Source organism: Leclercia sp. LSNIH8 (assembly GCF_002920195.1).
Classification (GTDB): Bacteria; Pseudomonadota; Gammaproteobacteria; order Enterobacterales; family Enterobacteriaceae; genus Enterobacter.
Genome location: NZ_PQJY01000002.1, coordinates 287027 through 402369, shown reverse-complemented (window position 1 = coordinate 402369; position 115343 = coordinate 287027). Strand labels below are relative to the sequence as shown.

The 115343-nt window shown below is 54.7% G+C and carries 109 protein-coding genes, 2 tRNA genes, 1 other RNA gene and 2 pseudogenes (1 of these 114 cut by a window edge); 77 read left to right on the top strand and 37 right to left on the bottom strand.

Going from position 1 to position 115343, the window contains the following annotated elements; all coding sequences use genetic code 11:
* Positions 1-50: 50 nt before the first annotated feature.
* Positions 51-3038: an autotransporter family protein gene (locus C3406_RS06775; protein ID WP_103822847.1), complete on the bottom strand. Its 2988-nt coding sequence runs from the start codon at positions 3036-3038 to the stop codon at positions 51-53.
* Positions 3039-3224: 186 nt separating this feature from the next.
* Between C3406_RS06775 and C3406_RS06770 the strand changes: the two genes are divergently transcribed.
* From C3406_RS06770 to C3406_RS06685, 18 genes and pseudogenes are all read left to right on the top strand, one after another.
* Entirely contained in the window at positions 3225-4064 is an 840-nt protein-coding gene (locus tag C3406_RS06770) for an alpha/beta hydrolase (protein WP_103822846.1), read from the top strand.
* A 515-nt stretch (positions 4065-4579) separates the two neighbouring features.
* The gene (locus C3406_RS06765; RefSeq protein ID WP_103822845.1) at positions 4580-8458 is read left to right on the top strand and encodes a two-partner secretion domain-containing protein; all 3879 of its coding nucleotides are present in this window, start codon (positions 4580-4582) and stop codon (positions 8456-8458) included.
* Between the two features lie 63 nt (positions 8459-8521).
* Positions 8522-10141: a ShlB/FhaC/HecB family hemolysin secretion/activation protein gene (locus C3406_RS06760; protein WP_103822961.1), complete on the top strand. Its 1620-nt coding sequence runs from the start codon at positions 8522-8524 to the stop codon at positions 10139-10141.
* An 18-nt stretch (positions 10142-10159) separates the two neighbouring features.
* Positions 10160-10528 carry a holo-ACP synthase gene (gene acpS, locus C3406_RS06755; RefSeq protein ID WP_103822844.1) on the top strand — a complete coding sequence of 123 codons (369 nt, stop codon included), beginning with the start codon at positions 10160-10162 and terminating at the stop codon, positions 10526-10528.
* A 14-nt stretch (positions 10529-10542) separates the two neighbouring features.
* Positions 10543-11304 (top strand): SDR family oxidoreductase, encoded by a 762-nt coding sequence (locus C3406_RS06750; RefSeq protein WP_146052345.1) that lies wholly within the window; start codon positions 10543-10545, stop codon positions 11302-11304.
* A gap of 3 nt (positions 11305-11307) precedes the next feature.
* Positions 11308-11856, top strand: a complete 549-nt coding sequence (locus C3406_RS06745) for a hotdog family protein (RefSeq protein ID WP_103822842.1) — start codon at positions 11308-11310, stop codon at positions 11854-11856.
* Positions 11857-11876: 20 nt separating this feature from the next.
* Positions 11877-12158 (top strand): phosphopantetheine-binding protein, encoded by a 282-nt coding sequence (locus C3406_RS06740; protein ID WP_146052344.1) that lies wholly within the window; start codon positions 11877-11879, stop codon positions 12156-12158.
* Between the two features lie 28 nt (positions 12159-12186).
* Entirely contained in the window at positions 12187-13350 is a 1164-nt protein-coding gene (locus C3406_RS06735) for an aminomethyl transferase family protein (RefSeq protein WP_103822841.1), read from the top strand.
* Positions 13351-13445: 95 nt separating this feature from the next.
* Positions 13446-16004, top strand: coding sequence for a beta-ketoacyl-[acyl-carrier-protein] synthase family protein (locus C3406_RS06730; RefSeq protein ID WP_103822840.1), 2559 nt, complete (start codon positions 13446-13448; stop codon positions 16002-16004).
* Positions 16005-16008: 4 nt separating this feature from the next.
* Positions 16009-17219 (top strand): annotated as a pseudogene (locus tag C3406_RS06725) (beta-ketoacyl synthase N-terminal-like domain-containing protein).
* A gap of 14 nt (positions 17220-17233) precedes the next feature.
* Positions 17234-18184: an ATP-binding protein gene (locus C3406_RS06720; RefSeq protein WP_103822839.1), complete on the top strand. Its 951-nt coding sequence runs from the start codon at positions 17234-17236 to the stop codon at positions 18182-18184.
* Positions 18185-18194: 10 nt separating this feature from the next.
* Positions 18195-18902: an ABC transporter ATP-binding protein gene (locus C3406_RS06715; protein WP_103822838.1), complete on the top strand. Its 708-nt coding sequence runs from the start codon at positions 18195-18197 to the stop codon at positions 18900-18902.
* Positions 18886-19530, top strand: a complete 645-nt coding sequence (locus C3406_RS06710; protein WP_103822837.1) for a hypothetical protein — start codon at positions 18886-18888, stop codon at positions 19528-19530. The genes C3406_RS06715 and C3406_RS06710 overlap by 17 nt, the downstream gene beginning before the upstream one ends.
* A complete protein-coding gene (locus tag C3406_RS06705; protein ID WP_103822836.1) occupies positions 19531-20841 on the top strand; it encodes an ABC transporter permease in 1311 nt (436 codons plus the stop codon).
* A 9-nt stretch (positions 20842-20850) separates the two neighbouring features.
* Complete coding sequence (locus C3406_RS06700; protein WP_103822835.1) at positions 20851-21639, top strand: outer membrane lipoprotein-sorting protein; 789 nt, start codon at positions 20851-20853, stop codon at positions 21637-21639.
* The gene (locus C3406_RS06695; RefSeq protein ID WP_103822834.1) at positions 21636-23024 is read left to right on the top strand and encodes a hypothetical protein; all 1389 of its coding nucleotides are present in this window, start codon (positions 21636-21638) and stop codon (positions 23022-23024) included. The genes C3406_RS06700 and C3406_RS06695 overlap by 4 nt, the downstream gene beginning before the upstream one ends.
* Positions 23025-23040: 16 nt before the next feature.
* Complete coding sequence (locus tag C3406_RS06690) at positions 23041-23967, top strand: ACP S-malonyltransferase (RefSeq protein WP_476629929.1); 927 nt, start codon at positions 23041-23043, stop codon at positions 23965-23967.
* A 10-nt stretch (positions 23968-23977) separates the two neighbouring features.
* A complete protein-coding gene (locus tag C3406_RS06685) occupies positions 23978-24979 on the top strand; it encodes a hypothetical protein (protein ID WP_103822832.1) in 1002 nt (333 codons plus the stop codon).
* A 465-nt stretch (positions 24980-25444) separates the two neighbouring features.
* Here the strand turns inward: C3406_RS06685 and C3406_RS06675 are convergent.
* Both C3406_RS06675 and C3406_RS06670 read right to left on the bottom strand, forming a co-directional pair.
* Positions 25445-25520 (bottom strand) — tRNA-Phe (locus C3406_RS06675).
* Between the two features lie 95 nt (positions 25521-25615).
* A complete protein-coding gene (locus tag C3406_RS06670) occupies positions 25616-26326 on the bottom strand; it encodes a DUF554 domain-containing protein (protein WP_103822831.1) in 711 nt (236 codons plus the stop codon).
* A gap of 398 nt (positions 26327-26724) precedes the next feature.
* Between C3406_RS06670 and C3406_RS06665 the strand changes: the two genes are divergently transcribed.
* Complete coding sequence (locus tag C3406_RS06665; RefSeq protein WP_103826477.1) at positions 26725-28860, top strand: ornithine decarboxylase; 2136 nt, start codon at positions 26725-26727, stop codon at positions 28858-28860.
* Between the two features lie 36 nt (positions 28861-28896).
* Here the strand turns inward: C3406_RS06665 and C3406_RS06660 are convergent, their stop codons facing one another.
* The 4 genes from C3406_RS06660 to mutY all read right to left on the bottom strand — a co-directional run bounded on the left by C3406_RS06660 (position 28897) and on the right by mutY (position 32922).
* Positions 28897-30153 carry a nucleoside permease gene (locus C3406_RS06660; protein ID WP_103822829.1) on the bottom strand — a complete coding sequence of 419 codons (1257 nt, stop codon included), beginning with the start codon at positions 30151-30153 and terminating at the stop codon, positions 28897-28899.
* Between the two features lie 236 nt (positions 30154-30389).
* Complete coding sequence (mltC, locus tag C3406_RS06655; protein ID WP_103822828.1) at positions 30390-31469, bottom strand: membrane-bound lytic murein transglycosylase MltC; 1080 nt, start codon at positions 31467-31469, stop codon at positions 30390-30392.
* Between the two features lie 102 nt (positions 31470-31571).
* Positions 31572-31844, bottom strand: coding sequence for an oxidative damage protection protein (locus C3406_RS06650; protein ID WP_103176936.1), 273 nt, complete (start codon positions 31842-31844; stop codon positions 31572-31574).
* Positions 31845-31869: 25 nt separating this feature from the next.
* The gene (mutY, locus tag C3406_RS06645) at positions 31870-32922 is read right to left on the bottom strand and encodes an A/G-specific adenine glycosylase (protein WP_103822827.1); all 1053 of its coding nucleotides are present in this window, start codon (positions 32920-32922) and stop codon (positions 31870-31872) included.
* A 144-nt stretch (positions 32923-33066) separates the two neighbouring features.
* On the opposite strand from mutY, the gene trmB reads away from it, so the two are divergent.
* The 3 genes from trmB to C3406_RS06630 are packed head-to-tail and all read left to right on the top strand — an operon-like array spanning position 33067 to position 34884.
* Positions 33067-33786 (top strand): tRNA (guanosine(46)-N7)-methyltransferase TrmB, encoded by a 720-nt coding sequence (gene trmB, locus C3406_RS06640; protein WP_103822826.1) that lies wholly within the window; start codon positions 33067-33069, stop codon positions 33784-33786.
* Entirely contained in the window at positions 33786-34112 is a 327-nt protein-coding gene (locus C3406_RS06635) for a YggL family protein (protein ID WP_103822825.1), read from the top strand. Before trmB ends, C3406_RS06635 begins: the two co-directional genes overlap by 1 nt.
* A gap of 52 nt (positions 34113-34164) precedes the next feature.
* A complete protein-coding gene (locus tag C3406_RS06630; protein WP_103822824.1) occupies positions 34165-34884 on the top strand; it encodes a YggN family protein in 720 nt (239 codons plus the stop codon).
* A gap of 43 nt (positions 34885-34927) precedes the next feature.
* Here the strand turns inward: C3406_RS06630 and C3406_RS06625 are convergent.
* From C3406_RS06625 to C3406_RS06590, 8 genes and pseudogenes are all read right to left on the bottom strand, one after another.
* A pseudogene (locus C3406_RS06625) lies at positions 34928-36229 on the bottom strand (TRAP transporter large permease).
* Positions 36229-36732: a TRAP transporter small permease gene (locus C3406_RS06620; RefSeq protein WP_146052343.1), complete on the bottom strand. Its 504-nt coding sequence runs from the start codon at positions 36730-36732 to the stop codon at positions 36229-36231. Before C3406_RS06620 ends, C3406_RS06625 begins: the two are co-directional and overlap by 1 nt.
* 46 nt (positions 36733-36778) lie before the next feature.
* Positions 36779-37768, bottom strand: coding sequence for a TRAP transporter substrate-binding protein (locus tag C3406_RS06615; RefSeq protein WP_103822823.1), 990 nt, complete (start codon positions 37766-37768; stop codon positions 36779-36781).
* Positions 37769-38051: 283 nt separating this feature from the next.
* Positions 38052-39188 carry a radical SAM family heme chaperone HemW gene (gene hemW, locus C3406_RS06610; RefSeq protein WP_103822822.1) on the bottom strand — a complete coding sequence of 379 codons (1137 nt, stop codon included), beginning with the start codon at positions 39186-39188 and terminating at the stop codon, positions 38052-38054.
* Positions 39181-39774 carry an XTP/dITP diphosphatase gene (locus C3406_RS06605; protein WP_103176930.1) on the bottom strand — a complete coding sequence of 198 codons (594 nt, stop codon included), beginning with the start codon at positions 39772-39774 and terminating at the stop codon, positions 39181-39183. Before C3406_RS06605 ends, hemW begins: the two co-directional genes overlap by 8 nt.
* Positions 39775-39777: 3 nt before the next feature.
* Complete coding sequence (gene yggU, locus C3406_RS06600; RefSeq protein WP_103822821.1) at positions 39778-40074, bottom strand: DUF167 family protein YggU; 297 nt, start codon at positions 40072-40074, stop codon at positions 39778-39780.
* On the bottom strand, positions 40071-40637 hold the full coding sequence (locus C3406_RS06595) for a YggT family protein (RefSeq protein ID WP_103822820.1): 567 nt from the start codon (positions 40635-40637) through the stop codon (positions 40071-40073). The genes yggU and C3406_RS06595 overlap by 4 nt, the downstream gene beginning before the upstream one ends.
* A 21-nt stretch (positions 40638-40658) precedes the next feature.
* The gene (locus C3406_RS06590) at positions 40659-41360 is read right to left on the bottom strand and encodes a YggS family pyridoxal phosphate-dependent enzyme (RefSeq protein WP_103822819.1); all 702 of its coding nucleotides are present in this window, start codon (positions 41358-41360) and stop codon (positions 40659-40661) included.
* Between the two features lie 17 nt (positions 41361-41377).
* On the opposite strand from C3406_RS06590, the gene C3406_RS06585 reads away from it, so the two are divergent.
* Positions 41378-42361, top strand: a complete 984-nt coding sequence (locus tag C3406_RS06585) for a type IV pilus twitching motility protein PilT (RefSeq protein WP_103822818.1) — start codon at positions 41378-41380, stop codon at positions 42359-42361.
* Positions 42362-42453: 92 nt separating this feature from the next.
* Positions 42454-43149, top strand: coding sequence for an IclR family transcriptional regulator (locus tag C3406_RS06580; RefSeq protein WP_103822817.1), 696 nt, complete (start codon positions 42454-42456; stop codon positions 43147-43149).
* 32 nt (positions 43150-43181) lie between these two features.
* Here the strand turns inward: C3406_RS06580 and ruvX are convergent, their stop codons facing one another.
* The 8 genes from ruvX to metK all read right to left on the bottom strand — a co-directional run bounded on the left by ruvX (position 43182) and on the right by metK (position 50228).
* Complete coding sequence (gene ruvX / locus C3406_RS06575; protein WP_103822816.1) at positions 43182-43598, bottom strand: Holliday junction resolvase RuvX; 417 nt, start codon at positions 43596-43598, stop codon at positions 43182-43184.
* The gene (locus tag C3406_RS06570; RefSeq protein WP_103176923.1) at positions 43598-44158 is read right to left on the bottom strand and encodes a YqgE/AlgH family protein; all 561 of its coding nucleotides are present in this window, start codon (positions 44156-44158) and stop codon (positions 43598-43600) included. The genes ruvX and C3406_RS06570 overlap by 1 nt, the downstream gene beginning before the upstream one ends.
* A gap of 155 nt (positions 44159-44313) precedes the next feature.
* Positions 44314-45261, bottom strand: a complete 948-nt coding sequence (gene gshB / locus C3406_RS06565; protein WP_103822815.1) for a glutathione synthase — start codon at positions 45259-45261, stop codon at positions 44314-44316.
* A gap of 19 nt (positions 45262-45280) precedes the next feature.
* Positions 45281-46012 (bottom strand): 16S rRNA (uracil(1498)-N(3))-methyltransferase, encoded by a 732-nt coding sequence (rsmE, locus tag C3406_RS06560; RefSeq protein WP_103822814.1) that lies wholly within the window; start codon positions 46010-46012, stop codon positions 45281-45283.
* A gap of 84 nt (positions 46013-46096) precedes the next feature.
* Entirely contained in the window at positions 46097-46804 is a 708-nt protein-coding gene (gene endA, locus C3406_RS06555) for a deoxyribonuclease I (RefSeq protein WP_103822813.1), read from the bottom strand.
* 94 nt (positions 46805-46898) lie between these two features.
* Positions 46899-47396 carry a SprT family zinc-dependent metalloprotease gene (locus C3406_RS06550; protein ID WP_103822812.1) on the bottom strand — a complete coding sequence of 166 codons (498 nt, stop codon included), beginning with the start codon at positions 47394-47396 and terminating at the stop codon, positions 46899-46901.
* 71 nt (positions 47397-47467) lie between these two features.
* Positions 47468-48865, bottom strand: a complete 1398-nt coding sequence (locus C3406_RS06545; RefSeq protein WP_103822811.1) for a sugar porter family MFS transporter — start codon at positions 48863-48865, stop codon at positions 47468-47470.
* Between the two features lie 208 nt (positions 48866-49073).
* On the bottom strand, positions 49074-50228 hold the full coding sequence (gene metK, locus C3406_RS06540; RefSeq protein ID WP_103822810.1) for a methionine adenosyltransferase: 1155 nt from the start codon (positions 50226-50228) through the stop codon (positions 49074-49076).
* 419 nt (positions 50229-50647) lie between these two features.
* Between metK and C3406_RS26770 the strand changes: the two genes are divergently transcribed.
* The 4 genes from C3406_RS26770 (at position 50648) to C3406_RS26140 (ending at position 53180) form a co-directional block, all read left to right on the top strand.
* Complete coding sequence (locus C3406_RS26770; protein ID WP_419146408.1) at positions 50648-50800, top strand: hypothetical protein; 153 nt, start codon at positions 50648-50650, stop codon at positions 50798-50800.
* Between the two features lie 87 nt (positions 50801-50887).
* Complete coding sequence (yqgB, locus tag C3406_RS06530; protein ID WP_139156299.1) at positions 50888-51019, top strand: acid stress response protein YqgB; 132 nt, start codon at positions 50888-50890, stop codon at positions 51017-51019.
* A gap of 8 nt (positions 51020-51027) precedes the next feature.
* Entirely contained in the window at positions 51028-53004 is a 1977-nt protein-coding gene (gene speA, locus C3406_RS06525; RefSeq protein ID WP_103822809.1) for a biosynthetic arginine decarboxylase, read from the top strand.
* A complete protein-coding gene (locus C3406_RS26140) occupies positions 53004-53180 on the top strand; it encodes a hypothetical protein (RefSeq protein ID WP_158250562.1) in 177 nt (58 codons plus the stop codon). The genes speA and C3406_RS26140 overlap by 1 nt, the downstream gene beginning before the upstream one ends.
* Positions 53181-53224: 44 nt before the next feature.
* Here the strand turns inward: C3406_RS26140 and C3406_RS06520 are convergent, their stop codons facing one another.
* Positions 53225-54799 carry a hypothetical protein gene (locus C3406_RS06520; RefSeq protein WP_103822808.1) on the bottom strand — a complete coding sequence of 525 codons (1575 nt, stop codon included), beginning with the start codon at positions 54797-54799 and terminating at the stop codon, positions 53225-53227.
* Positions 54800-54961: 162 nt separating this feature from the next.
* Between C3406_RS06520 and C3406_RS06515 the strand changes: the two genes are divergently transcribed.
* The 4 genes from C3406_RS06515 (at position 54962) to speB (ending at position 59360) form a co-directional block, all read left to right on the top strand.
* Positions 54962-56140, top strand: a complete 1179-nt coding sequence (locus C3406_RS06515; protein ID WP_103822807.1) for an oligogalacturonate lyase family protein — start codon at positions 54962-54964, stop codon at positions 56138-56140.
* Between the two features lie 13 nt (positions 56141-56153).
* Positions 56154-57437 (top strand): ABC transporter substrate-binding protein, encoded by a 1284-nt coding sequence (locus C3406_RS06510; RefSeq protein ID WP_103176912.1) that lies wholly within the window; start codon positions 56154-56156, stop codon positions 57435-57437.
* A 36-nt stretch (positions 57438-57473) separates the two neighbouring features.
* Positions 57474-58289 (top strand): sugar phosphate isomerase/epimerase family protein, encoded by an 816-nt coding sequence (locus C3406_RS06505; protein WP_158250561.1) that lies wholly within the window; start codon positions 57474-57476, stop codon positions 58287-58289.
* Between the two features lie 150 nt (positions 58290-58439).
* A complete protein-coding gene (gene speB, locus C3406_RS06500) occupies positions 58440-59360 on the top strand; it encodes an agmatinase (protein WP_058608614.1) in 921 nt (306 codons plus the stop codon).
* 3 nt (positions 59361-59363) lie between these two features.
* On the opposite strand, the gene C3406_RS06495 is transcribed toward speB, so the two are convergent.
* On the bottom strand, positions 59364-60575 hold the full coding sequence (locus C3406_RS06495; protein ID WP_103822805.1) for an MFS transporter: 1212 nt from the start codon (positions 60573-60575) through the stop codon (positions 59364-59366).
* 414 nt (positions 60576-60989) lie between these two features.
* Between C3406_RS06495 and C3406_RS06490 the strand changes: the two genes are divergently transcribed.
* The 14 genes from C3406_RS06490 to C3406_RS06425 all read left to right on the top strand — a co-directional run bounded on the left by C3406_RS06490 (position 60990) and on the right by C3406_RS06425 (position 73685).
* Positions 60990-61313 carry a Rieske (2Fe-2S) protein gene (locus C3406_RS06490; protein WP_013098654.1) on the top strand — a complete coding sequence of 108 codons (324 nt, stop codon included), beginning with the start codon at positions 60990-60992 and terminating at the stop codon, positions 61311-61313.
* Positions 61310-61618, top strand: coding sequence for a recombinase-like helix-turn-helix domain-containing protein (locus tag C3406_RS06485; protein WP_103822804.1), 309 nt, complete (start codon positions 61310-61312; stop codon positions 61616-61618). Before C3406_RS06490 ends, C3406_RS06485 begins: the two co-directional genes overlap by 4 nt.
* A 10-nt stretch (positions 61619-61628) precedes the next feature.
* Positions 61629-62651, top strand: a complete 1023-nt coding sequence (locus C3406_RS06480; RefSeq protein WP_103822803.1) for an aromatic ring-hydroxylating oxygenase subunit alpha — start codon at positions 61629-61631, stop codon at positions 62649-62651.
* Positions 62651-63400 carry an SDR family oxidoreductase gene (locus C3406_RS06475; RefSeq protein ID WP_103822802.1) on the top strand — a complete coding sequence of 250 codons (750 nt, stop codon included), beginning with the start codon at positions 62651-62653 and terminating at the stop codon, positions 63398-63400. Before C3406_RS06480 ends, C3406_RS06475 begins: the two co-directional genes overlap by 1 nt.
* A gap of 12 nt (positions 63401-63412) precedes the next feature.
* On the top strand, positions 63413-64201 hold the full coding sequence (locus tag C3406_RS06470) for an IclR family transcriptional regulator (protein WP_103822801.1): 789 nt from the start codon (positions 63413-63415) through the stop codon (positions 64199-64201).
* A gap of 78 nt (positions 64202-64279) precedes the next feature.
* Entirely contained in the window at positions 64280-65206 is a 927-nt protein-coding gene (locus C3406_RS06465; RefSeq protein ID WP_103822800.1) for a VOC family protein, read from the top strand.
* Complete coding sequence (locus C3406_RS06460; protein WP_103822799.1) at positions 65203-66390, top strand: NAD(P)/FAD-dependent oxidoreductase; 1188 nt, start codon at positions 65203-65205, stop codon at positions 66388-66390. Before C3406_RS06465 ends, C3406_RS06460 begins: the two co-directional genes overlap by 4 nt.
* 25 nt (positions 66391-66415) lie before the next feature.
* On the top strand, positions 66416-67672 hold the full coding sequence (locus C3406_RS06455) for an MFS transporter (RefSeq protein WP_103822798.1): 1257 nt from the start codon (positions 66416-66418) through the stop codon (positions 67670-67672).
* A gap of 10 nt (positions 67673-67682) precedes the next feature.
* Positions 67683-68213, top strand: a complete 531-nt coding sequence (locus tag C3406_RS06450) for a cupin domain-containing protein (RefSeq protein ID WP_103822797.1) — start codon at positions 67683-67685, stop codon at positions 68211-68213.
* Between the two features lie 10 nt (positions 68214-68223).
* Entirely contained in the window at positions 68224-68994 is a 771-nt protein-coding gene (locus tag C3406_RS06445) for an alpha/beta fold hydrolase (RefSeq protein WP_103822796.1), read from the top strand.
* The gene (locus tag C3406_RS06440) at positions 68978-69772 is read left to right on the top strand and encodes an SDR family oxidoreductase (protein WP_103822795.1); all 795 of its coding nucleotides are present in this window, start codon (positions 68978-68980) and stop codon (positions 69770-69772) included. The genes C3406_RS06445 and C3406_RS06440 overlap by 17 nt, the downstream gene beginning before the upstream one ends.
* 9 nt (positions 69773-69781) lie before the next feature.
* Complete coding sequence (locus C3406_RS06435; RefSeq protein WP_103822794.1) at positions 69782-70552, top strand: aspartate dehydrogenase; 771 nt, start codon at positions 69782-69784, stop codon at positions 70550-70552.
* 9 nt (positions 70553-70561) lie between these two features.
* A complete protein-coding gene (locus C3406_RS06430) occupies positions 70562-72031 on the top strand; it encodes an aldehyde dehydrogenase (protein ID WP_103822793.1) in 1470 nt (489 codons plus the stop codon).
* Positions 72032-72044: 13 nt separating this feature from the next.
* Complete coding sequence (locus C3406_RS06425; protein WP_103822792.1) at positions 72045-73685, top strand: thiamine pyrophosphate-binding protein; 1641 nt, start codon at positions 72045-72047, stop codon at positions 73683-73685.
* 115 nt (positions 73686-73800) lie between these two features.
* Here the strand turns inward: C3406_RS06425 and loiP are convergent, their stop codons facing one another.
* The gene (loiP, locus tag C3406_RS06415; protein WP_103176898.1) at positions 73801-74559 is read right to left on the bottom strand and encodes a metalloprotease LoiP; all 759 of its coding nucleotides are present in this window, start codon (positions 74557-74559) and stop codon (positions 73801-73803) included.
* Between the two features lie 279 nt (positions 74560-74838).
* On the opposite strand from loiP, the gene tkt reads away from it, so the two are divergent.
* The 7 genes from tkt to C3406_RS06375 all read left to right on the top strand — a co-directional run bounded on the left by tkt (position 74839) and on the right by C3406_RS06375 (position 83278).
* The gene (tkt, locus tag C3406_RS06410; protein ID WP_103822791.1) at positions 74839-76830 is read left to right on the top strand and encodes a transketolase; all 1992 of its coding nucleotides are present in this window, start codon (positions 74839-74841) and stop codon (positions 76828-76830) included.
* 348 nt (positions 76831-77178) lie between these two features.
* The gene (gene epd / locus C3406_RS06400) at positions 77179-78198 is read left to right on the top strand and encodes an erythrose-4-phosphate dehydrogenase (protein ID WP_103822790.1); all 1020 of its coding nucleotides are present in this window, start codon (positions 77179-77181) and stop codon (positions 78196-78198) included.
* A 49-nt stretch (positions 78199-78247) separates the two neighbouring features.
* Positions 78248-79411 carry a phosphoglycerate kinase gene (gene pgk, locus C3406_RS06395; RefSeq protein ID WP_103822789.1) on the top strand — a complete coding sequence of 388 codons (1164 nt, stop codon included), beginning with the start codon at positions 78248-78250 and terminating at the stop codon, positions 79409-79411.
* Positions 79412-79500: 89 nt separating this feature from the next.
* Positions 79501-80580 carry a class II fructose-bisphosphate aldolase gene (gene fbaA / locus C3406_RS06390; RefSeq protein ID WP_039029814.1) on the top strand — a complete coding sequence of 360 codons (1080 nt, stop codon included), beginning with the start codon at positions 79501-79503 and terminating at the stop codon, positions 80578-80580.
* Between the two features lie 185 nt (positions 80581-80765).
* The gene (mscS, locus tag C3406_RS06385; protein ID WP_103822788.1) at positions 80766-81623 is read left to right on the top strand and encodes a small-conductance mechanosensitive channel MscS; all 858 of its coding nucleotides are present in this window, start codon (positions 80766-80768) and stop codon (positions 81621-81623) included.
* Between the two features lie 141 nt (positions 81624-81764).
* Complete coding sequence (gene argO / locus C3406_RS06380; RefSeq protein ID WP_103822787.1) at positions 81765-82400, top strand: arginine exporter ArgO; 636 nt, start codon at positions 81765-81767, stop codon at positions 82398-82400.
* A gap of 92 nt (positions 82401-82492) precedes the next feature.
* The gene (locus tag C3406_RS06375) at positions 82493-83278 is read left to right on the top strand and encodes an oxidative stress defense protein (RefSeq protein ID WP_103822786.1); all 786 of its coding nucleotides are present in this window, start codon (positions 82493-82495) and stop codon (positions 83276-83278) included.
* A 57-nt stretch (positions 83279-83335) separates the two neighbouring features.
* Here C3406_RS06375 and argP read toward each other — a convergent pair whose 3' ends face one another.
* On the bottom strand, positions 83336-84229 hold the full coding sequence (argP, locus tag C3406_RS06370) for a DNA-binding transcriptional regulator ArgP (RefSeq protein ID WP_103822785.1): 894 nt from the start codon (positions 84227-84229) through the stop codon (positions 83336-83338).
* A 150-nt stretch (positions 84230-84379) separates the two neighbouring features.
* Between argP and rpiA the strand changes: the two genes are divergently transcribed.
* Entirely contained in the window at positions 84380-85039 is a 660-nt protein-coding gene (gene rpiA, locus C3406_RS06365) for a ribose-5-phosphate isomerase RpiA (protein ID WP_103180978.1), read from the top strand.
* A 267-nt stretch (positions 85040-85306) separates the two neighbouring features.
* The gene (gene serA, locus C3406_RS06355) at positions 85307-86539 is read left to right on the top strand and encodes a phosphoglycerate dehydrogenase (protein WP_103822783.1); all 1233 of its coding nucleotides are present in this window, start codon (positions 85307-85309) and stop codon (positions 86537-86539) included.
* Between the two features lie 90 nt (positions 86540-86629).
* Here the strand turns inward: serA and C3406_RS06345 are convergent, their stop codons facing one another.
* The 3 genes from C3406_RS06345 to zapA all read right to left on the bottom strand — a co-directional run bounded on the left by C3406_RS06345 (position 86630) and on the right by zapA (position 87806).
* Complete coding sequence (locus tag C3406_RS06345) at positions 86630-87226, bottom strand: 5-formyltetrahydrofolate cyclo-ligase (protein ID WP_103822782.1); 597 nt, start codon at positions 87224-87226, stop codon at positions 86630-86632.
* Positions 87227-87251: 25 nt separating this feature from the next.
* Positions 87252-87435, bottom strand: a non-coding RNA gene (gene ssrS / locus C3406_RS06340) — 6S RNA.
* A gap of 41 nt (positions 87436-87476) precedes the next feature.
* A complete protein-coding gene (gene zapA, locus C3406_RS06335) occupies positions 87477-87806 on the bottom strand; it encodes a cell division protein ZapA (protein ID WP_039029820.1) in 330 nt (109 codons plus the stop codon).
* 167 nt (positions 87807-87973) lie between these two features.
* On the opposite strand from zapA, the gene C3406_RS06325 reads away from it, so the two are divergent.
* From C3406_RS06325 to C3406_RS06285, 8 genes are all read left to right on the top strand, one after another.
* Positions 87974-88552, top strand: a complete 579-nt coding sequence (locus C3406_RS06325; protein ID WP_146052341.1) for a YecA/YgfB family protein — start codon at positions 87974-87976, stop codon at positions 88550-88552.
* Positions 88553-88573: 21 nt separating this feature from the next.
* Positions 88574-89887 carry a Xaa-Pro aminopeptidase gene (pepP, locus tag C3406_RS06320; protein WP_103822780.1) on the top strand — a complete coding sequence of 438 codons (1314 nt, stop codon included), beginning with the start codon at positions 88574-88576 and terminating at the stop codon, positions 89885-89887.
* Entirely contained in the window at positions 89884-91062 is a 1179-nt protein-coding gene (gene ubiH / locus C3406_RS06315) for a 2-octaprenyl-6-methoxyphenyl hydroxylase (protein ID WP_103822779.1), read from the top strand. Before pepP ends, ubiH begins: the two co-directional genes overlap by 4 nt.
* Positions 91063-91074: 12 nt before the next feature.
* Positions 91075-92277, top strand: a complete 1203-nt coding sequence (ubiI, locus tag C3406_RS06310; protein WP_103822778.1) for an FAD-dependent 2-octaprenylphenol hydroxylase — start codon at positions 91075-91077, stop codon at positions 92275-92277.
* 428 nt (positions 92278-92705) lie between these two features.
* Positions 92706-93800, top strand: coding sequence for a glycine cleavage system aminomethyltransferase GcvT (gcvT, locus tag C3406_RS06300; protein WP_103822776.1), 1095 nt, complete (start codon positions 92706-92708; stop codon positions 93798-93800).
* 23 nt (positions 93801-93823) lie between these two features.
* On the top strand, positions 93824-94213 hold the full coding sequence (gcvH, locus tag C3406_RS06295) for a glycine cleavage system protein GcvH (RefSeq protein WP_039029826.1): 390 nt from the start codon (positions 93824-93826) through the stop codon (positions 94211-94213).
* A gap of 127 nt (positions 94214-94340) precedes the next feature.
* On the top strand, positions 94341-97214 hold the full coding sequence (gcvP, locus tag C3406_RS06290) for an aminomethyl-transferring glycine dehydrogenase (protein WP_103822775.1): 2874 nt from the start codon (positions 94341-94343) through the stop codon (positions 97212-97214).
* Between the two features lie 69 nt (positions 97215-97283).
* Positions 97284-98027: an SDR family oxidoreductase gene (locus tag C3406_RS06285; protein ID WP_103822774.1), complete on the top strand. Its 744-nt coding sequence runs from the start codon at positions 97284-97286 to the stop codon at positions 98025-98027.
* 78 nt (positions 98028-98105) lie between these two features.
* Here C3406_RS06285 and bglA read toward each other — a convergent pair whose 3' ends face one another.
* Together bglA and C3406_RS06275 are read right to left on the bottom strand one after the other, a co-directional pair.
* Positions 98106-99539: a 6-phospho-beta-glucosidase BglA gene (gene bglA, locus C3406_RS06280; protein ID WP_103822773.1), complete on the bottom strand. Its 1434-nt coding sequence runs from the start codon at positions 99537-99539 to the stop codon at positions 98106-98108.
* 114 nt (positions 99540-99653) lie between these two features.
* Positions 99654-100385, bottom strand: a complete 732-nt coding sequence (locus C3406_RS06275) for a MurR/RpiR family transcriptional regulator (protein ID WP_103822772.1) — start codon at positions 100383-100385, stop codon at positions 99654-99656.
* 52 nt (positions 100386-100437) lie between these two features.
* Here C3406_RS06275 and yqfB point away from each other — a divergent pair, with 52 nt between their 5' ends.
* Together yqfB and trhA are read left to right on the top strand one after the other, a co-directional pair.
* The gene (gene yqfB / locus C3406_RS06270; RefSeq protein WP_103822771.1) at positions 100438-100749 is read left to right on the top strand and encodes a N(4)-acetylcytidine aminohydrolase; all 312 of its coding nucleotides are present in this window, start codon (positions 100438-100440) and stop codon (positions 100747-100749) included.
* Between the two features lie 165 nt (positions 100750-100914).
* A complete protein-coding gene (trhA, locus tag C3406_RS06265) occupies positions 100915-101574 on the top strand; it encodes a PAQR family membrane homeostasis protein TrhA (protein ID WP_103176877.1) in 660 nt (219 codons plus the stop codon).
* Between the two features lie 90 nt (positions 101575-101664).
* On the opposite strand, the gene ygfZ is transcribed toward trhA, so the two are convergent.
* Positions 101665-102645: a tRNA-modifying protein YgfZ gene (ygfZ, locus tag C3406_RS06260; protein WP_103822770.1), complete on the bottom strand. Its 981-nt coding sequence runs from the start codon at positions 102643-102645 to the stop codon at positions 101665-101667.
* Positions 102646-102947: 302 nt separating this feature from the next.
* On the opposite strand from ygfZ, the gene sdhE reads away from it, so the two are divergent.
* Together sdhE and C3406_RS06250 are read left to right on the top strand one after the other, a co-directional pair.
* On the top strand, positions 102948-103214 hold the full coding sequence (sdhE, locus tag C3406_RS06255; RefSeq protein WP_103176875.1) for an FAD assembly factor SdhE: 267 nt from the start codon (positions 102948-102950) through the stop codon (positions 103212-103214).
* Positions 103195-103608, top strand: a complete 414-nt coding sequence (locus C3406_RS06250; protein ID WP_103822769.1) for a protein YgfX — start codon at positions 103195-103197, stop codon at positions 103606-103608. The genes sdhE and C3406_RS06250 overlap by 20 nt, the downstream gene beginning before the upstream one ends.
* Positions 103609-103612: 4 nt before the next feature.
* Here C3406_RS06250 and fldB read toward each other — a convergent pair whose 3' ends face one another.
* Positions 103613-104134, bottom strand: coding sequence for a flavodoxin FldB (gene fldB, locus C3406_RS06245; RefSeq protein ID WP_103176873.1), 522 nt, complete (start codon positions 104132-104134; stop codon positions 103613-103615).
* Between the two features lie 70 nt (positions 104135-104204).
* On the opposite strand from fldB, the gene xerD reads away from it, so the two are divergent.
* The 5 genes from xerD (at position 104205) to lysS (ending at position 110321) form a co-directional block, all read left to right on the top strand.
* Positions 104205-105131: a site-specific tyrosine recombinase XerD gene (gene xerD, locus C3406_RS06240; RefSeq protein ID WP_255584722.1), complete on the top strand. Its 927-nt coding sequence runs from the start codon at positions 104205-104207 to the stop codon at positions 105129-105131.
* Between the two features lie 21 nt (positions 105132-105152).
* A complete protein-coding gene (gene dsbC, locus C3406_RS06235; protein WP_103822767.1) occupies positions 105153-105866 on the top strand; it encodes a bifunctional protein-disulfide isomerase/oxidoreductase DsbC in 714 nt (237 codons plus the stop codon).
* Between the two features lie 5 nt (positions 105867-105871).
* Positions 105872-107605 carry a single-stranded-DNA-specific exonuclease RecJ gene (recJ, locus tag C3406_RS06230; protein WP_103822766.1) on the top strand — a complete coding sequence of 578 codons (1734 nt, stop codon included), beginning with the start codon at positions 105872-105874 and terminating at the stop codon, positions 107603-107605.
* A 90-nt stretch (positions 107606-107695) separates the two neighbouring features.
* Positions 107696-108794 (top strand): peptide chain release factor 2 gene (prfB, locus tag C3406_RS06225; protein WP_103822765.1). Its coding sequence is split into 2 segments (ribosomal slippage): positions 107696-107770 and positions 107772-108794, totalling 1098 coding nucleotides; the frame shifts between segments, so codons are not numbered across the junction.
* 9 nt (positions 108795-108803) lie between these two features.
* Positions 108804-110321, top strand: coding sequence for a lysine--tRNA ligase (gene lysS, locus C3406_RS06220; protein ID WP_103822764.1), 1518 nt, complete (start codon positions 108804-108806; stop codon positions 110319-110321).
* A 46-nt stretch (positions 110322-110367) separates the two neighbouring features.
* Here the strand turns inward: lysS and idi are convergent, their stop codons facing one another.
* A complete protein-coding gene (gene idi, locus C3406_RS06215; RefSeq protein ID WP_103822763.1) occupies positions 110368-110919 on the bottom strand; it encodes an isopentenyl-diphosphate Delta-isomerase in 552 nt (183 codons plus the stop codon).
* 184 nt (positions 110920-111103) lie between these two features.
* Between idi and actS the strand changes: the two genes are divergently transcribed.
* The 4 genes from actS to C3406_RS06195 all read left to right on the top strand — a co-directional run bounded on the left by actS (position 111104) and on the right by C3406_RS06195 (position 112660).
* Complete coding sequence (actS, locus tag C3406_RS06210) at positions 111104-111838, top strand: amidase activator ActS (protein WP_103822762.1); 735 nt, start codon at positions 111104-111106, stop codon at positions 111836-111838.
* Between the two features lie 80 nt (positions 111839-111918).
* A tRNA-Gly gene (locus C3406_RS06205) sits at positions 111919-111992 on the top strand.
* Positions 111993-112146: 154 nt separating this feature from the next.
* Entirely contained in the window at positions 112147-112377 is a 231-nt protein-coding gene (yjdI, locus tag C3406_RS06200) for a 4Fe-4S mono-cluster protein YjdI (protein ID WP_032613838.1), read from the top strand.
* Between the two features lie 10 nt (positions 112378-112387).
* Positions 112388-112660, top strand: a complete 273-nt coding sequence (locus tag C3406_RS06195) for a GNAT family N-acetyltransferase (protein WP_103176863.1) — start codon at positions 112388-112390, stop codon at positions 112658-112660.
* A gap of 43 nt (positions 112661-112703) precedes the next feature.
* On the opposite strand, the gene C3406_RS06190 is transcribed toward C3406_RS06195, so the two are convergent.
* Positions 112704-113933, bottom strand: a complete 1230-nt coding sequence (locus C3406_RS06190; RefSeq protein ID WP_103822761.1) for an amino acid permease — start codon at positions 113931-113933, stop codon at positions 112704-112706.
* A 117-nt stretch (positions 113934-114050) separates the two neighbouring features.
* Positions 114051-114512, bottom strand: coding sequence for a multidrug/biocide efflux PACE transporter (locus C3406_RS06185; RefSeq protein ID WP_103176861.1), 462 nt, complete (start codon positions 114510-114512; stop codon positions 114051-114053).
* 104 nt (positions 114513-114616) lie between these two features.
* On the opposite strand from C3406_RS06185, the gene C3406_RS06180 reads away from it, so the two are divergent.
* On the top strand, positions 114617-115343 hold the 5' portion of the coding sequence (locus C3406_RS06180; protein ID WP_103822760.1) for a LysR family transcriptional regulator. 149 nt of this gene lie beyond the right edge of the window; the window shows 727 of its 876 coding nt (coding positions 1-727); the start codon lies at positions 114617-114619; its stop codon lies beyond the right edge, outside the window.

Sequence of the window (115343 nt, the reverse complement as noted above, 5' to 3'; positions counted from 1 at the left end):
CGCGCATAGAAAACGGGGCCCCTGAGGGCCCCGTTGAAGGTACATATCAATCAGAACGACTTGCGTAAACGCAGGCTGAAAGTGTGGGCCTGGTAACGCTCGCCGGCCTGCAGGTCGTAACGCGCGTCGAAGCTCAGATCGTTGGCCTCGTACAGCGTGGTGCCGATGGCTACGCCGGCCATATCTTTCACCGGAGAAGCACCTTTGGTGATAAAGCTGGTTTCACCGATGGCGTCTGCGGCGTAAGTCGCATGGCTGCTGACCTGGCGGTTATCGTACTGGTGGATCCAGGAGACCTGGGCAAACGGCGTCAGATTACCCAGACCGGTGGAGAAGGTCTTCTCCAGGCGGGCGCCGATATCGCTGACTACCGACTGCGTATGGGTGCTGCTGACATCCAGCGCCATCCCGTTGCCGCCGGTTTCGCTGTAGCCATCTACATGCTGATAACCGTAAGTCAGGCCCGCGAGCGGGGTCAGTACTACGTCGGCTGGCAGCGTGATCGGGTAACCCAGCTCGCTTTGCAGAGTGACCGACTGGCCGTTGAACTTGCCGTGAGCTGCGCCAGAGAAGCCGGTGAAATCGGCGCGGCGGACGGAGCTGTAGTTCTGACGGTTCAGGCCCGCGGAGAGGTTCAGGTACCACGGATTACCCGTGTAGGCTGCGTAACCAATCACCCCGTAGTTATCGGCGGTAGAGTTGTTGCCGCTCAGGTTGTCTTTACCGTGTACGGAGGTATTGCTGTAGTTAAGCGCCGCGCCCAGACGCCAGGCGTCGCCCAGCGCGCGGTCGGCACCGATGATCAGGCCGCCAAATTTCGCTGAGTAACCGCTTACTTCGTCACGGCTGTCCTGACGGGCATAACCGCCGAACGGCTGACCCCAGACAATCCAGTTTTCTGCGTAGTCATCGCCAGTTGCCACTCCGCTCACGCCGGAGGCCTGTGGATTACGCACGGCATCGATGTGAGCGCCCACTACGGCCTGAGCAGTAGAGATGGCAACGGATGTCGCTGAACTGGTGTTGAGGTTCTGGCTGGTAGAGAGACGCTCGCCAACGCGGTTCGCCTCCTGTTCACCTTCAATGGCCAGCGAGGCGTTGTACAGATTCAGCAGCTGCGGAGAAGCGATACCGGAATAGTTCGCCAGCCCGCCAAGTGATGCGGTAGCGCTTGGGATAGTGGCATAACCCTGTTTGCCCGGCTGGACAGGCGCTGGCTCTGCTGGCGCAGGCTGCGTTGGCTGTACAGGCGGTGTGACGACCGGCGGAACAATCTCAGGTTCGGTTACCACTGGCGGCGTCACTTCTGGCGTCGGCTCCGGCTGGGGTTGCGGCTCTACCGGCGCGGGAGCGATCGGCTCTGCACCCAGGGTTAAGACCAGCGCCTTGCTCGTCGCATCTTCATAAACGGTGCCGTTGACCGCACCACGGTAGCCGAGCGCTTTGTAGTTCAGCTGATCGGCATGGTAGTCGGTCTGGGCCCCATTTGCGTTGATCACCACATAGCGCTGTCCTTCGGCGAACTTATAGGTGTTGCCGGTGCGCAGCAGGTTGATACTCGATCCCGCGTCGATAGTGGCGTTGCCGCTAACGTTCAGACGACCATACCCGGCATCGGCAAGCAAATCACCGCTAGCTACGGCTAAATCAGAGACGCCGGAGATGAGCGTTGCGGCCGCTTTCTGATGATAATCACCCAGAATGTTGATGCTGTTATTCACCTGCAGGGATGCAGCTTCGTTCAGCACGGTGCCGGCCGTCACCTCGATGTCGTCGCTCATCTGCATTGCCATCAGGCCATACTCAGGGATAACGCTAAACGTACTGACATTATCGTTGAGCAGCAGCGAGCCGCTGCCGAATGTGACATTCGAGCCAGTAATAGTGCCCGTCGCGCCATCGATGCCGGTCAGCGTACCCAGGGTGGTGCCACCGTTAATGGTTAATGGCGTCGTGCTGGTGGAATAAATATCACCGATAATGGTGCCGGTATTGGTGAGGGTTACCGTGTCGCTGTTATTACCGTTAACAAAAAGGGCATAGCCTCCACCGCTTAACTGACCGTTATTGACGATCTCGGTATTGCCCTGATTGTTGTCGTTCCAGATGTAAATCCCGCTCCAGTTACCCGCGATTTCACCGTTGTTCACAATGGAGCCAATAACGCTGTTACTGTTGCTATTGTTATAGACTGCCGTGTCATTAGCGCTGATTTTACCGTTATTAACAAGGGCGTTAAGGGTGCCGGAGTTAATAATGCCGAAGGAGCTGCCGTTAATCTTCTCATCATTAACGATAGTATTAATAACGCCCTGGTTGATGATCCCGGAGCTACCGTAATAATCGGTCGTGCCGCCTTCAATTGTTCCGGTGTTATGCAGTGAGCCAATCGTACCGCTGTTAAAAATGGCCCCTTTTTGCCCCATGAATATGCCGTTCTCGTTATTCACAGAAGAGATAAGGCCAGCATTATTCAGGTTATCGATGGTGCCCTGATTGTTGATGCCGCGATAGCCCACAATCTTGCCATCTTCGGTATTAGCCAGGGTGCCGATCGTCCCGGCATTGCTCAACGTACCGGTGTTGTTATACCCGAAAAGGTTGTAAGAGCCCGGAACCCTCTCGAGCGTGCCGCTGTTAGTGAAGGTGTTAATCACACCCGTTGCACCTACCGACACGACGCTGCCGTTTTGATACTGGCTCAGGCTGGAGATGGTGCCGTTATTGTTAAGTGTATCTACTGTTCCATCAATCTGAACAATATTGTTGTTTAACAATAATGGGTTATCAGCGGTGTCGCTAATCACGCCATCATTAATAAGCGTCGTTACAGTACCGCCCGCGTTAACGGTTAAGGCGTTGGTGGGGTTGCCGGTGATATTTCCCTCATGCGTAATATGCACCAGCTCTTTTGCATCAGCGATCTGAATATTGCTTATGGGTGTGTCGATAATTAACTCGGGAGACGTTGCGAAGGCTTGCGCAGCCGTCGAGGCAACCAGCAGGGAAATCAGCTGGCTAAGGCGTTTCTTTTCCATGGTATTCCGTCATAAGTAGCGATGATTGTGCAAATGCTGTTGCGATTTCTTCGGATTAATCCGATATCTTCGGGCGCAGAATATACAATTCGTTGCCGAAAACAATAAGCTCTGCTTAATTATTCAGGCTGAATCTATTCCACATTTTTTGTAATGTTTATAATTTGACTTAAGGCTGGTGGCGGAATGAGGATATATCCTCACCTTTTGCAGGGAACATTATTGATTAATTTGTCTTTATTGTTGTGCGGGTGTATTTCTGGCGATCCCAACACCGCCGCGCAACGTATTGCCGGGCAAAGTGGTCTGATCAGTGAAAAATTTGACGCAGATCCCTTCCCGATTGTCGGCTGGTATCGGATCACGCCACCGGTGAACACCTTGCATCTCTATATCGAAGGAGATGGTTTTGCCTGGAAAAACCGCACCACTCCCTCAAATAACCCGACGCCACGTAATCCAGTTGGTCTGAAGCTGGCGGCGGCAGATAATCATGCCAGTGTGCTTTACCTGGCCCGGCCCTGTCAGTTTATCGGGCCCCCTTTGCCGGCCAGCTGCCGTGCCAATATCTGGACTCAGGATCGCTTCTCGCCTGCGGTAATTGATGCGATGAACGCGGCGGTTAACCGGGCCGTGGCGCGCTATCCGGGAGTGCAAATCGATCTGATCGGCTACTCCGGGGGCGGTAATATTGCCGCGCTGCTGGCGGCACGTCGACACGACGTGCGCTCCTTGCGAACGGTGGCGGGTAATCTTGATGTGGCGTATGTAAATGCCCTGCATCATGTCACCCCGATGCCCGAAGCGGCGAGTGCCATCGAAAGCGTTCCCGCGCTTCGCACACTGCCGCAAATTCATTTCAGCGGGGCAGAAGACACCACCGTGCCGCCCGCCGTTGCCCGGCGCTTTCAGCAGGCGGTGGGGGAGGAATGTACGCGGGCAGAGGTGATCAATGGGATGGCACATGGCTCAGACTGGGCGGCAATCTGGCCGCAGTTACTGACGCATCAGCTCCCTGACTGTTGAATGAAGGAACTCACATGTTGGTTTGGCCTGTTAGCGGGAAATAAAGAGAAAATTTGAATAAATAATATTATTGCATTAATAATTTATTACCACCGTTTTAATTTCAGAATGTAATTGTTTTCCAACTAATCGATTTTTAATAAATATAAATATCTTGAAATGCATTTCGTGAATGATATTTGTAATGGTTATTTTTTCAGGCGTTAAGAGAAATCAAAAATATTGGTGGATTCCTATTTAAACATCAGTAGGTTGTGACTGGGGTCTGCTCCTGTTAATTTTAGCGGTGGTCTTACTTGATCCCATATCTGAAAGACCACAACAGTATTCAATAACGCGTAATGTCACCTTAATCGGGATCTGCCACTGAGCAGGCTCGCCGGGTGGCTCTGGTTTAATTGTTGATTCTGATGCGGTGTACCTTTTAGGGTTCTTGGTCAGGTTAATTCAGATTAGGAAAAAGAGGCTCAATTCAGATATCAAGACCAGAAAGTTTTTAAAAAGGGAACAAAAGTATGATTTCTTCGGATGAGAAAGTTCAACAGCGAGCCAGTATTAAGCTGGCTCCGTTAACGATTGCAATGATTTTAGCCTTACCTGCAGTCGCACATTCAGCAGATTTATCTATGAAAAATGGAAAAATCTACAACGCCAACGGCGTTCCGGTTGTTGACATTAATAAGGCAAACAGCAGCGGTTTATCACATAACGTTTGGGACAATCTGAACGTTGATAAAAAAGGCCTCATTTTCAACAACAGCGCTTCAGCCACCAGTACGCTATTAGGCGGTGATATCCAGGGAAATAGCAATCTGAGTGGTGGTACCGCTAAAGTCATTCTCAACGAAGTTACCTCCAAAAACATGACGACCATCAATGGCATGATGGAAGTTGCTGGCGACAAAGCGGGTTTAATCATTGCTAACCCTAATGGCATCACCGTGAGCGGTGGTGGCAGCATCAACGCCAGCAAATTGACCCTGACTACCGGTAAGCCAGATATTAAGGACGATGAACTGAATGGCTTTAGCGTCAACGGTGGCACCATTACTTTGGGCAAGCTGGATAGTGCAAGCCCGACAGAAATTCTTTCACGCAACGTTGTTATCAATGGCAAAGTTTCTGCCGATGAACTTAACGTGGTGGCAGGGAATAACTATGTAAACACGGCTGGTGAGGTCACTGGGAAAGTAACCGCAACGGGCAAGCGTAACGGCTATAGTGTTGATGTCGCTAAATTAGGCGGGATGTATGCCAATAAAATTAATCTGGTCAGCACGGAAAGCGGGGTAGGTGTCCGTAACCTCGGCGTCATTGTCGGCGGCGAGAAAGGGATCAGTATCGATGCTAATGGCCAGTTGCTGAACAGTAACGCCCAGATTAAGTCTGAAGGCATCATTAATTTAAAAACAAAGGGCTCGCTGGAGAACACGACAGGCACAATCGCGTCTAACAAAACGATCTCGATCGATACCAATAAGAACAAAATCACCAATACTCGCGCGGGAAAAATCACAACTTTCGCTGATATTTATGTGAACAGTGGTGCCATCGATAACACGAACGGCAAGATTGCCGCCGGCGGAGTGTTAGCCGTTAATACGAATAAAAATACCCTGATTAACTCCGGTAAAGGAAATAATGTGGGTATTGAGGCAGGTATTGTCGCGTTAGAGACCGGTACGCTGAATAACAGCAATGGTCAAATTCGTGGTGAATACATGGAGCTGAATTCTGCGTATCTCAATAATAATAATGGGATATTAGAAACTAACGGCGACATTATCATTAACAGCAGTGATAATATTGATAACAACAAAGGATTGATCCGCTCTGCAAGTGGCCGGATTAATATGACTGCTGCTAAGTCAATCAATAATAAAACCACCAAAACCGCGGATACAAACAGTGCCGATACATTAGGTATTGCGTCTGAAACTGGGGTTAAGATTGTCGCTAATGCGATCTATAACAATGGCGGACAGATCGCATCTAATGGCGATGTCTCGTTGGAAAGCCGCGGCATCATTGACAACGATTCGGGCAAGGTGATGTCCAACGCCAAAGCGATAGTGAAAGGCAGCTCCGTTCGCAATGACAACGGTGGTATCAGCGGCAAGCAGGGCACAAATGTTACTGTTGATGGTAATCTGACAAACTACATTGGCGTCGTAAGTTCTGAAGAGGGCGATGTCGCGCTGAAGGCCAATACCATCAATAACCACGGTGGTTTTATTACTGGGCAAAATATCTCTATCGATACCAAGGGAGAGTTAAACAACAGTACTGCACTTATTGTTGCCAATAAAAAGCTGACGGTGAATGCGGGTACAAATATTGAGAACCGTAATAGTAACAATTTTGGTAATAATTTCGGTCTCTATTTTGGCATGCCACAGCAGAACGGTGGTATGATTGGAAAGGAAGGCGTCAACCTTACCGCAAACAATATTTATAACAACTATAGTCGAATTATTTCTGAAAAAGGTTCGATTGATCTGAATTCAAGAAATAATTTTGAAAATAACAACGCCCAACTTGTCAGTGGTGGCGACGCAGTTATAAAAGTGGGTAATACGTTTAACAACAATTATGCGACGACCTACAGTGCTGGCAACCTTAGCATCAACACCACAAATTTAAGCATTAATAGTAACGGCAATTTCCTTGATAACAATGCAACCGGGATTATTGCTTCAGATAAGGATCTCATCCTGAACGTTACTAATAATCTTAATAACACAGGCTGGATCAGCGGTAAGGGCAATGTCACTCTTAACGTTCTGAAAGGTCAATTAAATAACCGTAATACGATCGCTGCCGATAAGTCTCTGACCATAACGGCCTCTAATGGTATTGAGAACTCAAAAGATATCTCCTCTGGCGGTACATTAACTCTCGATTCTAAACGTTCTATTGTGAACAACAATAACAGTAATATTGTTGGTTATAATATCGTTATGAATGCGAACAATGATATCACTAACCGTAGCAATATTGTCAGCGATGCTGACATGAACATAACCGCTAAAGGTAATTTAAATAATTATCTCAATCTGGTTAGCTACGGTGACGTGGCGATTACTGCTAATAGTGTTAATAACAATAACTCGGTGATCGATGCTAAGGGTGCCTTGAGTATTAACTCAACAGGCAAGATTGGCAACTCCAGAGGGACGTTACGTTCTCAGACTGGAGATATGTCTCTTGTTTCTACTAATAATAACATTGATAACTATTATGGCTATCTTATCTCTGGTGGTAAGATTGCGATCAAAGGGAACAATCTGAACAATGATAACGGCCTGATTGGAAGCAACGGGGATATCAACATTTCCCTTAAAGGATCCTTTGACAATGGTAAGGGATCTGTCAGCAGTAATTGGGGTGATGTCGTTCTGAATGCGAACAGCGTTGATAATAACAACGGTTTCATCTCAGGTAAGAATGTTTCCGTCGATTCTAAATCAGCGATTTATAACAATGATGCATTAATTTCTGCTTATAAAGTTCTTACTGTTAATGCCAACGGTAACGTTGAAAACAAAAATGGCAACAACTTTAATCGCGATCATGGTGCATATTTTGAGCTGGTTGATAGCATTGGCGGTATGAGCGGTAAAGAAGGACTTAATATTACTGCTCAGAACATTTACAACAACAATAGTAACTTGATCGCTGAGAAAGGTGCTCTGACGTTAAACTCCAGAGGTGTCTTCGATAATACGTCTGCGAAAGTAATTAGCGGGGCTGACAACAGCATCAATGTCGCTGGTGTTTTCTACAATAATTATGCAACCGTATACAGCGAGGGGAATCTTGATATTAAGGCTTCCAAGCTGGAAAATTTAAGTAATGGAAGCATGGAGAAGAATAACGCAACAGGTGTTATTGCTTCAGATAAAAATTTGAACCTTACTATTGATAACAGCTTTACCAACTACGGCTGGATTAGCGGTAAAGGTGATGTCAATCTTAACGTTCTGAAAGGAGCATTTTATAACCGCAATACGCTTTCTGCTGACAAAGCTATGACAATCAATACCCTGAGTGGTGTTGAGAACTATAAGGACATTGTTGCAGGAACGACGCTGACCGTGAAAACCGAGAAGCATATTACAAATAGTAATAATAGTAATATGCTCGGTAAAGATATCGTGATGAATGCAGTGAATAATATCGTTAACCACGGGAACATCGTAAGCGATTATTCTTTAATCGCAAAAACAGCAGGGGATATCTATAACTATCTCAATATGCTGAGCTACGGTGTCGCTAAAGTCACTGCGAAAAATGTCGTTAACAGCGATAAAGATGCGGTTTTAGGCGGTTTTTATGGTTTAGAACTGGAGTCAGAAAAGACAACTAACACTGGTACCCTTGTAGGGATGTAAACCATAAACAAGGCAGCAGCATTGTTTGATGCTGCTGCCTTCTATTTTTTACCGAGTGAGTCAATGGAATTGAGATTTAAAATCTTTTGTGCAATCGCCTTGCTGTTCTTTCAAGTGCCAGTAAAGGCTAGTGTTGATGCATTGATAATCCAACAAAAAAATGCAGACAACAATACCTATCATGAGCAAAAGATCGATAAGAAGGATGTTTACTCTAACGCGAAACTAAAAGCATTTGAGCTGGATGATCTTCCAGCCGAAAAGAACTGTTTTGTTATAAAAGAACTGATTCTGGATAACAATTTTCTGAGAAAAAAATTAGAAAACAATATCAAGAAGAGTGTTGTCGGGCGTTGTGTGGGCCCAACTGGAATTAATAAAATAGCCACGGCTTTGCAGGATTATTATATTGATGCGGGTTATATTACTACCCGTGTAGATATTCCATCGCAAAATATTTCTTCTGGTGAGCTAAAACTGACTGTCGATGCAGGCCGGATCGACAAAATTATTATTGAGGGGAATGATATTTTACCCTGGATACTGCCTTTTAAGAAAGGCGATATCCTGAATATTCGCAATATAGAGCAGGGGCTGGAAAATCTTCAGCAGGTTCCTGGCGTTAACGTTAAAATCGATATCGAACCGGGGTCGAGGAATGGTTATAGTAATGTATTGATTAACACTCATCGCTTTAAAAAATGGAGCGTAAAAGCAATTTACGATAACTGGGGTGATGAAGCAACAGGGCGCTATCGTGCCTCGGTTATTGGTTATCTTTTCAATACATTGAAATCCAGCGATCTTTTTTATCTGGCGGGTACCAAAAGCACCACCGGCCAGTATGAAAACATAAGCACGTACTATTCATTACCAGTAAATTACTGGAATTATTATTTTTACTACAGCAAGAGTAAATCTAAACAAAATATCCCGCTCGCATGGACAGCGATGGACTATGTGGGCGACAGCGAGTACTGGAGTGCAAAAGCAGCACGAACACTTTATCGCGACAGTAGTCGAAAGCTGACGGGCAGCGCAGAATTTATACGCAGAAACTATAATTACACGATTGCGGGAGAAGAGCTGGCGTTACAAAAACGTAATATGGGTAACGCGAAGTTCGGCATCAACTATAAACAGCAGCTTGTAGATGGGAATTTGAGCGCAACGCTGTCATGGCAGCGTTTTCTGACATGGTTCGGCGGTGAAAAAACACCCGATATGGTTTATGGCAACGTGAGTTCAGCTAGCCAGCTGTTTAACCTTGAAGGGAACTACACGAAGCAATTTAGCAATAGTATTTATAGCATGAATTTTTTCTCTCAGTATACGCCGGATGAGCTGACGTTGCAGGATCAGCTAACGATTGGCGATCGCTGGAGCGTGCGTGGTTTTGAAAATAGTGTGGGGCTAACCGGAAACAACGGTTTCTTCGTACAAAATACGCTGTATCGCCCCTTAGGGTTTCTGCCTGCGAACTATTACATTGGCGTGGATTTGGGACAAATTAAAGAGGATATCTATTACGGTGATGAATTCATCGTCGGTGGTGCGATAGGTCTTCAGGGGAACTTTAAAAGCCTTGAGTATGACGTTTCCGTTTCGGCACCCTTCAAATACCCTGGCGATCTGAATGTCGATAAAGCAAATATTAATTTCAATTTTTCTTACCAGATATAGTTAAGGATTAGCGGTATCATGCGTATCGGTACGGATATAGTAGAAGTTACGCGTATTAGCCGGGCGATTGGTCACGGTGACAGTGGCTTTCTTGCGCGCGTTTATACGGAACAAGAAATAATTAAAATTAATATGGCTGACCCCGATTATGAGCGGGCTTCTGGATTTTGGGCGGCGAAAGAGGCTGCAGTAAAGGCGCTCGGATATGGTTTTCGCGATGGCATTAAATTTCATGATATTGAAATTATTCATGATGAATATGGCTGTCCGCATTTTAATTTTACGGGAAGAATGAAAGAGATGCTCGATGAGAAAGGTCTCACTCAATCGTCCCTCAGCATCTCACATTGTCGGACCCATGCCATAGCGGCAGTGGTTCTTTATTAACTTAATGGTTCTCCCTGACTATGTACAAGTTTAATGATCTTAATGAAAAAGCGGTTCTTGTAACTGGAGCCAGTGGCGATATCGGTCTTGCGATCTGTGCCAAGTTCCTTGACCAGAACTGCTGTGTCTATGCGTTATATAATTCAAACCCGGTACAGTTGATGGAGTTGAAAGAGACGCATCCGGCAGGACATAACATGCATGTTTTACAATGCGATTTGGCCGACCCGCAAAGCGTTACTGCGTTATGCCTTCACCTCTCTGAAGTTGCCGGTAAGATCGATGTACTGGTCAATAACGCCGGTATTGTCAAAGATGCCCTCTTTGCTTCGATGAGTTTTGAAGACTTTAGCCAGGTTGTGGAAACGAATCTGTTCAGTATTTTCCGCCTGACCAAAGAAGCGATGAGTCTGCTCCGCTCCTCTGAAAGCCCGGCGATTGTAAATGTGTCGTCGATTGCGGCCATTGTCCCAAGTGTCGGCCAGATTAATTACAGCGCCTCAAAAGCGGCCATCCTTGGTTTCACCCGAACGCTGGCTGCGGAAGTGGCTCATTTCGGTGTGCGCGTAAATGCTGTAGCTCCAGGGATGATTGAATCCAAAATGGTTAAAAAAGTTTCGCGCACCGTGGTGCGTGGCGTCACCCAATCCATTCCATTACGCCGTCTGGGCAAATGCGAAGAGGTTGCCAATACCATTGTCTGGTTAAGCTCATCTGCTTCAAGTTATATCGTTGGCCAGACCATCGTCATCGATGGCGGCCTGGTTATGCGGTGATTTATGTCTAAATACAGTATTCCTTCGAAGATATTTCTTGAAATGGGGGGCTGGCGCCAGCCCCTGATGATGGTCGACAGAATTGATGACTTCAAATATGGCGAAAACGGTTATGTAAAGGTAGTTAAACACGTAACGTATAACGACCCATATTTGTTGGGGCATTTTCCGGACGATCCGATTATGCCCGGTGTGATTATTTCTGAGATTTTTGGGCAGGCTAGTGAGTATCTCTCGTTCTTTACGGATATCTGCGATATCTACGCCGAGCGTTATAACGAAGAGCTGAGATCGCTGCGGGATATCCATGCGCGTATTACCAGTAATGAAATGCTGGAAATTATCCGCACCCGCCGTGCTCAGGTTCGGGGTGTTCTCGCAGCACAAAATCTGAAGTTTAAAGAGATCGCTTATCCTGGCGACTCGATTGAAGTTACCAGTAAATTGGCTTTTTCTGACAGTAACGGCTTTAAGCACTACGCCGTTACGGCCAACGTCGGCAAAAAGCTGATAAGCCACGGAACCATTATTAACTTCCGTGAAATATATTAATCCTATAAGGGGCTTGAATCATGTCTACTATGAATGACGATATTGAACTGCGCAAAAAGGTTTTGCTGACGATTAAAACCGAAATCATTCAGCGACTGAATATCCAACGCGATGTATCACAGATTGATGATGACACTGCGCTGTTTGGCAATGGCCTGAAACTGGACTCCGTGGATGCGACAGAGATTGTTGTGTTGTTGGATAAAGTTTTCGATATTAAGGTGAGCGAAAGCGATGACCCATCTTATATGCGAAGCATTAATAGCCTGGCAACATTTGTCATCCAGAAGCAAAACGCTTAACAGGATTAGCGCTTAAAAGGAATTTTGCATGAAATCTCTTTCTGATATTCACTCAAAAAACAACGCCATCCTGGGCGTTTACAATAATCAATCCGTTCCGTCTGCATATCATGATCCGCTTGTTGAATATAAAGCCGTACGTGAAAATGCACTGCTGGTAGATTATTCACATATGTCGATTGTCAGCGTGATGGGTGAAGATGCCTGGATGCTGGTTAACAATCTGGTTTCTGCGGACATTTCTATCATTCGTGATGAGCAGGGAATTTACTCTCTTGTGCTTAATGAAGATGGCACAGTGCGCGGCGACGTCTATGTGCTTTGCACCTCTGACGGCTATTACATCATGTCGGAAGAACTCCCGGCAGCGGAGATTATCGCGAGCCTGAATAAACTCCTTGAAAAAGCGGATGAACTGGATATCCAGGAAACGCCAGAGATCCAGGATATGCGTGAGGAGAACTGGGGCGCAATTATGCTCGAGGGACCATATTCATGGGAGATGATGTCAGAAATTCACGGTTTCGATATTATCGGTCTGCCTTATTATGAGTACATGAATACTGATGAGGGATTGATCATCTTCCGCTGTGGGAAACATGGCGAATTTGCTTACACCCTTATTGGTCAACAAGAACAGCTGGTTGAGCAGTGGTTGAAGCTGCTTGAAATCGGCGAGAAGTATCTGATGCAAACCGGTGGTCTGGATTATCAGAAACTGGTGCGAGTGGAAAACCCAGGCTGGAATGCGGCGTTTTACGCTGAATATGGCCTGAATCCTGTCGAATTGCAGATGCAGTGGGCCGTCCAGTACGACAAAGAGAGTTTTGTCGGTAAAGAAGCGGCAGAAGCGTTATCCCACAGCTGCGTTAAGCACAAGATCATTGCCATGATCGTTGAAGGTGAATGTGCTGGCGTTGAGGCTGGCGACACCGTCTTAGCCGAGGGGCAGGCTGTAGGTAAAGTCATTAAAGCCATCTTCTCTCCTGCCCTGCAATGCTTCATTGCTCTGACGCTTTTGGATTACGACTACGCCTGGTCAGATATTAGCGGTTACGCCATTCAAACTAATACAGAAGTCGTCGAGGCAAAAACCAAAAGCATGCCATTTATTTATAACCTGAGCATGCTGGTGAACCCGACCGAGCACAGCTTTGTTGATGCCTCAAAAAACAAAAGTGCTTTGAATTAAATAACAGACCAGCGTACAGAAAAATAAGCGGATGCCATCATCCGGTTAGTTATCTGTGCGCTGTCAATTCTCTGTAAATATTGGTAGTAACACTTATGAAAATAAGCAGAAAAAGAGTTGTCATTACCGGGATGGGAATCCTGTCATCTCTGGCTGAAAATATGCAGGACTTCAGAGAGGCTCTTCTGAATAAACGCAATGGCGTCGCGGATAGTGAGCGCTTTGCAAAATGGTTTGAAGGGGCAAGAGCTGCTGAAGTTTTGCATGATATCGATTATTCGGAACTCCCGGAAGGCATTGTTGAATCACTCGATAACGCTGCGCTTTGGGCATACAAAGTGGGCAAAGATGCGTTAAACCAGGCTGGCCTGCTAGGAAAGAAAGCCGATCTCAAAGAGACCGGGATGATCGTGGGTGTCTCTTCAGCAGGAACGGAAGCCTTTTTGCCGCTCTTTGAGCAGCGAATTGCTGATTTCTCTTTACGAAAAGCGCTTTTTTCGGGGGGCTTCTCTTCCTGCTGTTCCAGCGTATCCACGCTGCTCGGCCTGAAAGGCGGCGTAGAGCTGGTTGCTACCGCCTGTACCGCCAGCCCTAACGCAATCGGCATGGCGTTTGACTATATCCAGAACGGCAAGAGTAAAACGATGCTGGCCGTCGGCACGGAGCCTATCTACCTGCCGACCTTTGCGGGCTTCTATGCGCTGAACGTGATGCATCCGGAAACCTGTACGCCATTCTCTGGGCAGTCTGGGATGTCTATCGGCGAAGGTGCAGGGGCCGTTGTACTGGAAGAGTACGAACATGCCGTTGCCCGCGGCGCCACCATTTATGGTGAAATTCTCTCTTACGCTACCTCCTGCGACGCATTCCACGAAACCGGGCCCGATCCTCGTGCCAGCGGTGCCGTGCAGGTGATGTATAAAGCGATGGAGAATGCTGGCGTCACGCCGGACCAGATTGAGTACGTTAACGCGCATGGCACCGGTACTGAAGCGAACGATCGCATCGAAACGATGGCGATGAAAAAGGTCTTCGCTAACAACGAGAAGCTATTAGTCAGTTCTACAAAATCCTACTTTGGCCACAACATTGGTGCGGCAGGGATTGTTGAACTGATTGCTTGCCTGGCTACGCTGCCAGATAAACGCGTTCTGCCAACGTTGAATTTCTCCAAAGCACGCCCTAACTGCGATCTTGATTACGTACCGAATGAGTTCCGTGATCAAAAAATCAACGTGTTCATGAAGAACAACTATGCCTTCGGCGGCAATAACTGCTGCATGATCCTGAGCATGGAGCCTTGTACTGTTCCGGTCACATCCTACGACAGCAAGCGAGTAGCAATTTCAGGCGTAGGGGTTATTTCGGCGATTGGTCATTCGCTCAACGAAATCCTTGAAGGCGTCTGGCAGCGCAATAACAAGGTCGAGCTGAGCGGCGTTACGTTCCCTGAAGATACGCTGGAAGAAGCCAAAGAGTTGCTCAGTGTTCTGGATAACTCCAGTCAGTTTGCCGAACTGTTTGGTGAGGAATATAGCTTCAGCAGTGCAAAACTGCCGGAAGAGGAAGAGAACTTTAAAACCTTCCAGGTGACCGGTCTGGAGCCGCGCAAACATCTCCGTCGTTTCGATCCGCGTAAAGCCACGCGTGGCGGCACCTTTGCCCTTATCGCGTTGAACGAAGCGCTGGAACAGGCGAAGCGGAAAATCAAACGCGATGGCGATCAGCTTGGGATGATCATGGGGATGTCCCGTGGTCCGCAGGAAACGACGTATAAATACCTGCAAAGCCTGAAACCCGATCCACGTAAGGTGCGGACTTCAGAGTTCCCGGGCTCGCTGATGAACTCGATCCCAACCTTCTGCGGCATTTCCGAAGGGATTAAGGGCTACACGACCACGCTGGCGACCGGCGAGAATGCGGCATTAGGTGCCCTGACCTACGGTTATGAAATTGTGCGTCAGAATTTGCAACCACAGGTTATTGTCGGTGGGGCAGATGAGTATTTCCCGTCGATGTCGCTCTATATGGACGCGGTAACGCAAAAAATCCATATGACCTCTAATGCCAGCGACTATCAAATCTATGGCAAAGAGCCAAAAGGTTATGTACCTGGCGAAGGGGCGTGCATGCTGGTGCTGGAAGATCCGCAAACGGCGGCAGCGCGCGGCGCTGACGTCCTGGCGGAAGTGGTGGGGTACGGTAAATCCTGCAGCAACAGCTTCTTTGATGCCTCAATGATTGATGAAAAATCAGATGCCATGGCGCTGGCTATTGAGCGCGCGTTGGCTGATGCAGGCATCACGGCACAAGAGATCGATCTGGTCTGCGGCACCAGCAATGGCAATGTCGACAGCGCCCAGGTTGAAATCTCTGCTATTTGCAAAACACTTATCGACGCCAATCCGAACGTGCCGGTCGTTAACTACAATGCCTGCTTCGGTTTTGTTCCTTCTGCTGCCGGTTTACTCAATCTCGCCGTCATTATTGACTGCTTTAAGAAACAGTCTGTTCCCGCCATTCCTTATACCGAGGAGTTTTTCGATCAGCGAATTAACTTTGTTCGCGAACCGTTACGTCTTGCGCTTAAGCACGTCTTACTTGTTGGCGCAACGGAAGGCGGGAACTACTACGCGTTTGTGATTAAAGGATAATATTGTGAATAATGCCGCTATCATTTCAGGTTTCAGTTGTTGTTTGTCATTTGCTGAATACAGTACTCAGTTAATTGAACGTCTAAAGCAAGGGGCACGTGTTGACAGAAAACCCTGGTTTGCATCTGATGAAGAAGCAATTAAATGTGGTTTTGACAGTAATAAATATGTCGGCAGACTGAAGCACTTAGAAGATCGCGCATTAGAACAGGTTTATGACCTGATAGAAAAAACGCTCGACCAGGCAATGCTGAGTACGCAATGCCTGGCGGGCGATAACGTCCGGGTCTACCTTACCGGTATTGGTCCGCGCGTGGACGCTATTCATTATAATTCTCTTTATAATAAGAGTGACGTCGAAGATATTGTTTTCGTTAAATCGCTGGCGAAGTTGAATGCAGCGAATATGTCGCAGGATATGTTCTCCGGTAATGTTGCACGTAAATATCACCTACGATATTTACCGCCCAATATGAACTGCACCAGTAATTCATCGTTAACGGCGATTCATCTTGGTTGCCAGGCTATTGAGCATGGCGGGGTTGATTTAGTTCTGGTTGTAAATTGCTCCCAGATTACCACGCAGGATATCTGGTTTCTTGAAACCCAGTCTATGCTGGACAGCCATCTGGTTCAGCCGTTTGGTGAAAACAGCAAAGGCGTACTCTTTTCTGAAGGGTTTAGCGCTCTGCTGCTGGAAAGCGCCAGTCATCGCCAGGCCAGGGGCGTAAAGGGAGGCATAAGTCTGCAAACGGCCTACACACAGATCAGCGCGCGCAGAAGTAATGACATTACCTGGCTTAGTAGCAGTATGTTTAAAGTTATGCAGAAAGCCGTTAAAATGCTGATGTTAATCCGGAAGACCTGTGCGCTATTATTCCTCACGCTAACGGCTCTTCATTAAGCGATAAAGCGGAAGCAAATGCGATAGGCATGTTCACCGATGGCCATGTCATCCCCGTTCTTGCCTGGAAAGGACAGGTGGGATATACCCCTACGGGTTCAGGTATTGTTGATTTAATTATTGGTCATCATTCACTGACCCATAATGAGCTCATTTCTGCGGTAAGCAACGACACGATTATCGATGCCATGGCGCCGTATCTCCTGGTCGATTGCGGTGTCATTAAACATGATAAAAAACATCTGCTGAAAACAGGTGTGGGCGTTGATGGTTCTATTATTAGCGCGGTATTAACGCAGCTCGATAAATAAAAAGGAAGAGTTGAATGTATTTATCCTCATTTGCGCTTATCGAGCCAGAAGACAAGTTTTATTTCTACCAGCCCAGCTGGTTAAATGCCCGGGAAGCCAATCTGTATCATCAGGGATTGCAAAACACCCATGCTGCAGGCTGGGGTTTTAAACGTTTCGGAACCGATCCGGAGATCTATCCCGGAGAGATGATCCGTAATCCGAAATACAGCGATTACATCGAAGCGATTGAGCAGGTCGGCGACAATGCTCTGCAATCCCTCTCGCCTAAAGAACGTGTGAAGCTGCTGAAGTCCCGGACGGCATTTATCTACGCGGATTCCTGGGGCGAGTCTGGCCTGTTTGAGAATACCGACAGCGCCTTGCACATCTCAATGATCGATACGCTGCCAAAGAATCTGGTGAAAAAATTTGCGATCAGCGAGCCGACTTGCAAAATTCGCGGCGAGAAACAGGCATTTACCCAGGCAATGCGTGTAGCGCAGGATTATTTGCGCTGGGACGTGTTTGATTACGTGGTGATATGTGCCGCATACCGCGCGGTGTTATCGCTCGTTTTTTCTGACGAAGGTAGCGAACATACGCGCCTGCCAGCCCGCGCGAAGAGTACAGATAACCTCAACTTAACGGTGGAACGTACCGGTTGCTTTATTTTCAGTCAGCATAAAAGCGACATCCGCGTGAGTGGAAATAAATATGTTATGGCCGACAAAATTGAACACACAGGCGAAATTGACCAGTTCGCTTTCGCCGGCCTGCGTAAAGATCTGCTGATCCGTTCAGACTTATCACAAACTGACACGCTCGATCTCGTTGATATCTACGGCAACAGCGGTTGTTTGACCCCTGCACTGAGTTTTGAATATCTGAACCGGCATCCTATTGAAACGGGAAAATTACGAACCATCATTCCCGATCGCCTTACTGGTTACAGCTATTTCGATATTGAATTTTGTAAGGAGTAACACCAGCGCGATGAGTGGAATAATTAAAGAACTCCCGGTAATTGCTTTAAATAACATCTACAAAAGCTACGGCACCGGTGAGGGGAAAGTTGAAGCGCTGAAAGATATTAATCTTGAGATAGCGAAAGGGGAGTTCCTGGCGCTGTGTGGCCCTTCCGGCAGCGGTAAGAGTACGTTATTAAACGTTCTTTCCGGCATTGATAAACCGACTGCCGGAACCGTGATGTTTTTGAAAAAATTGCTGAATACAATGCCAGAAGAGCAACTGTCGGTCATCCGCGGCAAGCATCTGGGCTTTATTTTTCAGTTTTTTAATCTGATGCCGGTATTAAACGCGTTCGATAACGTGTTTTTCCCTCTTGCGTTGAATGGCCACTTTACTAAAAAAGAGGCGAAAGAGAGGGCGCTGCATTTTCTTGATAGCGTGGGGCTGGCCGGCTTTATCGATCGCAAACCGGGGCAACTGTCGGGCGGGCAGCAACAGCGCGTGGCGATTGCAAGGGCGTTGGCCCATGAGCCACAGGTTGTTATTGCCGATGAGCCCACCGGGAATCTCGATCTGGCAACGGGCGAGGCGATTCTGGATTTAATGCTGAAAATTAATCAGGAAACCCGTACTACGTTCATTATTTCAACGCACTCAAGCCAGTTAAAAGAGCGCGCAAACAGGGTGGTTGAAATCAAAGATGGAGAACTGGTTGATGCAACTGAAGCGTAATTATTTGACTCTGTGCTGGTGCCTGCTCTGTGCAATATTCAGCGGTTCGACGCTGGCTTCAACCGTTCCGACAGTAGAGAAAATCATGCAGAGCGGTTTTCCGGCACATCCTGAGGCGCTGGCAAAGGTAAATGATGAATTATTCGCAGAGTATGTCGCGAATAAAAACGTCACATCGCTGATTTTTTACGCCTACGGCATCCTGCGTCTGGCGGAACATTACTCTACCGCCAATGACTTTATCCATGCTTACGAATATGCCAGGACCGGCTTTTTCTATCTCGACGAAGCGGTTGATAGTCATGAGGATAACCTGCTTGTGCGTTACTTACGCGCGCGGGTAGATGCCTATACGGCAGGGAGTGGCCGCTGCGTGGTGACGCTTAAGGATACGGCGATCATGCTGGAACAGCGCCCGGCACTCAACGCAGGACTGATCGAGCATATAAACGCAATGCGCTATCGCGCGCTGCTGAACTGTCAGGAGCCGCAAAAGGCCAACGAGGTTCTGGCGCAGCTCAGGCAGCAAAACCCCGGCGCAGCAGATTCGCTGATTTCTGATACTGCACCGCTTTGGGATATGAATGAAGTCACGCAGGTATTAATACCGATGGTAAAAGGGAACTAAATGTCCAGGGAAGTTTTATTCATCAACATCATCGTTGCGCTGATTCTGCTCTTCGTCCTCGGGTGCGTGCTGTTTCGCTTCCGGGATGTGAAGTTTGCATTTTTAAACCTTTTTCGCCACAAGCGTCGCTCTTTTTCAACGATTGCCGCGATTGTGCTGGGCGGCGTGTCGATATTTCTCTATGGCGGATTCATCGACTATTCATTCTGGATCCTGAAAGAGCAGACGATCCGCACCAACATTGGCCATGTGCAGATCTACAACCAAAATTACTTTGAGACATCGAATAAAAATAAAAGCCTGATTGAAAATTATACTCAGCTGAAACAGGCCATTCTGGAGACGCCCGAACTGGCCGAAAATATTTCGACCCTCTCCGGGCAGCTGGAGTTTACCGGTGTGATCTCGCAGTACGAGAATGAAACCTCCAGCTATTTTTCCGGGCTGGGTATTGAAGCGTTACCGGCATTAAAGTTGGGGTCTTTTGACAAAATTATCTCCGGCAGCGATCTATCGCGTATCCGGGCCGACGAAATTACGCTGGGTAGCGGGTTGGCGAAAACGCTTAATACGAAGTATGACGACTGGCTGGATGCCATGGTGGTTAACACCAGAGGGGGGCAGGGTGCCTTGTCACTCAAGGTGAGAGGCATTTTTGCGTCAGGTATTAAAGACTATGATGATGTGGCTATGAAGCTGCCGTTGGCTACCGCCCAGCGTATTATGGGCACAGATGGCGTAAGTAAGGTGTTGATCCTGCTAAAGGATGACGATAGCGCCGCCTTCGCTGCGAAATTGCGCCAGTTTATTGCCCGTCACCAACTTCCCCTGATTGTAAAAGAGTGGAAAGAGGTCTCTCTCTTTTATCAACAGGTAGAGGGGCTGCTGTCCGGTATCTACTTCTTTATTAAGCTCATTGTCGCCCTGATCGTAATTTTTATGATTAGCAACGCGATGACCATGAATATCATTGAGCGTACACGCGAAATTACAACGCTCAGGGCTATCGGTTTAAAACCGCTCCGCGTCACGCGTCTCTTCTTCCTGGAGGGGATCTTCGTGGGTATCACCGGTGCGATTGGGAGTCTGACGCTGGGGCTTATTATTGCCTCGGTTATCAATTTGTATGGTATTGAAATGCCGCCTTCACCGGGCCAGACGACGGGATATACCGCATTTATCAAAACCAACAGCCCTTCGCTTATCTGGATCACCCTGGTTTTGCCAATATTAACCGCCACGGGAGCGTCAATCCTTCCGGCTTTGCGCGCATCAAGACTCAATATTTCGGATGCTTTTAAATTTTCGTAAGGATACGAAATGAACACAGTACTTATCAGGCGAGCACTTTCCGGCTTGTGGCTCTTTTCAGCATGCGTGTTGGCAACATCTGTTGATAACAATGCGCTGGAAATCATTCGTCGGGCTGATGAAGTGCGCTCGCCGAACAAACCTTTTCGCTATACCACCACCATAACGGAATACAAGGATGGCGTAGCAAAGCCGGACGCTAAGCAGGTTCTGGATATTTCTATGCGATTTATGAAGCCTGAAGGTGAAACCAGGGCTGATGCCCGTTCACTGGCGCGCTTCATCTATCCCCCGCGCGATAAAGGAAAGGTACTGCTCTCAGACTGGTATGACTTATGGTTCTATACGCCTGAACTGCGTCGTCCTATCTCCGTTTCGCGCCAGCAAAGGCTGATTGGGCAAATCTCCAATGGCGATGTGATTGTCACCAACTTCGAATATGCCTACGACGCCACGCTGTTAGGGCAAGAGCCCTGCGGAGATAAACGCTGTTATAAGCTCTCTCTGACGCGTAAATCCCCGGAAGTGACCTGGCCAAAGGTGATGTACTACGTCGAGACGGACGGCGACAATCGTCCTTATAAAGCGGCGTATTATTCACTGGATGACAAATTACTGAAGGAAGTGCTTTACCAGGATTTCCGGATGGTGCTGGGCAAAATGCGGCCGACAAAAATCGTGGTGCAGGAGGCCCGCCATGATAAAAGCTACTCCGTGATGGAGTACAGCGACGTGCGTCTGGAGTCCTTGCCGGAATACCACTTTACCCGGGAATATATTCAGCGAGGGGCAAAATGAGAACCTCTCTGAACACGATACCGCTGCTACTGCTCATGCTCTCATTCGATCTGTGGGCAGACTGTTTGACCGGCGCCGATGTGGCAAAAAGCACGGATGTAACCCTATTCGAACAGGTTTCCCACGTTAACAGGCAGGCTTTAGTCTGGCGGATTAACGGCAAAAACCCCTATACCCAAAACAATACGTTTAACAATCTCGGCCTCAAGCTCAGCGGCGGATGCTCGGTGATTGATAACAAGCTGGCCCTTGATTACACGCTGTACGGGTTGACTTACTACTCTGTGCATACTCCCGGCAAATTTGAGGAGGATGATCATCGTTCGCGTGCGCTGATCGATCGGCTCAGTCTCGTTTACACGATCTCCGAAAGCATCCTGTTGGAGGCGGGTAAGCTCATAGCTAAACCGGGGCTGTTTTTATTACGTTCACCCTCCGCGTTGCATCGCGCCTATTCGGCAAGTTTTAAGTCCACACGACTCTACGATCCATCAATGGCTGCGGGATATGAGGAGTCGCCATGGGCGGCCAAACTCTCAGCAGATACCCGCGACTGGTCGCTGTCGCTGACCGTGGTACCAAAGCTGGCGGATATTGACAGACGTTATGAGTCCGCGGGCAACTGGTCTGCGGATCAGCGCAGCAACAGCAGTGAAGAGTACCTGTTGAGCTATACCGACAATCGCTTCGGTGACTACACGCCTACGTTCAACCTGAAGCTGGGAGACAGTCACTCGCTGGCGATGGCGAACAGCTATAGCTACAGCCCACAACTGGTACTTAATGCCGAAGTGGCTTACCACGCCGAACAGCAATGGCGACATCTGTCGGAGCAGAACGCTGCGAAAGTAGAGAATTACCAGTTTCCTTCCTCGCTCTATAGCACCAGACAGAAAGAGGGCGTCGAACTGGCCGTGGGGGGGCAATATACGTCAGACAACTTCAGCGTGTACGGCCTGGAATATTATTTTCAGAGCGAGGGATATTCCCGCGCGCAGTGGCGTAAACAGACCGATCTCATTTCGTTCCTTAATACGCGCACCGGATATAGCGTTGTGGATCGGGCGTTTGACTCATACAAATACCTGATGGCATCGGAGATCAGTAACACCGGCAGCAAAGGAATGTTGCAAGGCAAGCACTACCTCAACGCCTGGGCCAGCCTGCTGTCAGACGATCAATCCAGATTGCAGCCTTATCTGACAGTCAATCTGATGGATAGCAGCGCTATGTTCGGTGTGCATTACAGCACGCCGTTAAACAGCATTGATGAAAGGCTTGAAGCCTATACCGGGGTATTTACCTCACAAGGAAGCTCAGACTCTGAATTTGCGCTCTTCGGTGACACGCTGGGCGTTTATTTAGGTTTTAAATATTATTTATAAGGGAGTGGTTATGGCGATGAATACTCTTTCACAACCTGTGGTGGCCCTTTTTTCAGGGCAGGGTAATCCGGTAATTGGTATGGGGAGTGACGTGTGGGACAAGAGTGTCGCCACGAAGAATATCTGGGATTGTGCCAGCGATATTTCCGGCATGGATTTGCGGCGCCTCTGCCAGAAAGGCCCGATGAATCGACTGGTGCAAACGACAGTGCAACAGTTGGCCGTGACAGCCATCAATGTGACGCTCTATACCCTGTGCCGTGAGCGATATGAAAATATGCACATTGTCGGCTCCTGCGGCCATAGCGTGGGTGAATACAGCGCCCTGTATGCTGCTGGGGCGATCTCGCTGGAAACGCTGTTTCGCACCATTCACTTCCGCGCCAGCACCATGCATGAGGTGAGCACGAAGCACAAAGGCTCCATGCTGGCGCTGAAAGGGGTGAACTATGCAACCCTGAGCGAGATGATTGCCTCCTCAGGTATCGAACTGGATATCAGCTGTGATAACACGCCTAATCAACAGGTGATCGGCGGAGCGCCTTCTGCGTTAAGCGAATTTGCCAGAGTATTGGCGGACAACGGTCTCGACCCGGTGAAGCTCGGCGTCAGCGGTGCCTGGCACACCCGGTTGATGGCCGATGGCGTGCAGTTAATGCGCGACTTTTTAGCGGCTCAGGAATTCCATCCTGCGCAGCATGACGTGCTGATGAACGTAACGGCGCAGGCGACCTCCGATCCGGCGCAGATGAAAGAGAACCTCTCCCTGCATTTAACCCATAGCGTCAAGTGGACCGACAGCATGAAGCATTTTTTAAGCGGCCCGGTTGAAACCGTTTTTCTTGAGATCAGCAACAAAGCCTATCTTGGACAAATGCTTAATGATTTTGCCGGGTTTGATCCTGAGCGCGTTTTGCATTGTAGAAAAGTTCTGGCAATTTAAGAGTATTGATATGATTCCCGATTATTTACGGTTTATTCGTTTTCAGGATAGAATGATTCTGCTATTTATCTATCTGATTACGTTGATACTGCTGGGTTTTTACTGGAAAAACACGGACTTTACATTTACCCGCGATGATGCATGGGTGGTCAGTGCTATCTTTGCGCTGGTACTCCATAACTTTATTTTCGATCTTAAGGCTTACTGGGCATATAAATGCGTCGTCAAAAACATTGATTTGTCGTTCTTTAAAGATAAGACTAATAAGAAAATTGAGATAGTTATGTTTAAGCCTTTGGTGGCTGTAACGATCTCATTATTCATCTTTGGTGCATTATCCAGCACGCTTTTTTTGTTAACTACTCCGGGCATCGTGTTAATTCTTCTTGCCATGTTTGTCCCGCTGATAATCTGGGGAATGTTTGCCATCATTCGAAATGGCTATGTCAAACAGGTCGCGATTTCTTTTGTGGATAAAGTGAGGTGGAAGAGTCTCACCCGCTATATGCTACCGACCATGTTTATCGGCATTATCATGAACCTGCTGGTAATTGGTCCGCTGCGGCATAGTGAACAATTTGATTTCAACGGCGCTTATTTTACTCTTAAAGCCATTATTACAATGTGCGTTTTGTGTACCATCGTATTTGCGCTCAGTCTATTGTCACTGCTCATTTCAAAAAGATATGTATTTCTGGGTCATCTTTTTTTGAATGAAATTGATTTTACCTTCTCAAAGACGCTCCCCTGGCGTTCGCTTTATGACAAACCACACTGGCTACAGTTGGTGATACTACTGATTGTTGAAGCTATTTGGGTGACGGTGGTTGCGCTTCTGTTCGCCTTTGCAGAGTGGCAGGTTTGGTTTGAGATTTATTACCTGCTCTGTTATTTGCCGTTTTTCAGCTATTACATAATGCGTTGTTACTGGAAATGGCATAATGACTTTATTATGTCCTGCGATATGTATATCCGTTGGGGCGAGATCAGTAAACAAACCCGGCTGTGGTGATCAACATTATGCCGTCAGCTTCATGCTGGCGGCATAATAGCAACGCCTGTATAAGGCTAAAGATATTTTAGAAGGGAAGGGGTGTAACGCTCCAGAAGCCCAAAAGCAAAAACCCGCCTTTTGGGCGGGTTCTTTAAATAGTGGTGCCCGGACCCGGACTAACGCCGAAGGCGTTGAACAGCGCGCTTGCCGCGCTGGCCCCGAAGGGGTGAGCCGCTTGCGGCGAATAATCGAACGTAGTTCGATGAAGAGTCCGGCTCTCAGAAAGCAAAAACCCGCCTTTTGGGCGGGTTCTTTAAATAGTGGTGCCCGGACTCGGACTAACGCCGCAGGCGTTGAACAGCGCGCTTGCCGCGCTGGCCCCGAAGGGGTGAGCCGCTTGCGGCGAATAATCGAACATCGTTCGATGAAGAGTCCGGCTCTCCAAAAGCAAAAACCCGCCTTTTGGGCGGGTTCTTTAAATAGTGGTGCCCGGACTCGGAATCGAACCAAGGACACGGGGATTTTCAATCCCCTGCTCTACCGACTGAGCTATCCGGGCAACGGGGCGCATTAAACCCGATCTGCCTTCTGCCGTCAACGAAATTTGTTGATTTCGCTACTGACCGCACACTCTGTCACCACTTTGCTGCAATATCAGGCAAAAAACGCTGTCCACAGGGCAGAGAGCGGCATAGCGAGCACCAGCGCAGGCAGCATATTCACCACTGCAAACATCTTGATACCGCAGATCCGCAGCCCTGTCGCCAGCAGCAGCAGGCCGCCGACGGCGGTAAAGTCAGCCATCATCGCCGGGGTGGTCAGCGGGAGTATCAGCGTGGCGCAGGTTGCAAGTGCAAGCTGGATAAGCAGCATTGGCACGCAAATCGCGGAAACCGCGATACCCAGGGTGGTTGCAAAAATCGTTGCAGTAAAGAAATCCAGGAAGGATTTAGCGATAAGAATGCTGGGGTCGCCGGTCATCCCTTCGTGCATTGCGCCAAAAATCCCCGTGCCGCTGGCGCAAAACAGAATAATGATGGCGACATAGTTCTGGATATAGGCATCGTGACCACCGCCTTTCTGTTTACCCCGGGCGAGCAGATTTTTCGCTTTGCCAACGGCGTCGTTAATTCCTTTTTCCAGATAACAAAACTCGCCGATCAGCGCCCCAAGCAGTGTTGCCAGCACCATTACCGGCAGGTTGGCGCACTTGATGACCAGAAGAATGCCAATCCCCATAGAGGCAAGGCCGAAGATTGAGGGCATGGAGGAGCGAATACGCTCCGGTAATCGCTGGCTAAGCACGGCGCCAAGTACGCCGCCCAGCAGCACGGCTCCGGCATTAATGAACGGTCCTGTAACCACTATGAACTCCTGTTATTTAATCATTGATATTGCATTATTATTACTCTTTTCAGTGAGTAATCGCCAAGTTTAATCCCGTTTTCTGCATAATGATTCCTCCTTGCGCCCCCTGGCGAAAGGTGACATTATTGCGCGAATTTTCTCCTCTCAGATACAGGGCCGCCCATGAACAGACTCTCTCTCGCTGCGCGAATGGCTGGCCGTATCGACACATTCTATTCTACGCTCACCATGCGGTGAGGGTAACGCAGGCTCACTGCAGGACAACAGTAAAACCAGACGCGTTCTGTTTTTACTGATGTCTGGCGGTCGGAGCTGAACTCCGGTCAGACACATTCGTTGGGCAGGGGGACTCCCTGTCCGGGGCTTTTTCTCGCCTTGCACGGGTATTTGCGCTTATGAAATCAATGAAAATTGCCGTCAGCCGTGAGCTGGCCTCCGCCTTATCCACGCACCGGGAAGTGGTGACGCTGGATAACACCGATTTTACGGATGTGGCGGCAGTCGTCATTACCGTCGCTGAAAGCCGCAGCGGCATTCTCGCATTGCTGAAACGCACCGGTTTTCATTTGCCTGTTTATCTCTTCTCACCAGAGCCGGTAGAAGCGCCTGCGGGTGTCGATGCGGTAATCGACGGCAAGGCACAGGAGTGGCTAGAGCTGGAAGCGGCGGCCTGTCGTTACGAAGAGAACCTGCTGCCGCCGTTTTTCGACACCCTCAGACAGTATGTGGCGATGGACAACAGCACCTTTGCCTGTCCTGGGCACCAGCACGGCGCATTCTTTAAGAAGCATCCCGCTGGCCGTCAGTTTTTTGATTTCTTTGGCGAGAACGTCTTTCGTGCCGATATGTGCAACGCCGACGTCAAGCTCGGCGATCTGCTGATCCACGAAGGGTCTGCCAAACATGCGCAAAAGTTCGCGGCGAAAGTCTTCAACGCTGACAAGACCTATTTCGTGCTTAATGGTACTTCTGCCGCCAACAAGGTCGTGACCAACGCGCTGCTGACCCGTGGCGATCTGGTGCTGTTTGACCGCAACAACCATAAGTCCAACCATCATGGGGCGCTGATCCAGGCGGGTGCCACGCCGGTTTACCTCGAGGCGGCGCGTAACCCGTTTGGTTTTATTGGCGGCATTGATGACCGTTGTTTTGACGAGACGTACCTGCGGGAGCTGATCCGCGAAGTGGCGCCGGAAAAAGCCCATGAAGCGCGCCCGTTCCGCCTGGCGGTGATCCAGCTCGGCACCTATGACGGCACTATCTATAATGCCCGTCAGGTGATCGACAAGATTGGCCAACTGTGCGACTACATCCTCTTCGACTCGGCGTGGGTAGGCTACGAACAGTTTATCCCGATGATGGCCGACAGCTCCCCGCTGCTGCTGGACCTCAACGAGAACGATCCGGGGATCTTTGTCACCCAGTCGGTACATAAACAGCAGGCCGGATTCTCCCAGACCTCGCAGATCCACAAAAAGGACAACCATATCCGCGGCCAGGCGCGTTTCTGCCCGCATAAGCGCCTGAATAACGCCTTTATGCTGCATGCGTCGACCAGCCCGTTCTATCCGCTGTTTGCGGCCCTTGACGTGAACGCCAAAATCCACGAAGGGGAGAGCGGACGGCGGCTGTGGGCCGAATGCGTTGAGATGGGCATCGAGGCGCGCAAGGCGATTATCGCCAACTGCAAGATGATTAAGCCGTTTATCCCGCCGGTGGAGGCCGGGCGTCCGTGGCAGGATCATCCTACCCATGCGATTGCCAGCGAGCTGCGTTTCTTCAGCTTTGAACCGGGGGCGAAATGGCACGGCTTTGAGGGGTATGCCGAAGAGCAGTACTTTGTCGACCCGTGCAAGCTGCTGCTGACCACGCCGGGCATCGATGCGGAAAGTGGGGAGTACACTGACTTTGGCATTCCGGCGACCATTCTGGCGCACTACCTGCGCGAGAAAGGCATTGTTCCGGAGAAGTGCGATCTCAACTCCATTCTCTTCCTGCTCACCCCGGCGGAGAGCGCCGAGAAGATGGCGCAACTGGTGGCGATGTTGGGCCAGTTTGAACAGCACATTGAAGATGACACCCCGCTGGCAGATGTCCTGCCAACCATCTGGAACAAATATCCGGTGCGCTACCGCGACTACACGCTGCGTCAGCTTTGCCAGGAGATGCACGATCTGTATGTCAGCTTTGACGTGAAGGATCTGCAAAAGGCGATGTTCCGCAAAGAGAGCCTGCCTACCGTGGCGATGAACCCGCAGGATGCTAACCAGGCCTTTATTCGCGGTGACGTCGAGCTGGTGCGCATCAGCGAAGCCGAAGGGCGTATCGCGGCTGAAGGGGCATTGCCATACCCGCCAGGGGTGCTGTGCGTGGTGCCGGGCGAACTGTGGGGCGGGGCGGTGCAGCGTTACTTCCTGGCGCTGGAAGAGGGCGTCAATCTGTTACCCGGTTTTTCTCCGGAACTGCAGGGCGTTTACAGCGAAAAGGATGCGGACGGGATTAAGCGTTTGTACGGATATGTTCTGAAGTAAAAAAATCCCCCTCCGCAGGGAGGGGGAGTTCACAGATTAATGTGCGACGGTCTGTACGCCTGTTGGGGTACGAACATGTTTGTACTTGAACAGCACCATGAACGCGAAGGCCAGTACCAGCGAGTAGCCTGCAAAGATCAGCCACACCGGCTGCCAGTCGGTAATACCGTTGGTGGTATACATCTCCACAACCTTACCGCTCACCACGCCGCCGAGAATACAGCCGAAACCGTTGGTCATCATCAGGAACATACCCTGGGCGCTGGCGCGGATTTCCGGACGTACCTCTTTCTCGACAAACACGGAACCGGAGATGTTGAAGAAGTCGAACGCGCAGCCGTAGACAATCATCGACAGCACCAGCAGCACGGTACCAAAGGCTGACGGGTCGCCGTAGGCGAACAGGCCGAAGCGCAGCATCCACGCGAAAATACTGATCATCATGACGTTCTTGATACCGTAGCGGCTCAGGAAGAACGGAATGGTCAGAATGAACAGCGTTTCGGAGATCTGCGAAATGGACATCATCACCGACGCGTGTTCAACGATAAAGCTCCCGGAGAACATTGGGTCGTTATCGAAGCTGTGCAGGAAGGTGTTGCCGAACATGTTGGTGACCTGCAGCTCCGCACCCAGCAGCATGGAGAAGATGAAGAAGATCGCCATGCGTTTGTTTTTAAACAGCGCGAACGCGTCCAGGCCAAGCATGGAGCTCCAGCTCTGGTTTTTCTGCTGGTTAGAGACCGGAATGTGCGGCAGGGTCAGGGTGAACAGCACCAGCACGATGGAGAGCGCCGCGCCGATATAGAGCTGCATATGGCTCAGCTCAAAGCCGGAGAAGCTCACCGCCCACATCGCCATAATAAAGCCGATGGTGCCCCAGATACGGATCGGCGGGAAGTCGGTCACGATGTCCAGACCCGCCGTTTTCAGGCGATAGTAGGAGATGGTGTTCACAAGCCCAAGCGTTGGCATATAGGCCAGCGAGTTAAGCAGGATCACCACAAACATCGCCCCCGGCGTGGTTACGCCCGCGGCCATAAACAGCGTGGCCGCGCCCACCAGGTGGCAGAGGGCGTAAAGCCATTTCGCGCTGATCCATTTGTCCGCCACAATCCCGAGCAGGGTCGGCATAAATACCGCGGCAATGCCCAGCGAGCTATAGACCGCGCCGATGGAAGCACCATCGAATTTCAGGGTGACAAACATGTAGGAGCCGAGCGTGGTTAGCCAGCTCCCCCACAGACAGAACTGCAGAAACGACAAGATTTTAAGCTGCAGCTTAAGGTTCATGTTACTTTCCTCACAAGAGAGCGGGCTGTATGTTGGTGTAGAAACATTTGGGTTTTGGATTTGATGCAATTCTATCAGCGAGTGGCGTGATGTTTTGTTACCTCCCGCAAAAAAATGCAATCAACATTAATTTGCAGTTTGGATTGTGATGCAAATAACAATTTCTTATGGGGAAGGCGGGCGGGGAGCGACGGAATCTTTACCCTCCCCACGAAGGAGAGGGTAAAAAAGTCACACTACTTTCTACGATAGCTCTTCTGAGCCGTATTGACCTTGTAGAGGTAGCGGCGGGACTCTGCGGAAGGGTGACGGCTGGTGAGGGTCTGGTAAACATCCCCCGGTGACATACTGTTGATAATGTTTGCCGCCTGGATTTTATCGTTGGAGAAGACCCGCAGCACGCTGCCTGCGCCGCCGTTGTAGGCGGTGATCACCGCATAGCGACGTGAGGTCGGGTTATCAATGCCGCTCAGGTAGACGTTATTCAGCATCGCCAGATAGGCGGTACCGGTGTCGATATTGCTGGCAGGATCAAACAGGTAACTGCGGCTTGGCATACCCGATCTTCCCTGCGAGCGGAACACATCCTTCCCGGCGCTGTGCTGCACAACCTGCATCAGGCCCAGGGCGTCGGAACGGCTCACCGCGTACGGGTTAAACGACGATTCAGTCTGCATAATCGCCAGGATCAGCGACTCATCGACACCATATTTACGCGATGCCTGACGGACCATCCCGACATATTTGTGCGCACGTTTATCGAGGTGGTTTGGCACCAGGTTAATGGTCACGCTGTAGATAACGCGCAGGCCGTTGCTGCGGCTTTTCAGGCGCGTCTGCAACAGGTAGTTAGCAAAATTATTAGCACGGCCTTCCCAGCGAATGGACTGGCCGGTTTGATCCACCACCTGGCCATAGAGGAACGGCTCTTTGGAGATGGTGATGTCGTCGGCATCGGAGTAGAGGTCGATAGAGCCCGGATCGTCACCCATCAGCAGGGTTTTCACGATCGCCTCGCGCAAACGCGCCGCAGGATCGGTTCCGGCAATGGTCTCGACGGTAATGGTACCTTCGTCAAAGTTGATGTGGCTGCGGGTCTGGTAAGCGTCGGTGTACTTAACGTAGTCCTTTGGCCCTGCGATCAGAACCTCGTTAAATCCCCAGATATTTTCGATGTTATGGGCGAATTGCCCCATCAGAATGTCAAAACCGTTGGTGTCCTTTACCCAGGCTTCGTTATAGCTATCGCCTTTCTTACTGGAGGAACACGAAACAAGTAACGGTGCAACAAGAGCAAGCGCTAAAAATTTTTTCATCATTCCAGGAGTGCGTGTTGTGTTTGTTCTGGGGCTGTTTTCGCCGGGTGGCGCTACGCTTACCCGGCCTACAAACCGTAGACCAGGCAAGGCGGCACGATATTATTTTTCTGGTGGCGTATAGCCTTCGATGTGAACGTCTTTGCCTTCAAACAGGAAATTGACCATCTCCTCTTCAAGCTGCTTGCGGTGTTCAACGTTCATCATGTTGAGCTTGCGCTCGTTAATCAGCATGGTTTGCTTGTGTTGCCACTGCGCCCACGCCTCTTTTGAAATTTCGTTATAGATGCGCTTACCCAGATCGCCCGGATAGAGCTGGAAGTCCTGGCCTTCTGCTTCACGCTGCAGGAAGGTGCAAAAAATTGTTCTGGCCATACTGATTCCTCTTTGTCGCCCGGAGCTAAACCGTTGCTCCGACACGTAATTGCTGTAACAGGCGCTCTACGGGAGCCGCGAGCCCCACTGACGGCGGTTGCGCTAAGTTATACCAGAGAGCGGTGCCTTCATCCATGCACGCCGTGAATGAGGACACGGGAAGCCACATTGGAACAATATCCAGATGGAAATGGCTGAAGGTATGGCGAAACGCGTTGAGCTGCATAAGAGTATCGGCAGGGATACCGCGTTGCGCCAGCCAGTCGCGAAGACGCTCTTCATCCTCAAACTGCGGGAAGCAGAAGAGACCGCCCCATAAACCGCTTGGCGGACGCTGGGCGAGCCAGACGGTCTCCTCGTGCTGCATCAGCAGGAAATAGCCGGTACGCTCTGGTAAGGTCTGCTTCGGCTTTTTACCGGGATAGTGTGCCCACGACTGGTTAGCATAGGCGACGCACAGATTATTCAGCGGGCAAAGTTCGCATTTCGGTTTCGAGCGGGTGCAGACCATTGCCCCTAAATCCATCATCGCCTGGTTAAAGCGTTCAACGCCGTGAGCGGGAGTGACCGCTTCACTGATCTCCCACAGGCGCTTCTCCACCTCTTTCTTGCCCGGCCAGCCGCTGACGGCGTAGCAGCGCGCCAGCACGCGTTTAACGTTGCCGTCGAGAATCGGGAAGTGTTTACCCAGCGAGAGAGAAAGGATAGCCCCGGCGGTAGAGCGCCCCACGCCCGGCAGGGCGGCCACTTCATCGAAGGTTTCCGGGAAGGTGCCACCGTGCAGCGACACCACCTGCTGGGCGGCTTTATGCAGATTGCGGGCGCGGGCGTAATAGCCGAGCCCGGTCCACAGGTGCAGCACCTCATCCAGCGGGGCGTTAGCCAGATCGGTCACCGTCCGAAAACGCGCCATAAAGCGCTCAAAGTAAGGGATAACCGTTGCGACCTGCGTTTGTTGCAACATCACCTCTGAGAGCCATACTTTGTACGGTGTTTTTTCAATTTGCCAGGGGAGGGTTTTACGCCCGTATTTGTCGTACCAGTCCAGCACCTGGGCTGAAAATTGAGAGGCTTGCATGGTCTTCGCTTTGCGGTATCAGGGAGGCAGATTGCAGCACAGAGGCATGCGGCTGTAAACCGGATCTTTCCCATGCTTGCATCCGGTCATTAACTTTGGATAATGCCCGTTTCCCGAACATTCTCACAAGCAGACTACTCTTTTATGAAAAACGACGTCATATCACCGGAATTTGATGAAAACGGCCGCCCGCTGCGCCGTATTCGCAGCTTTGTCCGCCGTCAGGGGCGCCTGACCAAAGGGCAGCAGCACGCGCTGGATAACTACTGGCCGGTGATGGGCGTTGAGTTCACCGAACAGCCGCTCGACTTTGTGGCGCTGTTTGGCCGCGACGCACCGGTCACACTGGAGATTGGTTTCGGCATGGGCGCTTCGCTGGTGACCATGGCAAAAGCGCGCCCGGAGCAGAACTTCCTCGGCATTGAAGTCCACTCCCCGGGTGTCGGTGCGTGTCTGGCGACCGCCCACGAAGAGGGCGTCGAGAACCTGCGCGTGATGTGTCACGACGCGGTAGAAGTGCTGCACAAGATGATTCCTGACAATTCTCTGAGCATGGTTCAGCTCTTTTTCCCTGACCCGTGGCACAAAGCACGTCATAATAAACGCCGTATCGTTCAGGAGCCGTTTGCTGAACTTCTCAGAAGCAAACTGAAGCTGGGTGGTGTTTTCCATATGGCAACCGACTGGGAACAGTATGCGGAACATATGCTGGAAGTGATGTCGGCGCTGGACGGGTATAAAAACCAGTCTGCGAGCAATGACTATGTACCGCGTCCTGAATCGCGTCCGGTAACCAAATTTGAACAGCGTGGCCATCGTCTTGGTCACGGCGTATGGGACTTAATGTTCGAGAGGGTGAAATAATGGCAAAGAACCGTAGCCGTCGTCTGCGTAAGAAAATGCACATCGAAGAGTTCCAGGAGGTGGGTTTTTCGGTTGCATGGCGTTTCCCGGAAGGCACCAGCGTAGAAAAAATTGATGAAGATGTCGATGCTTTCATCAATGAAGTCATCGAGCCGAACAAGCTGGCGTTTGACGGCAGCGGCTACCTGGCGTGGGAAGGTTTGATCTGCAAACAAGAGATCGGCAAGTGTACCGAAGAAGATCAGGCCATTGTGCGTAAGTGGCTGGAAGACCACAAATTCGAAGAGGTGCGCATCAGCGAACTTTTCGACATTTGGTGGGACTAATAGAGCATCAGGGGCCAGCAATTGCTGGCCCATTTTGTATGAGGGAGAATATATGATGCGCAAAACGCTGCTCGCCGCGGCCTTAATGACCACGGCACTCACCGCTCACGCAGAGTACAAATGTGAAGTCACGCCGCGTGATGACGTGATCCTGAGCCCGCAAACCGTGCAGGTAAAAGGTGAGAACGGCAATCTGGTGATCACCCCGGATGGCAACGTCATGTTCAACGGCAAGCAGTACACGCTGAGCGCAGCCCAACGTGAACAGGCAAAAGACTATCAGGCCGATCTGCGCAGCGCGCTGCCGTGGATTGATGAAGGCGCTCTGACCCGCGTGGAAAAAGGCCGTGTCGCCCTGGATAGGATCATCGCTAAAGAGGCAGGGGAGAGCAGCAATATGCGCTCGCGCCTCACCAAACTGGATGCGCAGTTAAAAGAGCAGATGAACCGCATTATTGAGCATCGCACCGATGGCCTGACGTTCCACTATAAAGCGATCGATCAGGTGCGCGCCGACGGCCAGCAGCTGGTGAACCAGGCGATGGGCGGCATTCTGCAGGACAGCATTAACGAGATGGGCGCCAAAGCGGTACTGAAAGGCGGCGGCAACCCGCTGCAGGGTGTGCTGGGTAGCCTGGGCGGCCTGCAAACCGCCATCCAGAACGAGTGGAAAAACCAGGAAGCGGATTTCAAGGCATTCGGCAAAGACGTGTGTCAGCGCGTTGTCTCGCTGGAAGAGAGCCGCAAGGCGCTGGTGGGCGGGCTGAAGTAACGCTATTGAACCAGCAAAGGGGGGCGCCCTTTGCTGGTCTGCATCACATTAAGCCCAGCAGTTCAGGAAGAAACAACGAAATTGCAGGGATGTAGGTAATCAGTATTAGCGCGGTTATCAGGGCTAAGTAGAACGGCAGTAGAGGTTTAATCAACTGCTGGATCTTAACCCCGGAAATAGAACAGCCGACAAATAATGCGCTGCCCACCGGCGGCGTCAGCAGGCCGATACAGAGATTGGCCACCATCATAATGCCGAAATGCACCGGATCCATCCCCAGCTCCTGAGCAATAGGCAGGAAAATAGGGGTAAAGATCAACACCGCGGGGGTCATATCCATAAAGATGCCGACGATCAGCAGCACGATATTAATCAGCAGCAGAATAATCAACGGATTATCAGAGATCCCCATCAGCGTATCGCTGATCAAATACGGAATGTCTGCGTTGGTCATCGCCCAGGACATCCCAACGGAAAAGCCGATCAGCAGCAAGACGATGGAGGTCATGACCACCGACTCCAGAATCAGCCTGGGTAACTCCCGCTACTTCACCTCCCGGTAAATCAGCACTGACAGAATAAAGGTGTAAACCACGGCGATGGCCGATGCCTCGGTGGCAGTAAAGATACCGCCCAGAATGCCGCCCATAACGATGATGACCAGCAGCAGGCTTGGCATCGCGTCAAAAAAGGCCTTTATCGCCTGAGCGCGGGTGGGGCGCTCAGCGAGTGGATAAGCGCGGCGTTTAGCAATGACGGCACAGACGATCATAACCGCCAGCCCCATCAGAAGACCCGGCAGGTAGCCCGCCATAAACAGTGAGGCTATCGAGACGCCGCCCGCGGTAAGGGAGAAGACGATCAGCACGTTGGAAGGGGGAATGAGCAGGCCCGTGATGCAGGATGTGACGTTTACCGCCGTGGTGAAGGTGGAGTCGTAACCCTGCTTTGTCTGGATGGGGTGAAGCGTTCCGCCAACGGCGGCCGCGGCGGCTACCGCGGAACCAGAGATGGAGCCAAACATCATATTCGCCATCACGTTCACGTGACCTAGCGAGCCGGGAACCCGGCCAACCATCACCTGGGCCAGATTAATCAACCGTATGGCGATCCCGCCGCTGTTCATTAGCGTGCCCGCAAAGATAAAAAACGGGATCGCCAGCAGCGAAAAATTATCCAGGCCGTTCGCCAGACGTTGGGACACCGTGACGACGGCGATCTCCCACGGGAACATCAGCAGCATGGAGGCCACCGTAGCGATACCAATCGAAAAAGAGATCGGGACGCCAATGAAAACCAACACAAAAAAGCTGCCAAACAGCGTGAGCGCTACTGCGTTTTCCATTATAACGCCTCCACGTTTGCGGTTTTCAGAGCCAGCAGGCTCTGGCACATAAAATTCAGGGCATAAAACATGATCACCAGGCCGCTCAGCGGAAGGATAAGGTAGACGTAACCCATGGGGATCTGCATGACCGCAGAGACCTGGGCCGTCTCAAGGGTTTTACCGATAAGCCGGATGCCTCCCGTTACGATGACCAGCCCGGCAAAAACAAAGATCATCAGGTTGACCAGCAGGCTCAACAGCGCCTGCTTAGGCCGACTCAGGGAGAGGGCGAGAAGGTCAATAGAGAGGTGTCGCTGGGCGCCCACGCTGTAAGCCGCACCGAGCAACCCCACCCAGATCATTAAGAAGCGTGCCAGCTCATCGGTCAGGGTGCTGGGTTGGTTAAGGACGTAGCGACTCACAACCTGCCACACCACACAGATAACCAGCGCGATCATCACCAGCACGCAAAAAGCGGCAATGACGCGGTCTACCGCAGCCTTAAGGCGGTTAAATATCATGGTGAATATCCCGTTGAAAAAGGGCCTGATGCGGCCCTTAGAAAAATTATTGCGGTACCGCGTTTTCAAACTTCGCTAACAGGGCTGCTTGTTTAGGATCTTTTTTGAAATCATCAAACAGCGGCTGCACCGCGGCGCGGAAGGGGACTTTATCAACTTTGATAATCTCACCACCCATCGCTTTTGCCTGGGCACGGGTTTGCGCATCAATCTCATCCCACAGTTTTTGCTGGTAAACCTGTGAGTTGCTGGCGGCGGTTGCCAGGATCTGCTGCTGCGCCGGGGTCAGAGCGTCCCAGGTTTTGGTGGCGATAACCAGAAAGTCCGGTATTGAGGCGTGTTCATCCTCAGAAAAGACCTTCGCGATTTCAATATGGCGAGTTTGCACCCATGACGGCACATTATTTTCCGCCCCATCAACCACCCCTTGCTGCATGGCGGTATAGACTTCGCCGAAGGAGACCGGCGTTGGCGAGCCACCCATAAGTTCAATCATTTTTATCGTGGTGGGGCTTGGCTGAACGCGAATTTTAAGCCCTTTCAAATCGTCTGGTTTGGTAATGGGCTTTTTAGCATAAAAGCTACGGGTGCCAGCAACGTAAGCGGATAACGCAAAAAAGCCTCTCTCTTTGGTCGACGCCATAATTTCTTTGCCGATGTCGCCAAATACGACGGTATTAAAGTGGGCCTGATCGCGAAATAAAAAAGGTAAATTATAGATGGCGTAAATATTATCAAAGGATTCTAAATCACTGGCTGAGCCTTTTGTCATATCCAGCGCGCCATTTTGTAAAAGCTCCATGGTTTCGCGGGCATTGCCCATTTGGCTGCTGGGATAGATCCGTATGGTCATGGTGCCATCAGAGAGCGTTTTAACATCTTTCGCCATGGCTTCGAACGCCCGGTGGACAACGTGGCTACGTTCGAGATTATGCGCCAGTTTCAGGGTGACTTTATCCGCTGCGCTGGCAGCAGTAGCGAATAACGTAATTGAAAGTGCCGATAATAATAAACGTAAATACGAACGAGTTTTCATTATTAAGCTCCATGCTAAAAGGTTGTTATCACTAATTCCATTACGCGTTACTTTTATTTGTATGACAGATTAACAAAGTTGTCGTACATGTGTCGCAATAGTAATCGTAATTTCCGCATGGAGTAGGGGTTTATTATTAAAATGTGCGCTGGATTAGATAAATAGACGGAGGGGGATTAATGATTCAGCCAAAAATATATGGTCTACTTTATTTGTGATTAAAAAGCCGTAATGTTTATTCGGTTTTAACGATATAAAAATGCGCCCGGAGGCGCATCAGGCATTATTCTGCGAGGAACAGCTCAAGAAGGGAGTTCAGGAACAATTTCCCCTGCTGGGTGATTTGCCAGTACTGGTCGCATTCGGTCAGATAACCTTTGGCGATGGCTTCATTCAGTTGAGGGCGAATTACCGCTTCAGGCAAGCCGGTATACAACGTAAACTCCGCGCGCGGTGCGGCTTCCAGCAGGCGGAAGCGGTTCATAAAGAACTCGAACGGCTTATCTTCGGCTTCAACATCATGGCTGCGCTCAAGATAGCGTCCTTCCATATAGCCACGCGGATGGCGCGTTTTAGCCGTGCGCAGAATCCGTCCGTCCGGGAAGGTCACTTTGCCGTGGGCGCCACAGCCAATGCCCAGGTAGTCGCCAAAACGCCAGTAGTTCAGGTTGTGCTGACACTGGTAGCCAGGCTTCGCGTAGGCCGAGGTTTCGTACTGCTGATACCCGGCAGCGGTCAAAAGCCTGTGGCCTTGCTCGAAAATATCCCACAGCGCGTCATCATCAGGCAGCACCGGCGGGCGTGAACCAAACAGCGTGTTCGGCTCAATGGTCAGCTGATACCAGGAGAGGTGTGGCGGGTTCAGCTCAATGGCCTGGCGCAGATCGTCCAGCGCTTCCTCCAGGGACTGATCCGGCAGGCCGTGCATCAGGTCGAGGTTAAAGCTGCGCAATCCCAGCCCGGTCGCAAGATGAGCGGCGCGCTTTGCTTCATCCGGGCCATGAATACGTCCCAGACGCGTTAACTTTGACGCGCTAAAGCTCTGCACGCCAATGGAGATACGGTTCACCCCGGCGCGCTGATACTCCACAAAACGGTCGGCCTCAACGGTCCCCGGGTTGGCCTCCATGGTAATCTCTGCATCCGCTGCCAGATTAAGACGCGCACGCACGCCATCCAGCAGCGTCTGCATCGCCGGGCCTGAGAGCAGGCTCGGCGTACCGCCACCGATAAAAATGGTCTTTACTTCACGTCCCTGCGCGTAAGGTACGTCGGCGTCCAGATCGGCAAGCAGATGCTGAACGTAATCGTCATGGGGTACTTCGCCTTTTAGCGCATGCGAGTTGAAATCGCAGTACGGGCATTTCTGCACGCACCACGGGATGTGAATATAAAGACTCAATGGTGGCAAATTAGCCATTACGTAATGCTTCCAGTAACAGTTTCAGGGCGCGTCCACGATGGGAAATCGCGCTTTTTTCTTCGCGGGTCAGTTCCGCAGCGGTTTTGCCCTCGCTCGGGACAAAGAAGATCGGATCGTAGCCAAAGCCGCCATTGCCTGCCGCCTCGCGGGCGATCACGCCCGGCCAGCTGCCGTGGCAGACCAGTGGCGTTGGGTCTTCAGCGTGACGCATATAGACCAGCACGCAGTGGAACTGCGCTTTGCGCTGCTCATCCGGTACATCCTTGAGCGTTTCCAGCAGCTTTTCGAGGTTCTGCTGGTCGCTGGCATCGACGCCGGAATAGCGGGCGGAGTAAATTCCTGGCGCGCCGCCAAGGGCATCTACCGCCAGGCCTGAGTCATCGGCAATGGCCGGTAAGCCGGTGACCTGTGCAGCATGGCGCGCCTTCAGAATGGCGTTTTCAATAAAGGTCAGGCCGGTCTCTTCCGCAGAGTCCACGCCCAGTTCGGTCTGGGCAACCACATCCAGACCAAAATCATTTAACAGCGAGGCCAGCTCGCGCACTTTACCGGCGTTACCGGTAGCGAGAACAACTTTTTGCATCTGTTAATCCTGTTGTATCAGTGCCGCGACTTCCGTCGGGATTTGTTGCGGATTTAGAATTTTGACCTGCTTGTGACGGCCCAGTTCACCTTTCTCGATCAACACCTGACTTTTCGCAACGCGAAACTGCTTCGCCAGATACTTCACCAGATGGGCGTTGGCCTGGCCATCCACAGGAGGGGCGGTGATGGCGACTTTTACTTCGTCGCCATGCAGCCCGATAATCGTGTCGCGGCTGGCTTTCGGCTGAATATACAGCCGTAAAACCAGCCCATCGGCGCAGGTGCTGACAGCACTCATAACGCCATCCACAGCCCCGGCAGCAACATATTGCCTGTGGACTGCAGCAGTTCAGCGATACCCATGTTGATCACGTACAGCAGCAGTACGAGGATCATCGGGGAGAAGTCAATTCCGCCCATGGCTGGCAGCAGATTACGAATCGGGCGCAGCAGCGGGTCGGCAAGCTGAATCAGGGCATACTCCACCGGGCTACGGCCCTGGCTTACCCAGCTCATGATCGCCATCAGCAGCAGAACCCAGAAAATCAACAGGCCGATCGTTTTTATCAGGATCAACACCGCCGCGATCCAGATGATCGGCTGGAAGGTGATGACCATAAACAGCACGATCGCTTTCACCACGCACAGGATCAGCGCAACCAGCAGGGAGGCGCTGTCAATCGGGCCCATCGGCGGGATGACCCGGCGCAGCGGCCCGACAATCGGTTGGGTCACTTTCACGACAAACTGTGAGAAGGGGTTGTAAAAATCACAACGGGCCCACTGCATCCAGACGCGTAACAAAAGCACCATCGTATACAGTTCAATGACCGTTGAGAGCAGGAAGGTCAACGTCTTCATGGCGTTCCTCAGGTTTCCTTATTATTGGGTGTAATCGCGCGCGCCGAAAATAGCTGTCCCGATGCGCACCATGGTGCTGCCAGCCGCAATCGCGGCGGCCATATCGTCCGTCATGCCCAGTGAAAGCGTGTCGACCGTTGGGTAGCGCGTTTTAAGCGCCTCAAATGCTACAGCCATTTGCCGGGCTACGGCAAACTGCCTGTCGTAATCTGTTTCAGGGGCCGGGATCGCCATTAACCCGCGCAGGCGAAGGCCGGGCAGGACGGCAACCTGTTCCGCCAGATGCTCCAGTTCCTCAAGAGCAATACCTGACTTACTGTTTTCGTCGCTAATATTGATTTGAATCAGCACGTTAAGCGGCGGCATCTCGGCCGGGCGCTGCTCGCTCAGACGGGTGGCGATGCGCAGACGATCGACGGTATGACACCAGTCGAAATGCTCCGCCACCAGCCGGCTTTTGTTTGACTGTAGTGGCCCGATAAAATGCCACTGCAGATCCGCGGTGCCCTTTTCCCGGAAATGGCGGATTTTTTCCACCCCTTCCTGCACGTAGTTTTCACCGAACATGCGCTGGCCTGCATCAATCGCTTCTGCGATGGCGCTCGCAGGCTTGGTTTTACTGACTGCAAGCAACGTAACTTCTTCTGAAGCACGGCCGCAACCTGTTGCCGCGGCTGAGATTTTGTCCCTGACCTGTGCCAGGTTATGCGCAATGTCGTTCATTTTCCGGGGATCATTAAATGGATATGGAAGAAATTGTGGCCCTTAGTGTAAAGCATAACGTGTCGGATCTACACCTGTGCAGTAACGCGCCACCTCGCTGGCGGCGGCGAGGGAAAATGGAATTTGCCCCCTTTCCGGGGCCGGAGGTCGCGATGCTGCTGAAAAGCTGGCTTAGCGACGAGCAGCAGGGGGCATGGTGCGCCCAGGGTCAGGTGGATTTTGCCGTTACGCTTGCGAGCAAGCAGCGACTGCGGGCCAGCGCCTTTGCACATATGCAGGGGTGTTCCCTGGCGCTCCGCCTGCTTCCAGACGAGTGCCCGCAGTTGCATACACTGGGAGCGCCGCGGGCGATACCTGAACTGCTGGCAAATGATAACGGCCTGATACTGGTGACCGGGGCGACAGGCAGCGGTAAATCCACCACGCTTGCGGCGATGGTCGATTTTCTCAATCACCATAGCGACGGACATATCCTGACGCTTGAAGATCCGGTGGAATTTATCCATCAGAGCAAGCGTTGCCTGATTCAGCAGCGGGAGATTGGCCTGCATTGCCTCTCCTTTTCCGACGCGCTGCGGGCAGCATTACGTGAAGATCCCGATGTGATCCTGCTGGGCGAACTGCGTGACAGCGAGACAATCCGCCTTGCGCTTACCGCCGCCGAGACCGGGCATCTGGTGCTGGCGACGCTTCACACCCGGGGCGCCGCCCAGGCGGTGGAGAGGCTGGTGGATGCCTTTCCCGCGCAGGAAAAAGAGCCGGTACGTAAACAGCTGGCAGGCAGCCTGCGGGCCGTGCTGGCGCAAAAACTCGAAAGGGATAACCAGCAGGGATGCGTCGCGCTGTTCGAGCTGCTGGTTAATACCCCAGCGGCGGCCAATTTGATCCGTGAAGGCAAAACCTATCAACTGCCCGGCGTGATCCAGACCGGGCAGCAGGCTGGCATGCAAAACTTCGAGCAGAGCCTGGCTGAGCGCAGGGCGCAGGGGCGATTGTCATAAGCTTGCGCCAGCAGAGAATGCCTCTCATGGCCTTGTTTCCTGCGGTATGAGCGCTAAAATCGAGTTTCTGATTGCACTGATTGAAAGCGGCTATGTCATCACAACCGAACCAAAGTCTTATCGACGGCATTCGCTGTCTGCAATATCTGGTTTCCAGCGGCCGTGCTATCGGTTGCCGTGAACTCGCACGACTGATGGGGATCAACACCACCCGGGTGAACCGTTTGCTGATGACCATGGCCTCTATTGGCCTGACCATGCAGGACGAGCACCGCCGCTACCTGCCAGGCCCCGGTATTCATGCCCTGGCGGCGCAGTCCATCCGTGGCTCGGAGCTGTTCTCCCGCGCCTTGCCCCGGCTGGAGCGCCATGCGCCACGCGATATCGTGGTGGCGTTGGGGGTGCTGTGGGAGGATCAGGTCATTTATATCTGGCACGCCGTTCCCGGCAGCCAGGCCAGCCAGGCGCTGGCTGGATTCCATATGCTCCCCGCCTGGCAATCGGTGATTGGCATGTCGCTGCTGGCGAGCGAACCGGATGACGCGCTGATCCCCCGCTTTACGCCCGAGCAGTGGCAAAACCTCGCCCCGCATGTGGCCCAGCAGCGTGAGCAGGGACGTGTGATCTGGCATCACGACGACGGTGAAGTGTCGATGGCGGTACCCGTAGGAGCGCATCATGCCGCGCTGGCGTTTGCCGGTATGTGGAATATTGACGATGAGAGCGTCCGCTCACGTCTTGATGAGCTGACCGCGCTCAACGCCACGCTGCTGGCGGACCAGGAGTGAATTGCCCGGATTGCCGGGCAAAGGGAAGGGGATCAGTAACCCTGCTCGAAGTAACTTTCGAGAATAATCACCGCAGAAGCGGAATCGACGCTGCCTTTGTTTAGCGCGCGAAAACCGCCATGCTCGAACAGACCGGCGCGGGCTTCAACCGTGCTTAACCGCTCGTCATGCAGCTTAATCGCCACGCCAAAACGGCCATGAATTTTATTGGCAAAATTGCGCGCCCGGGCAGTTAGTGGCTGTTCTGTGCCATCCATATTCAGCGGTAAACCGACGATGACCTCGTCCGGCTGCCACTCTTTCAGCAGTCGTTCGATCAGGTTCCAGTCCGGGGTGCCGTTTTGCGCTTTCAGCGCCGTCAGCGGGCGGGCGGTGCCGGTGATGCGCTGGCCGATCGCCACGCCGATACTTTTGGTGCCGAAATCAAAGGCGAGAAGCGTGCCGCTCATCAGGCATGCCCCGCGACACCAGGCATGGTCTGGATATCAATGCCAATCAGTTTTGCCGCATCCCGCCAGCGATCGGCGATGGGGGTTTTAAACAGAATGTTCAGATCTGCCGGGGCCGTGAGCCAGGCATTATCCAGGATCTCCTGCTCAAGCTGGCCTTTTTCCCATGAGGCGTAACCGAGCGCCACAAGCACATCCGCCGGCTGGCTGGTGGTGCCCAGCGTCTCCAGCACGTCACGGGAGGTGGTCACAACGGTATTGTCAGAGATGCGGATGCTGGAGGAGAAACCGGGCGGCGTATGCAAAATAAAGCCGCGATCTTCTGCCAGCGGGCCACCCAGCATCACCGGTTTGTCGAGACGAATTTCAGGAACACGTTCGTCCTGGGAAATTTTCAGTTTTTCCAGAATGCCTTCAACAGTCAGATTTTCCAGCGGTTTATTGATGATAATCCCCATCGCACCCTCTTCGCTGTACTCGCAGATATACACGACGGAACGGCGGAAAATCGGATCCTGGAGAGCAGGCATGGCAATCAGAAAGTGATGCTGTAAATTCATTGTCAGAGGTTCAGTTTCCTGGTTTAAAAAGCGACAGCACCCAGTATGCGGACAAAACCCGACACTGTCACTATACACTTCACCCTTCACGCTGCCGAAGCAACGGCTGCGCCTTGATGCAGCATGAAGGGTTGTGTGTATAAATATTGGGACTGTTACTGCTTCAGCCGTTTTTCGATCGCATCCATCAGCATGCCGGTAATAGACACCGGGAACTCAGCTTCGATTTCACGAATACAGGTCGGGCTGGTCACGTTCACTTCTGTCAGGCGATCGCCAATGATGTCCAGACCCACGAAGATCAGCCCTTTGGCTTTTAACAGCGGACCCACGCGGCGGGCTATTTCCCAGTCGCTTTCGGTCAGCGGACGCGGCTCGCCACGGCCACCGGCCGCCAGGTTACCACGGGTTTCGCCACCCTGCGGAATACGCGCCAGGCAGTAAGGCACCGGTTCGCCGTCCACCACCAGCACGCGCTTGTCGCCTTCGACAATCGCCGGAATATAGTTCTGCGCCATGCAGTAGCGGGTGCCGTGCTCGGTCAGCGTTTCGGCGATCACCCCCAGGTTTGGGTCACCCTCTTTAACGCGGAAGATTGAGGCGCCGCCCATGCCGTCCAGCGGTTTCAGGATGATATCGCCATGTTTCTGCCAGAAGGCTTTCAGCTGCGCTTTGTTGCGCGTCACCAGCGTCTCTGGCGTCAGGTCGGAGAACCAGGCGGTGTAGAGCTTCTCGTTACAGTCGCGAAGGCTCTGCGGCTTGTTGACGATCAGGGTGCCTTTCTCTTCTGCGCGCTCCAGAATATAGGTGCAGTAGATGTACTCCGTGTCGAACGGCGGGTCTTTACGCATCAGGATCACGTCGAGTTCGGCAAGCGGCAGATCCTGCTCGGAACCAAACTCGTACCATTTATCGTAATTCTGCTCGACGTTGACGATGCGGGTGCGCGCACGCGCTTCGCCGTTAATCAGGTAGAGGTCGCTCATCTCCATATAGTGGAGCTGATAGCCGCGACGTTGCGCTTCCAGCAGCATAGCGAAGCTGGAATCTTTCTTGATATTGATGCTTGCGATGGGGTCCATCACGATGCCGAGCTTGATCATTGTCTTCTCCGTTAATGCTTCAACCTAAATCGCCAAAACGCACCTGCAGGGCAGTGATGGCGGTTAGCGCGGTGGTCTCAGTACGCAGAACGCGGGGTCCCAACAGAATATCAGTAAACTGGTAGCGTGCGGTCATGGCGATCTCATCCGCCGACAGGCCGCCTTCCGGACCGATCAACAAACGCACGCGCTCAACCGGCAGCGGCAGGGTGTTGATGCTGGCGCTGGCGCGGGGATGAAGGTTGAGCTTCAGACCCTGCTCCTCTTCCGCGCACCAGGCTTCAAGATCCATGGCCGGACGGATCTCCGGGACGCGGTTGCGGCCACACTGCTCACAGGCGGCAATGGCGATTTTTTGCCACTGCTGGAGCTTCTTATTCAGACGTTCAGCATCCAGTTTAACCCCGCAGCGCTCAGAAAAAAGTGGCGTAATGAGGCTTACACCCAGTTCGATCGATTTCTGGATGGTGAATTCCATTTTTTCGCCGCGCGACATCACCTGGCCTAAATGGATATGCAGCGGTGATTCACGATCGTCAATGTCGCCACGCAGGACGCTGACCTGCACGCTTTTTTTATCGGCGCGGATAATTTCGGCGTCAAAAACCTGGTTTGAACCATCAAACAGTTGAATCGCCTGGCCTGCACCCATGCGCAGCACGCGGCCAACGTGGTTGGCGGCCTCTTCAGAGAGGGCGATTTCGCTGCCAGCGGCAATCGGTTCTGGGTGATAAATACGAGGAACACGCATAGTTAAGAAATCCATCAAGAGCTGAGTCCCCCTCATCCCACAGGGGAGAGGGGAACGCTAAGAAACAGTTGCCGCTAGTGTAGGTTAGCTCTTTTGCGCCTGGCAAGCGCGCTGGACGTAAGGGTTGTGATTCCCCTGTACTTTGGCGATGCGCTCGTCTCGTATGCACTCCCAGGCCGTGACCGGATAGAGTTTATCCCAGGCGTTGAAGAGCTGGGTCTGCTGGCGGGAGAGGTTGAGGTGATACCTGTCGCGCATATAGAAGTAGATGCGGGCGATGCTGCCGCGGGCGCGGGCAGGCGGCTCGGAAAGTTTCTCCTTGAAATCGACCTTCATGGCGCACTGGCCATACTGGCCTTCGCCGCCGTTCCACTGGCTGTACATAAAGTTGCCGCGATCGCCATTTACCTCGCCCACGGCGGGTTGCAGGTTATGCATGTCGCTCTCTATCTGGCGATAGATTGGGTCTTTGGCGCAGTTTTTACGCCCGCCATCCTGCCAGCACTGACGCTGGTGGCCGAACTGCCAGGCCGGGACCACATGTTCCCATTCGATACGGCTGGCGCGGTTCTCATTTTTACGCACTTTATAGCCGCAGGAGGCCAGATCCACGACCCCTTTTTTGCCCTGCCAGTTAATTTTGCAGCCACAGTAAAAATCGCCCGGTACGTCAGCATTGACCTTTACGCCTGCGGCTTTTGCCTGAGAGAAACTGTGGATACCTTCGGCCAGCGCATGGCCTGAGAACGCCGTCGTCAGAAATGCGACCGCGAGAGAGAAATTACGGGACATCGTGAACTCCGTGTCAAAACGAGCCCGCAACGTAACGAAAGTTGTTCCTGTATGCAATCAGGTAGATCAGGAATGTTCCTGATTGTTCTGCCGCTTACTCAGCGATAAGGGGTTCACCGCACTTGACGCAGCGGTAAGTGGCTTCACCGCGCACCACCCGGTTATGGCGACGCACCGTAAGCTGGTGCTGCTGACAGGGGCAGCGATAGGGGAACGTATTGCGGCGAACGGAATCAAGCTCGAACTGGTGGGTTCGGCGAGCCGGTACGCCCAGCACGGCTTCCATCATCCATTTCCACTCTTTGCCGTGGGGCGCCACGCGGCCAAAGTGCTTCCATACCAGCAGATGCGCCAGTTCATGCGGCACCACTTCGTCAATAAACGCCTGCTGGTTTTCCAGCATTAACACGGGGTTAAGGCGGATCTCGTAGGCATCCAGCCAGGCGGTGCCTGCTGCGGTGCCGCGTTGCTGCCACACCAGCTTAGGTTCAGGGTAGTTCCGGTCGAGTTTCAGGTTGGCCTGGGCCAGTTTATCGCGCAGGCTGCGCATAGCGGCTTGCTGAAGCGCAATGGGGAGACGGGGTGTTTTCATAGGAGCAGAGCATAGAGCCTGCGGCGAGGCGGTGCAAGCGGCTTCCTCCGCAGGGGAGGAAGCCGGACGGATCAGTCGTGGGAGCCAATTTCGCGCAGTGGACGACCTTTCATCAGGTTGCGTTCGATATGTTCCAGCGAAACATGTTTCGTTTCAGGAACCAGCCACAGCGTCAGCACGATAAACAGCAGGTTCAGACCGCCGTACACCCAGAAGGTGTTGGCATTCCCCAGCGTATCGAGCATGGTCAGGAAGGTTGCGCCGACAATCATGTTGGCGATCCAGTTGGTGGCGGTGGAGCAGGTAATACCGAAGTCGCGGCCTTTCAGGGGCTGGATCTCAGAACAGAGTACCCAGATCAGCGGGCCAGCGCTCATCGCAAAACCGACGATAAACATCAGCAGCATCCCGACGGCTACGTACTGCATCGCGGTGGAGTCAATACCCACATGCAGCATCGTACCCAGCACGCCCATACCGGCGGCCATCACCAGGAAGCCCAGCGTCAGCGTCGGTTTACGACCCCAGCGATCCACCAGACCGATGGCGATAAAGGTCGCCAGCACGTTGGTCAGGCCGACAATAACGGTGCCCCACATCTGCTGAGTGGTGTTGCTGTAACCTGCCAGCTCAAAGATTTTCGGTGCGTAATACATAATGACGTTCATCCCGGTGAACTGCTGCATGATCTGCAGCAGCACGCCAAGGAACACCGCCCGACGGAAGTTGCTGTTCTCTTTAAACAAAGCCCAGCCGCTCTGTTTTACCTGCAGGCTTTCGCGGATCTCTTCCAGCTCACGCTTCGCTTCCGCGCTGGTATCGCGCAGGCGCAGCAGGACGCGCTCCGCATCGTTAAAGCGCCGTTTGGCCGCAAACCAGCGTGGGCTGTCAGGCAGGAAGAAGACACCAATCAGCAGCAGCACCGCCGGGATAATGATCACGCCCAGCATCCAGCGCCATGCGCCGCTGTAGCTGAAAGCGGTATCAGAAAGATAGGCGCCAAGAATACCGATAGTGATCATCAGCTGATACATAGAGATCATGCTGCCGCGGATTTTCTCCGGTGCAATCTCAGACAGGTACAGCGGCGCGGTATAAGAGGCCACACCCACCGCCAGACCCAGCAGCACACGCGAAGCAATCAGCATTTCCACGTTAGGCGCCGCGGCAGAGAAGAGCGAACCGGCGACAAACAGAATCGCGCCAATCATCAGGCTCTTTTTACGCCCGAGTTTGAAGGAGAGCCAGCCGCTGCCGACTGCACCAACCGCAGCCCCGAACATCATCGAGCTGACCACCCACTCCTGGGTGTGGGAATCGATCTGGAATTCGTCAGTAATGAACGGCAGGGCGCCGGCAATCACGCCGATATCGAGGCCGAAAAGTAAACCTGCCAGTGCTGCGAGGAAGCAGACGAAGAATGTCATCGTCTTGTTGGACGTCCGTCCCTGTTTTTTATTATCAGGCATGAAGCCTCCAGTTGGTTTTTTGTTTTATGAATGTAAAGTTTTGAATGGGATGCTGTAAAAGTATGTGAGAGGGGCGGGACAGACAAAGAGAGTATTCCGAAAGGGCTGCGTTTTTATCGCGATGTAAGCGATTTCAGGCGGGGCATTCAGGGGCATAAAAAACAAAAAGCCAGCACGAGGCTGGCTTTTTCAGTAAGCGGTCAGTCGATTATTTCAGACCGGCAGCTTCACGCAGCAGAGCGGCTTTGTCGGTTTTTTCCCATGGGAAATGTTCGCGACCAAAGTGACCGTAAGCAGCGGTTTCTTTGTAGATTGGGTGCAGCAGATCCAGCATCTGAATCAGACCATATGGACGCAGGTCGAAGAACTCGCGTACCAGCAGGGTCAGCTGTTCTGAAGGCACTTTTTCAGTACCGAAGGTTTCAACCATGATGGAGGTCGGTTCCGCCACGCCGATGGCGTAGGAGACCTGGATCTCACAGCGGTCTGCCAGACCTGCGGCAACGATGTTTTTGGCAACATAACGTGCTGCGTAGGCTGCGGAACGGTCAACCTTAGACGGATCCTTACCGGAGAAGGCGCCGCCACCGTGACGCGCCATGCCGCCGTAGGTATCAACGATGATCTTACGACCGGTCAGACCGCAGTCGCCCATTGGTCCACCGATAACAAAACGGCCCGTTGGGTTGATGAAGTATTTTGTAGAGGCATTCAGCCACTCGGTCGGCAGAACCGGCTTGATGATCTCTTCCATCACCGCTTCCTGCAGGGATTTCTGCTCGATATCTTCAGCGTGCTGAGTAGAGAGAACCACCGCGTCGATACCGACAATTTTGCCGTCGTCGTACTGGAAGGTGACCTGGCTTTTCGCATCCGGACGCAGCCACGGCAGGGTACCGTTTTTACGCACTTCAGCCTGACGCTGCACCAGACGGTGCGCATAGGTGATTGGCGCTGGCATCAGCACGTCGGTTTCGTTGGTCGCGTAGCCAAACATCAGGCCCTGGTCGCCCGCACCCTGTTCCAGCGGATCGGCACGGTCAACGCCCTGGTTAATGTCAGGGGACTGTTTGCCAATGGCGCTCAGGACGGCGCAAGAGTTGGCATCAAAGCCCATATCAGAATGTACATAGCCGATTTCACGTACGGTGTTACGGGTGATCTCTTCGATATCAACCCATGCACTGGTCGTGATTTCACCGCCTACCATCACCATGCCGGTTTTGACATAAGTTTCACACGCTACGCGCGCCTTTGGATCTTGCTCGAGGATCGCATCCAGCACGGCATCGGAGATTTGGTCAGCAATTTTATCAGGATGTCCTTCTGATACAGACTCGGACGTAAACAGGTGTTTTGCCATGTTTTATTTTACCTAAGGAGAATTTGTTTAGCTCAAACTGTCGTGTGGGATAGCCGTGGCAGGTTTTTCCACCAGGACTTGCAGATGGTGACACTGGCAGTCTGAGTGTTAATCGGTATGGATGGATTAACATCTGGACGGCTATTTTAGGTCACTTCTTCGCCCGATTTCCAGCTTTTTTTGAAGGTATCCACACGCCCCTGAAAACCCTGCTGGAAATTTTTGCTGACGGTGCGTCAATGCCCGCATTTATATTTTGCATTTTCCGCGTCTTGTCGGTATAAAACGCGGCGCGCGGCTCATACAAAAAAGCACACGACGTTTCTTCGTGTCGCCACTTCCAGCCGGGTAAAGCAGTGAACTTTTAGCTTTAACTTGTCGCGAGTTTTATCAGGCTTGCGTGGAGGTGATACGAGATAATGAACCGTCGTTTTCCGCTAATTCAGTTCTGCCTTTCAGGCCGGAACATGTTCCCCGCCATTCGCATTTCTAATCTGCAAACCTGCCGATGTTATACCCATCTCGGCGCTTCTCAGGATTCCCGGGCAGGCACTACGCTTTGTGAAGACTGAACAAGGGCGCTCTTGTTAATACAAGAGTTTTCTCGTGGTTTCGCCGGACCTTGTCATACAGAGTTCGGATACGTGTTTTACAATGATATGAATAAGAAACCGGTCGCACGGCCCGGCTTTCAGCATTCTGTGCTGGAAAACCGGTCGGATAATGGGTTGTTATCGCAGATTGACGCTGCGATAGTAGTCAACTGTTTTACACTTAATAGTAAGAGTTGAGGTTCGCTATGTCTGACGACATGTCTTCGTTTTCGCCTTCGTCAGCGGGCGAACAGGGTGTACTACGTTCTATGCAGGAGGTTGCGATGAGCTCCCAGGAAGCCAGCAAGATGCTGCGCACATACAATATTGCGTGGTGGGGTAACAACTACTACGACGTCAACGAGCTGGGCCACATCAGCGTTTGCCCGGATCCTGACGTACCGGAAGCGCGCGTCGATCTCGCCAAACTGGTAAAAGCACGCGAAGCGCAGGGCCAGCGTCTGCCCGCTCTGTTCTGCTTCCCGCAGATCCTGCAACACCGTCTGCGCTCCATTAACGCCGCCTTTAAGCGCGCGCGTGAATCCTACGGCTATAACGGCGACTACTTCCTGGTCTATCCGATCAAGGTTAACCAGCATCGTCGCGTTATTGAATCCCTGATCCACTCCGGCGAACCGCTTGGTCTGGAAGCCGGTTCCAAAGCGGAACTGATGGCGGTGCTGGCCCATGCTGGCATGACCCGTTCGGTGATCGTCTGTAACGGTTATAAAGACCGTGAATACATTCGTCTGGCGCTGATCGGTGAGAAGATGGGCCACAAGGTCTATCTGGTCATCGAGAAGATGTCTGAGATTAACATTGTGCTGGAAGAGGCCGAGCGTCTGAACGTGGTGCCGCGCCTGGGTGTGCGTGCGCGTCTGGCCTCTCAGGGCTCCGGCAAGTGGCAGTCCTCCGGCGGTGAGAAATCCAAATTCGGCCTCGCGGCGAACCAGGTTCTGCAGCTGGTGGAGATCATGCGCGAGCGTGGTCGTCTGGACAGCATCCAACTGCTGCACTTCCACCTCGGTTCCCAGATGGCCAACATCCGCGATATCGCCACCGGCGTACGCGAGTCGGCCCGTTTCTACGTCGAGCTGCATAAGCTGGGCGTAAATATCCAGTGCTTCGACGTGGGCGGCGGTCTGGGCGTGGACTACGAGGGTACTCGCTCCAAGTCTGACTGCTCCGTGAACTACGGTCTGAACGAATACGCGAACAACATCATCTGGGCAATCGGCGATGCCTGTGAAGAGCACGGTCTGCCGCACCCGACGGTGATCACCGAGTCCGGGCGTGCGGTGACCGCGCACCATACGGTGCTGGTCTCCAATATTATCGGCGTTGAGCGCAACGAATACACCGAAGCCACACCGCCTGCTGACGACGCGCCACGCGCCCTGCAGAGCATGTGGGAAACCTGGCAGGAGATGCACGAGCCGGGCACCCGCCGTTCCCTGCGCGAGTGGCTGCACGACAGCCAGATGGACCTGCACGATATTCATATCGGCTATTCATCCGGTACATACAGCCTGCAGGAGCGCGCCTGGGCAGAGCAGCTCTATCTGAACATGTGCCATGAAGTGCAGAAGCAGCTCGATCCAAGCAACCGTGCGCACCGTCCGATTATCGACGAGCTGCAGGAGCGTATGGCGGACAAAATGTACGTCAACTTCTCGCTGTTCCAGTCGATGCCGGATGCGTGGGGTATCGATCAGCTGTTCCCGGTCCTGCCGCTGGAAGGGCTGAACCAGGTGCCTGAGCGCCGCGCGGTGCTGCTGGATATCACCTGTGACTCCGACGGCGCGATCGATCACTACATTGACGGTGACGGTATCGCCACCACCATGCCAATGCCGGAGTACGATCCGGAGAACCCACCTATGCTGGGCTTCTTTATGGTCGGGGCCTATCAGGAGATCCTGGGCAACATGCACAACCTGTTCGGGGACACCGAAGCGGTTGACGTGTTTGTCTTCCCTGATGGCAATGTGGAAGTGGAGCTCTCTGACGAGGGCGACACCGTGGCGGACATGCTGCAGTACGTGCAGCTCGATCCGAACAAACTGCTAACTCAGTTCCGCGATCAGGTGAAAAAGACCGATCTGGACGATACGCTGCAGAAACAGTTCCTGGAAGAGTTTGAAGCCGGTCTGTACGGTTACACCTATCTGGAAGACGAGTAATGACAGTGCCCGGCGACGTTTGCATCGCCGGGCTTTTCCTGCCCCAGCCAGTCGATGGCGATCACAAAATCCTGCCGCTCAAATGTGAGTTAGATCACCTGAAATTTCCCCTGGTCGTGATCGGTCTCACTTTTTCTACCGCTGATTGCGCTAACCGCTCTTTTCCTTTTGCCTGACGGATTTACTTCCCGCCCCTGTGCCACCATGCTTTCACTATCGCTTAGTCGTGAGCCAGGCTTGCTATCAACGCCGCGATGCGTGGCGGATTGAGCAGTGTGGCAAAGGAGGAGGGATGTTGTGAGCCGTGCTGAAGCAGCCACGTTTCAAGCTCGCGATTCTGATGCGTAAAGTGCGCCAGCGCCGCGGTGAATTCCGCCCTGACATCCGCTTGCTCGCCATATTTGCGCAGCCACAGTTTCAGCGTCAGCGCCCGGGTGAACGCGCTGTAGATATGGCTATATTTCACCGCCCGGGTTACCCCGGAAAGGAGGATATGCCGGGCGTCGTCGGTGAGCATGCTATCAGGCAGGAGATTAGATGCCCGGCTGTACATATAGTCGGCCAGGAAGCGGCTACGCTGGTCCTCAAGCTCGATAAGCTGACGCTGCTGGTGGCCCAGCTCCGGATCGTCGCTCGGCATCAGCGGTTGAAAAGACTGGGTCCAGCTGGCGCCGCGGGTATCAAGATGAAGCAGATGCAGAGTCTGGTCTAAATCTTCCGGGGGGCGGCTGTGGGATTGCAGCACCCGCCCCAGTAGGGTAGGCGTTTTACAGCTCCATTCGTGACTGGCGACGAGAATATCGCTGATGGCGTTAAGGGTTGGCAAGGTGAGAGGGGCGCGGGCGCGTTGCTGTAGCCAGGGAGCGATCAGTTGACGGGGGGCAACCTCTGGCTCGTGGATCAGCCGGGAGAGGCCGGACAAATTAAGCTCGTTAACGGAATCTTCCAGCGTCAGGTCTGGCAGCCACTCCCAGTCGACGCGGACGGTGATAGCCTCTGGCGTACTGTCGAGTTGATTAAGCCAGCTAAGGCGCTGCTGGATCTCGTCAAGCAGATAACAGGGCAGCAGCGTCCAGCCATATTCCAGCCCCCAGAGATCCAGCTCCAGCCATTTCTGGTTATGGCGAATGTTAAGCAGATTGGGATTACCGGCAAAGCCGGGACGGTAATCGAGTTCGGTTGCTTTAACCGAGGCGCGAACGTCGCCGGGCAGAGCCTCCAGCGCTTCCCGCAGCATATGCCGGGGCCAGGTTTTGTCCTGGTAATCGCGTAAAATAAGCTGGCGTCCCAGTTGCCGGATGCCCTTATATAACGCCTTTAATGCGCTAATCCAGTTTTCGGTGCTGACGTCAGGCGTGGATAACGACAGGCGCAGACCGCGAACGGTGGGCAACGCAGCGAGAATGTGCGGAATGACGTTCTGAAAAAAAGCGTGAATAAAATGGGATTCGTTATTTTCAGAAAGAAAAAACTCCGGGAATTTCGCTTTTAATTCCTGGCTATTAGGGGTGGCTTCTCCCTGTAACCAAAGCTGCAAATTATGACGTTGAACATAGTCGCCCACTTTGCGTAAATAAATAATGGCATTTTCCTGGGCGATAGTGAGATTAATTAAATCGGCGCCTTTACAATGTGGTGAAGGCGGAGCCAGACGCGCTAATAATGACTGCTGGTGAATAATAATGCCCTGAAAACCATAGCCTGTGGCCAGTCGTACCGCTTTTTCAATAAAAGCCCAGCGCCATATTTCAGGTGAATTAAATTCCATTAACAGGTAAGGCGTCGTTGTATTCATTAAACGCATTCCGCAGCGATAAAAAACGCATGCTAGATGCGATCCCCGCAAAGATCAAACGCCGCTGCTGGCGTAAGAAAAAAAGTGTGAGCCTGCTCGAATGCGCTAAAAACGTGTGTCATCTGCAGGCCAGATTGTTATGCCCTGACAGGAGGAGTTCCCATGGCGAAAGGTATGAAGGTACAATTACATTTTGAACATTATATCGATGAGGATACCGGCGCTAAAGTTACCCGCTTCACGCCTGTTGATGTTATTTGTCATCGTAATTACTTTTACCAGAAATGTTTTATTGATGGTGGCAGCAAATTAATTTTTGCCGGTGAGTTCGATGTTAACCGCAACTATTATTTGCTGGATCTGGCGACGGGTATAGCAACGCAATTAACGGAAGGCGCGGGCGATAATACCTTTGGCGGCTTTTTATCACCGGATGAAACCTCGCTCTATTATGTCAAAAGCGAACGCAATTTAATGCGGGTAAATCTGTCGACGCTGCAGGAAGAGATCGTTTATCAAGTGCCGGAAGAGTGGGTGGGATATGGCACCTGGGTGGCGAACAGCGCCTGCAATAAGCTTGTCGGCGTGGAGATCCATCGCGACAGCTGGCGGCCAATTAGCGACTGGACCGTCTTCCAGACCTTCTGGGCCGAGCAGCCGCGCTGTCGGGTTATCCGCATCGATCTGCATACAGGGGAGAGAACCACGCTGCTGGAGGAGAATCAGTGGCTGGGACATCCGATTTATCGACCCTTTGATGACAACACCGTGGCCTTCTGCCACGAGGGGCCTTTGGACCGGGTTGATGCCCGTATGTGGTTGATGGACGAAGATGGCAGCAATATTCGTAAAGCCAGACAGCCCGCCCCCGGGGAGAGCTATACCCATGAATTCTGGGTGCCGGATGGCTCGGCGCTGATGTACGTCACCTATGTGAAAAACAGCCCTGTGCGCTATTTATGCCGTATTGATGGCCAGAGCGGCCAGGATGAACGCCTGATGGCGATGCCCCCCTGTTCCCACGTCATGAGTAACGAAGATGGCTCCCTCGCCGTAGGCGACGGTTCCGGCGTGCCCATTGATATCGCCGATAACTCCGGCTATGGCGATACCAGCGATCCCTACCTGTGGTTATTTGATTTGCGGAAAAAGCAAGCCTACAAAATCGCCCGTCACAGCTCCTCCTGGCAGGTGCTGGACGGCGATCGCCAGGTGACGCATCCGCACCCCTCGTTTACGCCCGACGAAAAAGCGGTGCTGTTCAGCACGGATAAAGACGGTAAACCGGCGCTCTATCTGGCCGAGATCCCGCCTGAGGTTTTGCAAAACATTAAGGCTTAATAAGGAGCAAACGATGAAGAAACGTAACGCTTGCCTGAGCGCCTCATTATTGCTTGCCTGCTCCTGCCTTGCGGCGGCGCAGGCGGCGGAAATCCGTATCTCCTGGTGGGGAGGAAACAGCCGCCACCAGGCGACCTTGAACGCCATTAAGCTGTTTGAGCAAAAATATCCTGATATCAAGGTGAAGGCCGAATACGCCGGGTGGGAAGGATACCTCTCGCGCCTGACCGTACAGATTGCGGGCGGCAACGAGCCGGATGTCATTCAGACCAACTGGAACTGGCTGCCTATTTTTTCCCGGGACGGCAACGGCTTTTATGATCTCTACAGCCAGAAAGCGGTGCTCGACCTCGGGCAATATGATCCGCAGTCCCTGAGTACCACCACGGTCAATGGCAAGCTGAACGGCATTCCGGTGGCGGTGACGGCACGCAGCTTCTACTACAACAAGAAATTATGGCAGGAGATGGGCGTCAGCTATCCGCAGAGCTGGCCGGAGCTGATGGCGGCCGGGAAAGCATTTCAGGCAAAAGACAAAGAGAAATATCCGCTGGTACTCGACTATATGGAGTCGTTGACGCTGGTACAGTCCTGGATGGTGCAGAAATACGCGATTCCGGCGATTAATGAGAAAACGGGCAAGTTCAACTATACCCCGCAGCAGTGGGTGGAGTTCTTCCAGCTGTATAAAGATCTTGTCGACAGCCACGTCTTCCCTTCCATGCGGGTACTCTCCTCTTACGGCAAAAGTAATACCTGGGAGATGAAGCCCTGGATCCAGGGGAAATGGGGTGGCATCTATATGTGGAATACGAATGCCGTGATGTATGAAAACAACCTGACCGCGCCCTATAACAAGCTGGAGCTGGGGCCATTCTTTATGCTGCCGGGGGCGAAAGATGCCGGATTATTCTTCAAGCCGACAATGATGTTCAGCGTGGGGAAATCGACGAAGCACCCACAGGAGGCGGCGAAGCTGATCGATTTTTTAATGAACGATCCGCAGGGCGTCAAAGCGATGGGGCTGGAGCGCGGCACGCCGCTGAGTAAAAAGGCCGCGCAGCAGCTGGAGGCAGAGGGAGTGATCCAAAAGGACAACATTACCGTGGCCGGGATCAACGCCTCTCTGGCACTGCCCCATAACATCCCCACCTCGCCCTATTTCGATAACCCGCAGTTTGTCGAGCTTTGGCACAACACCATTGAAAATATCGACCAGGGCACCCTTACGGTAGAGCAGGCGGCGAAGAGCTTCTCCCGTAATGCCGAACGCATCCTGGGCAGAGCAATGCGCTAACCCGACGATACCGGTTCACAGATGATGGGGAAGGATATGATTACCTTTAGCGCAACGCTAACCTGCCGTTATGAAACGCTTTTTTCGCCTTTTACCCCGCAGGACTTTGAACAGGGACTGGCGTGGCTGGCGCAAAGCGGCTTCGACGCCGCCGAACTGTGCATCAATGATTATGAAGGCATGGAGGTCTCATGGCTGAAAAAGCGGCTGGATGACTACCGGCTGGGGTGTACCACTATTGCCACGGGCCAGGCCCGCAAGCGCGATGGCCTCTCTTTACTTTCCAGCGACAGGGCGGTGGTTTTGCATACTCAACGGCGCCTGGCGGAGCATATTGACGTCGCCGCGCAGCTGTCGAGCCATGTCACCATAGGCTCATTGCGCGCAACGGACAGGATGCTGAGTAAAACCGAGTATATGCATGCGCTGGCGGAGGCGATGGCGCCTTGCGTGGAGCAGGCGAAGCGGTGCGGCGTGACGCTGGTCCTTGAAGCCCTTAATCGCTATGAAATCGCGCATCTGCACAGCGCGGCGGATATGATGGCGTTTATGAACTTCTGCGATGCACCGGAAAACGTCGGCGTGTTATGGGATATTTTCCATGCCAATATTGAGGATCGCGATTTCACCGACGCGATAGCCTTGCTGGGCTCCCGGCTGCGGCATGTGCATTTTGCCGACTCTAACCGGGCTTTTCCGGGGTATGGCCATTTGCCGATTGACGACATCTATCTGGCGCTAAAAGCGGCCAACTATCAGGGTGCGGTTTCGCTGGAGTGTCTGTGCCAGCCGTCAACGGCCACGCTGATTAAAGAGGCCGGTCCGCTGATCGATCGGTTGCGTCGCTTATAAGGGTGAAGTGGGGGATCATTTTTCCTGACTTGAACCTGCGCAGATTAACGGCGATAATTCTTTTTATTGCCTTTTTCCAATCTAACCCTTCCTCGTCGGGCTAACGACGCGGGAGGGTTTTTTTATAGCGACGAATATGAGGTTTTTGCCATGAGCACCTTAGGTCACCAGTACGACAACTCGTTAGTTTCCAATGCCTTTGGTTTTCTACGCCTTCCGATGAACTTCCAGCCTTACGACAGCGATGCGGACTGGGTGATCACCGGCGTACCATTTGATATGGCGACATCCGGTCGTGCCGGTGGCCGTCATGGCCCGGCGGCCATTCGTCAGGTTTCCACCAACCTCGCATGGGAGCATAACCGCTTCCCGTGGAACTTCGACATGCGCGAGCGCCTGAACGTCGTGGACTGCGGTGACCTGGTGTATGCCTTCGGCGACGCGCGTGAAATGAGTGAAAAACTGCAGGCGCACGCAGAAAAACTGCTGGCTGCCGGCAAGCGCATGCTCTCCTTCGGTGGTGACCACTTCGTGACGCTGCCACTGCTGCGCGCCCACGCGAAGCACTTCGGTAAGATGGCGCTGGTGCATTTCGATGCGCATACCGACACCTACGCGAACGGCTGTGAATTTGACCACGGCACCATGTTCTTCACCGCGCCGAAGGAAGGTCTGATCGATCCGAACCACTCCGTGCAGATCGGCATCCGTACCGAATTCGACAAAGACAACGGCTTCACCGTGCTGGATGCCTGCCAGGTGAACGATCGCGGCGTGGATGACATCATCGCCCAGGTTAAGCAGATCGTCGGTGATATGCCGGTCTACCTGACCTTCGACATCGACTGCCTGGATCCCGCCTTTGCCCCAGGTACCGGTACCCCGGTGATCGGCGGCCTGACCTCAGACCGCGCCATCAAACTGGTGCGCGGCCTCAAGGATCTGAACATCGTCGGTATGGACGTCGTTGAAGTGGCCCCTGCCTATGACCAGTCCGAGATCACTGCGCTGGCCGCAGCGACCCTGGCGCTGGAGATGCTCTACATCCAGGCGGCGAAAAAAGGCGAGTAAGCCTTAGGCGCTGATTGCTGCTGCGCGACGCATGCGCAGCAGCAACATTCCCCCGGCCAGCAGGGTGATAACCTGCGACACCACCAGCACCGAAAAACCGGAGCTGACCGACCCGGCCGATTTCATCACCATCCCCATCAGCAGCGGAATAAACGCCGCGCAGATATTGCCAATCCCATTAATGATCCCGTAGGCGCTGCCCACCGCTTCCCGCGCGGCATGGTGCTGGATCACGGCAGGAATGGCGGCCCCCTGAAGCCCCCAGAAGATATTGGCGGAAAGCATAAACAGCGCCAGCCATACCGGCTGATGGCTGAGCATCAGGGCGACCACTGACAACGCGGTCAACGCGCCGCCCACAACAAAGAGTACCGGAGCCTGGTCCGGGCGCATTTTATCGAGCAGCACACCACCCAGGAACTTTGAACCCAGGCTCAGCAGGAAGGGGATCGCCGCAAGCCAGCCCGTCGCGTGAAGGGAGAAATGGTGTTCATCCCGCAGCCACGCGGGCAGCCAGGCACTGCTTCCCCAGAGATAGCTCAGGGTGGCGATTTCAACCAGTAAAATCCAGCCCAGCAGCGGCGTTTGCCAGGCGAGGGTAAAGGTTTCGACAAATCCCGGTTTTTTCATCTTCACCGCACCGCGCGGTGCGGGCAGGAAGCGCCAGATTAACCCGCCACCCAGCAGCAGATTGATTGCCGCCAGCGCATAGAACGAACCCGCCCAGCCCAGATGTGCCATCAGCCAGGTGACGAGCGGAAAGCCCACCGCCAGCCCGAGCGAGACGCCCAGCGCAGTGACGGCGTTGGGTTTGCCGATCTCTTCCGCGCTGAAATTATCGCTGATAAAGCGCGTTTTCAGGGAAAAGAGCGGACCTTCGGCAATGCCCAGCACCAGGCGGGCGATAAGCATCCCCATTAGCGAGCCCAGCAATGGCGAAACAGCGCAGACCAGGGCCCAAATCGCAATGTTGCTTAACAACCCCTGCCGATAATGAAGTTTGCTTTCAATAACAGGAGTTAATAATAAAGCGGAAAATCCATAACCCAGCAGAAAGCAGGTCATTAACATTCCCTGTAACATTCTGTTTTCATTTAACCGAAAATGCTCGGCAAATTCTGGGTTTAAAATCATCACCGAGATATTCACCCGGTCGACGTAGGAAATAATAATGAGTAATAACAATGCAATTGTGCCTTGCCATCTTGCCGTCATAATGCCTGCCTTATACATGCGTGTAATTTTATTTTTATTTGCGTGATTGTCACGGAGCTAAAATGGTTCACCTGTGAAACTCATTGTTTATAAACGATAAAATTTAAAGCTGTTTTACAGGTGAAACACTGAGCTTTTTAGTTGTTTTATTTTTAGGTAACAAAAGTAAAAGAAGTCAATATTTCTTTATTTAAATTTAACCTCATCGGTAAATCGTATTCATTCACGCCGTAATAATGAAAATTTCATATCGCTGCATTTTTTCGTGATCCTTTGCACACTTAGTTAATTAATTACCTGTTGGTTAACAAATTCGTCACATTAGCGCTTGACGAAACATTCATCGCTTTTATATTGACCGTATTAAATAAGAAACAGAGTTTCATATATGAAACAAAAGCCTGGAGGATCGCGATGAGCTGGATAGGCGTATGTGACGCAGAACAAGTACAGGAAGATTTCCCTTTTAGCGGCAACGTCGAAGGCAAAGAGATCGGCGTTTATTTGATTGACGGCGAATATTACGCGCTGGAAGACGTATGCCCGCACGCGTATGCCTTGCTGAGCCAGGGCTTCGTGGAAGATGGCAAAGTGGAGTGCCCGCTGCATGAGGCGGTGTTTGACGTCAAAACCGGCCAGTGTCTGCATGGCCCCGGTGGTCGCAACCTCAACCGCTACCCGGTTCGGGTCTTTGAAAACCAAATCCAGATTACCTTCGTCGAGGAGACCGTGGCATGAGCGACACCCTGAATTTCAACCCGGCACTGCCCGAAAGCCGCCAGTTTACCCCGCCAGCCGAGGGCGGTAACGGCGCCATTCATAAGCCGGGCGAATATCAGAATCTGATCTGGCAGACCCGCAGCCGCGAGCCGGAAAGCTGGGAAGTGAAGCTGATTGCGACGCTGGAAGATCTCTTCGAACAGGGCATTGAAACCTTACCGGAGCTGGTGAAGGGGCTGAACGCGGTGCGGATGCACGATCAGCAGGGCGAGCCGTGGAGCGACGCCAGCTTCCAGGCATTCTTACAGGTTAACGGCTACTGAGGACAACGCGATGACGACTACCGTACAAAACTATCTCGATAAGGGTCTGCGCGGCCTCTGGTATCCGGTCCTGGCGAGCTGGGAAGTGCAGTCTGCGCCGGTGGGCATTACCCGCCTGGGGGAGCAGATTGTGGTCTGGCGCAACAAAGATGGCCAGGTGCAGGCGCTGGAGGACCGCTGTCCGCACCGCGGCGCGCGCCTGTCGATGGGCTGGAATCTCGGGGACCGTATCGCCTGCTGGTATCACGGTGTGGAAGTGGCGGGCAATGGCGAAGTGAAGGATGTGCCTGCGGTGGACAAATGTCCGCTGGTCGGCCAGCAGTGCGTACGCAGCTATAACGTGCAGGAGGCGCACGGCGCCATCTTTCTGTGGTTCGGCGTCACCGCCGATCAACAGCCGGAAGAACTGACCTTCCCGGATGAACTCGCCGACACGGAAAATTTCAGCAACTTCCTCTGCACCGCCGGGTGGAAATGCAATTACCAGTATGCGCTGGAAAATGTGATGGACCCGATGCACGGCACCTATCTGCACTCCTCCTCGCACTCGATGGCGGAAGGGGACCGCAAGGCCGACATGGTGCTCCAGCCGACCAAAACCGGCTTCATCTTTGAGAAAAAAGGGCAGAGCGGCGTCAACTTCGACTGGGTGGAGCTGGGCAACAGCGGCACCTGCTGGATGCGCCTCTCCATTCCTTACAGGAAGCGTTTCGGGCCGGGCGGCCACTTCTTTATCGTCGGTATGGTGGTGCCGGAAGATAACGACAACTGCCGCGTCTTCTTCTGGCGCATCCGCCGCGTGCAGGGCTGGCAGCGCGATATGTGGCGCTTTATGTACCGTAACCGCCTTGAAAAACTGCACTGGGAAGTGCTGGAGCAAGATCGCGTGGTGCTGGAAAGCATGGCGCCAAACGCCCGCGACCATGAATACCTCTACCAGCACGACGTTGGTCTCTCCCGCCTGCGCCGCATGATGCAAAAGGCCGCGAAAGAGCAGCTGGCGATGCGCGACGCGCAGCAGGGAGCCGCCTGATGAACGGACTGCTGAGCGGAAAACGCATCGTTGTAACCGGTGCCGCGCGCGGGCTGGGCTACCACTTCGCCAAAGCCTGCGCGGAGCAGGGCGCGGCGGTGGTGATGTGCGACATCCTGAAAGGCGAGCTGGCTGAAAGCGCCCACGGGCTGAGCGAACAGGGTTATGCGATCGAATCGCACGTTATCGATCTCGCCGATCCGCATTCCATCGAACAGGTGTTCAGCGCCATTGGCGAGCAGGGGCAGATTGATGGTCTGGTGAACAACGCGGCGATGGCGACCGGCGTCGGCGGCAAAAACATGCTCGATTACGATCCGGATCTCTGGGATCGGGTGATGCGCGTCAATGTTAAAGGCACCTGGCTGGTCACCCGCGCCGCCGTGCCGCTGCTGCGGGAAGGGGCAGGGATTGTGAACGTAGCCTCCGATACCGCCCTGTGGGGCGCGCCGCGCCTGATGGCCTATGTCGCCAGTAAGGGGGCCGTGATTGCCATGACCCGCTCAATGGCGCGGGAGCTGGGTGAAAAGCGTATTCGTATTAACGCCATCGCGCCGGGATTAACCCGCGTTGAGGCGACGGAATATGTGCCCGCTGAACGGCATCAGCTCTACGAAAATGGTCGCGCATTAACGGGGGCGCAGCAGCCGGAAGATGTCACCGGCAGCGTGGTCTGGCTGTTAAGCGACCTGTCGCGGTTCATCACCGGGCAGCTTATCCCGGTCAACGGCGGTTTTGTCTTTAACTAAGGGTTGGCGATTATGGCAAACGATCAGGAAGTGAAGTATCTGGTGCCGGGGCTGGAGCGCGGTTTACAGCTGCTGTTGGCCTTCGGCGAGCAGCATCGCGATCTGACCTTTGCCGAGCTGCACCGGCTGGTGGATATGCCGAAGGCCACCGCCTACCGCGTGGTACAGACGCTTGAGTATATGGGGTTTCTGGAGCGCAACACACGCACCAATACCTTCTCGCTGGGCATGAACGTGCTGCGTCTGGGCTTTGAGTACATCGCCTCGCTGGATGTGGCCCAGGTCGGCCAGCCGGTTATCGAACAGCTGCGCGACGTCAGCCAGTGCAGTAGCCATCTGGCGATCCGCGACGGGCGCGACATCATCTACATCGCCCGCGTCAGCGCCGCCGGGTCGCGCATCAATCAGGTCAGTATCGGCACACGCCTGCCGGTGCACTGCACCTCGCTCGGCCGCATGCTGTTGACCGATATTTCCCGCGCCGATTTTGAACAGCTGTTCCCGCACGAGCGCCTGCCGGGCAACACGCCGGGGCAGCTTCATGACCGCGAAGCCCTGTGGCAGATGGTGCAGCAGGACAAAGCCCGTGGGTATGTGATCGGCGAATCCTTCTTCCGCCACGGCATCTCCTCCATCGTCTACCCGGTGTATGACCGAAGCGGACGCGTGGCGGCGGTGGTCAGCATTCTGGTGCCGTCGGAAGAGATCCCGCAAACCGACCGCGAACGTCTGCAAAACGACGTTCGTCTGGCGGCGGATAAAATTTCTGGCTTCTTAGGGTATTTGTCACAGGCCAGTTAAATCAGTGAGTTAACGTCAGGCGCTTTGCTGCGTCGGGCATGTTTTACGCCCAATTTGGGCCAGATGAGGCAACGAACGATGAGTGTAACCGGAATTGAAAAGCTGGAATTTGGCGTTGAGAACCTGACGCACTGCGCCAAATTTATGCGTGATTTTGGCCTGACGGGCGATGCCAGCGGCCAGCGTTTTACCACCCTGAGCGGCGCGCGCGTGGAGCTTAACCCGATCGACAGCCCCGATCTGCCCCCGGCGTTTGAAGCGGGTAACACCCTGCGCCGCATGACCTGGGGGGTGGCCGCCCAGTCAGATCTGGACGCGCTGCGCCCGAAGCTTGCGCAGCAGCCCGGCTTCCGCGAGGTGGGTGATGCCCTGGAGTGTCTTGACCCGAACGGCATGACGCTGCGCGTGCAGGTCAGCCAGCAGACCGACGTGGAGCTGAACGTCGAGCCGATTAACCAGTGGGGCGATGCCCGCCGGATTGACACCCCCAGCCCGGTTTACGACCGCGCCCAGCCCATCAACGTTGGCCACGTGGTCTTCTTTGTGGAGGCGCTGGCGGCGGTGGAGAAATTCTACCGTGAAGTGCTCGGTTTCCAGGTCTCTGACCGCTACATCAACCGCGCCGTGTTCCTGCGCTGCGGCGTGCGTGGGGGGCATCACAACCTGTTCCTGCTGCAATTGCCGAACCGTAAGCGCGGCCTGAACCATGTGGCCTTTACCGTGCGCGATATCCACGAGGTGATCGGCGGCGGTATCGCGATGAATAAAAATGAATGGAGCACCTTTATCGGGCCGGGCCGCCATCCGGTTTCGTCGGCCTACTTCTGGTACGTCAACAGCCCGACCGGCGGCGCGTTTGAGTACTACACCAACGACGACTACCTGACCGAAAACTGGCAGCCGCGCGAGCTGGAGCACTCGCTGGTCTCCTTTACCGAATGGGCGGTGGAAGGCGGGATCGACCACGATACGCGCCGCCAGCAGAAAAAACCGGAGGCGGTATGACGTCGCGCATTGTCATTATCGGCGGCGGTCAGGCGGGCGGCTGGGCGGCTAAAACCCTGCGCGACGAGGGCTTCGACGGCGAGATTTGCGTGGTGGCGGAAGAGGAGTGGGATTTCTATGAACGGCCACCGCTGTCGAAAGCCTCTCTTTTGCAACCAGACGCGGCGCTTCCGCGACTCTTTTCCGAAGAGGCGCAGCAGGCGCTGAACCTGACCTGGTATCGTCCGTTGCGGGCTGAATCCATTGACCGTGAAGCGAAAGCGGTTGTTTTAAGCAACGGCGAGCGCCTTAGTTACAACATGCTTTTACTGGCCACCGGAGGGCGGGCGCGCCTGCCGGGTGAGGCCTGGGCGGCGCACCCGCAGGTCTACACCCTGCGCCACTGGCAGGACGCGCAGCGCCTGAAGAGCCGTCTGGCGGAAAGTAAAACCCTGGCGATTATCGGCGGGGGCTGGATCGGCCTGGAGATTGCCGCTTCCGCCCGCAAAAGCGGCGTGGCAGTCACGCTGTTCGAGCAGCAGCCCGCACTCTGCATGCGCTCCGTGAGCGGCGAGGTGTCGCAGCGCTTAGCAACAATTCATCGCGAGCAGGGTGTGGCGATCCGTACCGGCTGCGGCGCGCTGGAGCTGGAAGACGATAACGGTCTGCCGGTCATCCACTGCGACGGCCAGCGTGAAACCTTTGATGCAGTGGTGGTGGGGATCGGCGTCGATCTCAACCTGGAGCTGGCGCGCAACGCCGGGCTTAAAACCGAACGCGGGATTGTGGTGGATGCCCAGGGACGCACCGCAGATCCGTTCATCTTTGCCGCCGGGGATGTGGCCCAGCATCATCACTACGGCCTGTGCATCCAGTCCTGGGCCTTTGCCCAGAATCAGGCGGTGGCGACGGCGAAAGCGATGCTCAACCCCGATGCGCCAGGTTATGACGACGCGCCGTGGCTCTGGTCGGATCAATATCAGCACAACATCCAGATCCTCGGCATTCCGCAGCCGGGCAGCAGAACGATAGTGCGTGAAGAGGCGCTGTACTTCTCGCTCGACGCGAATGGGCGGCTGACGCAGCTGGTGGCGTTTAACGATGCGCGCACCGTCAAGCTGGCGAAGCGCTGGATGGCGGCGGGAAGGGATCTGTCAGACGTACCGCTCAGCGACCCGACCTTTTCACTGATGTCATTGCGATAGCTAACCCGCACCCGTAGGGGGAGACATGACCACATTAGAGACCAACACCGCGCCTGTTGAGGCGAGCGGTGAGGGAACCCGCACGCCCGAAAAAGCGGTGCGCTGGGCCATCCCGCTGGCGCTGCTGGCCTGCGTGCTGCTGGCGTTTTTCGATAAAATCAGCATTGCGGCGCTGTTTTCCGACACCCATTTCCAGCAGGCGATGGGCATCGATTTCGACACCACGCGCCTCGGCATTCTGATGAGCGCCTTCCTGCTGAGCTACGGCTTTTCGTCGGTCTTTTTAAGCGGGCTGGGGGACAAAATCGCCCCGCTGCGCCTGCTCACCGGGATGATGGTGATCTGGTGCGTGCTGATGGTGGCGATGGGCTTTACCCATAACTACACGCTGATGATTGTCCTGCGCATCCTGCTGGGGGTGGCAGAAGGGCCGCTCTTCCCGCTGGCCTTCGCCATTGTGCGCCACAACTTCCCGCAGCATCTGCAGGCGCGCGCCACCATGCTGTGGCTGCTGGGCACCCCGGTGGGGGCGGCGATTGGCTTCCCGCTCTCCCTCTGGCTGCTGAATACCTTCGGCTGGCAGAGCACCTTCTTCGTGATGGCGATGCTGACCGTGCCGGTGCTTATCTTCGTGCGCATCGGTCTGCGGGGGATCCGTTTGGATGCGAAACCGGCCACCACTCAGGCGTCGCAGGATGAGCGCCGCGCGGCCCGGCGCGAGCTGTTCGTCAGTCCGCACTTCTGGATCATCTGCATCTTTAACATCGCCTTCCTGACCTACCTGTGGGGTATCAACGGCTGGCTGCCGGGCTACCTCATCAAGGGCAAAGGCATTCACCTGGAACACGCGGGCTGGCTGTCGTCGATGCCGTTTATCGCCATGCTGGCAGGCGAAGTGATTGGCGCATGGCTCTCGGACCGGGTCGATAAGCGCGCCGCGGCCTGCTTTATCTCCATGGCGGGGGCGGCGGTGGGGCTGGCAGCGGTCATGCACCTTGACACCCCGCTGACCATCATCGCGGCGATGAGCTTCAGCACCTTTATGTGGGGCACCGGGGCGCCCAACATTTTCGCTCTGCTGGCAAAGGCCACCCATCCCCGGGTGAGCGCCACGGCGGGCGGCATCTTCAACGGACTGGGAAACTTTGCGGGCGCGCTGTCGCCGGCGGTGATGGGCGCGCTTATCGCCTTCACCCACAGCATGGATTCCGGGCTGATTTTTCTGGCGGTGATGGCGGCGGTGGGCTGCGTCCTGTTACTGCCGCTGCTGAGACGTTACTGAGGAGAGTGTCATGACTGATTCAACCGTAACCAACAAATCTGGCATCAAACCTGACCACCTGACGATGGAAGAGTGGGTCGAGTCGCGCATTGCGCGCTTCGAAGGCCGTAAATACGACTGGAACGCACTGAAGTTTCAGGCCGATTTTGACCCGAAATATCGCCGCGCGCAGATGCGCTACATCGGCACCGGTGCCACCGGCGTGGCGAACGACACCAACACCGTGCAGGCAGATCACTTTACCTTCTCCACCATGGTACTGCCGTCGAAGTGCGAAGGGCCGCTGCACCTGCATGACGATGTGGAAGAGGTCTTCTTCATGCTGAAAGGCCAGATCACGCTGATGATCCAGGATGGCGACAACTACACCGAAACCGTGCTGCGCGAGCGTGACCTCATCTCCGTCCCGCCGGGTATCTATCGCGGCCTGTTTAACCACGGGGAAGAAGAGGCGCTGATGTGCGTCATGCTGGGCACCAACAAGCCGGAAATCCCGACCTACCCGGCCGATCATCCGCTCTCAAAAGTGAAGCGGAACTAAGGGGTGCACGATGACGGAATTTCGTGAACAGGGATGCGGCATTCCGCTGATGTTGCTGCACGGCATCAGCTCCGGCGCCGCCTCCTGGCATAAGCAGATGGCGCTGAACGGTTTTCGAGTGCTGGCGTGGGACATGCCCGGCTATGGCGAAAGCCCGATGCTGGCAGCTGAACGGGCAAACGCCGGAGATTACGCCGACGCGCTGGCGGCGATGCTCGATCGGGCGGGCGTCTGGCAGGCGGTGCTGGTAGGGCACTCTCTGGGAGCGCTGGTCGCCAGTGCTTTTGCGGCGAAGTTCCCGGAACGCGTTATCCATCTGGTGCTGGCGGATGCCGCGCAGGGCTACGGCCAGGCCGCGCCGGAGCAGCGCGAGCAGGTCTGGCGAAACCGCGAGCAGCAGATGGCGCTGGGCGGCGAAATTCTCGCTCAGACCCGCGCCGCGAAGCTGCTGCGTCCCGGTGCGCGCGCGGAGGATGTCAGTTGCGTCGCGGCGGGAATGCGCAAGCTGCGTCCTGAGGGCTACCTCGCTGCCGCATGGATGCTGGCGCACGACGATATTCACGGCTGGCTGAAACGCTACACAGGCCAATTTGAAGTCTGGTGTGGTGAGCAGGATGCGATAACGGAACCTGAACGGGTAGCGGGGCTGGCGCTGCGCTACTCCATGCCGTTTATCGCCATTCCGCAGGCCGGGCACGCCAGCTATCTCGATAACGACGCGTTTTTTAACCAACAGCTTTTACGCATTAACGAAGAGGTGCGCGATGAATGCACAAATTGATGGGCGCATAGCGGTCGTCACCGGCGGTTCTTCTGGCATTGGCTTTGAAACGCTGCGCCTGCTGCTGGGCGAGGGGGCTAAAGTGGCCTTCTGCGGCCGCGACCCGGACCGGCTCGCCAGCGCCCACGCGGCGCTGCAAAACGAATACCCCGACGGGGAGATTTTCTCTTACCGCTGCGACGTGCTGAAAGCCGACGAGATGCAGGCCTTCGCGGATGCCGTTCAGGCGCGCTTTGGTGCGGCGGATATGCTGATCAACAACGCCGGGCAGGGCTACGTGGCGCACTTCAATGACACGCCGCGTGAGGCGTGGCTGCACGAAGCCGAGCTGAAACTGTTCGGGGTGATCAATCCGGTGCAGGCGTTTCAGCCGCTGCTGGAGCAGTCCGACATCGCCTCCATCACCTGCGTCAACTCGCTGCTGGCGCTGCAGCCGGAAGAGCACATGATCGCCACCTCTGCTGCCCGCGCCGCGCTGCTGAATATGACCCTGACGCTCTCGAAAGAGCTGGTGGGGAAAGGCATTCGGGTGAATTCCATCTTGCTCGGCATGGTGGAGTCCGGCCAGTGGCAGCGCCGCTTTGAGAACCGTACAGACAAAAGCCAGAGCTGGCCGGAGTGGACGGCGGAGATCGCGCGCAAACGCGGCATCCCGATGGCGCGCCTCGGCAAGCCGCAGGAGCCCGCGCAGGCGCTGCTGTTCCTCGCCTCGCCGCTGGCCTCGTTTACCACCGGCGCCGCGCTGGACGTTTCCGGCGGCTTCTGCCGCCATCTGTAAGGACGCATCATGAAAAAGATCATGTTAATTGGTTTTGGCGCTATGGCGCAGGCGGTGATTGAGCGCCTGCCTGCCGGTGTCGCTATCGGCTGGATCGTGGCGCGCGCGTCTCACCACGCGGCGATTCGCCAGCAGTTTGGTGATGCGGTGGTGGCGCTGACCTCGCCGCTGGAATGCGCTGATGCGCCCGATCTGGTGCTGGAGTGCGCCAGCCAGCAGGCGGTGGCGCAGTACGGCGAGGATATTCTGCGTCGCGGCTGGCATCTGGCGGTGATCTCCACCGGCGCACTGGCGGACAGCGCGCTGGAGCAGCGCCTGCTTGCTGCGGGCAGCAAACTGACGCTGCTCTCCGGGGCGGTAGCCGGTATCGACGGGCTGGCGGCGGCGAAAGAGGGTGGCCTTGAGCGCGTCACCTATCAGTCGCGCAAAAGCCCGGCCAGCTGGCGGGGCAGCTACGCCGAACAGCTTATCGATCTTAATTCGGTATCAGTGGCGCAGGTCTTTTTCGAAGGCAGCGCCCGGGAGGCGGCACGACTGTTCCCGGCCAATGCCAACGTGGCGGCGACCGTGGCGCTCGGCGGCGTGGGGATGGATGAAACCCGCGTACAGCTGATGGTCGACCCGGCCACGAAACGCAATACCCACACGCTGCACGTCGAAGGCGTGTTTGGCGAGTTCCATCTTGAGCTGAGCGGGCTGCCGCTGGCCTCTAACCCGAAAACCTCCACCCTGGCGGCACTGAGCGCGGTCCGCGCCTGCCGCGAGCTGGCCCAGCGCTGAGGAGTGACGATGGACGAACTGAAGATTTTTATCGGCGGCCAGTGGCGACACGGCAGCGGCAACCCGATGCAGAGCCACTTCCCGGCTGACGGGTCGATCAACGCTACGCTGAACGCGGCAAGCCTCGACGATCTGCATGACGCAATCGAGGCCGGAGAGCGGGCGTGGCGCGATCCCGCGTGGCGCAACAGCCTGCCGCATATGCGCGCGAAGATCCTGCACAGAGTGGCGGATCAGATTGAATCCCGCGTCGACGAGCTGGCGCAGATGCAGAGCCGCGATAACGGCAAGCCGCTGGCGGAAGCACGCGGGCTGGTGATGAGCGCGGCGGGAACGGCGCGCTACTTTGCCGCCGCCTGCGAACTGCTGGAAGGGGAGCTTCCGACGCCGCGCCAGCCTGATTTACTGACGCTGAGTCGCTATGAGCCGCTTGGCGTGGTGGCAGCCATCACGCCGTGGAACTCGCCGATTGCCAGTGAAATGCAAAAAGTCGCTCCGGCCATTGCCGCCGGAAACGCGGTGATCCTCAAGCCCGCCGAAGCCACGCCGCTGATGGCGCTGGAGCTGGCGCGCATCTTTGAACAGGCCGGGCTGCCCGCCGGGCTGCTGAGCGTACTGCCGGGCAAAGGCTCGGTCATTGGCGATGCGCTGGCGCGCCATCCTAAAGTGCGGAAGATTTCCTTTACCGGCGGCACCACCACTGGCCGTCATCTGGCGCACGTGGCGGCGGAAAAGCTGATCCCGGCCTCCCTGGAGCTGGGCGGTAAATCCCCGAACATCGTGCTGGACGATGCGGATATTGAACAGGCCGCGCGCGGGATCTGCTACGGCATCTTTAGCTCGGCGGGACAGGCCTGTATCGCCGGGTCGCGGCTGTTTATCCACGAAAGCCTTTACGCTCCGCTGATGGCGCGGCTGCTGGAGTTAACCCGTGGCCTGCGCGTCGGGCATCCGTTTACCGACGGCACCCACGTCGGGCCGCTGATCAACGATAAGCATCGCCAGAGCGTGCAGGCCTACGTCGAGCTGGCGAAGCGCGAAGGGGGCCGCGTGCTGTGCGGCGGGGAGATCCCAGCCGATCCTTCGCTGGCAAACGGCAGCTTCTTCCTGCCAACGATTATCGAAGGGCTGAGCAACAATGCCCGCGCCTGTCAGGAGGAGATCTTCGGCCCGGTGCTGGTGGCGATGCCATTTAACGATGAAGCGGCGTTGATCCAGCAGGCGAACAACTCGGTTTACGGCCTGGCCGCCGGGATCTGGACGCGGGATACCGGACGCGCGCTGCGCTTAAGCGAGCAGCTTGAGGCGGGCACGGTGTGGATCAACACCTACAAGGTCTTTGCGATTTCGACCCCGTTCGGGGGCTTTAAAGAGAGCGGTCTGGGCCGCGAAAAGGGCATTCAGGGGCTGAAAGCCTGGATGCAACAAAAGAGCATTTATCTGGCGACGGGTAACAGCGTCAACCACTGGTGCGACTGAGAAAGGGTGAGCAATGAGCGAAATGATAACCGTCGGCGACGCCATCGCCAGAACGCTGGAGCAGTATCAGGTTGAGGCCATCTACGGCGTCATCTCTATTCACAACCTGCCCATCGCCGATGCAGTAGGGCAGCGCGGCAATATCCGCTTTGTGCCCGCGCGGGGTGAGGCGGGATCCGTCACCATGGCCGACGCCCACGGGCGTTTCTCTGGCCTCGGCGTGGCGCTGACCAGTACCGGGGCAGGGGCAGGTAACGCGGTAGGCGCGCTGGTGGAGGCGATGAATGCCTGCACGCCGCTGCTGCATTTAACCGGACAGGTGGAAAAAGCCTGGCTGGATGCCGACACCGGGTTTATCCACGAAACCCGCGACCAGTTGACCTTCCTGAAGGCCAGTTCGAAACGGGCGTATCGCATCAGCAATGCCAACCAGGCGATAGCGATTCTCCATAAAGCGATTCAGGAGGCGCAGACGCCGCCGTGTGGGCCGGTCTCTGTGGAGATCCCGATTGATATTCAGGGGGCGAAAATTCCGCTGTCGCTGGTGACGGCGCCGGTAAAACCGGTGTCAGTTTCAGCGCCAGACGCCGGAATGGTTGATGCGCTTTGGGCGCAGCTGAAGCAGGCGAAACAGCCGCTGCTGTGGCTGGGTGGCGGGGCGCTGGAAAGCGCTGACGCCGTGAAAAAACTGGCGGATGCGGGTATCACCGTGATCTCCAGCACCCACGCGCGCGGCGTGCTGCCGGACAGCCATCGCGCCAGCCTGCGGGCTTTCCACAACTCGCCGTCAGTGGAGGCGCTGATCGCCCTGTGTGATTTTACGCTGGTGGCGGGCTCACGCCTGCGCAGCAACGAAACCCGCTCCTGGACGCTGGAGCTGCCTTACCCGCGGGTGCAGATCGATATCGACCCGGCGGCGGCAAGCCGTAACTATTTGATGGATAAAACGCTGGTAGCCGATTGTTCAGCGCTGCTTAACGCGCTGGCTGCAAAAGCGCAGGGGCGTGAATGGGGTAACGCGCAGTGGGACACGCAGGTCCAGCAGGCGGTGGAACAAGCCGAGCAGGGTCTGCGCGAGCAGTGTGGTGCCTATGCGAAGCTCAACGATGCCATCGAGAAAGCGCTGCCGCAGGATGGCCTGCTGGTGCGTGATATCACCGTTTCCGGCAGCCTGTGGGGCAGCCGCCTGTTCCGCGCCAACGGTCCGCTGATGAACATTCACTCTCTGGCCGGGGCGATTGGCATGGGGCTGCCGATGGCGATTGGTACTGCGATTGCCAATCCGCAGCGCAAGGTCGTGGGGCTGGTGGGCGACGGCGGCCTGAGCCTGAATTTAGGCGAACTGGCGACGCTGGTGCAGGAGAAAGCCAACGTGACGCTACTGATTATGAACGACGGCGGTTACGGCGTGATGCGCGGCATTCAGGATAAATATTTCGGCGGACGGCAGTATTATAACGAACTGCATACGCCGGACTTTACCCTGCTGGCCCAGGCGATTGGCCTGCAGGCGTGGAGCGTTGAGCGGGCAGAGGATTTTGATGCGGTAATGACAGAGGCGCTGGCGATGCCGGGGCCGTCGGTAGTGGAGGTGCGGATGGGGCAGATTGGCGCCCTGAAGTTTGCCGGACCGCCGCAGAAAACGCTGTACTAGCTGTGTGCCCGGTGGCGCTGCGCTTACCGGGCCTACGTTTACGCACAAAGCAGGCCGGGTAAGGCGAAGCCGCCACCCGGCTTTTCAACGGAGGCGCAGGCGCCTCCCCGGTACATTATTTAATCCCGTCTGCCGCCATGCGATCGCGGATGTGCTGCGCACGCGCTGCGGAGGCAGGGTGGTCGTCAAACATGGAGCTTTGACGGCCCGCTTCCTGTTGTGCCAGTTTTTCGAAGCTGGTGGCTAAACCTGACGGGTTAATCCCACGTTTGCGCAACAGATCGTAAGAGTAGTCATCGGCCTCAGATTCCTGACGCTGAGAGAACTGGGAGTTAACCAGTTTTTCACCGAGATCGCCGAGCTGCGACTGGGAGAGGCTACCTACAATGCCACCCGCAGAGGCCGCCGCCACGCGAACGGCGTTCGTGCCGAGGGCAACCTGCATCCCTTTCTTCACATGGCCGAGGGCAACGTGGCCCATTTCATGGCCGATAACCGCTTCGACTTCATTGTCGTTCATCATATCCATTAACCCGCTGTAGACGCGGATGCAGCCGTTAGCCATCGCAAAGGCGTTAACGTCTTTCGCCATGTAAACCTTGTAGTTCACCGGCTGGCCGTTAATGTTGTCGCCAAGTGCTGAAGCAATCTTATTCAGACGCTGAGCGTAAGTGCTGTCTGCCGGTGCGATGGTGGCTTTACCATCCATCTCTTTACAGGCCTCATCGCTTAATGTTTTCACCTGGGCATCGGTGAGGGAGTAGGCCTGAAACGCCTCTGCTCCGGAGCTCAGCAGGCCACCAGAATTCATATTCTGACACCCGCTAAGAAGAAGGGTCGTTCCCAGAGCCAGCACTACTGCACGCATTTTCATTATGTTGCTTCCGTACTCGTTAAACTTGATAAATTCTGAAAGTTTTGCCGCCCCGGAGGAGGGTGCAGCTCCAATTATAAAGAATATAAACGAAGGCGGGCGAGAAGATTGCGCAACGTGCGAGCCTGTTCCAGAGATTTCTTAAGCGGCAAAAGAATGGTCCATGTACATGCTTTGTCGCTTGGGTTACATTGTTGGCACTTTTTTCTGGCGTAGCCCAAAACGCGCTGTCGTCAAGCCGAAACGGGCATGGCCTTCAACATCCGATCTGGAGTCAAAATGTCCTCACGTAAAGAGCTTGCCAATGCTATTCGTGCGCTGAGCATGGATGCTGTACAAAAAGCTAAGTCCGGTCACCCGGGTGCCCCTATGGGTATGGCTGACATTGCCGAAGTCCTGTGGCGTGATTTCCTGAACCACAACCCGCAGAATCCTGCATGGGCTGACCGCGACCGTTTCGTTCTCTCTAACGGCCACGGCTCAATGCTGATCTACAGCCTGCTGCACCTCACCGGCTATGACCTGCCAATCGAAGAGCTGAAAAACTTCCGTCAGCTGCACTCCAAAACCCCGGGTCACCCGGAAGTGGGTTACACCGCAGGTGTTGAAACCACGACCGGTCCGCTGGGTCAGGGTATTGCTAACGCCGTGGGTATGGCGATTGCTGAGAAGACGCTGGCGGCGCAGTTCAACCGTCCGGGTCATGACATCGTCGACCACTTCACCTATGCATTCCTGGGTGACGGCTGCATGATGGAAGGCATTTCTCACGAAGTGTGCTCCCTGGCAGGCACCCTGAAACTGGGCAAACTGGTTGCGTTCTATGACGACAACGGCATCTCCATCGACGGCCACATTGAAGGCTGGTTCACTGACGACACCGCAGCACGTTTCGAAGCCTACGGCTGGCACGTAGTGCGTGGCGTTGACGGTCACGATGCTGAAGCGATTAAACGTGCAGTAGAAGAAGCGCGCGCAGTGACCGACAAACCGTCCCTGCTGATGTGCAAAACCATCATCGGTTTCGGTTCTCCGAACAAAGCCGGTACGCACGACTCCCACGGCGCACCGCTGGGTGATGCAGAGATCGCCCTGACCCGTGAAGCACTGGGCTGGAAACACGCTGCGTTTGAAATCCCGTCTGAAATTTATGCGCAGTGGGATGCCAAAGAAGCCGGTCAGGCGAAAGAAGCGGCATGGAACGAGAAATTCGCCGCCTACGCTAAAGCCTTCCCACAGGAAGCGGCAGAGTTCACCCGTCGTATGAAAGGTGAGATGCCAGCAGACTTCGACGCCAAAGCGAACGAGTTCATCGCTAAGCTGCAGGCTAACCCGGCTAAAATCGCCAGTCGTAAAGCCTCCCAGAATGCGATCGAAGCCTTCGGCCCGCTGCTGCCAGAGTTCCTCGGCGGCTCCGCTGACCTGGCGCCATCAAACCTGACTATCTGGTCTGGTTCTAAAGCGATCAACGAAGATACTGCCGGTAACTACATCCATTACGGTGTTCGTGAGTTCGGTATGACCGCGATTGCCAACGGTATCTCCCTGCACGGTGGTTTCCTGCCGTACACCTCCACCTTCCTGATGTTCGTGGAATATGCCCGTAACGCGGTGCGTATGGCTGCGCTGATGAAACAGCGTCAGGTGATGGTCTACACCCACGACTCTATCGGTCTGGGCGAAGATGGCCCGACCCACCAGCCGGTTGAGCAGGTTGCTTCTCTGCGTGTGACCCCGAACATGTCCACATGGCGTCCATGTGACCAGGTTGAATCTGCGGTAGCGTGGAAATATGGCGTTGAGCGTCAGGACGGCCCGACCGCGCTGATCCTCTCCCGTCAGAACCTGGCTCAGCAGGATCGTACCGAAGAGCAGCTGGCGAACATCGCTCGCGGTGGTTACGTGCTGAAAGATTGCGACGGTCAGCCGCAGGTGATCTTCATCGCAACCGGTTCTGAAGTTGAACTGGCTGTTGCCGCCTGGGATCAGCTGGCAGGCGAAGGCGTGAAAGCGCGCGTGGTCTCCATGCCATCTACCGACGCCTTCGACAAGCAGGACGCGGCTTACCGTGAATCCGTGCTGCCGAAAGCCGTTTCTGCCCGTGTGGCAATCGAAGCGGGTATCGCTGACTACTGGTTCAAATACGTGGGCCTGAACGGCGCTATCGTTGGCATGACCACCTTCGGTGAGTCTGCGCCAGCTGAGCAGCTGTTCGAAGAGTTCGGCTTCACCGTTGAGAACGTAGTCGCGAAAGCGAAAGAACTGCTGTAATCACGGCTGTGCCCGGCGGCGCGTAGCTTGCCGGGCCTACAAAATATTCAGGCCGGGCAGGCGTAAGCGTCACCCGGCTTTTTTGTGCATGTTATTCCTCAAAGATGTAATACCTCTGTAAATTATTCCACTTAAAATGTGATGTGTGTCATATAGCTGGCTTATTGGTCTGGACAGTCATTCCCTTTATTCCGTGTTTCGCTTATTCTGGCTGAAGCGTTTCAGTCGATTAAATGTTCGACAAATGACCAATCAGTTGGAGTTTGTGACAGGCAAGGATTCCCCTCAGCGCGTTGCTGCATTACTCTGTCAGCCACCTCGTGTCAGGGAAAGCTTTGCAGGAGACTTATGACCGTACGCGTAGCGATTAATGGTTTCGGTCGCATCGGACGTAACGTGGTTCGTGCTTTATATGAATCCGGACGCCGGGCGGAAATTACCGTGGTGGCCATCAATGAACTGGCGGATGCCGCAGGCATGGCGCATTTATTGAAATATGACACCAGCCATGGACGCTTTGCCTGGGACGTTCGTCAGGAGAGAGAGCAGCTGCTTGTCGGTGATGACGTGATCCGTGTGCTTCATGAGCGGACGATCGAAGCATTACCCTGGCGTGAACTGGGTGTCGATGTGGTTCTCGATTGTACCGGCGTCTACGGCAACCGCGAGCACGGCGAAGCCCATCTGGCGGCTGGCGCAAAGAAAGTGCTCTTTTCACATCCTGGCAGTAACGATCTCGATGCCACGGTGGTTTACGGCGTCAACCATCACGAGTTGCACGCAGAACACCGAATAGTCTCCAATGCCTCCTGTACCACCAACTGTATTATTCCGGTCATCAAACTGCTGGACGATGCCTACGGCATTGAGTCGGGTACGGTTACCACTATCCACTCAGCCATGCACGATCAGCAGGTCATTGACGCTTACCACCCGGACCTGCGACGCACTCGCGCGGCGAGTCAGTCGATTATCCCGGTGGACACCAAACTGGCGGCCGGTATTACCCGAATTTTCCCGCAGTTTGAAGATCGTTTTGAAGCTATCGCCGTCCGCGTACCTACCATCAACGTGACGGCGATCGACCTCAGTGTTACCGTAAAAAAACCGGTAAAAGCCTGTGAGGTCAACCTGTTGCTGCAAAAGGCGGCACAGCAAGCATTTCATGGTATAGTTGACTATACGGAATTACCGTTGGTCTCAGTAGATTTTAACCACGATCCGCATAGCGCTATTGTTGATGGCACCCAAACGCGAGTGAGTGGGGCGCACCTGATCAAAACGCTGGTCTGGTGTGATAATGAATGGGGCTTTGCTAACAGGATGCTCGACACCACGTTAGCCATGGCCGCACAAGGTTTCAGGTAAGACGCGTATTGCGTCTGCAAAACTTTAAGAATCAACGAGAGGATTCACCATGTCTGTAATTAAGATGACCGATCTGGATCTGGCAGGTAAACGCGTTTTCATCCGTGCGGATCTGAACGTACCGGTTAAAGATGGGAAAGTAACCAGCGACGCGCGTATCCGTGCCTCTCTGCCAACCATCGAACTGGCACTGAAGCAGGGTGCAAAAGTGATGGTAACCTCCCACCTGGGTCGTCCGACCGAAGGCGAGTACAACGAAGAATTCTCTCTGCTGCCGGTTGTTAATTACCTGAAAGACAAACTGTCCAGCCCGGTACGTCTGGTTAAAGACTACCTGGACGGCGTGGAAGTTGCTGAAGGTGAGCTGGTTGTTCTGGAAAACGTTCGCTTCAACAAAGGCGAGAAGAAAGACGACGAAACCCTGTCCAAAAAATACGCTGCACTGTGCGACGTATTCGTGATGGACGCCTTCGGTACCGCTCACCGTGCCCAGGCTTCTACCCACGGTATCGGTAAATTCGCCGACGTCGCTTGTGCAGGTCCTCTGCTGGCCGCTGAGCTGGATGCGCTGGGTAAAGCACTGAAAGAACCTGCTCGTCCGATGGTTGCTATCGTTGGTGGTTCTAAAGTTTCCACCAAACTGACCGTTCTGGACTCTCTGTCCAAAATTGCTGACCAGCTGATCGTTGGCGGTGGTATCGCTAACACCTTCGTTGCTGCCCAGGGCCACAACGTGGGTAAATCCCTGTACGAAGCAGACCTGGTTGACGAAGCGAAACGTCTGCTGAGCACCTGCGATATCCCGGTTCCAACTGACGTTCGCGTCGCGACCGAGTTCTCTGAAACCGCAACCGCAGAGCTGAAATCTGTTTCTGACATCAAAAATGAAGAGCAGATTCTGGACCTGGGCGACGCCTCTGCAGAGAAACTGGCTGAAATCCTGAAGAATGCAAAAACCATTCTGTGGAACGGTCCGGTTGGCGTGTTCGAATTCCCGAACTTCCGTAAAGGTACTGAAATCGTGGCTAACGCGATTGCAGACAGCGAAGCATTCTCCATTGCTGGCGGCGGTGACACCCTGGCAGCCATCGATCTGTTCGGTATTTCCGACAAGATCTCCTACATCTCCACTGGCGGCGGCGCATTCCTCGAATTCGTGGAAGGCAAAGTTCTGCCAGCAGTAGCCATGCTCGAAGAGCGCGCTAAGAAGTAAGCCATTTTAGGGCAGGGAAACCTGCCCAATTTTCAGCGCGCTTTTAAGAGCTCGCCCCTTTCCAAGGCCGAAGATACAGGACTCGCAACATGTCTAAAATTTTTGATTTCGTAAAACCTGGCGTGATCACTGGTGATGACGTTCAGAAAGTGTTCCAGGTAGCTAAAGAAAACAACTTTGCTCTGCCAGCGGTTAACTGCGTCGGTACCGACTCTATCAACGCCGTACTGGAAGCTGCAGCCAAAGTTAAAGCGCCGGTAATCGTTCAGTTCTCTAACGGTGGTGCTGCGTTTATCGCAGGTAAAGGCGTGAAAACTGACGTTCCTCAGGGTGCTGCAATCCTGGGCGCAATCTCTGGCGCACATCACGTTCACCAGATGGCTGAGCACTACGGCGTTCCAGTAATCCTGCACACTGACCACTGCGCGAAGAAACTGCTGCCGTGGATCGACGGTCTGCTGGACGCGGGCGAAAAACACTTCGCTGCAACCGGTAAGCCACTGTTCTCTTCTCACATGATCGACCTGTCTGAAGAGTCTCTGGAAGAGAACATCGAGATCTGCTCTAAATACCTGGCGCGCATGGCCAAAATGGACATGACCCTGGAAATCGAACTGGGTTGCACCGGTGGCGAAGAAGACGGCGTGGACAACAGCCACATGGACGCTTCTGCTCTGTACACTCAGCCAGAAGACGTTGATTACGCTTACACCGAGCTGAGCAAAATCAGCCCACGTTTCACTATCGCGGCTTCCTTCGGTAACGTACACGGTGTGTACAAGCCAGGTAACGTGGTTCTGACGCCAACCATCCTGCGTGATTCTCAGGAATACGTTTCCAAGAAACACAACCTGCCGCACAACAGCCTGAACTTCGTCTTCCACGGCGGTTCCGGTTCTTCTGCTCAGGAAATCAAAGATTCCGTTAGCTACGGTGTTATCAAAATGAACATCGATACCGACACCCAATGGGCAACCTGGGACGGTATTCTGCAGTACTACAAAACTAACGAAGCTTACCTGCAGGGCCAGCTGGGCAACCCGAAAGGCGAAGACCAGCCGAACAAGAAATACTACGATCCACGCGTATGGCTGCGTGCAGCCCAGACCTCTATGGTGACGCGTCTGGAGCAGGCTTTCAAAGAGCTGAACGCGGTTGACGTTCTGTAATTTAAGCTGCTGACACCATCAAAAGCCCGCGTTAATCGCGGGCTTTTTTTATGTCTTTTCAACTGGCTATAGCGGCTGTTTTATGTGATCTGCTTGGCATATTGTGGGCTTTTTGTTTACCCTTTACACACTTGCTCCTCTCCGCATGGGGCGGATTTGTGTTTTATGTGCATAAGGAAAGATAAATGGAAGATCTCGGTGTTGTAGATAGCATCAATAACGCGGGCTCCTGGCTGGTGCGTAATCAGGCGTTGCTTATCAGCTATGTCGTAAATATTGCGGCGGCGATTGCCATCGTGGTGGTGGGGATGATCGTTGCCCGGACGGTTGCCAGAGGCATTAACCGCGTGATGCTCGCCCGGCATATTGACGCTACCGTCGCCGATTTCCTCTCGGCAATGGTGCGCTACGCGATTATTGCTTTTACCCTGATAGCAGCAATGGGGCGCGTGGGGGTTCAGACCGCCTCGGTGATTGCGGTACTGGGTGCCGCTGGCCTGGCCGTGGGGCTGGCGCTACAGGGCTCGCTGGCAAACCTGGCGGCCGGCGTGCTGCTGGTTACCTTCCGTCCATTCCGTTCCGGGGAGTATGTCGATCTCGGCGGCACCGCGGGTACGGTGCTGAACGTGCAGATTTTTTCCACTACGCTGCGTTCCGCGGACGGCAAAATTGTTATCGTGCCTAACAAAAAGGTCATCGACGGCAATATCACTAACTTCTCCCGGGAGCCGGTTCGCCGCAATGAGCTTATGATCGGCGTGGGCTATGATTCCGATATCGAGCAGGTGAAAAAACTCATCACCGACATCATTGAATCTGACGAGCGTATCCTGAAAGACCGCGAAATGACGGTTCGCCTTAACGAGCTGGGCGCCTCCTCTATCAACTTCGTTGTCCGTATCTGGAGCAAAAGTAGCGATCTGCAAAGCGTTTACTGGGATGTACTGGAGCGCATCAAGCGCGACTTTGATGCCAACGGCATCAGCTTCCCGTATCCGCAGATGGACGTGAACTTCAAACGGGTGAAAGAACCAGCGGAATAAGGTTTTTACCTTAACCCGGTGCGCACAATGCGTACCGGGTTTTATTAGCTTCCCTTATTGCCAATTAATATTATCCATTTCCTCTTATTATTCTCCCGCAGTATAGTCAGCCCCTAAGACACATTTTTGAGATTGGTTTCCATGTTATCTTTTTACATTCAGGGGCTTATGATTGGCGCGGCGATGATCCTGCCTCTCGGTCCGCAAAATGCCTTCGTCATGAATCAGGGCATTCGACGTCAATATCACATCATGATCGCGCTGCTCTGCGCACTAAGCGATATGCTGCTGATTTGTGCCGGGATTTTTGGCGGTAGCGCGCTGTTGATGCAGTCTCCCTGGCTGCTGGCACTGGTCACCTGGGGCGGCGTCGCCTTTCTGCTCTGGTATGGCTTTGGCGCCCTGAAAACGGCGCTGGGCAGCAATATTGAGCTGGCCAGCGCTGAAGTCATGAAGCAGGGGCGCTGGAAAATTATCGTCACCATGCTGGCGGTGACCTGGCTTAATCCGCACGTTTATCTGGATACGTTTGTGGTGCTGGGCAGCCTGGGAGGGCAGCTGGATGCTGAGCCGAGACGCTGGTTCGCGCTGGGTACCGTGAGCGCCTCCTTCCTCTGGTTCTTTGGTCTGGCGCTGCTCGCTGCATGGCTGGCACCCCGCCTGCGCACCGCCAAAGCCCAGCGCATTATTAACGGCCTGGTCGGTGTGGTGATGTGGTTTATTGCTTTCCAGCTGGCGAAAGAGGGGATTCATCACATTCGTGAACTATTCAACTAAGCGTTGTCTTATGGACATTCGGCCAGCAGTCGCTAAGCTTGCTGGCATGCGCCCTGTTACCTGGGCACTCTTCGCAACATGGAGGAATTAAAGTGAAGTTGAATGTAATTGCCCTGGCGGCATTAATGGGTTTTGGCGCAGCATCCGTGCAGGCCAGTGAACTGCCTGACAGCCCGCATATTGTCACTTCCGGAACCGCAAGCGTGGATGCAGTACCGGATATCGCTACCCTGGCCATTGAAGTTAACGTGGCGGCCAAAGATGCGGCCACCGCCAAGAAACAGGCAGACGATCGCGTTGCGCAATATCTCTCTTTCCTTGAACAGAATGGCATAGCGAAGAAAGATATCAATTCCGCTAATCTGCGCACCCAGCCAGATTACGACTATCAGAATGGCAAAAGCATCCTGAAAGGTTATCGCGCGGTACGTACCGTCGAAGTGACCTTGCGTCAGCTGGATAAACTCAACTCCCTGCTGGATGGCGCGCTGAAAGCGGGTCTGAATGAGATCCGTTCCGTGTCCCTGGGCGTTGCGCAACCTGAGAAATATAAAGACGAAGCGCGTAAAGCGGCGATTGATGACGCCCTGCATCAGGCGCAGCAGCTGGCTTCTGGCTTTAACAGCAAGCTGGGCCCGGTATACAGCGTGCGTTACCACGTCTCTAACTACCAGCCGAGCCCGATGGTGCGCATGATGAAAGCGGAAGCGGCGCCGGTCTCCGCGCAGGATACCTACGAGCAGCCAACGATTCAGTTCGACGATCAGGTTGATGTGGTGTTCCAGCTGGAGCCAGCACAGGGTCAGCAGCAGAGCCAGCAGACTCCACAGGTGCAGCAGCAAGCGCAGCAGCCGGATACGGCGACAAAAGCACCGTAATGGTTGTTTAGCAGTAATAAAAAGCCGGGTGAACGTTAACGCGACCCGGCTTTTTTATTAGTCCTGGCGCAGAACCTTATGGCCGTGGGCCAGCAGCGCATCGGTGACGTTGCGCATCATCCGGCTTTCCGGCGCGAAGCGGTGCCAGTAGAGCATGCGGCGCTGGTGCAGGCCTGGCGTCAGGTCGATCAGCTCGCCGCTCTGTAGCTCTTTCTCGATCTGCAGATGCGGGATCATGCAACAGGTTGTGCCCTGACGCGCCAGCTGCACGAAGGCTTCTGATGAGTTAACGATATGGCAGGGTACGCTGCCGGGCGGCAGGTCGAAGTTCTGCTGTAAAAACGCCTGATGCATATCATCGAGATGGTCAAACGCCACGGCGGGCGCTTTCAGCAGCGCCGCGCGGGTGACGCCATTCGGGAAGTAACGTTCAGCAAAGGCTTTGGAGGCGACGAACAGATAATCCAGCGCCCCCAGCTGATCCACCAGGCAGCTCGGCAGCGCCTGAGGCTGGATACTGACCGCGCCCACCACTTCACCGCGACGCAGACGCTCCTGGGTACGGGTTTCATCTTCCACCTGCAAATTCAGCCGGATAGGCGAATCGGCCAGCACCGGGGCGAGGGCAGGCAGCAGCCAGGTTGCCAGGCTGTCGGCGTTGACCGCCAGTGACAGGAGCAGCGGCGTGGAGCCGGTCTGTTCATCCCCCAGCCACTCATCTTCCAGCAGCTCAACCTGACGCAGCAGCGCCAGCAGTTTTTGCCCCTGTTCGGTGGGACGCGGCGGAACGGTACGAACCAGCAGCGGCTGTCCGAACATATTCTCAAGCTGTTTGATCCGTTGCGAAACGGCGGACTGGGTAATGCACAGCTTCTGTGCTGCGCGTTCGAATCCGCGTTCACGAATAACGGCATCAAGGGCCTGTAATGTTCTGTAGTCCGGACGTTTCATTGCTCTGGCTGACTCCCAAATGATTCAATACTTCGCACTATGACATAAATTTATGTTTGATACAGACGAAATTGGTGACCTTGCAGATCACATGGCGCAGGTGAATGCTCTATAATGCGCGTCACGCAAAATCACCACGGGCAAGAGATCATGACGCAGGATGAACTGAAAAAAGCAGTAGGATGGGCCGCTCTCCAGTATGTACAGCCGGGTACCATTGTCGGCGTGGGCACAGGATCAACGGCAGCACACTTTATTGATGCACTGGGCACGATGAAAGGGCAGATCGAGGGCGCGGTTTCCAGCTCCGATGCATCCACGGAAAAGCTGAAAAGCCTGGGCATTACCGTTTTCGATCTGAATGAAGTTGACCGCCTGGGTATCTACGTTGATGGCGCGGATGAAATCAACGGTCATATGCAGATGATCAAAGGCGGCGGCGCGGCGCTGACGCGCGAAAAAATCATCGCCTCTGTTGCGGACAAGTTCATCTGTATCGCCGATGCTTCGAAGCAGGTGGATATCCTTGGCAAATTCCCGCTGCCGGTTGAAGTAATCCCGATGGCACGTAGCGCGGTTGCCCGTGAGCTGGTCAAGCTGGGCGGACGCCCGGAATACCGTCAGGGCGTGGTGACGGACAACGGTAACGTGATTCTGGATGTTCACGGTCTGGAGATCCTGGACGCCGTGGCGCTGGAAAACGCCATCAATGGCCTGCCAGGCGTAGTAACCGTAGGGTTATTCGCCAACCGTGGCGCGGATGTCGCGCTGATTGGCACCGCCGAAGGCGTCAAAACCATCGTGAAATGATCTGACGGGGGGAGCTTCCCCCCGCTAATTATTTTTGCAAAAGCGATATTTGGTGACTTGTGTCACATTTATAACCCTCTCCTGACGATCCTGCCGCTTTCCTACTACTCCACAGAATAATTCACTGCCAATTGCGGCTGTATGACATTTCTTCAGAGTGCCGACGCAAACGTTCATATTGCTGCAATAGTTTTTTTTGATATGTTGGCGGGAGTGGATTTCAATCCAGCACAACAACAGTTCAGACAATCAGACAGGGTCGGGGAAATGGCAAAGGTATCACTGGAGAAAGACAAGATTAAATTTCTGCTGGTCGAAGGGGTGCATCAGAAAGCACTGGATAGCCTTCGTGCGGCGGGTTACACCAACATCGAATTTCACAAAGGTGCACTGGATACCGAACAGCTGAAAGAGTCGATCCGTGATGCCCACTTCATTGGCCTGCGATCCCGTACCCACCTGACAGAAGAGGTTATTGCCGCGGCAGAAAAACTGGTGGCGATTGGCTGCTTCTGCATCGGCACCAACCAGGTCGATCTCAATGCTGCCGCGAAGCGCGGTATCCCGGTATTCAACGCGCCATTCTCCAACACCCGTTCCGTGGCGGAGCTGGTCATCGGTGAACTCCTGCTGCTGCTGCGCGGCATTCCTGAAGCCAACGCCAAAGCGCACCGCGGGATCTGGAATAAACTCGCCTCCGGCTCCTACGAAGCGCGTGGTAAAAAGCTGGGGATTATCGGTTACGGCCACATCGGTACACAGCTGGGCATTCTCGCCGAATCGCTCGGGATGCACGTCTTCTTCTACGACATTGAAAGCAAACTGCCGCTGGGTAACGCCACCCAGGTTCAGCATCTCTCCGATCTGCTCAACATGAGCGACGTGGTGAGCCTGCACGTGCCGGAAAACGCCTCTACCAAAAATATGATGGGTGCGGAAGAGCTGGCGCTGATGAAGCCGGGCTCGCTGCTGATCAACGCCGCGCGCGGTACGGTGGTGGATATTCCTGCCCTGTGTGACGCCCTGAAAAGCAAACATCTGGCGGGGGCGGCCATTGACGTCTTCCCGACCGAGCCGGCGACTAACAGCGATCCATTCAGCTCGCCGCTGTGTGAGTTCGACAACGTGATCCTGACCCCGCACATTGGCGGCTCCACGCAGGAAGCACAGGAAAATATCGGTCTTGAAGTGGCCGGTAAGCTGAGCAAATACTCCGACAACGGTTCAACCCTCTCTGCAGTCAACTTCCCGGAAGTTTCTCTGCCGCTGCACGGCGGACGCCGTCTGCTGCACATCCATGAAAACCGTCCGGGCGTGCTGACGGCCATTAACCAGATCTTCGCCGAGCAGGGGGTTAACATCGCCGCACAGTACCTGCAAACTAACGCGCAGATGGGTTATGTGGTTATCGATATCGAAGCGGATGAAGACGTTGCAGAGAAAGCGCTGCAGGGGATGAAAGCCATTCCGGGCACGATTCGCGCGCGTCTGCTTTACTGATTTAGTGCGGTCTGCTGCCCGGCGGCGCTTTGCTTGCCGGGCCTACGGATTGTGTAGGCCGGGTAAGGCGACGCCGCCACCCGGCTTTTTTCACCACTGCCAAATCCTGGACGGCGTCACCACCGCAGGCAGCGGGATATCCCACTTCTCCACCGGTAACGTTTCCACGCCCTGACAATCATGCGCATAGCCCACGGGATGTAAACCGTACTGCTGCCAGTTCTGCAACGTGCGATCGTAAAACCCCCCGCCCATGCCTAAGCGCTGGCCGCTCTCATCAAACGCCACCAGCGGCGTCACCAGCACATCCAGCTGATCCAGCGGCAATACGTCGCGCACGTCCAGTTTCGGCTCGGTGATTTTCAGACGATTCACCACCAGTTCGCTGTGAGGGTGATAGTGCAGAAACAGGAGATGACCCGGGCTAAAAGGGTGGAGTACCGGCAGATAGACCTTTTTCCCGGTGCGCCAGAGTTCATCGATCAGCGGCTGGGTATCCAGTTCGCCGTCAAAGGAGAGAAACAGGGCCACCGTGTGCGCCATGACCATAGGCGGATACGCCATCATGCGGGCCGCGGCTTGCTGCGCGAAATGGGCTTGCTGTTCAGGCGTTAAAGCTCTGCGTTGCTGACGGATAAACTGACGAATGTGTTGACGTGTGGCAGGAACTTCAGGAAGTTGCGTCATGGTAGTCGCTGGGTAGAAAGGTGAGGGAATCTCCGAGATGCCGCCGCAGGCTGTAACCCTTGAACCCTTGGTTCAAGGTGAATGTGTCGTCATGATTTTAAGGCTTCTCGGACGAACCGAGCATGCTCACCAACCATGGAGCGCCACATTCTTGTGGTATGAAATATCGGCTCAGGGGACTGGCCCGCATGCGAACATCTCAGAGAAATTTTTCCTTCAGGGTCACTCTACCATAGTAGACCATGAAGTGTTATTCAAAGTTTTGCCCCGGTCTGTCAGTAATGCGACCCTGATCAAGCAATGCCTGTTCAATGGTCTGCTGGAGCATTTTAATGCGTTGTTCCATGCTCGCCGCGTATTCGCGGGTCTTCGCTTTTTCCTGAGTCAGTTCATAACTGATGTTCAACGCGGCGATGAAAACCAGCTGCTCAGTATTTGTGACTCTAGTGCGTTCTTTTAAATCTTGCAACCGCTGATTCAAATCATCCGCAGCCTGATTCAAAGCATCCCTTTGTTCAGGCGGACAATTCACTCGCAGCGAACGGCCAAAAATTTGGATATCGACGGGTTGTGCAGACATGCCACCTTCCTGCTGTTTGACTGCGCTGCCTTCACACCCGATTCCGGGGGCTGCGAAGGGGCGACACTATAGCTACCCTGGTGCGCAGATACAAGCCCTATTCTGGTTCACCAGGGTCCAAAGTGGTAGCATACCATGAATATTCCTCCCAATGATGACGAATGCGCATGCCTATACAGAACGAAATGCCTGGCTACAACGACGTTAGCCAGTTACTGAACCAGCAGGGCGTGGGTTTAACACCTGCTGAAATGCACGGTCTGATCAGCGGGATGCTGTGTGGTGGAAACAACGACAGCTCATGGCTGCCGCTGGTTCACGACCTGACGAACGAAGGTCTGGCGTTTGGTCACGATCTGGCCCAGGCGTTGCGCAGTATGCATGGCGCAATCAGCGATGCGCTGGAAGATGACGGCTTCCTTTTTCAGCTTTATCTGCCTGATGGCGACGACGTCAGCGTGTTCGATCGCGCCGATGCGCTGGCCGGGTGGGTTAACCATTACCTGTTGGGGTTGGGCGTAACGCAGCCTAAACTTGAAAAGGTGACGGGCGAAGCCGGAGAAGCGATCGACGATCTGCGCAACATTGCACAGCTGGGCTACGACGAGGAAGAGGACCAGGAAGAGCTGGAAATGTCCCTCGAAGAGATCATTGAGTATGTGCGCGTCGCGTCGTTGCTCTGCCACGATACCTTTACGCGGACTCAGCCCACTGCGCCGGAAGTGCGCAAACCAACCTTACACTAATAACAACTACTGGAGGGTGTCATGACTCAGCAAGAGTACCTTCGTCGCCGTCAGGCGCTGCTGGCCACCATGCAGCCGGGAAGCGCCGCGCTGATATTTGCCGCACCGGAGGCCACGCGCAGTAACGATAGCGAATACCCGTATCGCCAGAGCAGTGATTTCTGGTACTTCACCGGCTTCAACGAGCCGGAGTCGGTACTGGTGCTGATTAAAAGTGATGACACCCACAACCACAGCGTGCTGTTTAACCGCGTCCGGGATCTCACCGCCGAGATCTGGTTTGGCCGTCGGCTGGGACAGCAGGCCGCGCCGGAAAAGCTGGGCGTGGATCGCGCCCTGGCGTTCAGCGAAATCAACGATCAGCTTTACCAGCTGCTTAATGGCCTGGATGTGGTTTACCACGCCCAGGGCGAATATGCGTATGCCGACGAGATTCTCTTTGCCGCGCTGGATAAGCTGCGTAAAGGCTCCCGGCAAAATCTGAAAGCGCCCGCAACGATCACCGACTGGCGTCCCGTTGTGCATGAACTGCGCCTGTTTAAATCGGCTGAAGAGCTGGAGGTGATGCGTCGTGCGGGTGAGATCAGCGCGCTGGCCCATACAAGGGCGATGGAGAAGTGCCGTCCGGGGATGTTCGAATATCAGCTCGAAGGGGAAATTCATCATGAGTTTTCCCGCCACGGCGCGCGCTATCCGGCCTACAACACCATTGTGGGCGGTGGTGAAAATGGCTGCATTCTTCACTACACCGAAAACGAGTCCGAACTGCGGGATGGCGATCTGGTGCTGATTGATGCCGGATGTGAATTTAAAGGCTATGCCGGGGATATCACCCGCACCTTCCCGGTGAACGGTAAATTTACCCCAGCCCAACGCGCCATTTACGACATCGTGCTGCACTCGCTGGACACTGCGCTGATGCTGTTCCGCCCCGGCACCTCTATTCAGGAAGTCACCGGCGAAGTGGTGCGCATTATGGTCAGCGGACTGGTGGATCTGGGTATCCTGCAGGGCGATGTCGATCAGCTGATTGCTGAGAACGCGCACCGTTCCTTCTTTATGCATGGCCTGAGCCACTGGCTGGGGCTGGACGTGCATGATGTGGGTGCCTATGGCCCGGAGCGTTCGCGCGTGCTGGAGCCTGGCATGGTGCTGACCGTTGAGCCGGGACTCTATATCGCACCGGATGCCGATGTGCCTGTGGAGTATCGCGGTATCGGCATTCGTATCGAAGATGACATCGTTATCACCGAAACCGGCAACGAAAACCTCACCGCATCGGTGGTGAAAAACGCCGACGAGATCGAGGCGCTGATGGCGGCGGCGCGCGCATGAGTATCATCATCGTTGGCGGAGGCATGACGGGAGCGACGCTGGCGCTGACCCTCTCTTCCCTGACCCAGGGTAAGCTGCCGATCCATCTTGTCGAAGCGGTTGCGCCGCAGTCGACGGGCCATCCGGGATTTGACGGACGCGCTATCGCCCTGGCGCAGGGCACCTGCCAGCAGCTCGCGCGTAGCGGCATCTGGCAGGCGATTGCCGATTGCGCCACGGCCATCGAAACCGTTCATGTCAGCGACCGGGGTCATGCCGGGTTTGTCACCCTTGAGGCGCAGGATTACCGCATTGATGCGCTGGGGCAGGTGGTTGAACTGCACGACGTGGGCCTGCGCCTGTTCCGTCTGCTAAAGGAGGCCCCAGGCGTGACGCTGCATTGCCCGGCGCGCGTGGAGCATTTTATCCGCAGCGAAGCGGCGGTGAGCGTCACCCTCGATGACGGCACGACCCTTGACGGACAACTGCTGGTGGCAGCCGACGGCTCCCGTTCGGCGCTCGGCCAGCAGTGTGGGATCCAGTGGCAACAGCAGCCGTATCATCAGCTGGCGGTGATTGCCAATGTCGCCACCGCCGAGCCGCACCGTGGCCGCGCTTTTGAACGTTTTACCCAGCATGGCCCGCTGGCCATGCTGCCGATGTCGCAGGGGCGCAGCTCGCTGGTCTGGTGCCATTCGCTGGAGAGTGCGGACGACGTGCAGAGCTGGTCTGATGAACGCTTCTGCACCGAACTGCAAAAAGCCTTTGGCTGGCGGCTGGGGCGGATCACCCATGCGGGCAAGCGTTCGGTCTATCCCCTGGCCTTAACCACGGCGTCGCAATCTGTCTCCCATCGCGTCGCGCTGGTGGGCAATGCGGCACAGACGTTACATCCCATCGCCGGACAGGGCTTTAACCTCGGGCTGCGCGATGTCATGAGCCTCGCCGAAACCCTGGCCCAGGCATTTGCGCAACAGCAGGATTGCGGGGCATATCCGGTGTTATGCCACTACCAGAAGCGTCGCCAGGCAGATAAAGCGGCGACGATCGGCGTAACCGACGGGCTGGTGCATCTGTTTGCCAATCGCTGGGCGCCGCTGGTAGCGGGACGTAACGCCGGGTTAATGGCGATGGAACTATTTATTCCGGCACGTGATGTGCTGGCACAGAGGACGCTTGGTTGGGTCGCTCGCTAAGGAGTAAACAAAGTGCAGAATGTTGATGTCGCCATTGTCGGTGGCGGAATGGTAGGACTGGCGCTGGCCTGCGGTCTGCAGGGGAGCGGTCTGCGCGTGGCGGTGCTGGAGCAGAAACAGCCGCAGCCTGTCGCTCCCGATGCGCCGCCTGAGCTACGCGTTTCGGCGATCAACGCCGCCAGTGAAAAGCTGCTGACCCGCGTTGGCGTCTGGTCAGAAATTATCGCCCAGCGCGCCAGCTGCTATCACGGCATGGAAGTGTGGGATAAAGACAGCTTCGGGCATATCGCCTTTGATGATGAGAGCATGGGCTACAGCCATCTCGGCCATATCATCGAAAACGCGGTGATCCATCATGCCTTGTGGCAGAAAGCGCAGCAGTGCAGCGACGTTACGCTGATTGCCCCCGCGCAGCTGCAGCAGGTGGCCTGGGGCGAAAATGATGCCTTTATTACCCTGCAAAGCGGCGACATGCTGACCGCGCGTCTGGTGGTCGGGGCCGATGGTGCCAACTCCTGGTTGCGCAACAAAGCTGACATTCCACTGACGTACTGGGACTACCGCCATCATGCGCTGGTCGCCACTATTCGCACCGCAGAGCCACACCAGGCCGTGGCCCGGCAGATCTTCCATAACGACGGCATTCTGGCTTTTTTGCCCCTCAGCGATGCGCATCTCTGTTCCATCGTCTGGTCGCTTTCCCCTGAGAAGGCGCAGCAGATGCAGGAGGCTTCAGCCGAAGAATTTAATCAGGCCCTGTGCGTGGCCTTTGATAACCGGCTGGGGCTTTGCACCGTCGAAAGCGAGCGTCAGGTATTCCCGTTAACCGGTCGCTATGCGCGCCAGTTCGCGGCGCATCGCCTGGCGCTGGTGGGCGACGCGGCGCACACCATTCATCCGCTGGCCGGGCAGGGGGTAAACTTGGGCTTTATGGATGCCGCCGAGCTGGTGAATGAACTGCGCCGCCTCCATCGTGAAGGCAAAGATATCGGTCAGCATCTTTACCTGCGCCGGTACGAGCGTAGCCGTAAGCACAGCGCGGCAATGATGCTGGCGGGGATGCAGGGCTTCCGCGAACTCTTTGCCGGTGCCAACCCGGCGAAAAAACTGCTGCGCGATCTTGGCCTGAAACTGGCTGACACCCTCCCGGGCGTTAAACCACAACTCCTGCGTCAGGCGATGGGTCTTAACGACCTGCCGGACTGGCTACGCTAATTTAGAACTCCATCACACTTTATTCTCCCGGCCTGCAGGCCGGGGGATCTCCCTCGTTTGAAATAATCTAATTTCACCGTCTTTTTCGCATTAGATTAACTAATCTGACTATTTTTATGTTACGGAAATTTCGCGCATTTTTCCGCAGTAAATATCAGTCCGTGCTAAATCTTCTCTTATTGCCTTTGCGTTTGTGCGGAATGATTCGCATTTTTGCAGTGAATAATTCTGTACGCTTTGCTGGCTTTTTTGACCATAAGCTAATGTGATGACCCATTTTGCCTTATGGTTAACCACCGTTTTCGGTGGTAAGTTCAGGTAAAAGAGAACGTTTGCGTCGGTGTCCGGGAGCGATGCCGATGCCGGGTTTTGTGGTGAATTTTTCGCCATGAAACGCAAGACAGCCCAGCTCATTCAACGAGGATAAGATGGCTCAACAGACGCCTTTGTATGAACAACACACCTTATGCGGTGCACGTATGGTCGATTTCCATGGCTGGATGATGCCGCTGCATTATGGTTCGCAGATTGATGAGCATCATGCGGTGCGCACCGATGCCGGTATGTTCGACGTCTCGCATATGACCATTGTCGATCTGCACGGCAGCCGCACCCGGGAGTTTCTGCGTTATCTGCTGGCAAACGACGTCGCCAAACTGAAGACGCCGGGTAAAGCGCTCTATACCGGCATGCTGAATGCCTCCGGCGGCGTCATTGACGACCTGATTGTCTATTACCTCTCTGAAGATTTCTTCCGCCTCGTTGTAAACTCCGCCACCCGCGAAAAAGACCTCTCCTGGATCACCCAACACGCTGAACCTTACGGCATCGACATCACCGTGCGTGACGACCTGTCGCTGATTGCGGTGCAGGGGCCAAATGCTCAGGCGAAAGCCGCCTCCCTGTTTAACGACGAACAGCGCAAAGCCACCGAAGGCATGAAGCCGTTCTTTGGCGTGCAGGCGGGCGATCTCTTTGTGGCGACTACCGGCTACACCGGTGAAGCGGGCTATGAAATTGCCATGCCGAACGAAAAAGCGGCTGACTTCTGGCGTGCGCTGGTGGAAGCGGGCGTTAAGCCGGCAGGTCTGGGCGCGCGCGATACGCTGCGTCTGGAAGCCGGTATGAATTTGTATGGCCAGGAGATGGACGAAGGCGTCTCTCCGCTGGCGGCTAACATGGGCTGGACCATTGCCTGGGAACCGGCCGATCGCGATTTTATCGGTCGTGAAGTGCTGGAACAGCAGCGTGAGAAGGGCACCGAACAGCTGGTTGGCCTGGTAATGACCGAGAAAGGCGTGCTGCGCGGTGAACTGCCGGTACGTTTCACCGATGCCAATGGCAACCACTGCGAAGGCATTATCACCAGCGGCACCTTCTCCCCGACGCTGGGTTACAGTATTGCGCTGGCGCGTGTGCCGGCGGGCATTGGCGAGACGGCCGTGGTGCAGATCCGCAACCGCGAAATGCCGGTCCGCGTGACCAAACCGATTTTTGTTCGCGCCGGTAAACCGGTCGCCTAATTATTTTTATCAGGAGAAATTCAATGAGCAATGTGCCAGCAGAACTGAAATACAGCAAAGAACACGAGTGGCTGCGCAAAGAAGCCGACGGCACCTATACCGTTGGGATCACCGAACATGCTCAGGAGCTGTTAGGTGACATGGTCTTTGTGGATCTGCCGGAAGTGGGCGCGACCGTGACTGCGGGCGACGACTGTGCGGTGGCGGAATCTGTTAAAGCCGCTTCTGATATCTATGCGCCAGTGGGCGGTGAAATCGTGGCGGTTAACGACGCCCTGAGCGACTCCCCGGAGCTGGTCAACAGCGAGCCTTACGGCGAAGGCTGGATCTTTAAAATCAAAGCCAGCGACGAAGCGGAAGTTGCCGCCCTGCTGGATGCCACCGCGTACGAAGCCTTACTGGAAGACGAATAATGTTGTGCCGGATGGCGCTGCGCTTATCCGGCCTCCAGAACAACGTAGGCCCGGTAAGCGTTAGCGCCACCGGGCAACAGAGTTACAGACAACTACGATTCACTGCACGTTTCAGGAACCATCGCTCATGACACAGACTTTAAGCCAGCTTGAAAACCGTGGCGCCTTCATCGAACGTCACATTGGGCCGGATGCTCAGCAACAGCAGGAGATGCTGAAGACGGTTGGCGCGGATTCGCTCAACGCCTTGATCGGCCAGATCGTGCCAAAGGATATTCAGCTCGACACGCCGCCGCAGGTGGGGGAATCGACCACTGAATATGCCGCCCTGGCGGAACTGAAAGGCATTGCCAGCCTGAACAAGCGCTTTAAGTCTTACATTGGCATGGGCTACACCAACGTGCAGTTACCGCCGGTGATCCTGCGCAACATGCTGGAAAACCCGGGCTGGTACACCGCGTACACCCCTTATCAGCCGGAAGTCTCTCAGGGCCGTCTGGAAGCGCTGCTCAACTTCCAGCAGGTGACGCTGGATCTGACCGGTCTGGACATCGCCTCTGCGTCCCTGCTGGATGAAGCCACTGCCGCCGCAGAAGCGATGGCGATGGCAAAACGCGTCAGCAAACTGAAGGGCGCAAACCGCTTCTTCGTCGCAGCCGACGTTCATCCGCAAACCCTTGACGTGGTACGTACCCGTGCAGAGACCTTTGGCTTTGAAGTGATCGTTGATGATGCTGAGAAAGTGCTGGATCACCAGGATGTGTTCGGCGTGCTGTTGCAGCAGGTTGGCACCACCGGTGAAGTGCACGATTACGCCAAACTGATTGCCGAGCTGAAAGGGCGCAAAATTGTCGTCAGCGTGGCGGCCGATTTTATGGCGCTGGTGTTGTTAACCGCCCCGGGCAAACAGGGTGCGGATATCGTCTTCGGCTCCGCGCAACGCTTCGGCGTACCGATGGGCTACGGCGGCCCGCACGCGGCCTTCTTCGCCGCTAAAGATGAATTCAAACGCTCCATGCCAGGCCGTATTATTGGCGTATCGAAAGATGCCGCCGGCAACACCGCCCTGCGCATGGCGATGCAGACTCGCGAGCAGCACATCCGCCGTGAGAAAGCGAACTCCAACATCTGTACCTCTCAGGTACTGCTGGCCAACATCGCCAGCCTTTATGCGGTCTTCCATGGCCCGGTTGGCCTGAAGCGTATCGCCAGCCGCATTCATCGCCTGGCCGATATTCTCGCCTGTGGCCTGCAGCAGAAAGGTCAAAAACTGCGTCACGCCCACTTCTTCGATACCCTGTGCGTTGACGTGGCCGACAAAGCGACCGTGCTGGCACGCGCAGAAGCGGCAGAGATTAACCTGCGCAGCGATATCCTGAATGCGGTCAGCATCACCCTGGATGAGACCACCACCCGTGACGATCTGCAGGTGCTCTTCAACGTTCTGCTGGGTGAAGACCACGGTCTGGACGTGGATACCCTCGATAAAGAGGTGGCGCACGACAGCCGCTCCATTCAGGCGAGCATGCTGCGCGATGACGCGATCCTGACGCATCCGGTCTTTAACCGCTATCACAGCGAAACCGAGATGATGCGCTATATGCATTCTCTGGAGCGCAAAGATCTGGCCCTGAACCAGGCGATGATCCCGCTGGGCTCCTGCACCATGAAGCTGAACGCCGCCGCTGAGATGATCCCCATCACCTGGCCGGAATTCGCTGAACTGCACCCATTCTGCCCGGCCGATCAGGCGGAAGGATTTCATCAGATGATCAACCAGCTCTCCGACTGGCTGGTGAAACTGACCGGCTACGACGCACTCTGCATGCAGCCAAACTCCGGCGCCCAGGGTGAATACGCAGGTCTGCTGGCGATCCGCCATTACCACGAGAGCCGTAACGAAGGGCATCGTGATATCTGCCTGATCCCAAGCTCCGCCCACGGCACCAACCCGGCATCGGCCCAGATGGCAGGGATGGAAGTGGTGGTGGTGGCCTGCGATAAAAACGGCAACATCGATCTGGCTGACCTGCGTGCGAAAGCGGAACAGACCGGCGATAAGCTCTCCTGCATCATGGTCACCTATCCGTCCACTCACGGCGTGTATGAAGAGACCATCCGCGAAGTGTGCGAAATCGTGCACCAGTATGGCGGCCAGGTTTACCTCGATGGCGCCAACATGAACGCCCAGGTGGGGATCACCACGCCAGGCTTTATCGGCGCGGACGTGTCGCACCTGAACCTGCACAAAACCTTCTGCATTCCGCACGGCGGTGGCGGTCCGGGCATGGGCCCAATCGGTGTGAAAGCGCACCTGGCGCCGTTTGTTCCGGGCCACAGCGTGGTGCAGATCGAAGGCATGCTGACCCGTCAGGGCGCGGTCTCTGCGGCACCGTTCGGCAGCGCCTCTATTCTGCCAATCAGCTGGATGTATATCCGCATGATGGGCGCGGAAGGGCTGAAGCAGGCCAGCCAGGTGGCGATCCTGAATGCCAACTACATCGCGACGCGTCTGAAAGATGCCTATCCGGTGCTCTACACCGGCCGTGATGGTCGCGTGGCGCACGAGTGCATCCTCGATATTCGTCCTCTGAAAGAAGAGACCGGTATTAGCGAGCTAGATATCGCCAAGCGTCTGATCGACTACGGCTTCCACGCCCCGACCATGTCGTTCCCGGTTGCGGGTACGCTGATGGTTGAACCAACCGAGTCCGAAAGCAAAGTTGAACTGGACCGCTTTATCGATGCGATGCTGGCGATCCGCAGTGAAATCGACCGCGTGAAGGCCGGGGAGTGGACCCTGGAAGATAACCCGCTGGTTAACGCGCCGCATACCCAGAACGAACTGGTAGCAGAGTGGAACCACGGTTACACCCGCGAACTGGCGGTCTTCCCGGCAGGCGTAGCCAACAAGTACTGGCCGACCGTGAAGCGTCTTGATGACGTTTACGGCGACCGTAACCTGTTCTGCTCCTGTGTGCCGATGAGCGAATACCAGTAATCTTTCTGTCATACTGTAGGCCGGGTAAGCGTCAGCGCCACCCGGCTTTTTTTTATCCGGAGGTTGTAGATGGCAATCGCATTAGTCACCGGCGCCAGCCGTGGGATTGGCAAAGCGACGGCGCTTGAGCTGGCGCGTGTGGGTTATAACGTGGCGGTGAATTATCACCACAACATCAGCGCCGCCACCGACGTGATCAATCAGATTATAGAAGAGGGCGGCAGAGCCTTTGCCCTGCGCGCGGATATCAGCGACGAAGCGCAGGTCATGGCGATGTTTGACAGCCTCGATCGCGAAGGGGAGCCCCTCGCCGCGCTGGTCAACAACGCCGGGATTCTCTTCGAGCAGAGCACCATTGAGAACCTCTCCGCCGAGCGGATTAACCGCGTGCTGGCCACCAACGTGACCGGGTATTTCCTCTGCTGCCGCGAAGCGGTGAAACGCATGTCGCTGAAACATGGCGGGAAAGGCGGGGCGATTGTAAACGTCTCTTCTGCGGCCTCGCGACTCGGCGCACCGGGGGAGTATGTGGATTACGCGGCATCGAAAGGGGCGGTGGACTCCCTGACGACCGGGCTGTCGCTGGAAGTGGCGGCCCAGGGCATCCGGGTTAACTGCGTGCGTCCGGGGCTGATTTATACCGACATTCATGCCTCCGGCGGTGAACCGGGGCGGGTGGATCGGGTGAAGTCGATGCTGCCGATGCAGCGCGGCGGCCAGCCGGAAGAGGTGGCGCAGGCGATTGTCTGGCTGCTGAGCGAGAAAGCCTCGTACGTGACGGGCAGTTTTATTGAGTTAGCGGGCGGGAAGTAACGCCCGGTGGCGCTACGCTTACCGGGCCTACGATCGCTGTAGGCCGGTGCAAGCGCAGCGCCGCCCGGCAAGGCCGGATTAAAGCGTCTCGCCGTTGCTGGCGATCACTTTTTTGTACCACTCAAAGCTCTTCTTACGCGAACGGGACATGTCGCCGGTGCCGTCGTCGTGCTTGTTCACATAGATAAAGCCGTAACGTTTGCTGTACTGGCCGGTGGTGAACGACACACAGTCGATGCAGCCCCACGGGGTGTAGCCCATCAGATCCACACCATCGTAAGTGACCGCTTTCATCATCTCTTCCACGTGCGCGCGCAGGTAGTCGATGCGGTAGTCATCATTGATGCTGCCGTCCTCTTCCACTTTGTCGTACGCGCCAAAGCCGTTTTCCACGATAAACAGCGGCTTCTGATAGCGCTCATAGAGTTCGCACAGGGAGTAACGCAGGCCCACCGGGTCAATCTGCCAGCCCCAGTCCGATGCTTTCACGTGCGGGTTCGGCACGCTGCCTTCAAAGCCGGAGATCGCATCGCCGGTGCCGCCTTCCGCTTTCACCGCGTTGGTCATGTAATAGCTGAAGCCCAGATAGTCACAGGTGCCTTCGCGCAGGATCTGCTCGTCGCCCGGTTCCATATTGATGGTGAAACCGCGGCGCTCCCACTCATTCAGCACGTAGGACGGGTAGTAACCCCGCAGCTGCACGTCGGTAAAGACATAGCGTTCACGCATCGATTCCTGGGCAAACATCACATCTTCTGGTTTGCAGGAGTAAGGATAGAGCGCCACCATTGCCAGCATGCAGCCGACTTTCATCTCCGGGTTGATGCGACGGGCGGCTTTCACCGCCAGGGCGCTGGCCACGAACTGGTGATGCAGCACCTGGTACATGGTCTCTTCCGGGTTTTGATGCTCGGTATAGACCACCCCGGAGCAGCAGTAGCCGAACAGCGGGGCGCGCCAGTTACGCTGGTTGTTGATTTCGTTGAAGGTCATCCAGTACTTGACCTTGCTCTTGTAGCGCTCAAAGACCACTTCGGCGAAGTTGACGAAGAAATCGACCACCTTACGGTTGGTCCAGCCGCCGTACTCCTGCACCAGGTGCAGCGGCATTTCGAAGTGGGAGAGGGTGATGACCGGCTCGATGTTGTACTTCAGCAGCTCATCGAACATATCATCATAGAACTTCAGCCCCTCTTCGTTGGGCTGGGTTTCGTCACCTTTCGGAAAGATACGGGTCCAGGCGATGGAGGTGCGGAAGCATTTGAAGCCCATCTCGGCAAACAGCTTGATATCTTCTTTATAGTGACCGTGGAAGTCGATGGCCTCGTGGTTAGGGTAGTATTTGCCATCCACCACCTCCTGGGTGATTTCACGCGGTACGCCGTGCGCGCCGCCGGTCAGCACGTCACAAATGCTCGGGCCTTTGCCGCCTTTGTTCCAGCCGCCTTCAACCTGATGCGCCGCAACCGCGCCGCCCCATAAAAAGTCTTTTGGTAAGGTGAGTTTTTTCATCTTTGCTAATCTCATTTATTGCTATTGTTTTTGAGTCTAACAAAGGGGAATAAAATGTCACGATATAACAATTCGTGAGAGTTGTAATATGTCACACCGAAAAAACAGGGTGTTTTATTCCGTTAATTTCTTCGCCAGTTTGCGCCCCAGTGATTCAAGAATATAAATCACTGGAATCTGCGTGGTAATATCGTAGACGCCGCCGACGCGGGTTTGCGGCACGTGCCAGGAGAGATTGAAGTCCGCCAGTTTCGCCAGGCGAGAATGTTCGTGGCTGGTGATAGAGAGCACCTTGCAGTGATGCAGGCTGAACTGACTGGCGAAGCGCAGGATCTCTTCGGTTTCGCCCGAGACTGAGAGCACAATCGCCAGCGCGTTTTTCGCCATATCGTTGGTGACCGGGAAATAAGGGTCGTCGATATGGTTGCTGAATTTTCCAATATTGGAAAAGAAGCGCGCGCCATATTTTGCCAGCGAGCCTGAAGTTCCCGCGCCGACAAATATAATACGTTCCGAGGATAATATAATATCCACGGCGTTATTTAATAGCGCGTCAAATTCGTCGTTGTTTACGCTTTTGAAAAAACTGATAATCTCACTGGCGCCAAAATTAGCCTGCTGCGGTTCGTTTTGCTTAAGGTATAATTTAAACCGTACGCGGAACTCCGAATAGCCATCGCAGCTCAACTTGCGGCAAAAACGCAGCACGGTGGTGGTGGAGACCCCCGCCGCATCCGCCAGTTCGCGAATGGTCATGTACATCACCCGATCGCGGTTTTTAATGACGGTGTTGTAGACCATCATCTCCAGGTTGTTGAGACTGGCAATGGCGGAATGGGAGAACATGCTCACTGGGGCTAAACTCACTCATCAGACTTCATCTTCAGGGAATAATAACATGCAGCCAAACGACATTACTTTTTTTCAGCGCTTTCAGGATGACATTCTGGCCGGACGTAAGACCATTACTCTCCGCGATGAGAGCGAATCACATTTCAAAGCGGGCGATGTGCTGCGGGTGGGGCGTTATGAAGATAACGGCTACTTCTGCACCATTGAGGTTACAGGCACGTCCACGGTCACGCTCGATACGCTGAGTGTAAAACATGCTCAACAGGAGAACATGTCCCTGGACGAACTGAAGCGGGTAATTACAGACATTTACCCGAACCAGCATCAGTTTTATGTCATTGAATTTAAATGCCTTTGAGTTTTTGTGTGAACGGTCGTTAGCCGAAATAACCCCTCAACCTTATGATTGTAATAAATAAATTTTAAACTGATATTTATTTTAGCTAACAGGTGTTCACTGGAATCGTTCTCAGTTAGCATAGACAGCGAGACATTATTCACTTTTGTTTTCCCGGAGTTATCTATGGTTAGCAAACCATTAACCACACAGGGATATTCGCTGGCTGAAGAGATAGCCAACAGCATTAGCCACGGTATTGGCCTGGTGTTTGGCATCGTTGGGCTCGTGTTGCTGCTGGTGCAGGCCGTCGACACTAACGCCAGCACGCTGGCGATCACCAGTTACAGCCTCTACGGCGGGAGTATGATCCTGCTGTTTTTGGCCTCCACCCTTTACCACGCCATTCCCCATCAGCGGGCCAAGATCTGGCTGAAGAAATTCGACCACTGCGCCATCTATCTGCTGATTGCCGGAACCTATACGCCGTTTTTGCTCGTGGGGCTGGATTCACCCCTGGCGCGCGGGTTGATGATTGTTATCTGGAGCCTGGCGCTGCTGGGGATCCTGTTTAAGCTGACCATCGCGCACCGCTTTAAGGTGCTGTCACTGGTGACCTATCTGACCATGGGCTGGCTGTCGCTGATTGTGATCTATCAGCTGGCGGTAAAACTGGCGGCGGGCGGCGTGACATTGCTGGCGGTGGGCGGAATTGTCTATTCGCTGGGGGTCATTTTTTACGTCTGCAAGCGCATCCCCTATAACCACGCTATCTGGCACGGGTTTGTACTGGGCGGCAGCGTGTGCCATTTCCTGGCGATTTATCTGTACGTCGGGCAGGTTTGATTCCGCTTTGCCCGGCGGCGCTTCGCTTGCACGGGCCTACAAAATCCGTAGGCCGGGTAAGGCGAAGCCGCCACCCGGCACTCACAGGCGTTACTCTTCCAGCGAATACGGCAGCGGCTCGATGCTTAATGTATTCACATCCTCACGGACGCGGAAGACGCTGTCTGGCTCCATATCATTATTCATCACGGCCTGAACCAGCAGGCGGCCATCGTCAAGCTGAACGGCAGCCAACACGGTGCCGGTACGGCGCCAGTTGTCACCCATTTTTAGCTCCAGATCTTCACCGGCTTCCGGTACGCGGCTGGCTTTACCCGCCAGATACCACAGCGCGCGTTTGTTGGCGCCGCGGAACTTCGCACGTGCCACCATCTCCTGACCGGTATAGCAGCCTTTTTTAAAGCTGATACCGCCCAGCGCCTGCAGGTTGGTCGCCTGCGGGATAAACTGCCCGCTGTTGGCCGCCTCGATAACCGGAATGCCCGCTTCAATGTCCAGCGACAGCCACTGCTGGCTGTTATTCAACTGCGCTTCGCCACGCAGGGCCTGGGTCACGCGCTCGGCGGTAGCGACATCGGTTACCAGTAAGAAACGCTCTGCCGGATGTTCAAACCATAGCAGCGAAGTAGCCCCGTCGTTAGTGACCTGTTTTTCTGCATCAGGCAGTTCACTGAACAGGTTTTTCAGCGCGGCGCGCGCCTGGAAGCCCGCCACACCCAGCAGCACCAGCTCGTCATCGGCCGCGATGGTCACTTTCGAGAATACCGCATACTTTTTCAGCTCGGTGAGCTGGGCGTCGCGCAGGCTACGACGTTCGATCAGAGCAAAACCATCCTGACGACGGAAGAGACGCAGGTTGCTCCACATCTTGCCTTTCGGATCGCAGTGCGCGGCCAGCAGATGCTGGTGTTCGGTCAGCTGACTGACATCCGCGGTCACCTGGCCCTGCAGGTACTTTTCGCTGTCCACGCCGACGAGGGTTGCCAGCGCCCAGTCATCAAGGGTCATAAGCGTCAGCGGCAGACGCGCAGAGGCGACAGGCTGGCGCGGAGAAAAGGGTGTAAATGCCATATTGATGTCCTGAATTGCTTAACGCTTTGATAATGCCTAATGGTAAAAGAGACTGTAGCCATTGCAAGCGGTTTCAACAGGCTATTCGTGCCCTTAGCCTAATCTGCGTAACGCTACGCAAAACAGCTGAACACGCTTATTTATTGTGTTTTTTTGTGGAAGCCTGCTCCTGGAACGTAATATTCCAGTAATGAAACAGCAAAAACACGTTACACTAAGAGCCGTTTCTTCCCGGTTGAGCACGTTTCTCTGCCGATACGAACGGAACACTGCCTGAACTCAACGTTATGCAGGAATCAGACATGGACATTAATAACAAAGCCCGCATTCACTGGGCATGCCGTCGCGGCATGCGCGAACTCGATATCTCCATCATGCCGTTCTTCGAATATGAATATGACAGCCTGAGCGATGAGGATAAGCATCTCTTCGTCCGTCTGCTGGAGAACGACGATCCCGATTTATTTAACTGGTTGATGAATCACGGCAAACCTGCCGACGCCGAGCTGCAACGGATGGTGCTTTTAATTCAGACACGGAATCAGGAACGTGGTCCTGTGGCAATCTGATCTACGCGTCTCATGGCGCGCCCAGTGGATGTCACTTCTGCTCCACGGCCTGGTCGCGGCTGTTATTCTTCTGATGCCGTGGCCGCTGAGCTACACCCCGTTATGGCTGATGCTGCTGTCGCTGGTGGTGTTTGATAGCGTACGCAGTCAGCGGCGCATTAACGCCCGTCAGGGTGAAATCAAACTGTTTATGGATTCCCGTCTGCACTGGCAAGACAGCGAGTGGGAAATTGTCGGCACGCCGTGGATGCTGAAATCCGGCATGATGCTCCGCTTACGCAAAGGCGCGGGTCAACGCTGCCATCATTTATGGCTGGCGGCAGACAGTATGGATGAAGCGGAGTGGCGGGATCTGCGTCGGATGATGTCGCACCAGCCAACGCAGGGGCGGTAGTGGTTTAGCTGAACTGCTCCGCCATTTCGCCAAGGATTTGCTCGCACCAGCTCTGCAGGCGCTCTTCACTGAGGTCGTACTGGTTGGTTTCATCCAGGGCCAATCCGACAAACAGTTCTCCGTCGGCGATAATCGGTTTCTTGCTGGTAAACTCATAGCCTTCTGTCGGCCAGTAACCAATGAACGTCACCCCTTTCGGTGCCAGCTTGTCATGCAGCATCCCCAGCGCGTCGAGGAACCACTCGCCGTAGCCCAGCTGATCGCCCATGCCGTAAAGCGCGATAATTTTGCCTTCAAGCGCCAGGGAGTCGAGCTGATCCCAGATGGCTTCCCAGTCTTCCTGCAGTTCACCGAAATCCCAGGTCGGGATGCCGAGGATCAACACGTCGTACTGCTCCATCATCGATGGGGCATCATCTTTGAGATTGTGCAGGGTGACCAGTTCCGGGCCGATAATGTCGCGAATTTTCTCTGCGGCCATCTCGGTGTAGCAGGTGCTGGAACCATAAAACAGACCAATATTCATCGCTAAAATGTCTCAATACTTGCTATGACTTTGCGAGTAGTGTACCAGAAACAAGACCCATTCAGGCATAATGCCCCATTGCAGAACGAAAGAGGCGGACGTGGAAAAGGATCTCTCACTCATCGAACAGTTTCTCGATGCGCTCTGGCTGGAGAAGAATCTTGCCGAGAATACCCTCAGCGCCTACCGACGCGATCTGGCGATGCTGGTGGCATGGTTACACCATCATGATCTCTCTCTGACCACGGCCCAAAGCGACAATTTGCAGGCGCTGCTTGCCGAGCGGATGGAAGGGGGATATAAAGCCACCAGTTCCGCGCGGCTGCTGAGCGCCATGCGGCGTCTGTTTCAGCACCTTTACCGCGAGAAGATACGCCCTGATGATCCCAGTGCGGCACTGGCGTCGCCAAAATTGCCCCAGCGTCTGCCAAAAGATCTCAGCGAAGCACAAGTTGAGAGATTATTACAGTCGCCAGTGGTTGACCAACCGCTGGAGTTACGCGATAAAGCGATGCTCGAAGTGCTTTACGCCACAGGATTACGCGTGTCTGAACTGGTCGGGCTGACGATGAGCGATATCAGTCTGCGCCAGGGCGTGGTACGGGTGATCGGTAAAGGCAATAAAGAGCGTCTGGTGCCGCTGGGCGAAGAGGCGGTTTATTGGCTGGAGAACTATCTTCAGCATGGCCGCCCGTGGTTGCTGAACGGTGTCTCCATTGACGTGCTGTTTCCCAGCCAGCGCGCACAGCAAATGACACGTCAAACCTTCTGGCATCGCATCAAACATTACGCCACACTGGCGGGTATCGACAGTGAAAAACTTTCGCCGCACGTTCTGCGTCACGCGTTTGCGACCCATCTTCTGAATCACGGCGCCGATCTGCGCGTGGTCCAGATGCTGCTTGGGCACAGTGACCTGTCAACGACGCAAATCTACACGCATGTCGCGACGGAACGCCTGCGGCAGCTACACCAACAGCATCACCCACGTGCGTGATGACTTGTAACAGGAACCAATATGAAAAAGTCTTTAGTGCTGTTCTCTCTGCTGGCAGCGTCATTATCCGGTCTGGCGCATGCTGACGATGCGGCCATTAAACAGTCTCTGGCGAAGCTCGGTGTTACCAGTAGCGAAATTCAGCCTGCGCCCGTTGCGGGCATGAAAACGGTACTGACCAACAGCGGCGTGCTGTATGTGACCGAAGACGGTAAGCACTTTATCCAGGGACCGCTGTACGACGTGAGCGGCGCACAGCCGGTTAACGTCACTAACCAGATGCTGATGAAAAACCTGAACGCGCTGGAAAAAGAGATGATCGTCTACAAAGCGGCGCAGGAAAAACATGTCATTACCGTCTTTACCGACATCACCTGCGGCTATTGCCACAAGCTGCATGAAGAGATGAAAGACTACAACGCGCTGGGGATCACCGTGCGTTATCTCCCCTTCCCGCGTGCGGGCGTTCAGAGCCAGCCTGAGCAGGACATGAAGGCCATCTGGTGTGCGAAAGATCGCAACAAAGCCTTTGATGATGCCATGAGCGGTAAAGGCGTTCAGCCTGCCTCCTGCGACATCGACATTGCCAATCACTACGCGCTGGGCGTGCAGTTTGGTGTGACCGGTACGCCTGCGATCGTGCTGAGCAACGGCTACGTGGTGCCGGGCTACCAGGGGCCGAAAGAGATGAAAGCCTTCCTTGATGCGCACCAGAAACAGTTTGGTGGTAAATAATTCGCGTGAAATCTTCGACACAACTTCGTCGTCGTGAGGTGGACGAGAGCGCCGCGTTACCCGCGACGCTCCCTCCGCTGTTGCGTCGGCTGTATGCCAGCCGTGGTGTGCGAAATGCAGATGACCTTGAGCGCAGCGTCAAGGGCATGCTCTCCTGGCAGCAGCTTAGCGGCGTCGAACGCGCCACCGAGCTGCTGTACAACGCCCTGCGGGAGGGGACGCGCATCATTGTGGTGGGGGATTTTGACGCCGATGGTGCCACCAGTACCGCGCTGAGCGTGCTCAGCCTGCGGGCGATGGGGTGCGACAACGTCTCATATCTGGTGCCGAACCGCTTCGAGGATGGCTATGGCCTGAGTCCGGAAGTGGTGGATCAGGCTCACGCCCGCGGTGCGCAGATGATCCTGACGGTAGACAACGGGATCTCCTCCCATGCCGGGGTTGAGCGCGCGCATGAGTTTGGCATCCCGGTGCTGGTCACCGATCACCACCTGCCTGGCGATACCTTACCGGCGGCAGAAGCGATCATTAACCCCAACCTGCGCGACTGCGACTTCCCCTCGAAATCGCTGGCGGGAGTGGGGGTGGCCTTCTATCTGATGCTGGCGCTGCGTACACGGCTGCGTGATGAAGGATGGTTTGACGCTAAAGGTATTGCGCCGCCTAATCTGGCGGAATTCCTCGATCTGGTGGCGCTGGGCACCGTGGCGGACGTGGTGCCGCTGGATGCCAATAACCGTATTCTCACCTGGCAGGGCTTAAACCGCATTCGGGCGGGAAAATGCCGTCCGGGTATTAAAGCGCTGCTGGAGATCTCTAACCGGGACCCGCTGCGGCTGGCCGCCAGCGATCTCGGTTTTGCCCTTGGCCCGCGTCTCAACGCTGCCGGACGTCTGGACGATATGTCGGTGGGGGTGGCGCTGCTGCTGTGCGATAACATCGGCGAGGCGCGCGTGCTGGCCAACGAGCTGGACGCGCTGAACCAGACCCGCAAAGAGATCGAGCAGGGGATGCAGGCCGAAGCCCTGATTCTCTGCGAAAAGCTGGAGCGCAGCGGCGACTCGCTGCCCGGCGGGCTGGCGATGTATCACCCCGAGTGGCATCAGGGGGTGGTGGGCATCCTCGCCTCGCGCATTAAAGAGCGTTTTCACCGCCCGGTGATCGCCTTTGCCCCTGCCGGCGACGGCACCTTGAAAGGATCGGGCCGCTCGATTCAGGGGCTGCACATGCGCGACGCGCTGGAGCGCCTGCATACGCTGCATCCGGGGTTGATGATCAAATTTGGCGGCCACGCCATGGCGGCAGGACTGTCGCTGGAAGAGGCGAAATTTGACCAGTTCCAGCGCCTGTTCAGCGAGCTGGTTACCGACTGGCTGGATCCGGCTCTGCTCCAGGGCGAAGTGGTCACCGATGGCCCGCTGGCGCCGGCGGATATGACCATGGAGGTGGCGCAGATGCTGCGCGACGCCGGTCCGTGGGGGCAGATGTTCCCGGAGCCGCTGTTTGACGGACGTTTCCGCCTGCTGCAGCAGCGGCTGGTGGGTGAGCGGCATCTGAAGGTGATGGTAGAACCGGTTGGCGGCGGCCCGCTGCTGGACGGTATCGCTTTTAACGTGGATACCACAATCTGGCCTGATAACGGCGTACGCGAAGTCGAACTGGCCTATAAACTGGATATTAACGAGTTTCGCGGCAACCGCAGCCTGCAAATCATCATCGACCATATCTGGCCACTTTAGCATCACTATTCCGCTATAAAAAAGGGCGTGAATCCGGTACAATTCCGCCCTTACACCGCATTTTTACTCGTCCATAAAAGAAAACAGACCATGTTTGAAATTAATCCGGTAAAAAACCGCATTCAGGACCTCACCGAGCGCTCCGACGTTCTTAGGGGGTATCTTTGACTACGATGCCAAGAAAGAGCGTCTTGAAGAAGTAAACGCCGAGCTGGAACAGCCGGACGTCTGGAACGAACCTGAACGCGCACAGGCGCTGGGTAAAGAGCGTTCCTCTCTCGAAGCTATCGTAGATACGCTGGATCAAATGGCGCAGGGTCTGGATGATGTTTCCGGGCTGCTGGAGCTGGCCGTTGAGGCCGACGACGAAGAGACCTTCAACGAAGCTGTCGCAGAGCTCGATGGGCTGGAAGAGAAGCTGGCACAGCTGGAATTCCGTCGTATGTTCTCCGGCGAGTACGACAGCGCCGACTGCTACCTTGATATCCAGGCCGGTTCCGGCGGTACAGAAGCCCAGGACTGGGCCAGCATGCTGACCCGTATGTATGTGCGTTGGGCTGAAGCCCGCGGCTTCAAGACTGAGATTATCGAAGAGTCTGAAGGCGAAGTGGCAGGCCTGAAATCTGTCACCATCAAGATTATTGGCGATTATGCCTACGGCTGGCTGCGTACTGAAACCGGCGTACACCGTCTGGTGCGTAAGAGCCCGTTCGACTCCGGCGGTCGCCGTCATACCTCGTTCAGCTCCGCGTTTGTCTATCCGGAAGTGGACGAAGATATCGACATCGAAATCAACCCGGCAGATCTGCGTATCGACGTCTACCGCGCATCCGGTGCGGGTGGTCAGCACGTTAACCGTACGGAATCTGCGGTGCGTATTACCCACATCCCTACCGGTCTGGTGACACAGTGCCAGAACGACCGTTCCCAGCATAAAAACAAAGACCAGGCCATGAAGCAGATGAAAGCGAAGCTTTATGAGCTGGAGATGCAAAAGAAAAATGCTGAGAAACAGGCGATGGAAGATAACAAGTCTGATATCGGCTGGGGCAGCCAGATCCGTTCTTACGTCCTTGATGACTCCCGCATCAAAGACCTGCGTACCGGTGTCGAAACCCGTAACACGCAGGCGGTGCTGGATGGCAGCCTGGACCAATTTATCGAAGCAAGTTTGAAAGCAGGGTTATGAGGAACCAACATGTCTGAACAACAAGCACAGGGCGCTGACGCGGTAGCCGATCTTAATAATGAACTGAAAACCCGCCGCGAGAAGCTGGCTGCGCTGCGCGAGCAGGGCGTGCCGTTCCCGAACGATTTTCGTCGCGATCGTACCTCAGACCAACTGCATGCTGACTTCGACGCTAAAGAGAACGAAGAGCTGGAAGCGCTGAACATCGAAGTGGCCGTTGCTGGCCGTATGATGACCCGTCGTATCATGGGTAAAGCCTCCTTTATTACGCTGCAGGACGTTGGCGGCCGCATTCAGCTGTATGTTTCTCGCGACGATCTGCCGGAAGGCATCTACAACGAGCAGTTCAAAAAGTGGGACCTGGGCGACATCCTGGGTGCCAAAGGCAAGCTGTTCAAAACCAAGACCGGCGAGCTCTCCATCCACTGTACCGAGCTGCGTCTGCTGACCAAAGCCCTGCGCCCGCTGCCGGACAAGTTCCACGGCCTGCAGGATCAGGAAGCGCGTTACCGTCAGCGCTACCTGGATCTCATCTCTAACGATGAATCCCGCAACACCTTCAAAATTCGCTCTAAGATCATGGCCGGTATCCGCCAGTTCATGGTTAACCGCGACTTTATGGAAGTGGAAACCCCAATGATGCAGGTGATCCCGGGCGGTGCCTCCGCGCGTCCATTCATCACCCATCACAACGCCCTGGACCTGGACATGTACCTGCGTATCGCGCCGGAACTGTACCTGAAGCGTCTGGTGGTGGGTGGTTTCGATCGCGTATTTGAGATCAACCGTAACTTCCGTAACGAAGGCATCTCCGTGCGTCATAACCCAGAGTTCACCATGATGGAACTCTATATGGCCTACGCGGATTACAAAGATCTGATCGAGCTGACCGAATCCCTGTTCCGCACCCTGGCGCAGGACGTTCTGGGCACCACCGAAGTGCCGTACGGCGAAGAGGTGTTCGACTTCGGTAAGCCGTTCGCTAAGCTGACCATGCGTGAAGCAATCAAGAAATACCGTCCGGAAACCGAGATGGCGGATCTGGATAACTTCGACTCTGCGAAAGCTATCGCTGAGAGTATCGGTATCAAGGTTGAGAAGAGCTGGGGTCTGGGCCGTATCGTGACCGAGATCTTCGAAGAAGTGGCCGAAGCGCACCTGATTCAGCCGACCTTCATCACCGAATACCCGGCTGAAGTCTCTCCACTGGCGCGTCGTAACGATGTGAATCCGGAAATCACTGACCGCTTCGAGTTCTTCATCGGTGGCCGTGAAATCGGCAACGGCTTTAGCGAGCTGAACGATGCAGAAGATCAGGCGCAGCGTTTCCAGGATCAGGTTGATGCGAAAGCGGCGGGTGACGACGAAGCGATGTTCTTCGACGAAGACTACGTGACCGCCCTGGAACACGGTCTGCCACCAACGGCGGGTCTGGGTATCGGCATCGACCGTATGGTGATGCTGTTCACTAACAGCCACACCATCCGCGACGTGATCCTCTTCCCGGCGATGCGTCCGGTAAAATAAGTCATTGTTGATAAAAAGCCCCGGCGTATAACGCGTCGGGGCTTTTTTATTGCCTGGCGTTTGCCGCGAAGCGAAGCAGGGCGTCTCTCGCTGCCTGGGCTTCCATCACCATCCACGGGCTGAACGCCCAGGGAGTGGCCTCCAGCGCGCCGAGCATTGCCTCCAGCGTTACCCACTGATAATCCATCACTTCGTCGCGGTTGATGATCACGGCGTTAACGGCGAGCGCCGCGAAGACCGGGCAGATCTCATTTTCGACAATCCCGGAAGGATCGGTTTCGCAGTAGCGGAATGCCGGTGCGACCGGGCAGATCCCGGCGATCTCTGCGCCCACTTCATAGCGGCAGCGGCGGATCATGGCCTGCTCCAGAGATTCCCCCTGTTGTGGATGTCCGCAAACGGAGTTGGTCCAGACGCCGGGCCAGGCTTTCTTACTCATGGCGCGACGCGTAACCAGCGTCTCCCCCCTGGCATTGAATAACCAACATGAAAAGGCCAGATGAAGAGGGGTGCGCGAGGTGTGTGCGGCGTACTTTTCCTGTGTGCCAATAACCGTTCCGTGGTCGTTAACTAAAATGACGTGTTCGTGCGTTCCCATTGTAACTCCCGTGCTGAAATTACCGGGCGATACTGACCTGTTAGCATTCCAGTAAGTTCAGCACGGCCTGGCTGGGCGATTATATCGTAATCGCTGCTAAACGGGTTGTCGCTCAGGGTGCTATTGGCATCCTGATTGAGACTGTTATGATAGCGCTGCCATTCACGTTGACCGAGGTACTGTTTTGTTTGCAGGAAGCCCGACGAAAAACCCTGTTTCTGCTCTGTTTTGCCTGACCCTGGCCCTGTTGCTGGCGGGATGTGCGGGCAGTAAATCATCGGATTCTGGTCCTGTGTATACCGTTAAACGCGGTGATACGCTGTACCGTATATCGCGTGCAACCGGCACCAGCGTGAAGGATCTGGCGCGCCTGAACAATATTTCCCCGCCTTACACCATCGAAGTGGGGCAAAAGCTGAAGATTAACGGCAGCAGCACGGCCAGAAAATCCTCTTCAAAAAGCAGCGGTAAAACCGCCGCGGTCACCCCTTCTTACACCGTACCTAAATCCTCCTGGCCGCCTGTCGGGCAGCGCTGCTGGGTCTGGCCGGCCAGCGGCAAAGTGGTGATTCCGTACTCCACCGCGGAAGGGGGAAACAAAGGCATTGATATCGCCGGCACCCGCGGCGCGCCGGTGTATGCCTCCGATGCAGGCAAGGTGGTCTATGTCGGCAATCAGCTGCGGGGTTATGGCAACCTGATCATGATTAAGCACGGCGAGGACTACATCACCGCCTATGCCCATAACGACACGATGCTGGTGAATAACGGGCAAAACGTGAAGTCCGGGCAGAAGATCGCCACCATGGGCAGTACCGGATCCAATACCGTGGCGCTCCATTTCCAGATCCGCTATCGGGCAACGGCTATCGATCCGATCCGCTATTTACCGGCACCAGGTGGTAAACCGAAGTGCTAAGTGATTATTTAATCGCCACTTAGCGAGCCGGTCTCTTGTCAGCAGAGGCGTAAGGTCTATAATGCTTTACGCACCTCAACGCGGGCGTAGTTCAATGGTAGAACGAGAGCTTCCCAAGCTCTATACGAGGGTTCGATTCCCTTCGCCCGCTCCAGATTTTCTTCTTATATTCCCTTATGCTCAAAAAACATATACGGTACCTCTGCTGAATATGCTGGATCCTTCTATTAAATAAATGTTAACTTTTTGGATCTCAACACCTGCATCATCCTGATTCCCGAACGCATAATAATTACAGAGGCAATGTCATGGATAATGATCTCCTGCAAGCGGGGTACCGGGCCTATACCGGTGAGAAAATTGACGTCTACTTCAATACCGGCATCTGCCAACACGCGGGAAACTGCGTGCGCGGAAGCGCTAAGCTCTTCAACCTGAAACGTAAACCGTGGATCATCCCTGACGAAGTGGATGTCGATACGGTTGTGCGTGTGATCGACACCTGCCCCAGCGGCGCACTCAAATACCGCCACAAATAAGCGAGAAACCATGGACATTCAGGAAGGCCATAACAAGTTTTACGTGAACGATGCCGAAGGCAATCAGGTCGCGGAGATCGTCTTTGTCCCCACCGGCGAGCATCTCAGCATTATTGAGCATACCGATGTCGATCCCAGCCTGAAAGGGCAGGGCGTGGGCAAACAGCTGGTGGCAAGGGTGGTGGAAAAGATGCGTGCCGAAAACCGTAAAATTATTCCCCTCTGCCCGTTTGCGAAACACGAATTTGATAACACCCGCGAGTATGACGATATCCGCGCCTGACGCGGCACAGCACGCTGTCGTAAAACAGCGTGCTCTCTTTTAGTCAGGCAATAAACATCACCGACACGCATAACACCCCGACGATCAGCGTCAGCACATTGCCGATGGAGCGGTAAGGCTTCAGGGCAGGGATCAGGAAGGTCGACAGGGTCGGCATGATAAACAGGATCATGGCGATAAGCGGCCCGCTGATGGCGTAGATCATCGAAATGGCATTAGGGTTAATGCAACACACCGCAAAGGTGATCAGGGAGACCCCCATCACCGATACCGCCCGATTAAAGGCCCGGCTTTTCTTTACGCCAACCTGGTTTAACCCTGATTTCACCATCGCTGTAGCCCCCTCAATCACGCCAAAATAGGTGCCGAGAAACGACTTCGACATCGCGATGATGGCGACAACAATCCCGGAGATCCCAAGCCAGGAAGGGGAGGAGGGCATCATCGAGAGCGCCGAGAGGATGGTGACCCCTTCCTCTTTCGCGGCGACGATGTAAGAGGGTGGGATCGACATCAGGCAACTGAAGACGAAGAAGAGCACGCTCAGGCAGATAACCAGGTAGGCCACCTTCATGATGCGGGTACATTTGCCCATGGCGGCCTCGCCATATTTTTCCTGCCGATCGACGGCAAAGGTTGAAATAATCGGGGTATGGCTGAAGGCGAACACCATCACCGGAATGGAGATCCACACCTGGTGCAGAGTGTGCTTATCAACGCTCATCTGGCTGGTGAGCAGCGCGGGCTGCCAGCTGTGGGTGAGATAGAGCGACACCAGCAGGAAGTAAGCGATCAGCGGGAAGACCAGAAAACCCATCACCCGGATGGTGGCATGCCGCCCCATCAGGAAGATCAGATTCAACGCCAGCACTACGCCAAGGCTGACCAGCACCCGCACGGTGGTGTCCACCGTCATATGCTTCGCCAGCTGTTCGGTGAGCGAGTTAGTGATTGCCACGGCATAGATCTGCACCACCACGAAAAAGGCGACAAAGTAGAGCGTGGTGATCAGATTGCCGATCTTTTTCCCGTAGTAGTAGGTCACCGCGCCGGTGATCCCTTCGCTACCTTTGGTTTTTGCAGAGAGGATGAACTGGCATAACGCTTTGTGGGGCCAGTAGGTGAATGGATATGCCACAAGGGCGGTGATGAACAGGACGACAGCGCCCGCAGATCCCAACTGGATGGGCAGAAACAGGGTTCCTGCGCCCACGGCCGTGCCGTACAGGGCAAAGCTCCATAGGGTCTCTTCTTTAGACCAGATTTTCGACATGAGAGAAACGTATCAACTATAAAACCAACAAAAAGGAGACTATTTTACCATAATCAAAAGTTGGCCTGGCGGTTGGAACGGTTTTAAGCGGGCCGGAAAGCATTTCCGGCCGGGGAGTTAAGAGGTGGCAGCCTGCCGCTGCTGGCGTCGCTTAATCATGCGATCGCGCAGGGTATCGTACGCCCAGTTATAAACCATGGTGTACGGCAGGAAGAAAATAAAGAAGCCAATCTCTAAGGTGAAGGCCTGAAGCAGGCTCACGCCCAGCACCAGCGACACAATCCCGACGCCGATAAAGATGAACCCCACTTCAAAGCCCAGCGCGTGCAGGGCGCGCACTTTCGCGGTGCGGGGCACCTTATGTCGCGGCCACAGCCTGTCGAACAGGTAATTGAAGATGATGTTCCAGATCATCGCCGTGGTGGCGAGGAGAACAGTTAACCCACCCATCTCCAGTATCGGGCGCTGCATCAGCCACGCGGTGGTCGGGGCCAGGATCGCCGTGGCTATACCCTCAAAGCAGACGGCGTGGAAAATGCGTTCCGGCAGTTTTCTGCGCTGAACATCGTTGTGCTGCATAACTTATTACCTCAAAAACAAGCCAGGACGGCCAATCATGCGGCTATTTTTATCGTTAAAAGTGATATATAAAAGTGAGATTCCATCGATAAAGTAGATACTTCATGCGCTACTCACCCGAAGCGTTAACCGCGTTTGTCGAGACGGTTGCCGCGGGCTCGTTCTCCGCTGCCGCCCGCCGTCTGCGTAAAAGCCAGTCCACCATTAGCACCGCCATCGCCCATCTGGAAGATGACCTGGGTTTTGCCCTGTTCGACCGCAGCGCCCGCCAGCCGGTACTCACCGCCCAGGGCAAGCAGGTGCTGGGCTATGTACAGTCGATTCTGGCGGCCAGCGCGCGGCTGGATGAACTGGCGGTATCCCTCAGCGAAGAGACCGAAGCGCGGCTCACCTTTGTCCTCTCCGATACCCTGCATCCGGACGTGCTGGAGGAGATGCTGTTTCGTTTTGATGAGCGTTTTCCCCACACCGAATTTGAGTGTCTGATTGACGAAGAGGAAGATGTCATCGATCTGCTGCAAAAGGAGCGGGCGCAGATTGGCCTCACCGAGGCGCGGGAGAGCTATCCCACGGACATTGCCGCCGTTCGCCTGCCGATGCAGAGCCATATGGCAATTTATACGTCAGCCAGCCATCCGCTGGCCGCGCAGGTGCGAACGGAGCACGATGAACTGCACAGCTGGCGGGAGCTGCGCCTGAATACCTATCTGGAGCGCGAACCGGTGCTGGCGCAGGGGCCAGTCTGGTCGGCGCCCAACTACCTGATGTTGCTCAGCATGGCGGTTCAGGGCTTCGGCTGGTGCGCGCTGCCCTGTGCGCTGGTGGAGGAGT

Coding starts and splice junctions, on each gene's coding strand:
- C3406_RS06775 (WP_103822847.1), bottom strand. CDS start 3,038: ATGGAAAAGAAACGCCTTAGCCAGCTGATTTCCCTGCTGGTTGCCTCG.
- C3406_RS06770 (WP_103822846.1), top strand. CDS start 3,225: ATGAGGATATATCCTCACCTTTTGCAGGGAACATTATTGATTAATTTG.
- C3406_RS06765 (WP_103822845.1), top strand. CDS start 4,580: ATGATTTCTTCGGATGAGAAAGTTCAACAGCGAGCCAGTATTAAGCTG.
- C3406_RS06760 (WP_103822961.1), top strand. CDS start 8,522: ATGGAATTGAGATTTAAAATCTTTTGTGCAATCGCCTTGCTGTTCTTT.
- acpS (WP_103822844.1), top strand. CDS start 10,160: ATGCGTATCGGTACGGATATAGTAGAAGTTACGCGTATTAGCCGGGCG.
- C3406_RS06745 (WP_103822842.1), top strand. CDS start 11,308: ATGTCTAAATACAGTATTCCTTCGAAGATATTTCTTGAAATGGGGGGC.
- C3406_RS06740 (WP_146052344.1), top strand. CDS start 11,877: ATGTCTACTATGAATGACGATATTGAACTGCGCAAAAAGGTTTTGCTG.
- C3406_RS06735 (WP_103822841.1), top strand. CDS start 12,187: ATGAAATCTCTTTCTGATATTCACTCAAAAAACAACGCCATCCTGGGC.
- C3406_RS06730 (WP_103822840.1), top strand. CDS start 13,446: ATGAAAATAAGCAGAAAAAGAGTTGTCATTACCGGGATGGGAATCCTG.
- C3406_RS06720 (WP_103822839.1), top strand. CDS start 17,234: ATGTATTTATCCTCATTTGCGCTTATCGAGCCAGAAGACAAGTTTTAT.
- C3406_RS06715 (WP_103822838.1), top strand. CDS start 18,195: ATGAGTGGAATAATTAAAGAACTCCCGGTAATTGCTTTAAATAACATC.
- C3406_RS06710 (WP_103822837.1), top strand. CDS start 18,886: ATGCAACTGAAGCGTAATTATTTGACTCTGTGCTGGTGCCTGCTCTGT.
- C3406_RS06705 (WP_103822836.1), top strand. CDS start 19,531: ATGTCCAGGGAAGTTTTATTCATCAACATCATCGTTGCGCTGATTCTG.
- C3406_RS06700 (WP_103822835.1), top strand. CDS start 20,851: ATGAACACAGTACTTATCAGGCGAGCACTTTCCGGCTTGTGGCTCTTT.
- C3406_RS06695 (WP_103822834.1), top strand. CDS start 21,636: ATGAGAACCTCTCTGAACACGATACCGCTGCTACTGCTCATGCTCTCA.
- C3406_RS06690 (WP_476629929.1), top strand. CDS start 23,041: ATGAATACTCTTTCACAACCTGTGGTGGCCCTTTTTTCAGGGCAGGGT.
- C3406_RS06685 (WP_103822832.1), top strand. CDS start 23,978: ATGATTCCCGATTATTTACGGTTTATTCGTTTTCAGGATAGAATGATT.
- C3406_RS06665 (WP_103826477.1), top strand. CDS start 26,725: ATGAAATCAATGAAAATTGCCGTCAGCCGTGAGCTGGCCTCCGCCTTA.
- C3406_RS06660 (WP_103822829.1), bottom strand. CDS start 30,153: ATGAACCTTAAGCTGCAGCTTAAAATCTTGTCGTTTCTGCAGTTCTGT.
- mltC (WP_103822828.1), bottom strand. CDS start 31,469: ATGAAAAAATTTTTAGCGCTTGCTCTTGTTGCACCGTTACTTGTTTCG.
- C3406_RS06650 (WP_103176936.1), bottom strand. CDS start 31,844: ATGGCCAGAACAATTTTTTGCACCTTCCTGCAGCGTGAAGCAGAAGGC.
- mutY (WP_103822827.1), bottom strand. CDS start 32,922: ATGCAAGCCTCTCAATTTTCAGCCCAGGTGCTGGACTGGTACGACAAA.
- trmB (WP_103822826.1), top strand. CDS start 33,067: ATGAAAAACGACGTCATATCACCGGAATTTGATGAAAACGGCCGCCCG.
- C3406_RS06635 (WP_103822825.1), top strand. CDS start 33,786: ATGGCAAAGAACCGTAGCCGTCGTCTGCGTAAGAAAATGCACATCGAA.
- C3406_RS06630 (WP_103822824.1), top strand. CDS start 34,165: ATGATGCGCAAAACGCTGCTCGCCGCGGCCTTAATGACCACGGCACTC.
- C3406_RS06620 (WP_146052343.1), bottom strand. CDS start 36,732: ATGATATTTAACCGCCTTAAGGCTGCGGTAGACCGCGTCATTGCCGCT.
- C3406_RS06615 (WP_103822823.1), bottom strand. CDS start 37,768: ATGAAAACTCGTTCGTATTTACGTTTATTATTATCGGCACTTTCAATT.
- hemW (WP_103822822.1), bottom strand. CDS start 39,188: ATGGCTAATTTGCCACCATTGAGTCTTTATATTCACATCCCGTGGTGC.
- C3406_RS06605 (WP_103176930.1), bottom strand. CDS start 39,774: ATGCAAAAAGTTGTTCTCGCTACCGGTAACGCCGGTAAAGTGCGCGAG.
- yggU (WP_103822821.1), bottom strand. CDS start 40,074: ATGAGTGCTGTCAGCACCTGCGCCGATGGGCTGGTTTTACGGCTGTAT.
- C3406_RS06595 (WP_103822820.1), bottom strand. CDS start 40,637: ATGAAGACGTTGACCTTCCTGCTCTCAACGGTCATTGAACTGTATACG.
- C3406_RS06590 (WP_103822819.1), bottom strand. CDS start 41,360: ATGAACGACATTGCGCATAACCTGGCACAGGTCAGGGACAAAATCTCA.
- C3406_RS06585 (WP_103822818.1), top strand. CDS start 41,378: ATGGATATGGAAGAAATTGTGGCCCTTAGTGTAAAGCATAACGTGTCG.
- C3406_RS06580 (WP_103822817.1), top strand. CDS start 42,454: ATGTCATCACAACCGAACCAAAGTCTTATCGACGGCATTCGCTGTCTG.
- ruvX (WP_103822816.1), bottom strand. CDS start 43,598: ATGAGCGGCACGCTTCTCGCCTTTGATTTCGGCACCAAAAGTATCGGC.
- C3406_RS06570 (WP_103176923.1), bottom strand. CDS start 44,158: ATGAATTTACAGCATCACTTTCTGATTGCCATGCCTGCTCTCCAGGAT.
- gshB (WP_103822815.1), bottom strand. CDS start 45,261: ATGATCAAGCTCGGCATCGTGATGGACCCCATCGCAAGCATCAATATC.
- rsmE (WP_103822814.1), bottom strand. CDS start 46,012: ATGCGTGTTCCTCGTATTTATCACCCAGAACCGATTGCCGCTGGCAGC.
- endA (WP_103822813.1), bottom strand. CDS start 46,804: ATGTCCCGTAATTTCTCTCTCGCGGTCGCATTTCTGACGACGGCGTTC.
- C3406_RS06550 (WP_103822812.1), bottom strand. CDS start 47,396: ATGAAAACACCCCGTCTCCCCATTGCGCTTCAGCAAGCCGCTATGCGC.
- C3406_RS06545 (WP_103822811.1), bottom strand. CDS start 48,865: ATGCCTGATAATAAAAAACAGGGACGGACGTCCAACAAGACGATGACA.
- metK (WP_103822810.1), bottom strand. CDS start 50,228: ATGGCAAAACACCTGTTTACGTCCGAGTCTGTATCAGAAGGACATCCT.
- C3406_RS26770 (WP_419146408.1), top strand. CDS start 50,648: ATGAACCGTCGTTTTCCGCTAATTCAGTTCTGCCTTTCAGGCCGGAAC.
- yqgB (WP_139156299.1), top strand. CDS start 50,888: ATGAATAAGAAACCGGTCGCACGGCCCGGCTTTCAGCATTCTGTGCTG.
- speA (WP_103822809.1), top strand. CDS start 51,028: ATGTCTGACGACATGTCTTCGTTTTCGCCTTCGTCAGCGGGCGAACAG.
- C3406_RS26140 (WP_158250562.1), top strand. CDS start 53,004: ATGACAGTGCCCGGCGACGTTTGCATCGCCGGGCTTTTCCTGCCCCAG.
- C3406_RS06520 (WP_103822808.1), bottom strand. CDS start 54,799: ATGAATACAACGACGCCTTACCTGTTAATGGAATTTAATTCACCTGAA.
- C3406_RS06515 (WP_103822807.1), top strand. CDS start 54,962: ATGGCGAAAGGTATGAAGGTACAATTACATTTTGAACATTATATCGAT.
- C3406_RS06510 (WP_103176912.1), top strand. CDS start 56,154: ATGAAGAAACGTAACGCTTGCCTGAGCGCCTCATTATTGCTTGCCTGC.
- C3406_RS06505 (WP_158250561.1), top strand. CDS start 57,474: ATGATTACCTTTAGCGCAACGCTAACCTGCCGTTATGAAACGCTTTTT.
- speB (WP_058608614.1), top strand. CDS start 58,440: ATGAGCACCTTAGGTCACCAGTACGACAACTCGTTAGTTTCCAATGCC.
- C3406_RS06495 (WP_103822805.1), bottom strand. CDS start 60,575: ATGACGGCAAGATGGCAAGGCACAATTGCATTGTTATTACTCATTATT.
- C3406_RS06490 (WP_013098654.1), top strand. CDS start 60,990: ATGAGCTGGATAGGCGTATGTGACGCAGAACAAGTACAGGAAGATTTC.
- C3406_RS06485 (WP_103822804.1), top strand. CDS start 61,310: ATGAGCGACACCCTGAATTTCAACCCGGCACTGCCCGAAAGCCGCCAG.
- C3406_RS06480 (WP_103822803.1), top strand. CDS start 61,629: ATGACGACTACCGTACAAAACTATCTCGATAAGGGTCTGCGCGGCCTC.
- C3406_RS06475 (WP_103822802.1), top strand. CDS start 62,651: ATGAACGGACTGCTGAGCGGAAAACGCATCGTTGTAACCGGTGCCGCG.
- C3406_RS06470 (WP_103822801.1), top strand. CDS start 63,413: ATGGCAAACGATCAGGAAGTGAAGTATCTGGTGCCGGGGCTGGAGCGC.
- C3406_RS06465 (WP_103822800.1), top strand. CDS start 64,280: ATGAGTGTAACCGGAATTGAAAAGCTGGAATTTGGCGTTGAGAACCTG.
- C3406_RS06460 (WP_103822799.1), top strand. CDS start 65,203: ATGACGTCGCGCATTGTCATTATCGGCGGCGGTCAGGCGGGCGGCTGG.
- C3406_RS06455 (WP_103822798.1), top strand. CDS start 66,416: ATGACCACATTAGAGACCAACACCGCGCCTGTTGAGGCGAGCGGTGAG.
- C3406_RS06450 (WP_103822797.1), top strand. CDS start 67,683: ATGACTGATTCAACCGTAACCAACAAATCTGGCATCAAACCTGACCAC.
- C3406_RS06445 (WP_103822796.1), top strand. CDS start 68,224: ATGACGGAATTTCGTGAACAGGGATGCGGCATTCCGCTGATGTTGCTG.
- C3406_RS06440 (WP_103822795.1), top strand. CDS start 68,978: ATGAATGCACAAATTGATGGGCGCATAGCGGTCGTCACCGGCGGTTCT.
- C3406_RS06435 (WP_103822794.1), top strand. CDS start 69,782: ATGAAAAAGATCATGTTAATTGGTTTTGGCGCTATGGCGCAGGCGGTG.
- C3406_RS06430 (WP_103822793.1), top strand. CDS start 70,562: ATGGACGAACTGAAGATTTTTATCGGCGGCCAGTGGCGACACGGCAGC.
- C3406_RS06425 (WP_103822792.1), top strand. CDS start 72,045: ATGAGCGAAATGATAACCGTCGGCGACGCCATCGCCAGAACGCTGGAG.
- loiP (WP_103176898.1), bottom strand. CDS start 74,559: ATGAAAATGCGTGCAGTAGTGCTGGCTCTGGGAACGACCCTTCTTCTT.
- tkt (WP_103822791.1), top strand. CDS start 74,839: ATGTCCTCACGTAAAGAGCTTGCCAATGCTATTCGTGCGCTGAGCATG.
- epd (WP_103822790.1), top strand. CDS start 77,179: ATGACCGTACGCGTAGCGATTAATGGTTTCGGTCGCATCGGACGTAAC.
- pgk (WP_103822789.1), top strand. CDS start 78,248: ATGTCTGTAATTAAGATGACCGATCTGGATCTGGCAGGTAAACGCGTT.
- fbaA (WP_039029814.1), top strand. CDS start 79,501: ATGTCTAAAATTTTTGATTTCGTAAAACCTGGCGTGATCACTGGTGAT.
- mscS (WP_103822788.1), top strand. CDS start 80,766: ATGGAAGATCTCGGTGTTGTAGATAGCATCAATAACGCGGGCTCCTGG.
- argO (WP_103822787.1), top strand. CDS start 81,765: ATGTTATCTTTTTACATTCAGGGGCTTATGATTGGCGCGGCGATGATC.
- argP (WP_103822785.1), bottom strand. CDS start 84,229: ATGAAACGTCCGGACTACAGAACATTACAGGCCCTTGATGCCGTTATT.
- rpiA (WP_103180978.1), top strand. CDS start 84,380: ATGACGCAGGATGAACTGAAAAAAGCAGTAGGATGGGCCGCTCTCCAG.
- serA (WP_103822783.1), top strand. CDS start 85,307: ATGGCAAAGGTATCACTGGAGAAAGACAAGATTAAATTTCTGCTGGTC.
- C3406_RS06345 (WP_103822782.1), bottom strand. CDS start 87,226: ATGACGCAACTTCCTGAAGTTCCTGCCACACGTCAACACATTCGTCAG.
- zapA (WP_039029820.1), bottom strand. CDS start 87,806: ATGTCTGCACAACCCGTCGATATCCAAATTTTTGGCCGTTCGCTGCGA.
- C3406_RS06325 (WP_146052341.1), top strand. CDS start 87,974: ATGCCTATACAGAACGAAATGCCTGGCTACAACGACGTTAGCCAGTTA.
- pepP (WP_103822780.1), top strand. CDS start 88,574: ATGACTCAGCAAGAGTACCTTCGTCGCCGTCAGGCGCTGCTGGCCACC.
- ubiH (WP_103822779.1), top strand. CDS start 89,884: ATGAGTATCATCATCGTTGGCGGAGGCATGACGGGAGCGACGCTGGCG.
- gcvT (WP_103822776.1), top strand. CDS start 92,706: ATGGCTCAACAGACGCCTTTGTATGAACAACACACCTTATGCGGTGCA.
- gcvH (WP_039029826.1), top strand. CDS start 93,824: ATGAGCAATGTGCCAGCAGAACTGAAATACAGCAAAGAACACGAGTGG.
- gcvP (WP_103822775.1), top strand. CDS start 94,341: ATGACACAGACTTTAAGCCAGCTTGAAAACCGTGGCGCCTTCATCGAA.
- C3406_RS06285 (WP_103822774.1), top strand. CDS start 97,284: ATGGCAATCGCATTAGTCACCGGCGCCAGCCGTGGGATTGGCAAAGCG.
- bglA (WP_103822773.1), bottom strand. CDS start 99,539: ATGAAAAAACTCACCTTACCAAAAGACTTTTTATGGGGCGGCGCGGTT.
- C3406_RS06275 (WP_103822772.1), bottom strand. CDS start 100,385: ATGTTCTCCCATTCCGCCATTGCCAGTCTCAACAACCTGGAGATGATG.
- yqfB (WP_103822771.1), top strand. CDS start 100,438: ATGCAGCCAAACGACATTACTTTTTTTCAGCGCTTTCAGGATGACATT.
- trhA (WP_103176877.1), top strand. CDS start 100,915: ATGGTTAGCAAACCATTAACCACACAGGGATATTCGCTGGCTGAAGAG.
- ygfZ (WP_103822770.1), bottom strand. CDS start 102,645: ATGGCATTTACACCCTTTTCTCCGCGCCAGCCTGTCGCCTCTGCGCGT.
- sdhE (WP_103176875.1), top strand. CDS start 102,948: ATGGACATTAATAACAAAGCCCGCATTCACTGGGCATGCCGTCGCGGC.
- fldB (WP_103176873.1), bottom strand. CDS start 104,134: ATGAATATTGGTCTGTTTTATGGTTCCAGCACCTGCTACACCGAGATG.
- xerD (WP_255584722.1), top strand. CDS start 104,205: ATGCCCCATTGCAGAACGAAAGAGGCGGACGTGGAAAAGGATCTCTCA.
- dsbC (WP_103822767.1), top strand. CDS start 105,153: ATGAAAAAGTCTTTAGTGCTGTTCTCTCTGCTGGCAGCGTCATTATCC.
- lysS (WP_103822764.1), top strand. CDS start 108,804: ATGTCTGAACAACAAGCACAGGGCGCTGACGCGGTAGCCGATCTTAAT.
- idi (WP_103822763.1), bottom strand. CDS start 110,919: ATGGGAACGCACGAACACGTCATTTTAGTTAACGACCACGGAACGGTT.
- yjdI (WP_032613838.1), top strand. CDS start 112,147: ATGGATAATGATCTCCTGCAAGCGGGGTACCGGGCCTATACCGGTGAG.
- C3406_RS06195 (WP_103176863.1), top strand. CDS start 112,388: ATGGACATTCAGGAAGGCCATAACAAGTTTTACGTGAACGATGCCGAA.
- C3406_RS06190 (WP_103822761.1), bottom strand. CDS start 113,933: ATGTCGAAAATCTGGTCTAAAGAAGAGACCCTATGGAGCTTTGCCCTG.
- C3406_RS06185 (WP_103176861.1), bottom strand. CDS start 114,512: ATGCAGCACAACGATGTTCAGCGCAGAAAACTGCCGGAACGCATTTTC.